General features: G+C 66.8%; 107 protein-coding genes, 1 tRNA gene, 1 pseudogene and 1 riboswitch (1 of these 110 running past the window's edge). Of the genes and pseudogenes, 67 read left to right on the forward strand and 42 right to left on the reverse strand.

The features are described 5' to 3' along the window. Positions 1–73: 73 nt before the first annotated feature. On the forward strand, positions 74–1,510 hold the full coding sequence (locus RTK35_RS18525) for an RtcB family protein (protein ID WP_316908678.1): 1,437 nt from the start codon (positions 74–76) through the stop codon (positions 1,508–1,510). A 7-nt stretch (positions 1,511–1,517) separates the two neighbouring features. Here RTK35_RS18525 and RTK35_RS18530 read toward each other — a convergent pair whose 3' ends face one another. Beyond that, positions 1,518–2,147, reverse strand: a complete 630-nt coding sequence (locus RTK35_RS18530; protein ID WP_044404288.1) for a TetR/AcrR family transcriptional regulator — start codon at positions 2,145–2,147, stop codon at positions 1,518–1,520. A gap of 221 nt (positions 2,148–2,368) precedes the next feature. On the opposite strand from RTK35_RS18530, the gene moaA reads away from it, so the two are divergent. From moaA to RTK35_RS18550, 4 genes are all read left to right on the forward strand, one after another. Then, positions 2,369–3,364, forward strand: coding sequence for a GTP 3',8-cyclase MoaA (gene moaA, locus RTK35_RS18535; RefSeq protein ID WP_107330378.1), 996 nt, complete (start codon positions 2,369–2,371; stop codon positions 3,362–3,364). 146 nt (positions 3,365–3,510) lie between these two features. Beyond that, the gene (locus tag RTK35_RS18540) at positions 3,511–4,869 is read left to right on the forward strand and encodes an 8-oxoguanine deaminase (RefSeq protein ID WP_316908679.1); all 1,359 of its coding nucleotides are present in this window, start codon (positions 3,511–3,513) and stop codon (positions 4,867–4,869) included. Positions 4,870–4,916: 47 nt separating this feature from the next. Continuing rightward, positions 4,917–5,708, forward strand: coding sequence for a substrate-binding periplasmic protein (locus tag RTK35_RS18545; protein WP_316908680.1), 792 nt, complete (start codon positions 4,917–4,919; stop codon positions 5,706–5,708). A gap of 104 nt (positions 5,709–5,812) precedes the next feature. Next, the gene (locus RTK35_RS18550) at positions 5,813–6,262 is read left to right on the forward strand and encodes a PA2169 family four-helix-bundle protein (protein ID WP_316908681.1); all 450 of its coding nucleotides are present in this window, start codon (positions 5,813–5,815) and stop codon (positions 6,260–6,262) included. A 60-nt stretch (positions 6,263–6,322) separates the two neighbouring features. Here RTK35_RS18550 and RTK35_RS18555 read toward each other — a convergent pair whose 3' ends face one another. The 6 genes from RTK35_RS18555 to puuE form a co-directional block, all read right to left on the reverse strand. After that, positions 6,323–7,144 (reverse strand): outer membrane protein OmpK, encoded by an 822-nt coding sequence (locus tag RTK35_RS18555; protein WP_236212444.1) that lies wholly within the window; start codon positions 7,142–7,144, stop codon positions 6,323–6,325. A 505-nt stretch (positions 7,145–7,649) separates the two neighbouring features. Continuing rightward, entirely contained in the window at positions 7,650–8,993 is a 1,344-nt protein-coding gene (locus RTK35_RS18560) for a nucleobase:cation symporter-2 family protein (RefSeq protein ID WP_316908682.1), read from the reverse strand. 223 nt (positions 8,994–9,216) lie between these two features. Further along, positions 9,217–10,488 (reverse strand): urate hydroxylase PuuD, encoded by a 1,272-nt coding sequence (locus RTK35_RS18565; protein WP_316908683.1) that lies wholly within the window; start codon positions 10,486–10,488, stop codon positions 9,217–9,219. Positions 10,489–10,539: 51 nt separating this feature from the next. Beyond that, entirely contained in the window at positions 10,540–11,043 is a 504-nt protein-coding gene (locus RTK35_RS18570) for an ureidoglycolate lyase (RefSeq protein ID WP_316908684.1), read from the reverse strand. Between the two features lie 375 nt (positions 11,044–11,418). Continuing rightward, positions 11,419–11,934: a 2-oxo-4-hydroxy-4-carboxy-5-ureidoimidazoline decarboxylase gene (uraD, locus tag RTK35_RS18575; RefSeq protein ID WP_308725476.1), complete on the reverse strand. Its 516-nt coding sequence runs from the start codon at positions 11,932–11,934 to the stop codon at positions 11,419–11,421. Then, positions 11,934–12,860 carry an allantoinase PuuE gene (gene puuE, locus RTK35_RS18580; RefSeq protein WP_316908685.1) on the reverse strand — a complete coding sequence of 309 codons (927 nt, stop codon included), beginning with the start codon at positions 12,858–12,860 and terminating at the stop codon, positions 11,934–11,936. The genes uraD and puuE overlap by 1 nt, the downstream gene beginning before the upstream one ends. A gap of 398 nt (positions 12,861–13,258) precedes the next feature. Here puuE and uraH point away from each other — a divergent pair, with 398 nt between their 5' ends. Beyond that, positions 13,259–13,612 (forward strand): hydroxyisourate hydrolase, encoded by a 354-nt coding sequence (gene uraH / locus RTK35_RS18585; protein WP_316908686.1) that lies wholly within the window; start codon positions 13,259–13,261, stop codon positions 13,610–13,612. A gap of 140 nt (positions 13,613–13,752) precedes the next feature. Here uraH and RTK35_RS18590 read toward each other — a convergent pair whose 3' ends face one another. Next, positions 13,753–14,460, reverse strand: a complete 708-nt coding sequence (locus RTK35_RS18590; RefSeq protein WP_160158544.1) for a S24 family peptidase — start codon at positions 14,458–14,460, stop codon at positions 13,753–13,755. 385 nt (positions 14,461–14,845) lie between these two features. On the opposite strand from RTK35_RS18590, the gene RTK35_RS18595 reads away from it, so the two are divergent. Next, positions 14,846–15,118: a hypothetical protein gene (locus RTK35_RS18595; RefSeq protein WP_044404328.1), complete on the forward strand. Its 273-nt coding sequence runs from the start codon at positions 14,846–14,848 to the stop codon at positions 15,116–15,118. A gap of 62 nt (positions 15,119–15,180) precedes the next feature. Here RTK35_RS18595 and RTK35_RS18600 read toward each other — a convergent pair whose 3' ends face one another. Then, positions 15,181–16,530, reverse strand: a complete 1,350-nt coding sequence (locus RTK35_RS18600; protein WP_044404331.1) for an NCS2 family permease — start codon at positions 16,528–16,530, stop codon at positions 15,181–15,183. 313 nt (positions 16,531–16,843) lie between these two features. Here RTK35_RS18600 and RTK35_RS18605 point away from each other — a divergent pair, with 313 nt between their 5' ends. The 3 genes from RTK35_RS18605 (at position 16,844) to RTK35_RS18615 (ending at position 19,817) form a co-directional block, all read left to right on the forward strand. Further along, on the forward strand, positions 16,844–18,136 hold the full coding sequence (locus tag RTK35_RS18605) for a C4-dicarboxylate transporter DctA (protein ID WP_044404334.1): 1,293 nt from the start codon (positions 16,844–16,846) through the stop codon (positions 18,134–18,136). Positions 18,137–18,207: 71 nt separating this feature from the next. Then, complete coding sequence (locus tag RTK35_RS18610; RefSeq protein WP_044404337.1) at positions 18,208–18,912, forward strand: FadR/GntR family transcriptional regulator; 705 nt, start codon at positions 18,208–18,210, stop codon at positions 18,910–18,912. Positions 18,913–19,049: 137 nt separating this feature from the next. Beyond that, positions 19,050–19,817 carry a GntR family transcriptional regulator gene (locus RTK35_RS18615; protein ID WP_044404340.1) on the forward strand — a complete coding sequence of 256 codons (768 nt, stop codon included), beginning with the start codon at positions 19,050–19,052 and terminating at the stop codon, positions 19,815–19,817. Between the two features lie 54 nt (positions 19,818–19,871). On the opposite strand, the gene RTK35_RS18620 is transcribed toward RTK35_RS18615, so the two are convergent. Then, positions 19,872–20,051 (reverse strand): PA1571 family protein, encoded by a 180-nt coding sequence (locus RTK35_RS18620; protein WP_316908687.1) that lies wholly within the window; start codon positions 20,049–20,051, stop codon positions 19,872–19,874. Positions 20,052–20,231: 180 nt separating this feature from the next. On the opposite strand from RTK35_RS18620, the gene RTK35_RS18625 reads away from it, so the two are divergent. The 6 genes from RTK35_RS18625 to RTK35_RS18650 all read left to right on the forward strand — a co-directional run bounded on the left by RTK35_RS18625 (position 20,232) and on the right by RTK35_RS18650 (position 26,074). Then, a complete protein-coding gene (locus tag RTK35_RS18625; protein ID WP_316908688.1) occupies positions 20,232–21,362 on the forward strand; it encodes an ATP-NAD kinase family protein in 1,131 nt (376 codons plus the stop codon). A gap of 327 nt (positions 21,363–21,689) precedes the next feature. Then, entirely contained in the window at positions 21,690–22,280 is a 591-nt protein-coding gene (locus RTK35_RS18630) for a DUF1287 domain-containing protein (protein WP_316908689.1), read from the forward strand. Between the two features lie 39 nt (positions 22,281–22,319). Beyond that, on the forward strand, positions 22,320–22,763 hold the full coding sequence (locus RTK35_RS18635) for a thiol-disulfide oxidoreductase DCC family protein (protein ID WP_172435114.1): 444 nt from the start codon (positions 22,320–22,322) through the stop codon (positions 22,761–22,763). Next, complete coding sequence (locus tag RTK35_RS18640) at positions 22,750–23,157, forward strand: DoxX-like family protein (protein ID WP_074969311.1); 408 nt, start codon at positions 22,750–22,752, stop codon at positions 23,155–23,157. Before RTK35_RS18635 ends, RTK35_RS18640 begins: the two co-directional genes overlap by 14 nt. A gap of 12 nt (positions 23,158–23,169) precedes the next feature. After that, positions 23,170–24,957, forward strand: coding sequence for an ABC transporter transmembrane domain-containing protein (locus RTK35_RS18645; RefSeq protein ID WP_316908690.1), 1,788 nt, complete (start codon positions 23,170–23,172; stop codon positions 24,955–24,957). A 10-nt stretch (positions 24,958–24,967) separates the two neighbouring features. Then, on the forward strand, positions 24,968–26,074 hold the full coding sequence (locus RTK35_RS18650; RefSeq protein ID WP_316908691.1) for a saccharopine dehydrogenase family protein: 1,107 nt from the start codon (positions 24,968–24,970) through the stop codon (positions 26,072–26,074). Positions 26,075–26,129: 55 nt separating this feature from the next. Here RTK35_RS18650 and RTK35_RS18655 read toward each other — a convergent pair whose 3' ends face one another. Continuing rightward, positions 26,130–26,411, reverse strand: a complete 282-nt coding sequence (locus tag RTK35_RS18655; protein ID WP_044400175.1) for a pyrimidine/purine nucleoside phosphorylase — start codon at positions 26,409–26,411, stop codon at positions 26,130–26,132. Positions 26,412–26,478: 67 nt separating this feature from the next. Next, on the reverse strand, positions 26,479–27,039 hold the full coding sequence (locus RTK35_RS18660) for an exonuclease domain-containing protein (RefSeq protein ID WP_107330894.1): 561 nt from the start codon (positions 27,037–27,039) through the stop codon (positions 26,479–26,481). A gap of 106 nt (positions 27,040–27,145) precedes the next feature. On the opposite strand from RTK35_RS18660, the gene RTK35_RS18665 reads away from it, so the two are divergent. Further along, entirely contained in the window at positions 27,146–28,027 is an 882-nt protein-coding gene (locus RTK35_RS18665) for an NAD(P)-dependent oxidoreductase (RefSeq protein ID WP_316908692.1), read from the forward strand. Between the two features lie 4 nt (positions 28,028–28,031). On the opposite strand, the gene RTK35_RS18670 is transcribed toward RTK35_RS18665, so the two are convergent. Then, the gene (locus RTK35_RS18670) at positions 28,032–28,373 is read right to left on the reverse strand and encodes a DMT family protein (protein ID WP_044400183.1); all 342 of its coding nucleotides are present in this window, start codon (positions 28,371–28,373) and stop codon (positions 28,032–28,034) included. Positions 28,374–28,517: 144 nt separating this feature from the next. On the opposite strand from RTK35_RS18670, the gene RTK35_RS18675 reads away from it, so the two are divergent. From RTK35_RS18675 to RTK35_RS18685, 3 genes are all read left to right on the forward strand, one after another. After that, the gene (locus RTK35_RS18675) at positions 28,518–29,177 is read left to right on the forward strand and encodes a hypothetical protein (protein WP_316908693.1); all 660 of its coding nucleotides are present in this window, start codon (positions 28,518–28,520) and stop codon (positions 29,175–29,177) included. Positions 29,178–29,284: 107 nt separating this feature from the next. After that, positions 29,285–29,560, forward strand: coding sequence for a YkgJ family cysteine cluster protein (locus RTK35_RS18680; RefSeq protein WP_074969317.1), 276 nt, complete (start codon positions 29,285–29,287; stop codon positions 29,558–29,560). Positions 29,561–29,609: 49 nt separating this feature from the next. Next, positions 29,610–30,218: an START domain-containing protein gene (locus tag RTK35_RS18685; protein ID WP_044400184.1), complete on the forward strand. Its 609-nt coding sequence runs from the start codon at positions 29,610–29,612 to the stop codon at positions 30,216–30,218. A gap of 58 nt (positions 30,219–30,276) precedes the next feature. Here RTK35_RS18685 and gltA read toward each other — a convergent pair whose 3' ends face one another. Continuing rightward, positions 30,277–31,563 (reverse strand): citrate synthase, encoded by a 1,287-nt coding sequence (gene gltA, locus RTK35_RS18690; protein ID WP_044400187.1) that lies wholly within the window; start codon positions 31,561–31,563, stop codon positions 30,277–30,279. A gap of 361 nt (positions 31,564–31,924) precedes the next feature. Here gltA and sdhC point away from each other — a divergent pair, with 361 nt between their 5' ends. The 10 genes from sdhC to brnQ all read left to right on the forward strand — a co-directional run bounded on the left by sdhC (position 31,925) and on the right by brnQ (position 44,853). Beyond that, positions 31,925–32,299 (forward strand): succinate dehydrogenase, cytochrome b556 subunit, encoded by a 375-nt coding sequence (gene sdhC / locus RTK35_RS18695; protein WP_044400192.1) that lies wholly within the window; start codon positions 31,925–31,927, stop codon positions 32,297–32,299. Further along, positions 32,293–32,661 carry a succinate dehydrogenase, hydrophobic membrane anchor protein gene (sdhD, locus tag RTK35_RS18700; RefSeq protein WP_044400195.1) on the forward strand — a complete coding sequence of 123 codons (369 nt, stop codon included), beginning with the start codon at positions 32,293–32,295 and terminating at the stop codon, positions 32,659–32,661. The genes sdhC and sdhD overlap by 7 nt, the downstream gene beginning before the upstream one ends. A 3-nt stretch (positions 32,662–32,664) precedes the next feature. Then, a complete protein-coding gene (gene sdhA, locus RTK35_RS18705; protein WP_165671072.1) occupies positions 32,665–34,437 on the forward strand; it encodes a succinate dehydrogenase flavoprotein subunit in 1,773 nt (590 codons plus the stop codon). Between the two features lie 11 nt (positions 34,438–34,448). After that, positions 34,449–35,165 (forward strand): succinate dehydrogenase iron-sulfur subunit, encoded by a 717-nt coding sequence (locus RTK35_RS18710; RefSeq protein ID WP_044400201.1) that lies wholly within the window; start codon positions 34,449–34,451, stop codon positions 35,163–35,165. 246 nt (positions 35,166–35,411) lie between these two features. Next, a complete protein-coding gene (locus RTK35_RS18715; protein ID WP_182852304.1) occupies positions 35,412–38,243 on the forward strand; it encodes a 2-oxoglutarate dehydrogenase E1 component in 2,832 nt (943 codons plus the stop codon). A 42-nt stretch (positions 38,244–38,285) separates the two neighbouring features. Further along, positions 38,286–39,512, forward strand: a complete 1,227-nt coding sequence (odhB, locus tag RTK35_RS18720) for a 2-oxoglutarate dehydrogenase complex dihydrolipoyllysine-residue succinyltransferase (RefSeq protein ID WP_182852305.1) — start codon at positions 38,286–38,288, stop codon at positions 39,510–39,512. Positions 39,513–39,578: 66 nt separating this feature from the next. After that, on the forward strand, positions 39,579–41,015 hold the full coding sequence (gene lpdA / locus RTK35_RS18725) for a dihydrolipoyl dehydrogenase (protein WP_044400210.1): 1,437 nt from the start codon (positions 39,579–39,581) through the stop codon (positions 41,013–41,015). 188 nt (positions 41,016–41,203) lie between these two features. Continuing rightward, positions 41,204–42,370 carry an ADP-forming succinate--CoA ligase subunit beta gene (gene sucC / locus RTK35_RS18730; protein ID WP_044400213.1) on the forward strand — a complete coding sequence of 389 codons (1,167 nt, stop codon included), beginning with the start codon at positions 41,204–41,206 and terminating at the stop codon, positions 42,368–42,370. Further along, entirely contained in the window at positions 42,370–43,257 is an 888-nt protein-coding gene (gene sucD / locus RTK35_RS18735; RefSeq protein WP_044400216.1) for a succinate--CoA ligase subunit alpha, read from the forward strand. The genes sucC and sucD overlap by 1 nt, the downstream gene beginning before the upstream one ends. A gap of 282 nt (positions 43,258–43,539) precedes the next feature. Continuing rightward, a complete protein-coding gene (gene brnQ / locus RTK35_RS18740) occupies positions 43,540–44,853 on the forward strand; it encodes a branched-chain amino acid transport system II carrier protein (RefSeq protein ID WP_142008080.1) in 1,314 nt (437 codons plus the stop codon). A gap of 54 nt (positions 44,854–44,907) precedes the next feature. On the opposite strand, the gene RTK35_RS18745 is transcribed toward brnQ, so the two are convergent. Then, positions 44,908–45,171: a hypothetical protein gene (locus RTK35_RS18745; RefSeq protein WP_236212488.1), complete on the reverse strand. Its 264-nt coding sequence runs from the start codon at positions 45,169–45,171 to the stop codon at positions 44,908–44,910. 216 nt (positions 45,172–45,387) lie between these two features. On the opposite strand from RTK35_RS18745, the gene RTK35_RS18750 reads away from it, so the two are divergent. Both RTK35_RS18750 and RTK35_RS18755 read left to right on the forward strand, forming a co-directional pair. Next, positions 45,388–45,648, forward strand: coding sequence for a hypothetical protein (locus tag RTK35_RS18750; protein WP_236212489.1), 261 nt, complete (start codon positions 45,388–45,390; stop codon positions 45,646–45,648). 45 nt (positions 45,649–45,693) lie between these two features. Next, on the forward strand, positions 45,694–46,416 hold the full coding sequence (locus RTK35_RS18755) for an amidotransferase (RefSeq protein ID WP_316908694.1): 723 nt from the start codon (positions 45,694–45,696) through the stop codon (positions 46,414–46,416). 73 nt (positions 46,417–46,489) lie between these two features. On the opposite strand, the gene RTK35_RS18760 is transcribed toward RTK35_RS18755, so the two are convergent. From RTK35_RS18760 to RTK35_RS18780, 6 genes and pseudogenes are all read right to left on the reverse strand, one after another. Then, positions 46,490–47,461, reverse strand: a complete 972-nt coding sequence (locus tag RTK35_RS18760) for a magnesium and cobalt transport protein CorA (protein WP_182852309.1) — start codon at positions 47,459–47,461, stop codon at positions 46,490–46,492. A gap of 93 nt (positions 47,462–47,554) precedes the next feature. After that, a complete protein-coding gene (locus tag RTK35_RS18765) occupies positions 47,555–48,274 on the reverse strand; it encodes a 1-acylglycerol-3-phosphate O-acyltransferase (protein ID WP_044400231.1) in 720 nt (239 codons plus the stop codon). Between the two features lie 75 nt (positions 48,275–48,349). Beyond that, the gene (locus RTK35_RS18770) at positions 48,350–49,183 is read right to left on the reverse strand and encodes a substrate-binding periplasmic protein (protein ID WP_044400238.1); all 834 of its coding nucleotides are present in this window, start codon (positions 49,181–49,183) and stop codon (positions 48,350–48,352) included. 39 nt (positions 49,184–49,222) lie between these two features. Beyond that, a complete protein-coding gene (locus RTK35_RS30615) occupies positions 49,223–50,050 on the reverse strand; it encodes a methyl-accepting chemotaxis protein (RefSeq protein ID WP_373870879.1) in 828 nt (275 codons plus the stop codon). 30 nt (positions 50,051–50,080) lie between these two features. Next, a pseudogene (locus tag RTK35_RS30620) lies at positions 50,081–51,106 on the reverse strand (cache domain-containing protein); the annotation flags it as partial. 214 nt (positions 51,107–51,320) lie between these two features. Further along, positions 51,321–52,010 (reverse strand): crotonase/enoyl-CoA hydratase family protein, encoded by a 690-nt coding sequence (locus RTK35_RS18780; RefSeq protein WP_044400244.1) that lies wholly within the window; start codon positions 52,008–52,010, stop codon positions 51,321–51,323. 202 nt (positions 52,011–52,212) lie between these two features. Here RTK35_RS18780 and RTK35_RS18785 point away from each other — a divergent pair, with 202 nt between their 5' ends. From RTK35_RS18785 to RTK35_RS18800, 4 genes are all read left to right on the forward strand, one after another. Continuing rightward, complete coding sequence (locus RTK35_RS18785; RefSeq protein WP_074969333.1) at positions 52,213–52,431, forward strand: hypothetical protein; 219 nt, start codon at positions 52,213–52,215, stop codon at positions 52,429–52,431. Between the two features lie 93 nt (positions 52,432–52,524). Then, positions 52,525–52,614, forward strand: a tRNA-Ser gene (locus RTK35_RS18790). A gap of 192 nt (positions 52,615–52,806) precedes the next feature. Beyond that, positions 52,807–53,466 carry a PIN domain-containing protein gene (locus RTK35_RS18795; RefSeq protein ID WP_142008101.1) on the forward strand — a complete coding sequence of 220 codons (660 nt, stop codon included), beginning with the start codon at positions 52,807–52,809 and terminating at the stop codon, positions 53,464–53,466. A gap of 138 nt (positions 53,467–53,604) precedes the next feature. Continuing rightward, a complete protein-coding gene (locus RTK35_RS18800; RefSeq protein ID WP_316908695.1) occupies positions 53,605–54,189 on the forward strand; it encodes a GNAT family protein in 585 nt (194 codons plus the stop codon). Positions 54,190–54,192: 3 nt separating this feature from the next. Here the strand turns inward: RTK35_RS18800 and RTK35_RS18805 are convergent, their stop codons facing one another. Next, entirely contained in the window at positions 54,193–55,044 is an 852-nt protein-coding gene (locus tag RTK35_RS18805; protein WP_316908696.1) for an alpha/beta hydrolase, read from the reverse strand. A 13-nt stretch (positions 55,045–55,057) separates the two neighbouring features. Continuing rightward, positions 55,058–57,856, reverse strand: coding sequence for an autotransporter domain-containing protein (locus RTK35_RS18810; protein WP_316908697.1), 2,799 nt, complete (start codon positions 57,854–57,856; stop codon positions 55,058–55,060). A 262-nt stretch (positions 57,857–58,118) separates the two neighbouring features. Between RTK35_RS18810 and RTK35_RS18815 the strand changes: the two genes are divergently transcribed. Continuing rightward, entirely contained in the window at positions 58,119–58,409 is a 291-nt protein-coding gene (locus tag RTK35_RS18815) for a hypothetical protein (RefSeq protein ID WP_152644417.1), read from the forward strand. A gap of 12 nt (positions 58,410–58,421) precedes the next feature. Here the strand turns inward: RTK35_RS18815 and RTK35_RS18820 are convergent, their stop codons facing one another. The 4 genes from RTK35_RS18820 to RTK35_RS18835 all read right to left on the reverse strand — a co-directional run bounded on the left by RTK35_RS18820 (position 58,422) and on the right by RTK35_RS18835 (position 61,965). Next, positions 58,422–58,838, reverse strand: a complete 417-nt coding sequence (locus tag RTK35_RS18820) for a hypothetical protein (protein ID WP_044400257.1) — start codon at positions 58,836–58,838, stop codon at positions 58,422–58,424. Positions 58,839–58,851: 13 nt separating this feature from the next. Continuing rightward, the gene (locus tag RTK35_RS18825) at positions 58,852–59,451 is read right to left on the reverse strand and encodes a hypothetical protein (RefSeq protein ID WP_142008110.1); all 600 of its coding nucleotides are present in this window, start codon (positions 59,449–59,451) and stop codon (positions 58,852–58,854) included. A gap of 203 nt (positions 59,452–59,654) precedes the next feature. Continuing rightward, positions 59,655–60,740 carry a hypothetical protein gene (locus RTK35_RS18830; RefSeq protein WP_142008112.1) on the reverse strand — a complete coding sequence of 362 codons (1,086 nt, stop codon included), beginning with the start codon at positions 60,738–60,740 and terminating at the stop codon, positions 59,655–59,657. Positions 60,741–60,966: 226 nt separating this feature from the next. Further along, positions 60,967–61,965, reverse strand: a complete 999-nt coding sequence (locus RTK35_RS18835) for a hypothetical protein (protein WP_316908698.1) — start codon at positions 61,963–61,965, stop codon at positions 60,967–60,969. Between the two features lie 177 nt (positions 61,966–62,142). Here RTK35_RS18835 and RTK35_RS18840 point away from each other — a divergent pair, with 177 nt between their 5' ends. The 3 genes from RTK35_RS18840 (at position 62,143) to RTK35_RS18850 (ending at position 64,825) form a co-directional block, all read left to right on the forward strand. Then, positions 62,143–62,802 carry a hypothetical protein gene (locus RTK35_RS18840; protein ID WP_107331149.1) on the forward strand — a complete coding sequence of 220 codons (660 nt, stop codon included), beginning with the start codon at positions 62,143–62,145 and terminating at the stop codon, positions 62,800–62,802. A gap of 274 nt (positions 62,803–63,076) precedes the next feature. Further along, a complete protein-coding gene (locus RTK35_RS18845; RefSeq protein ID WP_069561933.1) occupies positions 63,077–63,418 on the forward strand; it encodes a ribonuclease E inhibitor RraB in 342 nt (113 codons plus the stop codon). A gap of 168 nt (positions 63,419–63,586) precedes the next feature. Beyond that, the gene (locus RTK35_RS18850) at positions 63,587–64,825 is read left to right on the forward strand and encodes a flavin monoamine oxidase family protein (protein ID WP_316908699.1); all 1,239 of its coding nucleotides are present in this window, start codon (positions 63,587–63,589) and stop codon (positions 64,823–64,825) included. Here RTK35_RS18850 and RTK35_RS18855 read toward each other — a convergent pair. Then, complete coding sequence (locus RTK35_RS18855) at positions 64,810–65,841, reverse strand: AraC family transcriptional regulator (protein ID WP_208275354.1); 1,032 nt, start codon at positions 65,839–65,841, stop codon at positions 64,810–64,812. The two genes, RTK35_RS18850 and RTK35_RS18855, sit on opposite strands and share 16 nt — an antisense overlap. Positions 65,842–65,978: 137 nt before the next feature. Between RTK35_RS18855 and RTK35_RS18860 the strand changes: the two genes are divergently transcribed. From RTK35_RS18860 to RTK35_RS18900, 9 genes are all read left to right on the forward strand, one after another. Beyond that, positions 65,979–67,448, forward strand: a complete 1,470-nt coding sequence (locus RTK35_RS18860; RefSeq protein ID WP_316908700.1) for an NAD(P)/FAD-dependent oxidoreductase — start codon at positions 65,979–65,981, stop codon at positions 67,446–67,448. Next, positions 67,432–68,376: an alpha/beta hydrolase gene (locus RTK35_RS18865; RefSeq protein ID WP_316908701.1), complete on the forward strand. Its 945-nt coding sequence runs from the start codon at positions 67,432–67,434 to the stop codon at positions 68,374–68,376. The genes RTK35_RS18860 and RTK35_RS18865 overlap by 17 nt, the downstream gene beginning before the upstream one ends. Position 68,377: 1 nt before the next feature. After that, positions 68,378–69,139 carry an SDR family oxidoreductase gene (locus RTK35_RS18870; RefSeq protein WP_107331153.1) on the forward strand — a complete coding sequence of 254 codons (762 nt, stop codon included), beginning with the start codon at positions 68,378–68,380 and terminating at the stop codon, positions 69,137–69,139. 71 nt (positions 69,140–69,210) lie between these two features. Continuing rightward, positions 69,211–70,086: a DMT family transporter gene (locus tag RTK35_RS18875; protein ID WP_316908702.1), complete on the forward strand. Its 876-nt coding sequence runs from the start codon at positions 69,211–69,213 to the stop codon at positions 70,084–70,086. 58 nt (positions 70,087–70,144) lie between these two features. Next, positions 70,145–70,861 (forward strand): type 1 glutamine amidotransferase, encoded by a 717-nt coding sequence (locus tag RTK35_RS18880; RefSeq protein WP_142008131.1) that lies wholly within the window; start codon positions 70,145–70,147, stop codon positions 70,859–70,861. A gap of 318 nt (positions 70,862–71,179) precedes the next feature. Then, positions 71,180–72,589: a circularly permuted type 2 ATP-grasp protein gene (locus RTK35_RS18885; RefSeq protein ID WP_316908703.1), complete on the forward strand. Its 1,410-nt coding sequence runs from the start codon at positions 71,180–71,182 to the stop codon at positions 72,587–72,589. A 2-nt stretch (positions 72,590–72,591) separates the two neighbouring features. Then, positions 72,592–73,542: an alpha-E domain-containing protein gene (locus tag RTK35_RS18890; RefSeq protein ID WP_044400290.1), complete on the forward strand. Its 951-nt coding sequence runs from the start codon at positions 72,592–72,594 to the stop codon at positions 73,540–73,542. Then, positions 73,539–74,342 carry a transglutaminase N-terminal domain-containing protein gene (locus tag RTK35_RS18895; RefSeq protein WP_160480789.1) on the forward strand — a complete coding sequence of 268 codons (804 nt, stop codon included), beginning with the start codon at positions 73,539–73,541 and terminating at the stop codon, positions 74,340–74,342. The genes RTK35_RS18890 and RTK35_RS18895 overlap by 4 nt, the downstream gene beginning before the upstream one ends. A gap of 126 nt (positions 74,343–74,468) precedes the next feature. Further along, complete coding sequence (locus RTK35_RS18900; protein WP_044400296.1) at positions 74,469–75,200, forward strand: proteasome-type protease; 732 nt, start codon at positions 74,469–74,471, stop codon at positions 75,198–75,200. Positions 75,201–75,310: 110 nt separating this feature from the next. On the opposite strand, the gene RTK35_RS18905 is transcribed toward RTK35_RS18900, so the two are convergent. Continuing rightward, a complete protein-coding gene (locus RTK35_RS18905; RefSeq protein ID WP_316908704.1) occupies positions 75,311–76,081 on the reverse strand; it encodes a hypothetical protein in 771 nt (256 codons plus the stop codon). A 229-nt stretch (positions 76,082–76,310) separates the two neighbouring features. Here RTK35_RS18905 and RTK35_RS18910 point away from each other — a divergent pair, with 229 nt between their 5' ends. Genes RTK35_RS18910 through RTK35_RS18920 form a run of 3 tightly spaced genes read left to right on the forward strand, consistent with a single transcriptional unit; the run spans position 76,311 to position 80,179 of the window. Next, a complete protein-coding gene (locus tag RTK35_RS18910) occupies positions 76,311–77,966 on the forward strand; it encodes a phosphoethanolamine--lipid A transferase (protein WP_316908705.1) in 1,656 nt (551 codons plus the stop codon). Between the two features lie 32 nt (positions 77,967–77,998). After that, entirely contained in the window at positions 77,999–79,273 is a 1,275-nt protein-coding gene (locus RTK35_RS18915; RefSeq protein ID WP_316908706.1) for a HAMP domain-containing sensor histidine kinase, read from the forward strand. Between the two features lie 30 nt (positions 79,274–79,303). Then, on the forward strand, positions 79,304–80,179 hold the full coding sequence (locus RTK35_RS18920; protein ID WP_316908707.1) for a hypothetical protein: 876 nt from the start codon (positions 79,304–79,306) through the stop codon (positions 80,177–80,179). Positions 80,180–80,440: 261 nt separating this feature from the next. Here RTK35_RS18920 and RTK35_RS18925 read toward each other — a convergent pair whose 3' ends face one another. The 3 genes from RTK35_RS18925 to RTK35_RS18935 form a co-directional block, all read right to left on the reverse strand. Then, positions 80,441–80,869 carry a DUF393 domain-containing protein gene (locus tag RTK35_RS18925; protein ID WP_316908774.1) on the reverse strand — a complete coding sequence of 143 codons (429 nt, stop codon included), beginning with the start codon at positions 80,867–80,869 and terminating at the stop codon, positions 80,441–80,443. A 77-nt stretch (positions 80,870–80,946) separates the two neighbouring features. Continuing rightward, complete coding sequence (locus tag RTK35_RS18930) at positions 80,947–82,251, reverse strand: PAS domain-containing methyl-accepting chemotaxis protein (protein WP_316908708.1); 1,305 nt, start codon at positions 82,249–82,251, stop codon at positions 80,947–80,949. Positions 82,252–82,563: 312 nt separating this feature from the next. After that, positions 82,564–84,186: a methyl-accepting chemotaxis protein gene (locus RTK35_RS18935; protein ID WP_044400314.1), complete on the reverse strand. Its 1,623-nt coding sequence runs from the start codon at positions 84,184–84,186 to the stop codon at positions 82,564–82,566. A gap of 464 nt (positions 84,187–84,650) precedes the next feature. Here RTK35_RS18935 and RTK35_RS18940 point away from each other — a divergent pair, with 464 nt between their 5' ends. Beyond that, the gene (locus RTK35_RS18940) at positions 84,651–85,277 is read left to right on the forward strand and encodes a TetR/AcrR family transcriptional regulator (RefSeq protein ID WP_316908709.1); all 627 of its coding nucleotides are present in this window, start codon (positions 84,651–84,653) and stop codon (positions 85,275–85,277) included. A gap of 57 nt (positions 85,278–85,334) precedes the next feature. Here RTK35_RS18940 and RTK35_RS18945 read toward each other — a convergent pair whose 3' ends face one another. Continuing rightward, positions 85,335–85,883 carry a thioesterase family protein gene (locus RTK35_RS18945; RefSeq protein ID WP_044400321.1) on the reverse strand — a complete coding sequence of 183 codons (549 nt, stop codon included), beginning with the start codon at positions 85,881–85,883 and terminating at the stop codon, positions 85,335–85,337. A gap of 107 nt (positions 85,884–85,990) precedes the next feature. On the opposite strand from RTK35_RS18945, the gene RTK35_RS18950 reads away from it, so the two are divergent. Beyond that, complete coding sequence (locus tag RTK35_RS18950; RefSeq protein WP_044400324.1) at positions 85,991–86,959, forward strand: GlxA family transcriptional regulator; 969 nt, start codon at positions 85,991–85,993, stop codon at positions 86,957–86,959. A gap of 5 nt (positions 86,960–86,964) precedes the next feature. Here RTK35_RS18950 and RTK35_RS18955 read toward each other — a convergent pair whose 3' ends face one another. Continuing rightward, positions 86,965–87,213 carry a hypothetical protein gene (locus tag RTK35_RS18955; protein WP_253123203.1) on the reverse strand — a complete coding sequence of 83 codons (249 nt, stop codon included), beginning with the start codon at positions 87,211–87,213 and terminating at the stop codon, positions 86,965–86,967. Between the two features lie 182 nt (positions 87,214–87,395). Here RTK35_RS18955 and RTK35_RS18960 point away from each other — a divergent pair, with 182 nt between their 5' ends. Together RTK35_RS18960 and RTK35_RS18965 are read left to right on the forward strand one after the other, a co-directional pair. Continuing rightward, positions 87,396–88,046 carry a FadR/GntR family transcriptional regulator gene (locus tag RTK35_RS18960; RefSeq protein WP_253123202.1) on the forward strand — a complete coding sequence of 217 codons (651 nt, stop codon included), beginning with the start codon at positions 87,396–87,398 and terminating at the stop codon, positions 88,044–88,046. Between the two features lie 29 nt (positions 88,047–88,075). Beyond that, positions 88,076–89,350 carry a CynX/NimT family MFS transporter gene (locus tag RTK35_RS18965; RefSeq protein WP_316908710.1) on the forward strand — a complete coding sequence of 425 codons (1,275 nt, stop codon included), beginning with the start codon at positions 88,076–88,078 and terminating at the stop codon, positions 89,348–89,350. Between the two features lie 454 nt (positions 89,351–89,804). Here RTK35_RS18965 and RTK35_RS18970 read toward each other — a convergent pair whose 3' ends face one another. The 4 genes from RTK35_RS18970 to RTK35_RS18985 are packed head-to-tail and all read right to left on the reverse strand — an operon-like array spanning position 89,805 to position 94,714. Continuing rightward, positions 89,805–90,827, reverse strand: coding sequence for an iron ABC transporter permease (locus tag RTK35_RS18970; RefSeq protein WP_316908711.1), 1,023 nt, complete (start codon positions 90,825–90,827; stop codon positions 89,805–89,807). Next, a complete protein-coding gene (locus RTK35_RS18975) occupies positions 90,824–91,789 on the reverse strand; it encodes an ABC transporter substrate-binding protein (protein WP_316908712.1) in 966 nt (321 codons plus the stop codon). The genes RTK35_RS18970 and RTK35_RS18975 overlap by 4 nt, the downstream gene beginning before the upstream one ends. Continuing rightward, the gene (locus RTK35_RS18980) at positions 91,786–92,565 is read right to left on the reverse strand and encodes an ABC transporter ATP-binding protein (RefSeq protein WP_316908713.1); all 780 of its coding nucleotides are present in this window, start codon (positions 92,563–92,565) and stop codon (positions 91,786–91,788) included. The genes RTK35_RS18975 and RTK35_RS18980 overlap by 4 nt, the downstream gene beginning before the upstream one ends. Before the next feature lie 10 nt (positions 92,566–92,575). Further along, a complete protein-coding gene (locus RTK35_RS18985; protein ID WP_316908714.1) occupies positions 92,576–94,714 on the reverse strand; it encodes a TonB-dependent siderophore receptor in 2,139 nt (712 codons plus the stop codon). A gap of 107 nt (positions 94,715–94,821) precedes the next feature. After that, positions 94,822–95,026: riboswitch (cobalamin riboswitch) on the reverse strand. A 118-nt stretch (positions 95,027–95,144) separates the two neighbouring features. Here RTK35_RS18985 and RTK35_RS18990 point away from each other — a divergent pair. Beyond that, entirely contained in the window at positions 95,145–95,774 is a 630-nt protein-coding gene (locus RTK35_RS18990) for a class I SAM-dependent methyltransferase (RefSeq protein WP_044400347.1), read from the forward strand. 69 nt (positions 95,775–95,843) lie between these two features. Here the strand turns inward: RTK35_RS18990 and RTK35_RS18995 are convergent, their stop codons facing one another. Further along, on the reverse strand, positions 95,844–96,329 hold the full coding sequence (locus RTK35_RS18995; RefSeq protein WP_142008163.1) for a flavin reductase family protein: 486 nt from the start codon (positions 96,327–96,329) through the stop codon (positions 95,844–95,846). A 320-nt stretch (positions 96,330–96,649) separates the two neighbouring features. Here RTK35_RS18995 and RTK35_RS19000 point away from each other — a divergent pair, with 320 nt between their 5' ends. From RTK35_RS19000 to RTK35_RS19040, 9 genes are all read left to right on the forward strand, one after another. Then, positions 96,650–98,062: a purine-cytosine permease family protein gene (locus RTK35_RS19000; RefSeq protein ID WP_316908715.1), complete on the forward strand. Its 1,413-nt coding sequence runs from the start codon at positions 96,650–96,652 to the stop codon at positions 98,060–98,062. 140 nt (positions 98,063–98,202) lie between these two features. Then, positions 98,203–98,829, forward strand: a complete 627-nt coding sequence (locus RTK35_RS19005) for a LysE family translocator (RefSeq protein ID WP_316908716.1) — start codon at positions 98,203–98,205, stop codon at positions 98,827–98,829. A gap of 57 nt (positions 98,830–98,886) precedes the next feature. Then, positions 98,887–99,693 carry an AraC family transcriptional regulator gene (locus RTK35_RS19010; RefSeq protein ID WP_316908717.1) on the forward strand — a complete coding sequence of 269 codons (807 nt, stop codon included), beginning with the start codon at positions 98,887–98,889 and terminating at the stop codon, positions 99,691–99,693. 108 nt (positions 99,694–99,801) lie between these two features. Beyond that, positions 99,802–100,611 carry an alpha/beta fold hydrolase gene (locus RTK35_RS19015; RefSeq protein WP_044400362.1) on the forward strand — a complete coding sequence of 270 codons (810 nt, stop codon included), beginning with the start codon at positions 99,802–99,804 and terminating at the stop codon, positions 100,609–100,611. After that, positions 100,608–101,471, forward strand: coding sequence for an alpha/beta hydrolase (locus RTK35_RS19020; RefSeq protein WP_316908718.1), 864 nt, complete (start codon positions 100,608–100,610; stop codon positions 101,469–101,471). The genes RTK35_RS19015 and RTK35_RS19020 overlap by 4 nt, the downstream gene beginning before the upstream one ends. Positions 101,472–101,522: 51 nt before the next feature. After that, positions 101,523–102,185 carry a glutathione S-transferase family protein gene (locus RTK35_RS19025; RefSeq protein ID WP_142008176.1) on the forward strand — a complete coding sequence of 221 codons (663 nt, stop codon included), beginning with the start codon at positions 101,523–101,525 and terminating at the stop codon, positions 102,183–102,185. An 8-nt stretch (positions 102,186–102,193) separates the two neighbouring features. Continuing rightward, on the forward strand, positions 102,194–103,000 hold the full coding sequence (locus RTK35_RS19030; protein WP_316908719.1) for a DUF4892 domain-containing protein: 807 nt from the start codon (positions 102,194–102,196) through the stop codon (positions 102,998–103,000). Between the two features lie 73 nt (positions 103,001–103,073). Beyond that, entirely contained in the window at positions 103,074–104,135 is a 1,062-nt protein-coding gene (locus tag RTK35_RS19035; protein ID WP_142008179.1) for an AI-2E family transporter, read from the forward strand. Positions 104,136–104,283: 148 nt separating this feature from the next. Continuing rightward, the gene (locus RTK35_RS19040; protein ID WP_316908720.1) at positions 104,284–105,837 is read left to right on the forward strand and encodes a YdgA family protein; all 1,554 of its coding nucleotides are present in this window, start codon (positions 104,284–104,286) and stop codon (positions 105,835–105,837) included. 60 nt (positions 105,838–105,897) lie between these two features. Here the strand turns inward: RTK35_RS19040 and xopAW are convergent, their stop codons facing one another. From xopAW to RTK35_RS19055, 3 genes are all read right to left on the reverse strand, one after another. Beyond that, positions 105,898–106,722, reverse strand: a complete 825-nt coding sequence (xopAW, locus tag RTK35_RS19045) for a XopAW family type III secretion system calcium-binding effector (RefSeq protein WP_316908721.1) — start codon at positions 106,720–106,722, stop codon at positions 105,898–105,900. Between the two features lie 123 nt (positions 106,723–106,845). After that, positions 106,846–107,880, reverse strand: coding sequence for an ATP-binding protein (locus RTK35_RS19050; RefSeq protein WP_316908775.1), 1,035 nt, complete (start codon positions 107,878–107,880; stop codon positions 106,846–106,848). Beyond that, positions 107,877–108,626 (reverse strand): response regulator, encoded by a 750-nt coding sequence (locus tag RTK35_RS19055; protein ID WP_044400382.1) that lies wholly within the window; start codon positions 108,624–108,626, stop codon positions 107,877–107,879. The genes RTK35_RS19050 and RTK35_RS19055 overlap by 4 nt, the downstream gene beginning before the upstream one ends. 288 nt (positions 108,627–108,914) lie before the next feature. Between RTK35_RS19055 and RTK35_RS19060 the strand changes: the two genes are divergently transcribed. Then, on the forward strand, positions 108,915–109,091 hold the beginning of the coding sequence (locus RTK35_RS19060; RefSeq protein WP_074967720.1) for a ZIP family metal transporter. The gene runs 561 nt beyond the window's last position; only the first 177 of its 738 coding nucleotides appear in the window; it begins with the start codon at positions 108,915–108,917; the stop codon falls past the right edge of the window.

The following is a 109,091-nucleotide window of genomic DNA, read 5'->3' on the forward strand; positions in this document are numbered from 1 at the left end:
TCTGCTGCTGACGGACATGCTGCATCGCCCTGATCGGGCGGTGCCTGTTTTCGTCCATCGAAAAAGCAGCGTCATGAACAAGACCCCTTTCAAGCGGATCCAGCAGAAGCTGGCCCGCAGCGGCGTGGCCATCAGCCGCGTCAACGGCAATACCCTTTCGATCGCTTCCCTGAACCGCGCCGGCCTCGACGCGCGCATCCTGCTGCCCGAATCCCTGCCCATCGAGGAAAAGGCGGTGCAGCAACTGCTCGACTTCGCAGGCGTCCGCCATCCGTTGGGTGGCGAGGTGCGCTGTGCCTGTGCGACGCCGGACTTCCATGCCGGCACCAGCATCCCGGTCGGTGCGGTGATCGTCACCAGCCCGGACATGGTGATCCCGCAGAGCATCGGCACCGACATCAACTGCGGCATGCGCCTGCACCGGCTGGGCCTCGACTACGAGCGCTTCCTGTCACGCAAGGCCGATTGGGTGGAGCGTGTCCGCGGCGACCTGCTGGACGGCACCCGCAACATTCCCACGGCGCCGGGCGACATGACGGCGCTGTTCGCCGGCGGGCTGGGCGACTTCTGGGCGTCGCTGCGCCAACGGGGCGAGCGCGAGGGGCTGTTTGGGCACCTCGACTACGCCCAGGTGATGGCGGAGCTGGCGCAGTTGCACCCGTCGTCGTTCGAGCGCGGCGAAGCCCGCCATGCGCCCGCAGCCCTGCAGGACCCGGCCCGCCCGCGCCTGCGCGATCCGGGCCTGGGCACGGTGGGTGGCGGCAACCACTTCGTCGAGGTGCAGGTGGTGACCGAGCTGGTGGACCGCCGTGCCTGCTTCGAGCGCGGCCTGTCGGTGGGGCAGGTGGTGCTGATGATCCACACCGGCTCCCGCGACGTGGGCTTCCATGTCGGGCGGCGTTGGATGGACAAGGCCCGCGAGCTGTGGCCGAAGGGCATCCGCCACCCCGAGTCGCGGGTGTTCGCCCTGCTCGGGCCCATGGCCGATGAGTACCTGGCGGCAATGCATGCGGCCGCCCATTACGCCGACGCCAATCGCGCACTGATCGCCGAGATGGTGCGCCAGCGCACCCGCGAGGTGTTCGGTGCGGACATCGAGGCGCCGCTGCTGGTGGACGTGCCGCACAACATCGTGCTGCGGGAGTCGGTGGGCAACGTCCATCGCAAGGGCGCGACGCCATCCTATGCCGGGCAGGACCTGCTGATTCCCGGCAGCATGGGGCACGACTCCTACCTGCTCAGTGGGCTGGGCAACGCGCAGTGGCTGCGCTCGGCCAGCCACGGGGCGGGGCGTTCGATGTCCCGCAGCGAGGTCCGCCTGCAGGCGCGTCGCGCACCGGATGGGCTGGGGTTGGACCGGGTGCAGTGCATCACCCGTCGCGAGGAGCGGCTGATCGAGGAGGCGCCCGGCGCCTACAAGGAGATCGGCGAGGTGGTGCGTGCCCAGGTGGAGGAGGAGACGGTCGCGGTGATCGCCCGCTTCAGCCCGATCCTCACCTTCAAGGCGTGAGGGGTGGTCAGGCGCTCTGCCGCTCGGGCGCCGGCTTCACCTCGCAGCCATTGAGCACCAGGCGGATGATGGTGTCGGCGGCGGCGTCGTAGTCGGCGTCGCTGAGGCTGGCCTTGCCGGTGACGACGGAAATCTGCCAGTCGAAGTCGGCGTAGGTCTGCGTTGCGGCCCAGATGCTGAACATCAGGTGGTTGGGATCGACGGGCGCCATCAGGCCCTGGTCGATCCAGCCCTGGATGCAGGCGATGTTGTGGCGGGCCTGCTCGTTGAGTTGCGCGGTGCGCTCGGCGGACAGGTGCGGCGCGCCGTGCATGATCTCGCTGGCGAACACCTTGGAGGCGTGGGGCAGGTCGCGGGAGATGCGGATCTTGGAGCGGATGTAGGCCCGCAGTACCTGGTCCGGGTGGCCGCCTTCGTTGAACGGATGGGAGGCTGCCAGCAGGGGCTCGACGATGCTCTCGAGCACTTCCCGGTAGAGGTTTTCCTTGGACTTGAAGTAGTAGTAGACGTTGGGCTTGGGCAAGCCTGCCTTGGCGGCGATGTCACTGGTCTTGGTCGCGGCGAATCCCTTGTCGGCGAACTCCTCGCTGGCCGCGCTCAGGATCAGCTCTCTATTGCGCTCGCGAATACTGCTCACATCTGCTCCTTGGTTCACTCGCCGAGGGCCCTCACGGTCGGCTGGCGAGCGGGCGGGCATGGTAGCACCGGCTTTCCCGCGCTCTCAAGCAAGCTACGGGCAGCCTTTTGGCGGGTTCCGGCCCCGCATTCCTGTATACAAAAAGTGTTTTTTCTGCTCTTATCTGCCGATCCGTCCATGCCGCCGGGTCCCGACCGGCGCGTGCTGCGGCAGGCTTCAAGATGCCAGACCACACCTTGCGCGACCCCTTCGGTCGCTCCATCACCTACCTGCGTCTTTCGGTCACCGACCGGTGCGATTTCCGTTGCACCTACTGCATGAGCGAAGACATGGTCTTCGCGCCGCGCGCCCAGATCCTCAGCCTCGAAGAGCTGTACACCGTCGCCGATGCCTTCATCGGTCTGGGCGTGAAGCGCATCCGCGTCACTGGCGGCGAGCCGCTGGTGCGCAAGGGCCTCACCGGGTTGCTTGGCCGTCTGGGCCAGCGTCGCGAGCTCGACGACCTGGCCATCACCACCAACGGTTCGCAGCTGGCGCATATGGCCGCCGACCTGCGCGGTGCCGGCGTCACCCGGCTGAACGTGAGCCTCGATTCCCTGCAGCGCGAACGCTTTGCCGCCTTTACCCGGCGTGATCGGCTCGATCAGGTGCTGGCGGGCATCGATGCGGCGCGTGGGGCCGGCTTCCGGCGCATCAAGCTCAACAGCGTGGTGCAGAAGGGCCGCAACGATGACGAGGTGGAGGACCTGGTGGCCTTCGCCGTCGAGCGCGGCCTGGACATCAGCTTCATCGAGGAGATGCCCCTGGGCAGCATCTCCAGCCATGAGCGCAAGGTCACCCTGTGCACCTCGGACGAGGTGCGCGAGCGGGTGGCGCAACGTTTCGAGCTGCTGCCCAGCAGCCACCGCACCGGCGGCCCGTCGCGCTACTACCAGGTGGTCGGCAGCGACACCCACGTCGGCTTCATCTCACCCCACAGCCGCAACTTCTGTGGTGATTGCAACCGGGTGCGGGTCACCGCCGAGGGCAAGCTGGTGCTGTGCCTGGGCAGTGACGGCGCGCTCGACCTGAAGGCATTGATCCGTCGCCATCCCGGCGATTCGGACAGGCTGCGCTCGGCCCTGGTGGAGGCGCTCCGGCTCAAGCCGGAACGGCACCACTTCGAAGCCGACCAGCAAGTGCAGGTGGTCCGCTTCATGAGCGCCACCGGCGGCTGATCGAGACGCCGGACCGCTTCCCGCATTCCCCCTGAACCGCTGAGTGCCCTGTCGGGCGCTGGGTTGGGCTGCGGCCGGCCTTTCGATTCGCCGACTGACCATTCCCTGAACAACAAGATCGCCCACGAGGGCGGAGGAGAGTACGCATGGGCAAGACATTGCTGGTGAAGAACGCCGACCTACTGGTCACCATGGACGGCGAACGCCGCGAGATCCGGCAGGGCGGCCTGTTCATCGAGGACAACGTCATCCGCCAGGTGGGGCCGAGTGCCGAACTGCCCCAGAGCGCCGACGAGGTGCTGGACATGACCGGCAAGGTGGTGATCCCCGGCCTGGTCAACACCCACCACCACATGTACCAGAGCCTCACCCGTGTGGTGCCGGCCGCCCAGGACGGCGAGCTGTTCAACTGGCTGACCAACCTCTACCCCATCTGGGCACGGCTGACGCCGGAGATGATCGGGGTGTCCACCCAGACGGCCATGGCCGAGCTGATCCTCTCCGGCTGCACCACCTCCAGCGACCACCTCTACATCTACCCCAATGGCTGCAAGCTGGACGACAGCATCCACGCCGCCCGCGAGATCGGCATGCGCTTCCACGCCGCCCGCGGCAGCATGAGCGTCGGTCGCAGCCAGGGCGGCCTGCCGCCGGATTCGGTGGTGGAGAAGGAGGCGGACATCCTCAAGGAGTCCCAGCGCCTGATCGAGGACTACCACGACGCTTCCCACGGTTCGATGCTGCGGGTCGTGGTGGCGCCGTGCTCGCCCTTCTCGGTGAGCCGCGACCTGATGCGCGAGGCCGCCGTGCTGGCCCGCCAGTACGGCGTCTCCCTGCACACCCATCTGGCGGAGAACGTCAACGACATCGCCTACAGCCGCGAGAAGTTCGGCATGACCCCCGCCGAGTACGCCGAGGACCTGGGCTGGGTCGGCCATGACGTGTGGCACGCCCACTGCGTGCAGCTGGACCAGCATGGCATCGACCTGTTCGCCCGCACCGGTACCGGTGTCGCCCACTGCCCGTGCTCGAACATGCGCCTGGCCTCGGGCATCGCGCCGATCCGCCGCATGCGCCATGCGGGCGTGCCGGTGGGCCTTGGTGTGGACGGCTCGGCCTCCAACGACGGCGCCAGCATGATCGGCGAGGTGCGCCAGGCGCTGCTGCTGCAGCGGGTCGGCTTCGGTCCGGACGCCATGACTGCCCGCGAGGCGCTGGAAATCGCCACCCTGGGCGGTGCCAAGGTGCTCAACCGCGACGACATCGGCGCCCTGGCGCCGGGCATGGCGGCAGACTTCGTGGCCTTCGACCTGGGGCATGTGGCCTATGCCGGGGCCCATCACGACCCGCTGGCTGCGCTGGTCTTCTGCACGCCGACCCAGGTCTCCACCAGCGTGATCAACGGGCGGGTGGTGGTGCGGGATGGCCAGTTGCTGACGGTCGACCTGCCCGTGGTGCTCGAGCGCCACAACCGTCTGGCCCGCCAATTGGTGACCGGTGAATGAGGCGCCGCAGGTCGACTCCCGGCAGGCTCGCCTGTGCGGGCTTGCTGATGGGCGTGCTGCCGCTGGCGGCGCAGGCCCAGGGCTATGTGGTGGGGGTCGAGAATCTGGCCTTCCAGCCTCACTACCAGCTCGATGAGAGCGGGCAGTACCGCGGCTTCGGCCGCGACCTGCTGGACCTGTTCGCCCGCAGCGAGGGCCTGCAGCTGGAGTACCGGCCATTACCGGTCAATGAGCTGGCGCAGCGGGCGGCGGCGGGGGAGGTGGACCTGCGCTACCCGGACAACCCCGAGTGGGCTGGTGCGGCGGCGCCCGGGTATGCGCCCACCTACAGTGCACCGGTGGTGGCCTACGTGGATGGCGTGCTGGTGGACCCGCGACACGCTGGTCAGGGGCTCGACGGTATCCGTCGGCTGGCCCTGGTGAAGGGCTGGACGCCCCGGGGCTACCAGTCGCGTATCGAGGCGGGGCAGGTCCAGCCGGTGGAGGCCCGTGACCTGCGGCAGATGATCAACCAGACCCTGCGGCGGGACACGGATGGCGCCTACTTCAATGTGGTGGTCGCCACCTATTACCTGGACAACGTCCGGGCCCGCCCGGGTGCGCTGGTGTTCGACCCTTCGCTGCCCCACACCCGCAGCCATTTCCACTTGTCGTCCGTACGCCACCCCGAACTGGTGCAGCGCTTCGATCGCTTCCTGGGCGAACACGCACAGGAGGTGGAGGCATTGAAGGCCCGCTATCGCGTGGAGGCCAACCTGGACTCGGCCTACATGGGCATGGAGCAGTGGAAGGTGGACTTCCTCGAACGGCAGAAGCGCAAGGAGGCGCAAGGGCAGTAACGCCGGTGGGCGAAAAGCTTGAACCGTCCCTTTGGTCGCCCGGTCCACCAATACGAAGGCCGGGCGACCGCCGGCCGCCCGTCAACCGGAAAGAGGACTGCACGATGAACAACGAGCACGCCATTGATGCGTTGAACGAACTGATCGAAACCAGCAAGGACGGTGAGAAGGGCTTCCTCGAATGCGCCGAGCACGTGAAGGCCCCACAGCTCAAGGCCACCCTGACCGAGCGCTCGCGGGAGTGCGGCCGTGCCGCCGCCGAGCTTCAGCAGATGGTGCGCAGCCTGGGGGGTGAGCCCGAGTCGTCCTCCAGCGTGGCGGGTGCCCTGCATCGCCGCTGGGTGGACCTCAAGGCGCTGGTGACCGGCAAGAGCGAGGAGGCCATTCTCAACGAGTGCGAGCGTGGCGAGGATGTGGCGCTCAAGCATTACCGCGAGGCGCTGGGCAAGGAGCTGCCGACCGAGGCGCGCACTTTGGTCGAGCGGCAGCTGCTGGGCGTCCAGCGCAACCATGACCAGATCAAGGCGCTGCGCAACCTTGCTCGCGCCAGCTGATCGAAGCGGTTTCAAGCGAGGGGACGGCGCGCAGGCGCCGTCCCCTTTTTCATGGCGCGATCAGAAGTGCACCTTGACCAGCAGGCTGGCGGTGTTCTGGTCGGTGCCGCCGAGGATCGTGTCACCCAGGTAGCTGTTGTCGTCGATGCCGTACTTGTTGCTCCAGTAGTCGTACTCGACACCCACGTAGAGCTGCTTGGCGCCCAGGTCCAGGGCCTTGCCCAGGTCGTACTTGATCTGCGGATTGAAGTGCAGGTTGGCGTGCAGGTCGTTGGGGCGGTTGGTGGTGGCGTCCTTGTTGTTCCAGACCCAGTCCATGAAACCGTCGATGAGGATGTCGGACTTGCCCACCGGCACGGTGTAGGACCACACCGGGGTGACCTGCCACTGGCCGGACGGGTTCTTGGTGATGCCGTCGGGCTTGCGGTAGTAGAAGTTCAGCTGGAAGTAGTCGAAGCCGGGCAGGGCCAGGTCGAAGCCCGGGCCGAGCAGGTAGTTCTGGTTGCGGTTCTCGCCACGCTCGTAGGTGGCGGCCAGCAGCACGTCGGTCACGGGGCCGAAGGCGATCTTCTGGTCGAACAGCTTGCCGAAGGACAGGCGCGGGGAAATCTCGCCGTAATAGGTGTTGTTGCCGGCGTTGGCGTCGGCCTTGCCGTTGTAGTTGATCTGGTCGACGAAGAGGAACAGGTCGCCCCAGGTCCAGCCGCTGGCGTGCTCGAAGGTGAAGGTCTGCTGGATCTCGGGGTTGACCTTGAAGTCTTGCCCGTAGAGGTAGGTGACGCTGTTGTTCTGCCACAGCAGGGGGCCGTCGGCCAGGGCCTGGTTGCAGGCCAGCAGGCCGGTCGCGAGTGCCAGGCTGGCAGGCAGGAGCTTGGTGCGCATCGTGTTTTCCTTGTTTTTCAGGGCTTCGGTTGGAAATCCCCGCACGCGTCGCCGCACCTCGTGGAGCGCGAGGTGGCTAGGAGGGGGAAGGTGCTTGACCCGGTCAGGCCGAGTCGGGGAGGACGCCGGACGGGCTGTTTCCGTCCGGGTGGAACCTGGGCGCTGGAGCGCGGGCGTGGAGCGAGAAGGGTGTCGTCTGCATGATCGAGAGGCCTGCCTGTTGTTGTTGTCGGTCTGGGCGTCTATCGGGTGGGTGCGACCGGGATGCGGTTCGATAAGTTGAACGCGGGGTCAGGTTTCGAACTATAGCAGTGACACCTGTTTTTGGTAACAGGAATCGATGATTTTGTGTACAAAAATGGCGAGTGGTCGTGCGGGCCTGAACATGCGTGCGTGAGGTGACCGCTGCGGGGCGAGCCGACAAAAAAAGACCCGCCGGATGGGCGGGTCGGGCAGCCCCGGCGGCACCGGATAGGCGCGCTGCCGGGTGGGAGCAATGGGTGACTCAGTGGGCCGCGTGGCAGTGGCGGGCTCGGTCTTTCTCGCCCAGCACGTTGAACAGGATGTTCAGCAGCAGGGCGCTGAGGGTGGTCATGGCGATGCCGCTGTGGGTGATCGGCTCCATCCAGTGGGGCAGGTGGGCGAAGAGGTCCGGCCTGACCACCGGCGCCATGCCCAGGCCGATGCTGACGGCCACCAGCAACTGGTTGCGGCGGTCGGTGATGTCGGCTTCATGGAGGATCTTGATGCCGGTGGCGGCCACCATGCCGAACATGGCGATGCCTGCGCCGCCGAGTACGGCCGGCGGGATGGAAGCCACCAGGAAGGCGGCCTTCGGCACCAGGCTCAGGGCCAGCAGGAACAGGCCGGCGGCCACCGTCACGTAGCGGCTGCGCACGCCGGTCATCTGCACCAGGCCGATGTTCTGGGCGAAGGACGAATGGGTGAAGGTGTTGAAGAAGCCGGCCACGAAGGAGGCGCCCGCGTCGCAGAGCAGGCCGCGGCGCAGGGCATTGGGGCAGATCTCGCGCCCGGTGATCTTACCCAGGGCGAGGAACATGCCGGTGGACTCGACGAAGATGATCACCGTCACCAGGCACATTGACAGCACCGGTGCCAGCTCGAAGGTGGGCATGCCGAAATGCAGCGGCGTCACCACCTGCAGCCAGGGCGCCTGTCCCAGGCCATTGAGGTCGACCATGCCTAGGCAACCGGCCAGCACATAGCCGATGCCCATGCCGATCAACACCGAGACGTTGACCCAGAAGCCCCGCAGGAAGCGGTTCACCACCAGGATGATGGCCAGCACCAGTGCAGCCACGGCGAGGTACTGGAGGCCGCCGAACTCGGTGACCTTGCTGCCGCCCCCGGCCCAGTTCACCGCCACCGGGAACAGGCTGAGCCCGATGGAGGTGATTACCGTGCCGGTGACCAGCGGAGGGAAGAAGCGGACGATGCGGCTCATGAACGGTGCCAGGACCAAGCCGAACAGCCCGGCGGCGATGGTGGCGCCGAAGATGCCCTGGAGTCCCACGCCGGGCATGCCGGCCATCACCACCATGCTGCCCACGGCAGCGAAGCTGGCGCCCATCATCACCGGCATGCGGATGCCCACCGGGCCGATGCCGATGGATTGCACGAGGGTGGCGATGCCCGCCACCAGCAGGTCGGCGTTGATCAGGAAGGCGATCTCTTCCCGGGAGAGGCCGGCGGCCTGGCCGACGATGAGGGGAACGGCCACGGCGCCGCCGTACATCAGCAACACATGCTGGAGGCCGACCAGCAGCAGCTGCATCAGGGGTAGACGCTGGTCGGCCGGAGCCACAGCGGGGGCTGTCAGTTGGGTCATGCAACACCTCGGGCGCTTTTGTTCTTGTTGAGCCGTCGGGCCCATCGCCTCAGGTCGATGGGCCGGGGTATCGATGCAGCAGCCGGCACAGGCGTGCCGGGTAGGAGGGATAAAGGCGGGGGAGGGAGACGAATCCGCCCCGCCGCGACGCGATAAAAAAGCCTACCCGGAGGTAGGCGAATCGCGGGCCGCAGAGCTTGGGGGAATGCGGCCCGCCGTGGGATCACTCGGTGCGGGCCCCCTGGGCGATCCAGGAGCCGATCAGCTCCCGCTCCTCGGGGGGCATCTGGGTGATATTGCCCAGGGGCATGATCTGGCTGGCCACGGCCTGGGCCTGGATCTTGGGCGCCAGGGCCTGGATCTGCTGGGGCGTGTCGAACATCACGCCAGCCGGTGCCGCCGTGAACAGCGGGCTGGTGGGCTTGGCGGAGTGGCAGACGGTGCAGCGTTCCTGGATCACGCTGTGCACCTTGTCGAACTGCGGCGAGCCGCTGCTGGCGCTGGCCTGGGGCGCCTGGCCGGCGGGCTGTTCGGCAGCCTGCGCGGGTGCGCTGGCCGGAGCCTGGGGCGCGCTGGCGACCGGGGCCGGGGTCGCTGCCTTGTAGTTCGGCGAGGTGACGAAGGCCAGGCAGATCATGCCGAGGGCGCCGGCCGGCAGGGTCCAGGCAAAGCGGTTGCTCTCGTGGCGGGTGTTGAAGTAATGGCGCACGAGGACGGCGATCACCGCGATGCCGGCCAGGATCAGCCAGTTGTACTGGCTGCCGTAGGTGCTCGGGAAGTGGTTGCTGATCATGATGAACAGCACCGGCAGGGTGAAGTAGTTGTTGTGGCGCGAGCGCAACAGGCCCTTGGCCGGCAGGGCCGGGTCCGGGGTGCGATTCTCTTCGATCGCCTTAACCAGTGCACGCTGTGCCGGCATGATGATGCGGAACACGTTGCCGACCATGATGGTGCCGATCAGGGCGCCGACGTGGATGTAGGCGCCACGGCCGCTGAATACCTGGGTGAAGCCCCAGGCCGCGCCGATCACCAGCACGAAGAGGATCAGGCCGAGCAGGGCGGGTTGCTTGCCCAGGGGCGAGTCGCAGAGCAGGTCGTAGATGAACCAGCCGGCGACCAGCGAGCCGATGCCGATACCGATGGCCGCTGCGGGCGAGAGGTCGACGCCGGGTGCGATCAGGTAGAGCGTGGGGTTGAGGTAGAAGACCACCGTCAGCAGGGCGACGCCCGACATCCAGGTGAAGTAGGCCTCCCATTTGAACCAGTGCAGGTTGTCCGGCATTTTCGGCGGTGCCAGCTTGTATTTCTCCAGGTGGTAGATCCCACCGCCGTGGATGGCCCAAAGGTCACCCGAGAGCCCGTCGCGCGGGTTCTTCCGGTTCAGGTTGTTCTCCAGCCAGACGAAATAGAAGGATGCGCCGATCCAGGCGATGCCGGTGATCATGTGTACCCAGCGAATGCTCAGGTTCAGCCATTCGGTCAGATGTGCTTCCACAGTACGTACCTCTTCCCCGGGATCGACACGCCGAACACCGGGCTTCTCTTATTAGTGGTGGGGGTCGAGGACCAGGTGCTCGTCCTCGGTGAAGTAATGCTCGTCGCAGTTGTTGCCTGAACCACTGCGATCAACCACCAGGAAGTCATCCCGCTTTTCGATCGTCAGCACCGGGTGGTGCCAGACGCCGCGATGGTAATTAACGCCCTGCCTGCCATTGGTGAGGAAGGCACGGACCAAGCCCGGTACAGGTGCATCGCCAAGTGGCGCGACCACGACCAGAAAGGGGTTGCCGAGCAGCGGGATGAAAGCCTGGCTGCCCAGCGGATGGCGCTCCAGCATGCGGATTCTCAGGGGCATTTCCAGGGCCTGGGCGCTGAAGATGCTGATGATCGCCAGGTCCTCCGGCTGGGCGGTCTCGACCGTGGCCAGCTTGTGATAACGGCGGGTGGAGCCGTTGTTGATCATGAAGTAATCGCTGCCTTCGGTTTCGATCACGTCACCGAACGGGGCGAAGGCTTCCTTGGTCAGGGGCTCGATCTTGAGGATTCGCATGGCTGCTCTACTGATTCGTTTCAGGTGCCCGTGCCGGTAGGCGCGGGAGGAATGGGGCGCCCGGGTGCAGGCGCCCCTTGCCCAGTGGCCGTGACAGCACCGACGCGGAGTGCGTGGCTGCCCGGCGATGGGCGTGCGAGGGGGAGGCAGGGCCTGGTGCGGAGTGGCGCCCAGGGTGTGGCAGGTGGCTCAGGGCCGGATGGTGCCCTGAGTCGCTGCGGCACCCGCCCCTCGCTGCAACCGCGCAGGCCGCAGGGCTGCACGCCAGACCCGGGCGGGTTGGGGTGTGCAGTCGCGACGAGGCGGCGTGCCGGCTGGGGAGGGTGCGTGGATGCATTGTTGTTTTTCTGTGGTTACGCAAGGTCGGGTGGTCGGCTACATCACTTGCAGGCGGAACAGGGCGATCTTGTTGATTTCCGCCAGGGCCCGCTGGAACTCCGCCTCGGCGCTGTTGTGGATGCGCTCTTCGAAGGCCGCGAGGATCTGGTGCCGGTTGCTGCCCTTCACCGCCATGATGAACGGGAAGCCGAACTTGGCCTTGTAGGCATCGTTCAGTTCGGTGAAGCGGGCGAACTCCTCGGGCGTGCACTCATGGATGCCGGCCCCGGCCTGTTCGTTGGTGCTGGCTTCGGTCAGCTCGCCGCGCACGGCGGCCTTGCCGGCCAGGTCCGGGTGGGCGTTGATCAAGGCCAGTTGCTGGTCATGGCTGGCGCTGAGGAGGATGTCGGCCATGCGCTGGTGCAGCGTTTCGATCTCGTCGAGGCTGGCATCCACGCCCAGGTCGTAGGCGCGCTCGGCCACCCAGGGCGAGTGTTCGTAGATGTCGGCGAAGGCGCTGACGAAGGCGTCCCGGGACAGGCCCGAGGGGGTGATGTGCTGGAAGCGGCTCATCAGGCGTTTCCTTTGAACGGGTGGTGGGTGTGCCAGTGGCGGGCGATGTCGACGCGGCGGGCGAACCAGACCTTGTCGTGCTGCTTCACGTAGTCGACGAAGCGTGCCAGCGAGGCCAGGCGTGCCGGGCGACCCAGCAGGCGGCAGTGCATGCCGATGGAGAGCATCTTCGGCGCGCCGGCGCTGCCTTCGGCGTAGAGCACGTCGAAGGCGTCCTTGAGGTATTCGAAGAAGTCGTCGCCCTTGTTGAAGCCCTGCACCTGGGTGAAGCGCATGTCGTTGGTGTCCAGGGTGTAGGGGATGACCAGATGGGGCTTCTCCGGCGTGCTGGCCGGGTCCCAGTAGGGCAGGTCGTCGTCGTAGGTGTCCGAGTCGTAGAGGAAGCCGCCTTCTTCGCGCACCAGGCGGCGGGTGTTGGGACCGGTGCGGCCGGTGTACCAGCCCAGCGGACGCTGGCCGGTCAGATCGGTAAGGATGCGGATGGCCTCCAGCAGGTGTTCGCGTTCCTGCTCTTCGCTCATGTACTGGTAGTCGATCCAGCGGTAACCGTGGCTGCAGATCTCGTGGCCGGCCTCGACCATGGCGCGGATCACGTCCGGATGGCGCTGGGCGGCCATGGCCACGGCGAAGATGGTGAGCGGGATGCCCTGCTGTTCGAAGAGGCGCAGCAGGCGCCAGACACCTGCACGGCTTCCGTACTCGTAGAGGGACTCCATGCTCATGTTGCGGGCGCCCTGCAGGGGCTGCGCGGCGACCATCTCCGAGAGGAAGGCTTCCGACTCCTTGTCCCCATGGAGGATGTTGCGCTCGCCGCCTTCCTCGTAGTTGAGGACGAAGGACAGGGCGATACGGGCCTCACCCGGCCAGTGCGGGTGGGGTGGGTTGGCGCCATAGCCGATCAGGTCGCGTGGGTAGTCGGAGCTCACTGCTGTGTTCCTTCTTCTGGTGCGTTCACAGGGGCAGGTGAACGTGATGCGTGATTGTATACAAACAAGCCTCGCACTTGTAAATCGATTATTTGCTCAAGGGCTGCCCGTGGTGCTTGCAAGAAATCTGCCCAGTCGGTCAGTTATTGATCGGCAAGCCCCTGTCAGGTGATGTTTGCAGCGTTCTGGCACAGTCGGCGAGTTGCGCGTCGGTCGAGCGATCAGCTTGCACATTATTTTGTATACAGTTTTATTTTTGCTGAGGTATATTCGGACTCGTTTCGCGCCATGCGCTGCCCCGTGACGGGGCGTCCGGTGGCGCTCCGCATCATTGGAACGCATCAGAGGAGGCAAGGCCCTTGCAGGGCGCCGGACAGGCGTCGGGGGCTGGAGACGCAATGGGACGACTGACTACTCACGTACTGGATGCAGCCCATGGCTGCCCGGGCCATGACATCCGCATCGAGCTCTACCGTGTCGAAGATGGTGGACTGGAGCTGATCACCCGCACCGTCACCAATGACGATGGACGTTGCGATGCGCCCCTGCTGCAGGGCGAGGACTATGCGACCGGGGTCTACCAGCTGCATTTCCATGCCGGTGACTACTACCGCAAGCGCGGCGTGCAACTGGCCGACCAAGCCTTTCTCGATGTGGTGGTGCTGCGCTTCGGTATCGATGCGAAGCAGGACCACTACCACGTCCCGCTGCTGATTTCCCCCTACAGCTACTCCACCTACCGGGGCAGCTAGAGAACCGACACCATCCTCGTGACTCTTCAACGAGTCCCTTTTCCCAGCCCGTTCACACTGCGGGCTTTTTTTTGCCTGGAATTTGGTGGGGCGGGCCGCTCAGGCGCGAGCAGCCCGGATCGGCTGATGGTTGCGGTGCGCTACCAGAGCACCGAGGACCAGAAGACCTGGCCGACGATCTCCAGCTCGGCCAGCGCTCGCTCTTCATCCGGGTACTCGTCCCGCTGGTAGCTGCGCAGGCGCACCTGGCCGGCGGGCAGGCGATGGAGGATCTTCACCCGGAGCATGCCGGCATCGAGCAGGGCGTAGGTCTTGCCGTCGATGACTTCGCGGCGGCCACGGTCGATGCCGAGGATGGCGCCGTCCGGAAACAGGGGCGCCATGCTGTCGCCACAGACGATGACGCAGGCGGCGAGGGCCGGGTCGATCTGGCGCGCCTGAAGTGCATGTCGGCTGAAGCGGATGCCTGAGTAGTCCAGCTCCTCCAGGGAGGTGCTGTTTTCCTCCAGAGATGTGGCTTCCTTCAGAAGTGGCAGCTCGATTTCGTACTCGTAGCGGGGTGCTTCGGATTCCCTGATGGTCATGGGGATGATTCCGTCCGGGATCTCGCGCGCCTCTTCATTGCCATCGGGGTCATGGGCCGATTGCACGAGCTGTCCCCCAATGCTGAGGGTCGGCATCTGCAGGCAGGCGAGTATCCGGTTGATTCTCGTCAGCCCGGGCTCGCGGCGGCCGTTCAGCCAGTGCGCGACCGCGCCCTGGGTCACGCCGATCCGTTCGGCCAACTGCTCCTGGGTGACGCCCAGTTCTTTCATCCTGGCTTTGGCCAGCAGGTTCCATTTTTTCATGGAGGGCGACATTACGCGCCGTATTGCCATTCGCCAGTGACCTTGTGTAATACAGGGTTGTATCATCGAATACGATACGTATTCTATCTTTGGGATGTTTCCGCAGGCGGGCGTTGTGATCCTCCTCCCGGTCAATCCGCCTTCTGGTGCTGGCGGTTGGGAGGAAAGGTGATGACGTCGGTTGCGGAGGTTTCGCCCTCCAACCGTCGCGTGGTTGCCCGCTCCTGGTATCCCGCGCGCTCCTGGATTGGATGGGGTGCCAGGAAGGTGCCCTGTCCCACTCGGGCGGTCGCGTGGCCCCCGGCCAGGGCGGTGCAGCGACGGCTGGAGGGCTTTCTTACTGCGGGGACTGGCTGCCCCGGTGTTTCGCGAAAGGAGACGCGACGTGCAATTTGAGCTGACGGTTCTGTGCCTGGGCATCCACCGTGTCGAGGCGGGTGGACGCGTGTGGTGCTTCGCTTCCATCGCGCGCGAACCTGCGACCCGGGAGGAGCGCCGCTGCAACCGAGGCTATCTGGTGCAGCAGGTGACTGCCGAAGTACGGGTGTTCGAGGAGGTGGGGTGGTTGTCCGGCCCGACGCGGCTGAGCTTCAGGTGTTCGATCAGTGAGGAGCCGGGTGGCTCTTATCGGCCGCACCTGCTGGCGTTGTGTCACTGAGTGCCGGGGCGCAGGAGGGTCTGGGCGGAGCCTCGCGGTCGGCGCGCGAGGCTCCGGGGCGGTCAGAGGAAGATGAACTTGGCGATGAAGATGGCGCAGAGCACGTAGAGGCTGAGGGACACCTCGCGGTAGCGGCCGGTGAAGGCCTTCATGGCGACGTAGCTGACGAAGCCCAGGGCGATGCCGTCGGCGACCGAGAAGGTCAGCGGCATCATGATCACGGTGACGATGGCGGGGATGGTCTCGGTGTGTTCGTCCCAGTCGATGTGGGCCATGCCGCCCATCATCAGCATGGCGACATAGATGAGGGCGCCAGCGGTGGCGTAGGCGGGGATCATCCCGGCCAGCGGGGCGAAGAACATCGCCGCGACGAACAGCACGCCCACGGTGACTGCGGTCAGGCCGGTCCTTCCGCCCGCAGCCACACCGGCCGCGCTTTCCACGTAGCTGGTCACCGGCGGTACGCCGAGCACGCCGCCGAACACGCTGGAGGCGCTGTCGGCCTTCATGGCCCTGGACAGGTTCTCGATGCGGCCGTCCTCCTTCACCAGGTTGGCGCGCTGGGCCACGCCCATCAGCGTCCCGGCGGTGTCGAACATGTGCACGAAGAGGAAGGCGAGGATGACGCTGACCATGGTCACGTTGAACGCGCCGGCAATGTCCATCGCCATGAAGGTGGGCGCCAGGCTCGGGGGCATGGAGAACACGCCGCCGAACTTGACGATGCCGAGGCCGACGCCGACCAGGGTGACGGTGAGGATGCTGATGAGGATGCCGCCGAATACGCGGCGGTATTCCAGCACCGCGATCATCAGGAAGCAGATGGCGGCGAGCAGCGGACCGGGGGAGGTCAGGTCGCCGATGTGCACCAGGGTCGAGGGGTGGGCGACGACGATGCCGGCCGTCTTCAGGCCGATCAGCCCGAGGAACAGGCCCACCCCGGCACCCATGGCGAAGCGCAGGCTGCTGGGGATGCTGTTGAGCAGCCATTCGCGGATGCGCGAGAAAGTCAGCACCATGAACAGCACGCCGGAGAGGAAGACCGCACCGAGGGCGATCTGCCAGCTGTAGCCCATGGTGTTGACCACGGTGTAGGTGAAGAAGGCGTTGAGGCCCATCCCCGGTGCCAGGCCGACCGGCCAGTTGGCGTAGAGCCCCATGAGGAAGCAACCGAACGCGGCAGCCAGGCAGGTGGCGACGAAGGCGGCGCCGTGGTCGATGCCGGCGTCCGCCATGATGTTCGGGTTGACGAAGATGATGTAGGCCATGGTGATGAAGGTGGTGAGACCGGCGGCCAGTTCGGTCTTCACGGTGGTGCGGTGCTGGGTGAGCTTGAAGAGGCGGTCGAGCAGGCCCTGGGCAGGAGGGCTTTCGGCGTACAGGTTTTGTTCTTGTTGTCTGGTGCGTTCCACAGCAGGTACCTCTCATTCGTTGTTGTGAGCTTCTTCCCGGCTGGTTACCTGGGTCCCTTGCACTGAGGGAGAAGCCTTGAGGTGTTTGCCCGGCGGGCTGACGCATTTTTCTGACTTTTGGGTCAGAAAGTATGCAGTCGGATTATGTGTTTGTGTACAAAAAAGTCAATTGGTGTTTGCGGGGCCTTGTGTACGGATTTTCACGGCCCTAGACTGCGACAGCTGGACTGACCGGTAAGACCACAACAACAAAGCCTCCGGTATCCGTGGCTCCCTGCTGCGCGCCGCGAAGGCAACCCAGGAGATCACTCCAATGCTCAAGTGGTGTTCGCGCTCGATTTTCCTTCAGGTCGTCATCGGCCTGGTCATCGGCATCCTCTGTGGCGTCGGCTTCCCCGAGTTCTCGGCGCAGCTCAAGCCCCTGGGGGATGGCTTCATCAAGCTGATCAAGATGCTCATCGCGCTGATCGTGTTCTGCGTGGTGGTCAGTGGCATCTCCGGTGCCGGCGACCTGAAGAAGGTGGGCCGCATCGGATTCAAGTCGGTGGTGTACTTCGAGGTGCTGACGACCCTGGCGTTGCTGATCGGTCTGCTGGTGGCCTACGGCTCCGGGCTGGGGGAGGGCGCCAACATCAACCTCAGCGAGCTGCCGGCGGGTGATGCGGCGGCCTACACCTCACGCACCGGCGACCTGCATGGGCCGGTGGCGTTCCTGATGGGGTTGATCCCCAACTCGGTATTGGGCGCCTTCGCCGATAACGACATCCTCCAGGTGCTGGTGTTCTCGGTGCTGTTCGGGTGCGCACTGAACATGGCCGGTGAGTCGGCGGCCGGCATTGCCCGGCTGATCGGTGAGCTGAGCCACGTGATCTTCCGGATCATGGGGATGATCGTGCGCCTGGCGCCGATCGGGGTGTTCGGCGCCATCGCCTTCACCACCAGCAAGTACGGCGTCGATTCCCTGCGCCACCTCGGCGGACTGGTGCTGGTGTTCTACCTGACCTGCACGGCCTTCGTGCTGCTGGTGCTGGGGACGGTGCTGCGGGTGTCGGGGCTGCGCCTGTTGCCGTTCCTCGGCTACCTGCGGGAGGAGTTGCTGATCGTGCTGGGCACTGCCTCCTCCGATGCGGTGCTGCCCCAGGTCATGCGCAAGCTGGAGCACCTGGGCATCCGCAGTTCCACCGTGGGGCTGGTGATCCCTACCGGCTACTCGTTCAACCTGGATGGCTTCTCCATCTACCTGACCCTGGCCATCGTCTTCATTGCCCATGCCACCGGCACGCCCCTGGCGATGAATGACCTGCTCACCATCCTGCTGGTCTCCCTGGTGACCTCCAAGGGCGCCCACGGCATCCCGGGATCGGCGCTGGTGATCCTCGCGGCAACCCTGGCGGCGGTGCCGGCGATCCCGGTGGTCGGGCTGGTGCTGGTGCTTTCGGTGGACTGGTTCATGGGCATCGGCCGGGCGCTGACCAACCTCATCGGCAACTGCGTGGCCACCGTCGCCATCGCCCGCTGGGAGCAGGACATCGACCTGCAGCGGGCCCGTGGCGTGCTGGCCGGCGAGCAGGGGCTGGCCTTCAAGGCGCGGGCCTCTGCCGATTGAGTGCGGACCGACCGGGCAGGCATGATGCTGCCCGGCGTCGGGCCTGAATGGGTCGAGGAGGAAGCGAATCCATGTCTACCACCCTGGTGGGGTCGGTTGTGCAGTCGTTGCGTGAAGCTATCGAGCAGGGCCGCTGGCCCGCCGGGGAAATGCTCCCGGGGCAGCGGGAGCTGGCCGACCAGCTCGGGGTCAGCCGGCCCTGTCTGCGGGAAGCCGTCACCGTGCTGGAGACCCTCGGCATGGTGCGCTCGCTGCCCGGCAAGGGGGTGCAGGTGCTGGCGCGGGAGGCTGTCGACGTGGCGGAGCCGCGCGTGGCGGCCGGGCATCGCATGGCCGATATCCTTGAGCTGCGCTATGCGCTGGAGCCATTCATCGTGGGGTTGGTGGCGCAGTCCATCGCCAGTGCCGACCTCGATCGCCTGCGCCTGCGCCTGCTGGACCTGCGCGATGCTGCCGAGGACGGCGCGCTGGATGCCTTCGTCGAGGCTTACCTGGGGTTTCACCGGCTGCTGGGCAGCCTCACCAGCAACCCCATCTTCCAGCACCTGGTCGGCCAGGCTGGTGACGCGCTGGCCCGCAGCGATGTGTTGCTGCGCCAGGGCGCCGACCAGCTTGAGGCCCGGGTGCGCGAGCACGAGGCGCTGGTCCAGGCCATTCGCCGCCGCGACAGCGTCCTGGCCGCTGATCTGATGCGCCAGCACCTGGCCAATGAGGCTCGCCGGCTCGACTTGCCGCTGCAGTTGCCGGAGTCGCCGATGAGTGCCTCCAAAGCGTGATGTTCTGTGAGCTACGAGCGGTTTGTGTACAATGCGCCACACTTTCATGCGGCTGATGGCTCGGGTGCTGGCGTAACGGCATCCCGCCGGCATAGTGTCAGCCCATTCCCGCTTTTGAACTTCACTGTGTGGTCCTCATGAACGACGTCGAGCAAAGTCTGAAGAAACCGCCGCGCGCCACCAAAGGCACGCGCAGTGGCACCCAGGACGAGGTGGTCTACGCGCACATCTTCGAAGCCATCCTCGAGCAGCGCCTGGCACCGGCCACCAAGCTCAGCGAGGAGGCCCTCGGCGAGATCTTCGGCGTGAGCCGCACCATCATCCGTCGCGCGCTGTCCCGCCTCGCCCACGAAGGCGTGGTGCTGCTGCGGCCGAACCGTGGGGCCGTGGTAGCCAGCCCGGGTGCCGAGGAAGCACGGCAGATCTTTTACGCACGTCGGATGATCGAGCGGGCCATCACCGAGCTGGCCTGCAAGAACGCCACCCCCGAGCAGATCGCCGGGTTGCGCCAGATGGTGCTGGAGGAGCGCGCCTGCTTCGCCCGGGGAGATCGCGGGATGGGTATCCGCCTGTCCGGTGAATTCCACCTCAAGCTGGCCGAGGCAGCTGGCAACTATACGCTGCTCGGCTTCCTGCGCAGCCTGATCTCGCAGACCTCGCTGATCATCGCGCTCTACGAAAGCAGCAGTCGCACCCATTGTTCCGACGAGGAGCACGACCGGGTGATCGACGCGATCGAGGCGGGTGACGAGGACACCGCCGTGGAGCTGATGATGCGCCACATGGACAGCGTCGACGCCAAGCTGAACCTCGATGGCGAGACGGCTTCCGACGATCTGCACGCGGTGTTCTCGCACATCCTGCAGAACAAGAAGAAGGGCACCCGCGCGTCCCGCGGCGCCTGATTCACGTGAACATGAAAAAGCCCCGTTTCCGGGGCTTTTTCATGTCTGGCCATCCTAGCTCTGGCGAGCGGAGCCGGAGTGCGATTGCCGGTCCAGCTCACGGCAGGCGCGCTGGATCATGCCCTCGGTAATGGGGATCTCGCGCCCCAGGGCATCGATGATGGCGCCGCCCACCGGTTGCTCGGGTTTGAGCGGAACGACGCGACGGTTTTCGGTGCGGGTCTGCAGGCTCATGGGTAGGTCTCCTCATCAGGTGGTGTGCGCAGTCTAGGTCCCTCAGATGAAGGCAAGATGAAGGCGATAGCGCCGGGAAAACGTCACATCTTCGGGATCGGAAGCCCGAAGCAGGTGCCGTGCCAGCGCAGCCGCAGCGGTTGACCCGGGCGCGGCAGGAAACGTTCAGACGAGGTGTGCATGTCGATATTCCGAATGGGTCTGATCATCAATCCCCTGGCCGGCGTCGGTGGCCCCGCGGCATTGCGGGGCAGCGACGGTGTGGCCGGGCTCGCACTGGAGCGCGGCGCCGTGCCCCAGGCCCAGCAACGTACGCGCCTGGCCCTGGAGCCTCTGTTGGGGCTGGCGGAGCGCATCGAGTTCCTTTGCCTGCCCGGCGTCATGGGCGGTGAGTTACTGGCGCAGATGGGCTTTCGTCATCGCCTGCTGGGCACGCTGGACGGGCCGAGCGGTGCCGACGATACCCGCCGTGCGGTGCAGGCGATGCAGGAGGCGGGTGTCTCGCTGATCCTCTTCGCCGGTGGCGACGGTACGGCCCGGGATGTGGGGGACGTGGCGCGGGAAGGCCAGCCGGTGCTGGGCATCCCTGCCGGGGTGAAGATCCAGTCCGGCGTCTACGCCATCAGCCCCCGCGCCGCTGGGGAGCTGGCTCGGCGCCTGGTGGAGGGCGGCCTGGTGCGCCTGGCCAGTGGCGAAGTGCGTGACCTGGACGAAGCGGCGCTGCGTGACGGGCGGGTGGCCTCGCGCTGGTACGGGGAGATGACGGTGCCGGTGGAGGGCCACTTCATGCAGCAGGTGAAGCAGGGTGGTGTGGAGTCGGAGGAGTTGGTACTGCTGGAGCTGGCCGACTGGCTGGCGGAGGAATGGCAGCCCGGCGTGCGCTATGTCTTCGGCCCGGGGTCGACCCTGCACGGGCTGGCCGCCAACCTGGGGCTGGATGGCACACTGCTGGGCGTGGACGTGGTGGAGAGCGGGCAGGTGATCGCCCGCGACGTGACGGAGGCCGAGTTGCTGGCGCTGGTATCGGACCACCCGGCGTTCATCCTGGTGACCGCCATTGGCGGCCAGGGCCACATCATCGGGCGCGGCAACCAGCAGATCAGCCCCAGCGTGCTGCGCGCCGTCGGGCTCGACCGCTTGAGGGTGGTGGCGACCAAGCGCAAGCTCGTGACCCTGGAGGGGCGGCCCTTGCTGGTGGACAGCGGTGATCCGGCGCTGGATGCCGCATTCCCGGATGCGATACGGGTCTGGTCGGGCTATCGCGAGGAGCTGCTGTATCCCGTCGGTTGGGCAGCGGAAGAGGGCGAGTAGGCCGATGGCTACAGCCTGATCGGCCAGGCCGACGGCCTTGAGTCGACTCCCCGCCCTGGCTTGGCAGGCAGGCGGTGGGTAGGGTGTGCAGGCCTGCTGTCCCGGCTCCCATGCCCGGCGCAATCTCCTCAGGGCTTATGGTTGGGGCGTCGAGCATGGGGACCGGGGCGGCAGGTTCCTTTTCCGGTTTCATCTCCCTTTCGATCTCCCTCTTCTCTCGCCTCCTTCCCACACTGTGCGCCAGCGCCATGACGTCCTGGATGTTTCCAGCTAGGGTGGCGCCTGGATCCGTGCCCGTTCGCCAGGGCGCCAGCAAGGGAGGCCGGCATGTGCAGCAAGGCATTCAGGTACGTACTGGGCATTGGCCTGTGGTGGTTCTGCCTGGCCGGGTGGGCGGCCGTCGACGGCGGACGCCTGGTGGAGGCGGCCCGTACCCAGGTGGGGGTGACCCTCGGCTATGACCCCGCCTACCGGCGCATTGCCTACCCCGGCGGGGATGTGCCACTTGCGACCGGTGTCTGCACCGACGTGGTCATCCGCGCGCTCCGCGCCCAGGGCCTGGACCTCCAGCAGCGCGTCCACGAGGACATGCGCCGGCACTTCTCCGCCTATCCCCGGCATTGGGGGCTGAAACGCCCCGACCCCAACATCGATCATCGCCGGGTGCCCAACCTGATGACCTGGTTCGACCGACAGGGCCTGTCCCTCAAGGTCGGGCAGGCTGCCGCCGACTACCAACCCGGCGACATCGTCACCTGGGACCTGGGGCGTGGCCTGCAGCACATCGGCATCATTTCCGACCGGCGCAGCCGCGAGGGCACGCCGTTGGCGCTGCACAACATCGGCCAGGGCACGCAGGAGGAGGACATCCTGTTCCGCTGGCCGATCCTGGGTCATTACCGTTTCGCAGCGCACTGAAGCGCGCCTATCATCTCCCCACATTTTCCCCGGAGCTGGATCATGCCCAGTGAGACCCAACCGCCCTTCATCGGTCCGGACGACCGCGTGGTGCTGTTCGACGGCGTCTGCAAGCTCTGCAATGGCTGGGCACGCTTCCTGATCCGGCATGACCGTCGCGAGCGCCTCAAGCTGGCGTCGGTGCAGTCTCCCGAGGGGCAGGCGTTGCTCGCCTGGTACGGCCTGCCCACCGACCACTTCGAGACCCTGGCCTACATCGAGGGCCAGCGCCTGCATGTGCGCACCGATGCGGTGTTGCGGGTGCTCGGGCAATTGCCGGCGCCCTGGCACTGGCTGAGGCTCTTCCGTGTGGTGCCCGCGCCCGTGCGGGACTGGCTCTACGACCGCGTTGCTCTGAACCGCTACCGGCTCTTTGGCCGGCACCCGGTGTGCATGCTGCCCCATCCCGATCATGAGAGGCGCTTCCTGCATGGCGAGCGCTGATCCCAGGCTGTACGCCAGCCTGGCCCGCTGGGGGCTGGCACTGTTGTTTCTCTACCACGGCATCGTGCCCAAGCTGCTCTGGCTGAGCCCGGGTGAACTGGAGATGATCCGCGCCCACGGCTTCGAGCAGGCGCGGCTCCTAGCGGCCCTGGCCGGTGTGGCCGAGGTGGTGCTGGCCCTGGCATTGCTGGTGGTGCGCAGGCGTCGCTGGCCGCTGGCGCTGAGTGCGCTGGCCTTGGTCGGCTTGCTGGTGGACGTGGCGGTTGTGGCGCCGGGCTTCCTGGTGCAGGCCTTCAACCCGGTGTCCACCAACCTGACGGCGTTGTTCCTCTGTGCCATCGGCTGGCTGGCGGAGCGCCCGGAAAACCCGCAGAGTGTCGCCTCTTCCCGTTGATCGAGTCCTAGCATGGGTCTGCTTTCCTCTCGCCGGCGCGGTGCCCTGCGCATGGCGGCGCAATTCGTCGCGCCCTACCGCGGCCGGGTGATCGGTGCCCTGCTGGCGCTGCTGTTCACCGCCGGCATCACCCTGTCCATGGGGCAGGGCATTCGCCTGTTGGTGGACCGTGGCCTGGCGACCCAGTCGCCAGAGGCCCTGAACCATTCGATCCTGTTCTTCTTCGCGCTGGTGGTGGCCCTGGCTGTGGGCACCTTCACCCGCTTCTACCTGGTGTCGTGGGTGGGCGAGCGCTTCGTGGCGGACATCCGCATGCGGGTGTTCAACCACCTCATCGAGTTGCACCCCGGTTTCTTCGAGAGCAACCGGGCCTCGGAAATCCAGTCACGGCTGACGGCCGACACGACCTTGCTGCAGTCGGTGATCGGCTCCTCGCTGTCTCTGGCGCTGCGCAACGGCATCATGCTGGTGGGCGGCATCGTGCTGCTCTTCATCACCAACCCCAAGCTGACCGGCATCGTGGTGGTGGCGTTGCCGCTGGTGGTGGCGCCGATCCTCCTTTTTGGCCGGCGGGTGCGCAGCCTGTCGCGGCAGAGCCAGGACCGCATCGCCGACGTGGGCAGCTACGTCGGCGAGACCCTAGGCCAGATCAAGACCGTGCAGGCCTACAACCACCAGGCCCAGGACCGGCTTCGCTTCGGCCACACCGTGGAAGGCGCCTTCGACACGGCACGCAAGCGCATCGCCCAGCGCGCCTGGCTGATCACCGTGGTGATCGTGCTGGTGCTGGGGGCGGTGGGGGTGATGCTCTGGGTGGGCGGGATGGACGTGATCGCCGGGCGTATCTCCGGCGGTGACCTGGCGGCGTTCGTCTTCTACAGCCTGATCGTCGGCTCGGCTTTCGGGGCCATCAGCGAGGTGATCGGCGAATTGCAGAGCGCAGCCGGTGCCGCCGAGCGCATCGCCGAACTGTTGGCGACGCGCAGCCAGATCCAGGCCCCGCCCGCTGACCAGCTTCAGCACCTGCCGCCCCGGCCGGTCGGCGCGCTCAGCCTTGAGGCGGTGCGCTTTGCCTACCCCTCGCGCCCGGGTGTGCCGGCCATCGACGGCATCGACCTGGAGATCCGACCCGGCGAGACGCTGGCGTTGGTAGGGCCATCCGGTGCGGGCAAGTCGACCCTGTTCGACCTGCTGCTGCGCTTCTCCGATCCGAATTCCGGCGAGGTCCGGGTCGATGGGGTTCCGCTCCGGTCGCTGGACCCGGCCGACCTGCGCCGTTGCTTTGCCCTGGTGTCGCAGTCGCCGGCGCTGTTCTTCGGCAGCGTGGAGGAGAACATTCGTTATGGCTGCCCGGCTGCCACCGCCGAGCAGGTGGAGGCGGCGGCACGTGCCGCCCACGCCCACGAGTTCATTGCGCGCATGCCCGATGGCTATCGCACCCACCTCGGCGATGCCGGAGCCGGGCTGTCCGGCGGTCAGCGCCAGCGCCTGGCCATTGCCCGCGCGTTGCTGGTGGACGCGCCCATCCTGCTGCTGGACGAGGCGACCAGTGCACTGGACGCTGAGAGCGAATACCAGATCCAGCAGGCGCTGCCGGCGTTGATGCAGGGGCGTACGACCCTGGTGATCGCTCACCGCCTGGCGACGGTGCAGCGGGCGGACCGCATCGCCGTGATCGACCAGGGCCGCCTGGTGGCGATCGGTACCCACGCCGAGCTGGTGCGCAGCAGCCCGCTGTATGCGCGCCTGGCCGAGCTGCAGTTTTCAACCCATGGGGACGCGGCGGGTGACCGCGCCTGAGGAGCTGTTGGTGTCAACGGAACTGAACGTGCTGGTGCTGGGTGGCTATGGCAATTTCGGCCGCCTGATCGTCCGGCGCCTGGCCAGTGTGCCCGGTGTGCGGGTGCTGGTGGCGGGGCGCAACCTGGAGAAGGCCCAGGCGCTGGCCGAGGCGCAAGGTGCCCGGGCGGTGCGGCTGGACATCGATGAGCCGGGGCTGGCGGAGGCGTTCTCGCGGCTCGACGTGCAGGTGGTGATCTCCACCGTGGGGCCGTTCCAGGGTCAGGACTACCGCGTCGCCGAGGCCGCCCTGGCGGCGGGCTCGCATTACATCGACCTGGCGGATGCGCGGGGCTTCGTGTGCGGCATCACCCGGCTGGACGAGGTGGCCCGCCAGCGTGGCGTATTGCTCTGCGCGGGGGCGAGCTCCGTGCCCGGCCTGAGTGCGGCGGTGGTGGATGAGCTGCTCCCCCGTTTTGGTCGCCTGGAGCGGATCGAGCACGGCATCAGCTCTTCGGAAAAGACGCCGGGCGTCTCCACCCTGGCGGCGGTACTCAACTATTGCGGGCGGCCGATTCGTTGCTGGCGGGATGGGCAGTGGCGCTCGGTGTATGGCTGGCAGGACCTGCGGCTGCAGCGCTTCCGCGCGCCCATGGGGACCCGCTGGATCGGCGCCTGCGATGTACCGGACCTGGAGCTTTTCCCCGCGCGTTACCCCGGGGTGCGGGAAGTGAGCTTCCGCGCCGGGGTCGGCCTGCGTCTGACCCAGTTCGGTACCTGGGCGCTGTCCTGGCTGGTGCGTGCCGGCCTGGTGCGTGACGCCGTTCGGCTTGCGCCGCTGCTGCGGCGCGGGGCGGTGATGCTGGAGCCGCTGGGAGACGGGCTGAGTGGCATGTTCGTGCGGCTGTCCGGCCAGGACCCGGGCGGTCTGCCGCTGACGCTTACCTGGGAGTTGCTCGCCCATGACAACGACGGCCCCAACATTCCCTGCATGGCGGCCGTGGCGCTGGTGCGCAAGTTGGCGGACGGCAGCCTTGTGGCGCGTGGGGCAATGCCCTGTATCGGCCTGTTCAGTACCCAGGAGTACCTGGCGGAGCTGGAGGGCATGCGGATCGAGACCCAGGTGCGCGAGGGCTGATCGCCAGGCATGAAAAAACCGGCCACCAGGGCCGGTTTTTTCATGGGGCCTTAGCTCAGCGGTATTCGCAGAGGTAGGCGGTGTCCTGGGCGACCTTGAGCTGGAACTTGCTGTTGGCCGGTACGGTGAACTGGGTGCCGGCGGCGAAGGTTTCCCATTGCTCGCTGCCCGGCAGCTTGACGGTCAGGGCGCCGGCGATGACGTGCATCACTTCCAGCTGGTTGGTGCCGAATTCGTAGTCACCAGCGGCCATGACGCCGATGGTGGCGGGGCCTTCGCTCATGCCGAAGGCGATGGATTTTACGGTGCCGTCGAAGTACTCGTTGACCTTGAACATGGGGCGGGCTCCTTGGAAAGGGGTCTAAAAAGGCTCGCCAGTATGCCGAAGGCGTCTGACAGCGTCACTAGTCCCTTTGGCCCGGCGCTGCGGGCAGGAGGAGGGGCAGCAGCCGGGCGGTATTGCGGGCGTCTTCCAGGGCGCGGTGCTGTTGCCCCTGGAAGCTGAGCCCGGCCAGTTGCAGGGCGGCATTGAGGCCGACCGGGCGCTTGAGCTGGCGGGCTTTCGCGAAGTGCTGCTTGAGGTTCAGGTGGGGGAGGCTGGCCAGCAGGCTGGTGAGCTGGTTCTGCCGCCACTCCTGCTCCAGCTGGCGGCGGTCGTAGTCGCCCCAGCTGCCCCAGCCCACCAGGCGGGCGCGGTGGTTGTCGAGCCAGCGTTCGAAGCCCGTCCAGACGCTGGGCAGGGGCTGCGCGGCGTCGACATTGGCCTGGGTGATGTGGGTCAGTTCGCGGCAGAAGGTCGTCAGGCAGGGGCGGCGTTGCGGGCGCACGAAGCGCTGGAAGTGGTCCAGTTCTCGCCCTTCGGTGCTGACCAGGGTGGCGCCGATCTCGATGATTTCCATTTCTTCCATGGGCCAGCCGCCTTCGTCGGTGGTGGCTTCCAGGTCTATCACCAGCCAGTGCGGCATGGGGCTCTCCTTGGCGCCTGCAGGGTGTCTGCAATGGGCTGCGAGCGAGTATGGGGGCGCTTTCGCGGCACCGCAAACCGCGTGATAGGCTTCTTTGGACAGTCGAATGCGGAGGTGTGAGATGGCGAAGGTGAGCTTTATCGGGTTGGGCGTGATGGGGTTCCACATGGCCGGCCACCTGGCCTGCGAAGGGCACGAGGTGCGGGTCTACAACCGTACGCCGGAGAAGGCCCGGCTCTGGTGCGACGAGTTCGCCGGCGAGTGCTTCGCCACGCCACGCGAGGCGGCTGAGGGTTCCGAGTTCGTCATGACCTGCGTGGGCAATGACGATGACCTGCGTGCGGTGCTGCTCGGCGATCAGGGTGCCTTTGCCGGCATGGCGCCGGGCAGCCTGCTGGTCGATCACACCACGGCATCGGCATCCGTGGCCCGTGAGCTGGCGGTACTGGCAGCGGAGCGGGAGCTGGGCTTCCTCGATGCGCCGGTGTCCGGCGGCCAGTCCGGTGCCGAGAGCGGCATGCTGACCATCATGGTGGGTGGCGAGCATGAACTGTACGAGCGGGCGGCTCCGGTGATCGAGGCTTACGCGCGGATGAGCCGCCTGATGGGCCCCACCGGCAGCGGGCAGCTGACCAAGATGGTGAACCAGATCTGCGTGGGCGGCCTGCTGCAGGCGCTGTCCGAGGGGCTGCACTTCGCCCGCAGCGCCGGGCTGGATGCGGCGGCGGCGATGGAGGTGATCGGCAAGGGTGCGGCGCAGTCCTGGCAGCTCGACCACCGTCACCAGAGCATGCTGGAAGGCAAGTTCGACTTCGGCTTCGCGGTCGATCTGATGCGCAAGGACTACGAGATCGTCTTCGAGGAGGCGCAGCGCAACGGCATTGCGCTGCCGGTGACCGAGCTGGTGGATCGCTTCTATGCGGAAATCCAGCGGCAGGGCGGCGGTCGTTGGGATACCTCCAGCCTGATCACACGGTTAACCCGCTGACGCTTCAGGCGCGGAAGATGAAGTACACCGCGCCGAGCAGGCACAGCCCTGCCCAGAGGTAGTCCAGCTTCAGCGGCTGTTGCATGAAGTAGACGCTGAAGGGGACGAATACGGCGAGGGTGATGACCTCCTGCATGATCTTCAGCTGGGCGACCGACAGCGCGGTGTAGCCGATCCGGTTGGCAGGCACCTGCAGCAGGTATTCGAACAGGGCGATGCCCCAGCTGATCAGTGCGGCGATGATCCACGGCTTGGTGTTCAGGGTCTTCAGGTGGCCGTACCAGGCGAAGGTCATGAAGACGTTGGAGAAGGTCAGGAGGATGGCAGTCTGCATCCAGATGGGCATGGCAGGGCTCCGGGCGTTGGGCGGGATGCCAGCCTAATGGGCGTGATGGTGGGATGAGAAGGGGGCGGGATGCGAGGGGTGTGGGGTTGGTCGGCAGCTGCGGCGCTGGCGCTTCTGGTGGCTGGTCTGGCGTGGTGGGGCTGGATGCTTCGCGCCCCTGTGTCCTCGGCGCCGAGCCTGGTGGTTCCACCGGCCTTTGCCCTGGCCAGGGAGTTCGGCTTCGGCGCCTATCGCCTGGCCTGGAGCGGGCGTGACCTGGACCTGCTCGATGGTGCGGGGCGTTCGTTGTGGCGCACGAAGGGGGGATTCCTCTCGGCCGGCAGGGCTGATCCTGTGGTGGGCTGCGAAGAACAGAGCCTGGAGGGGTTTCAGAGTGCCGGTCGTCGGCTGCAGGTCTTTGGTCACCTGCGCTGCACGGATGGCCGTATCAGCGCCTATCGCCTGGAGATGCAGGACGAGGGCGCGCGCGGCGTGCTTCTGTCCGTGACCCTGGGGGATCCGGCGCTCGACCGGGTTGTGCTGCGTTGGCAGCGCGAGCCCGACGAGCGATTCCAGGGCGTTGCCGATGCCGGAAATGGCAGTGCGGCCAGCGCGGGTAAGGGGAGGGGGCCGATACCCGAAGTGAAGGGGCGCTGGACGGTGGGGCCTTCCGAGTCGTTGCTGCTGCAATCGTCGAGCCGTACGTTCTACAGCGGACCGGGTGTGACGCGGGCATTCGATGCGGAATCCGCCGGAGTCGTTTCCCTTGCCGTGGAAGCGGGCAGCCTTGAGTTGCGGGTTGCCAGGCCTGCGCTATCGCCATGACCCCCCGCTGGCTCCGATGCGCGGCGGGTGCGTTCAGGCCTCTCCACAGCGAGCTGCGCCGCGAGTAGAATCCGCGCTCCCATCAGCCTTGTCATTACTCAGCGATCATGATCTGCCGAGCAGGTTGCGGTGCCTGCTGCATAGCACCGTCCATATCTTCCCCCATCCCTGGCATGCCCGATGGCAAGGCCGCGGGAGAGCGTTGTCTGCACCTGTCCCCCGAACATCTATGCCGATTGTTTGGCAGGCCCGAGCGTCCGCAGGTCTGTTCGGCCTTCGATGCCGATCCTTTTGTCTGTGGCGAAACCCGTGAGGACGCTATACGTTTGCTGGGCTGGCTGGAACAAGAGACCGCTGTCGCGGTCAGTCACTCTGTCCGGTAGGCGTCCAAGAGGGGCGAGGACTGGTCATCGAATAACAAGGAGAAGAAGGATGGTTTCGCTGCAACGTATCGCCGTGGCCTGCGGGCTGGGTGTCCTGCTGGCGTCGGCTGCCCACGCCGAGGACTGGAAGCTGGCCAAGGACGAGGATGGCATCAAGGTCTATCTCAGCGAGGTGTCCGGGTCCAAGTACAAGGCCTATCGCGGGGTCGTCACCATCAAGTCGGACGTCGCCACCCTGCGCAAGCTGCAGGAGGATGTGTCCGGTTCCTGCAAGTGGATCCACGAGTGCGAGCAGCAGAAGCTGCTGAAGCGAGAAGGTGCGGATAGCTGGACCTACACGCGCTTCAATACGCCCTGGCCGGTCACCCCTCGTGATTCGATCATCCATGCGGTGACCAGCGAAGGCGCCGATGGCAGTCTGACCCGTGTCCTCAAGGGCGAGCCGACCTACCTGCCGGAGGAGAAGGGCTACGTTCGCGTGGCGTCGGTAGAAGGGGAGTGGAAGTTCGTGCCGAAAGGGGCCGATGCGGTGGAGGTGACCTACCAGGTCCACACCGAGCCGGGTGGCAGCGTGCCGTCCTGGCTGGCCAACAGCTTCGTGGTCGATGCGCCGTTCAATACCCTGGACCACCTGCGCAAGCTGGCCGAGAAGAAATGATCCATCGCTGAAATGAAAAAAGGCTGCCAATTGGCAGCCTTTTTCGTGGAGTTCGCGCTTACTTGCGAGCGTTGAGCTCGACGTAGTCGCGCTGCTCCGGGCCGGTGTACAGCTGGCGCGGGCGGCCAATCTTGTACGGGCCGGAAAGCATTTCCTTCCAGTGGGAGATCCAGCCGACGGTGCGCGCCAGGGCGAAGATCACGGTGAACATACTGGTGGGAATGCCGATAGCCTTCAGGATGATGCCGGAGTAGAAGTCCACGTTCGGGTAGAGGTTGCGCTCCTTGAAGTAAGGATCGTTGCGCGCGATCTCTTCCAGCTTCATGGCCAGTTCAAGTTGCGGGTCGTTGATGCCCAGTTCGGCCAGTACTTCGTCGCAGGTCTGCTTCATGACCTTGGCGCGGGGGTCGAAGTTCTTGTAGACGCGGTGACCGAAGCCCATCAGCTTGAACGGATCGTTCTTGTCCTTGGCCTTGGCGACGTACTTCTCGATGTTGGACACATCACCGATCTCGTCCAGCATGGTCAGTACTGCTTCGTTGGCGCCGCCGTGTGCCGGGCCCCAGAGGGCGGCGATGCCGGCAGCGATGCAGGCGAACGGGTTGGCGCCGGAGGAACCGGCCAGGCGAACGGTGGAGGTGGAGGCGTTCTGCTCGTGGTCCGCATGCAGGATGAAGATGCGATCCATGGCCTTGGCCAGTACCGGGCTGATCGGTTTGATCTCGCACGGGGTGTTGAACATCATGTGCAGGAAGTTTTCCGCGTAGTTCAGGTCGTTACGCGGGTACATCATGGGCTGGCCCATGGAGTACTTATAGACCATGGCGGCGATGGTCGGCATCTTGGCGACCAGGCGGATCGCGGAGATCTCGCGGTGGTGCGGGTCGTTGATGTCCAGGGAGTCGTGGTAGAAGGCGGAGAGGGCGCCGACTACGCCGCACATGATGGCCATCGGGTGGGCATCACGGCGGAAGCCGTTGAAGAAGCTCTTGAGTTGCTCGTGCACCATGGTGTGATTCTTCACGGTGCTGACGAACTTGGCCTTTTCCTCTGCGCTGGGGAGTTCACCGTTCAGCAGGAGGTAGCAGGTCTCCAGGTAATCGGAGTTCTCGGCCAGTTGCTCGATGGGGTAGCCGCGGTGAAGCAGAATGCCCTTGTCGCCGTCGATGTAGGTGATCTTCGACTCGCAAGAGGCGGTAGACATAAAGCCAGGATCAAACGTGAAGCGCCCCGTGGAGGTCAGGCCCCGCACATCGATTACATCGGGACCTACGGTTCCGGACAGAACGGGCAGCTCGACGGGGGCTACGCCCTCGATGATCAACTGCGCTTTTTTGTCAGCCATAACGGCCTCCTATTTATGCTTGAAATCATCAGACAGCCCCCCACGCAGGGCCCGCACCACTATAGAGGTATAAATCCGAATGTCAATTTGGAGAAACCCATGTGGCAGGCGGGTTTGCGGGCATTTTTCAAGTAAAAAGGCGGCCTATTTACGCCTTTTATTTAGGGCGTGCAATCCGCTATTGGGTGGGGGGGATTGCGTTGTCATTAGTCAGCTAACTGTCTATACTCACGGCCCGACCTCAGGGGGCTTTGAAGGCCTGTAATCCGGAGGTTGGCACTCCCTTGGTGAGGGGTACCTGACCAGTGCACTTCCCGACAACTTGCCCTGATTGTTAGGGGCCTCAGTGTGAAAAAAAGCCGTGAATAGCCAACGACCTGTAAACCTAGATCTCAGGACCATCAAACTCCCGATCACAGCTTATACGTCCATTCTTCACCGCATCTCCGGCGTCATCCTCTTCATCGGCATCGCTGTGCTGCTTTATGCGCTCGGCAAGTCGCTTGAATCCGAGGCTGGCTTCGAGAGCGTGAAGGCGTGCCTGACCAGTCCGCTGGCCAAGCTTGTGATTTGGGGCCTGCTGTCCGCACTGCTCTATCACCTGGTGGCCGGCGTGCGCCACCTGGTAATGGACGCGGGTGTCGGTGAGACGCTCGAGGGCGGCAAGCGGGGCTCGAAAATCGTCATCGCAGTTTCGGCTGTGCTGATCATTCTCGCGGGGGTATGGGTATGGTAACCAACGTCACGAACTTCTCGCGTTCGGGTCTCTATGACTGGATGGCTCAGCGCGTTTCTGCAGTCGTTCTCGCGGCTTATTTCCTTTTCCTGCTGGGGTACCTCGTTGCTCACCCCGGACTGACCTTTGCCGATTGGCATGGTCTGTTCTCACAGAGCTGGATGCGCATTTTCAGTCTGCTCGGACTGGTCGCCCTGGGTGTTCATGCCTGGGTCGGCATGTGGACCATTTCCACTGACTACCTGACGCCGATGGCGCTGGGTCGTTGGGCGGTGGTCGTGCGTTTCCTGTTCCAGGCCGTTTGCGGTATGGCGATGTTCGCCTACTTCGTCTGGGGCGTTCAGATTCTGTGGGGTATCTGATCCATGGCTAACATTCGTACTCTTTCCTTCGATGCCATCATCGTCGGTGGTGGTGGTGCTGGCATGCGCGCTGCTCTGCAGCTGGCTCAGGGTGGTCACAAGACTGCCGTGGTGACCAAGGTCTTCCCGACCCGCTCCCATACCGTTTCCGCTCAAGGTGGCATCACCTGTGCCATCGCTTCGGCTGACCCGAACGACGATTGGCGCTGGCACATGTACGACACCGTCAAGGGCTCCGACTACATCGGTGACCAGGACGCTATCGAATACATGTGCTCCGTGGGGCCGGAGGCCGTGTTCGAGCTCGAGCACATGGGGCTGCCGTTCTCCCGTACCGAACAAGGTCGCATCTACCAGCGTCCGTTCGGCGGTCAGTCCAAGGACTTCGGCAAGGGCGGTCAGGCTGCTCGTACCTGCGCCGCAGCCGACCGTACCGGTCACGCGCTGCTGCACACCCTGTACCAGGCCAACCTGAAGAGCGGTACCTCGTTCCTCAACGAGTGGTATGCCGTTGACCTGGTGAAGAACCAGGACGGCGCCATCGTCGGCATCATCGCCATCTGCATCGAGACCGGCGAGACCGTCTACATCCGCTCCAAGGCCGTCGTGCTGGCCACCGGCGGTGCAGGTCGTATCTACGCTTCCACCACCAATGCCCTGATCAACACCGGTGACGGTGTCGGCATGGCCCTGCGCGCTGGCGTGCCGGTCCAGGACATCGAGATGTGGCAGTTCCACCCGACCGGTATTGCCGGCGCCGGCGTACTGGTGACCGAAGGTTGCCGTGGTGAAGGTGGTTACCTGATCAACGCCCATGGTGAGCGTTTCATGGAGCGTTACGCTCCGAACGCCAAGGACCTGGCAGGCCGCGATGTGGTTGCCCGCTCCATGGTCAAGGAAGTGATCGCCGGCAACGGCGTCGGCCCGAACAAGGACCACGTGCTGCTGAAGCTGGACCACCTCGGTGAGGAAGTCCTGCACAGTCGCCTGCCCGGCATCTGCGAACTGTCCAAGACCTTCGCGCACGTCGACCCCGTTGTTGCACCGATCCCGGTCATCCCGACCTGTCACTACATGATGGGCGGCGTTGCCACCAACATCCATGGCCAGGCCATTACCCAGGATGCCAACGGCAACGACACGATCATCGAAGGCCTGTTCGCGGTCGGCGAAGTCGCGTGCGTATCCGTGCATGGTGCCAACCGCCTGGGCGGCAACTCCCTGCTGGATCTCGTGGTCTTCGGTCGTGCAGCTGGCCTGCACCTCGAGAAGGCCCTCAAGGAAGGCATCGAGACCCGTGGCGCTAGCGACACCGACATCGAGCAATCCCTCAAACGTCTGGCTGGCGTCAACGAGCGTTCCAGCGGTGAAGAAGTCGCCCCGCTGAAGCGCGAACTGCAACAGTGCATGCAGAACTACTTCGGTGTGTTCCGCACCGGCGAATACATGCAGAAGGGCATCGCCCAACTCGCCGACCTGCGCGAGCGCATCGCCGGCGTCAAGATCAACGACAAGTCCCAGGCTTTCAACACTGCGCGCATCGAAGCGCTGGAGTTGCAGAACCTGCTGGAAGTCGCGGAAGCCACTGCCATCGCCGCCGAGGTCCGCAAGGAGTCCCGTGGTGCCCATGCCCGCGAAGACTTCGAGGATCGGGACGACGAGAACTGGCTGTGCCATACCCTGTACTTCCCGGGTGAGAAGCGCGTATCCAAGCGCGCCGTCAACTTCGCGCCGAAGACCGTTCCGGCCTTCGAACCCAAAGTACGTACCTATTAAGGGTGGCCGACATGTCCAACACTCTCACTGTCAGCGTCTATCGCTACAACCCGGAGAGCGACAGCGCTCCGACCATGCAGGACTTCCAGGTTGATACCGGCGGCAAGGACATCATGGTTCTCGATGTCCTGGCCCTGATCAAGGAAAAGGACGAGGGTTTCTCCTACCGTCGTTCCTGCCGTGAAGGCGTCTGCGGCTCCGATGGCATGAACATCAACGGCAAGAACGGCCTGGCCTGCATCACCCCGCTGTCCGCTGCCGGGCTGAAGGGCGGCAAGCTGGTGATCCGCCCGCTGCCGGGCCTGCCGGTCATTCGTGACCTCGTCGTCGACATGAGCATCTTCTACAAGCAGTACGAGAAGGTGAAACCCTTCCTGCAGAACGACACGCCCGCTCCGGCGATCGAGCGTCTGCAGTCCCCGGAACAGCGCGAGAAGCTGGACGGTCTGTACGAGTGCATCCTGTGTGCTTGCTGCTCGACCTCCTGCCCGTCGTTCTGGTGGAACCCCGACAAGTTCCTCGGTCCCGCTGCGCTGCTGCAGGCCTACCGTTTCCTGGCCGACAGCCGCGACACCAAGACCGAAGAGCGTCTGGCTGCCCTGGATGACCCGTTCAGCGTATTCCGCTGCCGCGGCATCATGAACTGCGTGAACGTCTGCCCCAAGGGCCTGAACCCCACCAAGGCTATCGGTCACGTACGCAACATGTTGCTGCAAAGCGGTACCTGATGCGTTACATGCTGTACCCGTAACACCTGCGGCGCCTTTCGGGGCGCCGCAGTACAACCAGGACCGACGCTCACAAAGCCGAAGTCCTTATTTGAAATGATATAGATGACCAGCAGGGGCAACCGGGCTGGTGCCCGGACTATCTGCGGGATCCTGAGTGGCTTTCATCCTGGTCGCCGTACCCGGAGTTGAGGCTGCGATGCCGATTCCACGCCGGTGGTGTCCCCTTACCGAGGGTGACCAAGCATGCAAGAAAGCGAAATGCAGCGCATGTGGAACAGCGCCCACCTATCCGGTGGCAACGCTGCATATGTGGAAGAGCTCTATGAGCTTTACCTGCACGATCCCAACGCTGTGCCAGAAGAGTGGCGCACCTACTTCCAGAAGTTGCCGTCCGACGGCAATGCAGCCACCGACGTATCGCATTCTACCGTTCGCGACCATTTCGTCCTGCTCGCCAAGAACCAGCGCCGCGCTCAGCCGGTTTCCGCTGGCAGCGTCAGCACCGAGCACGAGAAGAAGCAGGTTGAAGTCCTTCGCCTGATCCAGGCCTTCCGCATGCGCGGCCATCAGGCGGCCCAGCTCGACCCCCTTGGCCTCTGGCAGCGCAAGGCGCCGGCCGATCTGGCGATTAATCACTACGGCCTGACCGATGCCGATCTCGACACCACCTTCCGTACCGGTGAGCTTTACATCGGCAAGGAAGAGGCAACCCTGCGCGAGATCCACCAGGCCCTGCAGCAAACCTATTGCAGCACCTTCGGCGCCGAGTTCACCCACATCGTCGATTCCGAGCAGCGCAAGTGGTTCCAGCAGCGTCTGGAAAGCGTACGTGGTCGTCCGTCCTTCTCCCCTGAGGTCAAGAGCCACCTGCTCGAGCGCCTGACTGCGGCCGAAGGCCTGGAGAAGTACCTGGGCACCAAGTACCCGGGCACCAAGCGTTTCGGCCTGGAAGGTGGTGAAAGCCTCATTCCGATGCTCGACGAGATCATCCAGCGTTCCGGTGCATACGGTACCCAGGAGATCGTCATCGGCATGGCCCACCGAGGCCGCCTGAACGTACTGGTCAACACCTTCGGCAAGAACCCGCGCGACCTCTTCGACGAGTTCGAAGGCAAGAAGGTCGAGGGCCTGTCCTCCGGTGACGTGAAGTACCACCAGGGGTTCTCCTCCAACGTCATGACCGCTGGTGGCGAAGTTCACCTGGCCCTGGCGTTCAACCCCTCCCACCTGGAAATCGTTTCCCCGGTGGTGGAAGGTTCCGTTCGTGCCCGTCAGGATCGCCGCAAGGACAAGACTGGCGACAAGGTTCTGCCGATCTCCATCCACGGCGACGCCGCCTTCGCAGGCCAGGGCGTGGTGATGGAAACCTTCCAGATGTCGCAGACCCGTGGCTACCGCACTGGCGGCACGGTTCACATCGTCATCAACAACCAGGTCGGTTTCACCACCAGCCGCCAGGAAGATGCGCGCTCCACCGAGTACGCCACCGACGTCGCCAAGATGATCCAGGCGCCGATCTTCCACGTGAACGGTGATGACCCCGAAGCCGTCCTGTTCGTGACCCAGCTGGCCGTCGACTACCGCATGCAGTTCAAGCGCGACGTGGTGATCGACTTGGTCTGCTACCGTCGCCGTGGCCACAACGAGGCCGACGAGCCGTCCGGTACCCAGCCGCTGATGTACCAGCAGATCGCCAAGCAGCGCACCACCCGTGAGCTGTATGCCGATGCCCTGATCCAGGGTGGCGTGCTCGATGCTGAGCGCATCCAGGCCAAGATGGACGAGTACCGCACTGCGCTGGACAACGGCCAGCACGTGGTCAAGAGCCTGGTGAAGGAGCCCAACAAGGAGCTGTTCGTCGACTGGCGTCCATATCTGGGCCATGCCTGGACCGCTCGTCACGACACCCGTTTCGACCTGAAGACCCTGCAGGAACTCTCCGCCAAGCTGCTGGAGATCCCGGAAGGTTTCGTCGTCCAGCGCCAGGTCTCTAAGATCCTCGAAGACCGCCAGAAGATGGGCGCCGGCGGCTTGCCGATCAACTGGGGCTACGCCGAGACCATGGCCTACGCCACCCTGCTGTTCGAAGGCCACCCGGTTCGCATCACCGGCCAGGACGTGGGCCGCGGCACCTTCTCGCACCGCCACGCGGCGCTGCACAACCAGAAGGATGCCAGCACCTACCTGCCGCTGCAGAACCTGTTCGACGGCCAGCCGAGCTTCGAGCTGTACGACTCCTACCTCTCCGAGGAAGCCGTACTGGCGTTCGAATACGGCTACTCCACCACCACGCCCAACGCGCTGGTGATCTGGGAGGCCCAGTTCGGTGACTTCGCCAACGGCGCCCAGGTGGTGATCGACCAGTTCATCACCAGCGGCGAGCACAAGTGGGGCCGTCTGTGCGGCCTGACCATGCTGCTGCCGCACGGCTACGAAGGCCAGGGTCCTGAGCACTCCTCTGCGCGTCTGGAGCGCTACCTGCAGCTGTGCGCCGAGCACAACATTCAGGTTTGCGTGCCGACCACGCCGGCTCAGGTCTACCACATGCTGCGCCGCCAGGTGATTCGCCCGCTGCGCAAGCCGCTGGTTGCCCTTACGCCCAAGTCGCTGCTGCGTCACAAGCTGGCCATCTCCACCCTGGAAGATCTGGCCGAAGGCTCCTTCCAGACCGTCATCGGCGAGATCGATCCGATCGATCCGAAGAAGGTCGAGCGCCTCGTGCTCTGCAGCGGCAAGGTCTACTACGACCTGCTGGAGAAGCGTCGCACCGAAGGCCGCGAGGACATCGCGATCGTGCGTATCGAGCAGCTGTATCCGTTCCCGGAAGACGACCTGGCTGAGGTTCTGGCTGCCTACAAGAACCTCAAGCACATCGTCTGGTGCCAGGAAGAGCCCATGAACCAGGGCGCCTGGTACTGCAGCCAGCACCATATGCGTCGTGTGGCCAGCGCCCACAAGAAAGGCCTGTTCCTTGAGTACGCCGGGCGTGATGCCTCGGCCTCTCCGGCCTGTGGCTACGCCTCCATGCACGCCGAGCAGCAGGAAAAACTGCTGCAGGACGCCTTTACTGTTTAACGCCTTCGCGCAGAAAACCGAATCAGACAGGAAAAACACACAATGGCTATCGAGATCAAAGCCCCAACCTTCCCGGAATCGGTCGCCGACGGCACCGTGGCCACCTGGCACAAGAAGCCGGGCGATGCCGTCAAGCGTGACGAGCTGATCGTCGACATCGAGACCGACAAAGTCGTAATGGAAGTGCTGGCCGAGGCCGACGGCGTACTGGCAGAAATCGTCAAGAACGAGGGCGACACCGTTCTCAGTGGCGAACTGCTGGGCAAACTGAACGAAGGCGGCGCTGCTGCTGCCGCCCCGGCCGCCGCTGCTGCCCCGGCTCCGGCCGCTCAGGCTGCTGCCCCCGCTGCTGCTGCTGGTGACGACGCGATCCTGTCCCCGGCCGCTCGCAAGCTGGCCGAGGAAAACGGCATCGACCCGAACAGCATCGCCGGCACCGGCAAAGGTGGCCGCGTGACCAAGGAAGACGTGGTTGCCGCTGTCGAGGCGAAGAAGAACGCCCCGGCCGCTCCGGCTGCCAAACCGGCTGCTCCGGCCGCCGAGGCGCCGGTATTCGCTGCGGGTGACCGCGTCGAGAAGCGCGTCCCGATGACCCGCCTGCGCGCCAAGGTTGCCGAGCGTCTGGTCGAAGCCCAGTCCACCATGGCCATGCTGACCACCTTCAACGAAGTCGACATGACCGAAGTCATGGCCCTGCGTTCGAAGTACAAGGACCTGTTCGAGAAGACCCACAACGGCGTTCGCCTGGGCTTCATGTCCTTCTTCGTCAAGGCGTCCGTCGAAGCGCTGAAGCGCTTCCCGGCTGTCAACGCCTCCATCGACGGCAACGACATCGTCTACCACGGCTACCAGGACATCGGCGTTGCCGTTTCCAGCGACCGTGGCCTGGTGGTTCCGGTCCTGCGCAACGCCGAGCTGATGAGCCTGGCCGAAGTCGAGAACGGCATCGCCACCTTCGGCAAGAAGGCCCGTGAGGGCAAGCTGTCCATCGACGAGATGACCGGTGGCACCTTCACCATCACCAACGGCGGTACCTTCGGTTCGATGATGTCGACCCCGATCGTCAACCCGCCGCAGGCCGCCATCCTCGGCATGCACAACATCATCCAGCGCCCCATGGCGATCAACGGCCAGGTTGTGATCCGGCCGATGATGTACCTGGCTCTGTCCTACGATCACCGTCTGATCGATGGCAAGGAAGCCGTCAGCTTCCTGGTGACCATCAAGAACCTGCTGGAAGACCCGGCTCGTCTGCTGCTGGACATCTGATCGGCGATCTCTCCAAACGGCGGCCCCGCAAGGGGCCGTCCGGTTTCATACGAGAAGGAATGAGTTATGACCCAGAAATTCGACGTGGTAGTGATTGGTGCGGGCCCTGGCGGTTACGTGGCAGCCATCAAGGCGGCCCAACTCGGCCTGAAGACCGCCTGCATCGAGAAGTACCAGGGTAAGGACGGCAAGACCGCGCTGGGCGGTACCTGCCTGAACGTCGGCTGCATCCCGTCGAAGGCGCTGCTGGACAGCTCGTACAAGTACCACGAGGCCCATGAGGCCTTCAAAGTGCATGGTATCGAAGCCAAGGGCGTCTCCATCGACGTGCCGACCATGGTTGGTCGCAAGGACACCATCGTCAAGAACCTGACCGGCGGTGTCAGCACCCTGTTCAAGGCCAACGGCGTCACCCTGCTGGAAGGCCACGGCAAGCTGCTGGCCAACAAGCAGGTCGAGGTCACCGGTCTGGATGGCAAGGTCCAGGTCGTCGAGGCCGAGAACGTGATCCTCGCCTCCGGCTCCAAGCCGGTCGAGATTCCCCCGGCCCCGGTTGACCAGGACGTCATCGTCGACTCCACCGGCGCGCTGGACTTCCAGTCCGTACCGAAGAAGCTGGGCGTGATCGGCGCTGGCGTCATCGGTCTGGAGCTGGGCTCCGTCTGGGCCCGCCTGGGCGCTGAAGTGACCGTCATCGAAGCCCTGGACAAGTTCCTGCCGGCCGCCGACGAGCAGATCGCCAAGGAAGCCCTGAAGATCCTGACCAAGCAGGGCCTGAAGATTCGCCTGGGCGCCCGCGTGACCGGCACCGACGTGAAGAAGAAGCAGGTCACTGTCAGCTTCACCGACGCCAACGGCGAGCAGAAGGAAGTCTTCGACAAGCTGATCGTCGCGGTCGGCCGTCGCCCGGTGACCACCGACCTGCTGGCCGCTGACAGCGGCGTCACCCTCGATGAGCGTGGCTACATCTACGTCGACGACCACTGCAAGACCAGCGTCCCTGGCGTCTACGCCATCGGTGACGTGGTACGTGGCGCCATGCTGGCTCACAAGGCCTCGGAAGAGGGCATCATGGTTGCCGAGCGCATCGCAGGCCACAAAGCCCAGATGAACTACGACCTGATCCCGTCCGTGATCTACACCCACCCGGAAATCGCATGGGTCGGCAAGACCGAGCAGTCCCTGAAGGCCGAAGGCGTCGAGATCAACGTCGGCACCTTCCCCTTCGCCGCCAGTGGCCGTGCCATGGCTGCCAATGACACTGCCGGCCTGGTCAAGGTCATCGCCGATGCCAAGACCGACCGCGTCCTGGGCGTCCACGTGATCGGCCCGAGCGCTGCCGAGCTGGTCCAGCAGGGCGCCATCGGCATGGAGTTCGGCACCAGTGCCGAAGACCTGGGCATGATGGTCTTCTCGCACCCGACCTTGTCCGAAGCGCTCCACGAAGCGGCCCTGGCCGTCAACGGTCACGCGATCCACATCGCCAACCGCAAGAAGCGCTGAGCACTATCCCCGGGGAGGGCGCGCGCGACCTTCCCGGGGCAGCAGAACCACGGTGGGCAGCCCGTCGTGAACGCCTCGGGTGTTCACCGCGGAACGCTCGCCGGACTGCCCCAGGGCAGTCACAGGTGGCGCGGCACCACGAATGCAGCGCCGAATGCGCAATACCCAAACGAAGACGGTAGACAAGCATGAATCTCCACGAATATCAGGGTAAGCAGCTGTTCGCTGAATACGGCCTGCCCGTATCCAAGGGCTTTGCCGTAGACACCCCGGAAGAAGCCGCTGAAGCCTGCGACAAGATCGGTGGCAGCGAATGGGTCGTGAAGGCCCAGGTCCACGCCGGTGGCCGCGGTAAAGCGGGCGGCGTGAAGCTGGTCAAGAGCAAGGAAGACGCCAAGGCCTTCGCCGCCAACTGGCTGGGCAAGCGCCTGGTGACCTACCAGACTGACGCCAATGGTCAGCCGGTCAGCAAGATCCTGGTCGAGTCCTGCACCGATATCGCCAAGGAACTGTACCTGGGCGCCGTGGTAGACCGTTCCAGCCGCCGCATCGTGTTCATGGCCTCCACCGAAGGTGGCGTGGACATCGAGAAAGTAGCCCACGAGACTCCCGAGAAGATCCTCAAGGCCACCATCGATCCGCTGGTTGGCGCTCAGCCCTACCAGGGTCGCGAGCTGGCCTTCCAACTGGGCCTGCAAGGCGACCAGATCAAGCAGTTCACCCACATCTTCGTGAACCTGGCCAAGCTGTTCCAGGACTACGACCTGGCCCTGCTGGAAGTGAACCCGCTGGTCATCAAGGCCGACGGCAACCTGCACTGCCTGGACGCCAAGATCAACATCGACAGCAACGCCATGTACCGTCAGCCCAAGCTGCGCGCCATGCACGACCCGTCCCAGGACGACGCTCGTGAAGCCCATGCGCAGAAGTGGGAACTGAACTACGTCGCGCTGGAAGGCAACATCGGCTGCATGGTCAACGGCGCTGGCCTGGCCATGGGCACCATGGACATCGTCAACCTGCACGGTGGCAAGCCTGCCAACTTCCTCGACGTCGGCGGCGGCGCAACCAAAGAGCGCGTCACCGAGGCCTTCAAGATCATCCTGTCCGACAGCAACGTCGCTGCCGTACTGGTGAACATCTTCGGCGGTATCGTTCGTTGCGACATGATTGCCGAAGGCATCATCGGTGCAGTGAAGGAAGTCGGCGTGAAGATCCCGGTGGTCGTCCGTCTGGAAGGCAACAACGCCGAGCTCGGCGCCAAGGTACTGGCCGAGAGCGGTCTGAACATCATCGCGGCGACCAGCCTGACCGACGCTGCCCAGCAGGTCGTCAAGGCCGCGGAGGGTAAGTAATGAGCGTCCTGATCAATAAAGACACCAAAGTAATCTGCCAGGGCTTCACCGGCTCGCAGGGTACCTTCCACTCCGAACAAGCCATCGCCTACGGCACCAAGATGGTTGGCGGCGTGACCCCCGGCAAGGGCGGCACCACCCACCTCGGCCTGCCGGTGTTCAACACCGTCAAGGAAGCCGTGGAAGCCACCGGCGCCGATGCTTCGGTGATCTACGTTCCGGCCCCGTTCTGCAAGGACTCCATCCTTGAAGCAGCCTTCGGCGGCATCAAGCTGATCGTCTGCATCACCGAAGGCATCCCGACCATCGACATGCTGGAAGCCAAGGTCAAGTGCGACGAACTGGGCGTACGCCTGATCGGCCCGAACTGCCCCGGCGTCATCACCCCCGGCGAGTGCAAGATCGGCATCATGCCCGGTCACATCCACCTGCCGGGCAAGGTCGGCATCGTGTCCCGTTCGGGCACCCTGACCTATGAAGCCGTGAAGCAGACCACCGACGCCGGTTTCGGCCAGTCCACCTGCGTGGGCATCGGTGGCGACCCGATCCCGGGCTCCAACTTCATCGACATCCTGAAGCTGTTCCAGGAAGACCCGAAGACCGAAGCGATCGTCATGATCGGTGAGATCGGCGGTTCCGCTGAAGAAGAAGCTGCTGCCTACATCAAGGCCAACGTGACCAAGCCGGTGGTGTCCTACATCGCTGGTGTCACCGCACCGCCCGGCAAGCGCATGGGCCACGCCGGCGCCATCATCTCCGGCGGCAAGGGCACTGCGGACGAGAAGTTCGCCGCCCTGCAGGACGCTGGTGTGAAGACCGTGCGTTCCCTGGCCGACATCGGCAAGGCCCTGGCCGAGCTGACTGGCTGGGAAGTCAAGAACGCCTGAGCGTGATTGACTGATGGCGAAGGCCACCCTCGGGTGGCCTTCGTTTTTTCTGTCGCAATGTAGCCATGGCGACAACCGATTACAGCAAGCCGACAGCCTGACCTGCATCAGTGCCGCAAAACCGTCGGATTCGCTAGGCTTGCGACCTTCCTGCGCATGAACCCCAAAAGGGGGAGGGCGCGCATTAGTAGTGGTTTGCCCCAAACGGGCGGATGACGGTTCCCCTCACCCAAAGGGAAGCCCCCTCGGAACAATGAATTTCGACTCGTGGTATCCCTCTCTATGACTCGTTTGAAAGGCTCGGACCTCCTGGCCCTCGGCTTCATGACATTTGCGCTCTTCCTGGGCGCCGGCAACATCATCTTCCCCCCCAGCGCCGGCATGGCGGCAGGCGAGAACGTCTGGTTCGCTGCGATGGGCTTTCTGCTGACCGGCGTCGGCCTGCCACTGCTGACCGTCATTGCCCTGGCGCGGGTAGGTGGCGGCATGGATCGCCTGACCTCGCCCCTGGGCAAGGTGGCAGGGCTTCTGTTGGCCATTGCCGTGTACCTGGCCATAGGGCCGCTGTTCGCGACGCCGCGTACCGCTGTCGTCTCCTTCGAAATGGGCGTTGCCCCCTTCACCGGTGACAACCCCACGGCGCTGGCCCTCTATTCCTTGGTCTATTTCGCCTTCGCGCTGTTCCTCGCGCTCAACCCCGGGCGGCTGGTGGACAGCATTGGCAAGTTCATCACCCCGGTGCTGTTGTCGGCACTTCTGGTCCTGGGCGGTGCGGCGCTGTTCGCACCGGCGGGCGACATCGGTGCCAGCAACGACGCCTACGCCAAGGCCCCCTTCGTCGAGGGCTTCCTGCAGGGCTACCTGACCATGGACACCCTGGGCGCGCTGGTATTCGGCATCGTGATCGCCACGGCGATCCACGACCGTGGCATCTCCGAGCCGCGCCTGGTCACCCGTTACTCGGTGATCGCCGGCAGCATCGCTGCAATCGGCCTTTCCCTGGTCTACCTCACGCTGTTCTACCTCGGCGCCACCAGCCAGGGCATTGCCGGCGAGGCGCAGAACGGTGTGCAGATTCTCACGGCCTATGTGCAGCACACCTTCGGGACCGCCGGTAGCCTGCTGCTGGCCCTGGTCATCACCCTGGCGTGCCTCACCACGGCCGTTGGCCTGCTTACGGCCTGTGGCGAGTTCTTCAGCGGCTTCCTGCCGTTCTCCTACCGCACGGTGGTCATCATCCTCGGCGTCTTTAGCCTGGTCGTCGCCAACCAGGGCCTGACACAGCTGATCAGCCTGTCGGTGCCGGTACTGGTAGGGCTCTACCCCCTGGCCATCGTGTTGGTTGCCTTGAGCCTGGCATCGAGCCTGTGGGTCGACGCCCGTCGGATCTTCATCCCCACCATGGGCGTCGCCTTGGTGTTCGGTGTGCTGGACGGTATCGGTGCAGCCGGCTTCAAGAGCTGGATACCTGGTTTCGTCGCGCAACTGCCGCTGGCAGATCAGAGCCTCGGCTGGTTGCTGCCGGTACTGGCAGTCCTTTTGGTCGCCGCTGTGCTGGATCGACTGCTGGGGGCCAAGGCACCACAAGTCGCCTGAGGTTCGTAGCCAAAAGAGACCGCCCACCGGGCGGTCTTTTCGTTTCCGGGGGCTTCAGAGCTTGCCTTCACAACCTCGCAGTGAGGTGCGCTCGAAGCGCTCTGGCAACCAGCTGGTGCGTTTCAGGGGCGGGCTCTCGAGTCCCTGGCGGGTGTCTCGCTCGTTACTGCCCTGTCGGGCGATCTCCTGGCGTGTCTCCAGGTTCTGGGCCACCGCGCCTGCCGAGCCGTGCGCATGGCCGAGCAGCGTAAAGCCGTTGGTCATCAATGCCAGTGCCGCCAGTGCGAGCAGGCGGCGCCTTGAGCGCTGCTGTTCCATGGCCACCTCAGCTTCGCCTTGCGGGGGGCGACAGGGGATGCGGATCGCTCAGCAACAGAGTCGGAACGGCCTGTGCCAGGCGTTCTCCCCAGCCGGCCTGCGGCAGCACCGGCCGCGCCTGGCTGAAGCTGCCGCTCAGCACCAGAACGATGGTCACCACGATGGCCCAGGCTGGCCAGCGCGCCGTTGCGTGCGTAAGTGAGCGGGGAGGGGGTCATGGCTGCGATCCGTCATCGGGTTGGGGTGACCCAGAATCGCCAATACGGATTCGATGGAAAAACGCTCCCTGAGCATTTCAACTATCGACATGGGCGATATCACCGCCACGAGCGTCAAATTTTATTGACGATGCTGGCGCAGTGTCATGCCAGCTCCGTCGTGGCAGGTTGCAATTTCCGTCCCGAATTTCAGGCGCTTCGGCAACACGAGCAGGCCTTGCGAAGCGGCGCTATTTCAAAGCGCGGAGGCTTGTGTTAAATAAATCGCACACAAGGTGCCTTACCCAAGCTTCAGGACAATTTCATGCCCCTACGCATCTGCATTCTGGAAACCGACATCCTTCGCCCTGAGCTCGTCGACGAGTACAAGGGCTACGGCAAGATGTTCGAACAGCTCTTCGCCAAGCAGCCCATCGAGGCCGAGTTCGTCACCTACAACGTGGTGGAAGGCCATTACCCGGCTGCCGGCGAGCGCTTCGATGCCTACCTGGTCACCGGCAGCAAGGCCGACTCCTTCGGCGACGATCCCTGGATCCAGACCCTGCGCACCTACCTGCTGGAGCGCTACAAGGCTGGCGACAAACTGCTCGGTATCTGCTTCGGCCACCAGTTGCTGGCCCTGCTGCTGGGCGGCAAGACCGAGCGCGCCACCCAAGGCTGGGGCGTTGGTACCCATGCTTATCGCGTCGAGAAACAGCCGGAGTGGATGAGTCCGGCGCTGGACGAGCTGACCCTGCTGATCAGCCACCAGGATCAGGTTACCCGCCTGCCTGAGAACGCCACCCTCATCGCCTCCAGCGAGTTCTGCCCCAATGCCGCCTACGCCATTGGCGAGCAGGTGCTGTGCTTCCAGGGGCACCCGGAGTTCGTTCACGACTACTCTCGTGCCTTGCTCAACATCCGCCAGCAGGCCCTGGGCGACCAGGTGTACGGCCAGGGCATCGCCAGCCTCGAGCGCGACCACCAGGGCACGGCAGTGGCCGAGTGGATGATGCGCTTCGTGGCCAAAGGCCGCAGCGCTGCCTGAGCCTCCTCTCGCGCACGCACACGAACCGATGCCCGCACCAGCGGGCATCGGTTTTTTCAGGCCTGGGAAAGGGCTAGAGCCAGCCGGAGCGCTTGAAGCTGGCGAACAGGGCCGTGCAGCCCGTGGCGATGAAGCCCAGCACGCCGAAGTAGCCGTAGTGCCAGGTCAGCTCCGGCATGTTCTGGAAGTTCATCCCATAGATGCCCGCCACGGCGGTGGGGAACGCCAGGATTGCTGCCCAGGCGGCGAACTTGCGCTGCACCACGCTCTGGCGCGAGGACTCCAGCAGCAAGCCGATCTCGATGGCGTGGTCCGCCATCTCCCGCAGACCGGTAAGGTCTTCCAGCAGGCGACTCACGTGGATGGCGATGTCGCGGAAGTAGGGGCGCATGTTCTTGTCGATGAAAGGGAAGTCCAGGCGCTGCAGCTCCTGGCAGATTTCCGCCAGCGGGCCGATGTAGCGGCGCAGGCGCAGCAGGTCGCGGCGCAGTCCCTGGATGTGCACCACATCGGCCTGGGTCAGCGGGCATTCCAGCACCCGCAGTTCCAGCGCTTCCAGATCGGCATGGTAGGTGTCGATCAGCGGCCGGTAGTTCTCGATCACGAAGGCCAGCAGCGCGTAGAGAACGAAGTCCTCGCCGTGCTCCAGCAGCAGCGGACGGGCCTCGCAACGCTGGCGGACCTGGGAGTAGGGCGCCGACTCGCCATAACGCGCGCTGATCACATAGCCGTTGCCGGCGAACAGCTGGGTTTCGATGAACACCAGCTGGCCGTTTTCCTTCACGGGGGAATAGAGCACCAGGAACAGCGCATCGCCGAAGGTTTCCAGCTTGGGGCGGGTGTGGCGCTGCAGGGCGTCTTCCAGCGCCAGTTCGTGCAGGCCGAACTGCCGCTGGAGCGTGGTCAGTTCCTCGGGGCCCGGGTCATGCAGGCCGATCCAGACGAAGTGGCCGGGCTTTCTCGCCCATTCGAGCCCCTCGTCGAGGCTGATGTTGGCAACGCGCTTGCCTTTGGAGTAGACGGCGGCAGCGACCACATGACCCATGTAAGTGTTCCTGTGCGACTGGAGAGTGGGGCGAGCTTAACCCGCCCGGCGCATCAGCGGGGCGCCACGTTGCCCAGGGCCACGTGGGCGCTATCAGTCGGTTGCCAGTTCGCGGTCCATGCCCTCGATGCAGTCGAGCATGCGCTGGCGGCACTCCTCCATCAGCGCGGGCATGTCGTCGAGTGTCAGGCCGGCCGTGGGGATGGCCGGCAGCGCACGGATCAGCACCCGGCCACTGTTCCAACTGTTCAGCCGCAGTTGACGGACGTAGTTGCTGACGCACACCGGGATGATCGGCACACCTGCATTGATGGCCATCTGGAACGCTCCGCGCTTGAACGGCAGCAGGCGCTCGCCCTGGTTGCGGGTGCCTTCGGGGAAGACCCAGATGGAGGTGTCGCGATTGCGCAGCGTTTCGGTGGTGGTGACCATCGCGTCGCGGGCGCGGCGGGCGTTGCCCCGGTCGATCAGCACGTTGCCGGCCAGCCAGTAGAGTTGGCCGAAGAAGGGAATCCACTTCAGGCTCTTCTTGCCGATGCTGACGGTACGTGGCGGTACCACCCGGCCCAGCACGTAGAGGTCGAAGTTGGACTGGTGGTTGGCGATGATCACGCAGGGGTGGTCCCGGGTCAGCGTGCTGACCTCGGCCTTGAGCTTCAAGCGCATGATGCACAGGCCTGGCAGCCCGTAGAGGCGAGCGCACAGGCGGCTGTTGTCGGGGTTGAACGGGCGGCACAGGCCCAGCAGCAGACCGGCGACGCCGGCGATGATGAAATGCACGCCCATCAGGACCATGCGCAGGAGAAAAAGCATCGGGCTCGCTCGATCAGGTAAAAGGCGCGCAGTGTACGGGTGTGCACTTTTGCCTGCAATCGCAGGTCACCGGGGTCAATGGCCGCGCCCCGGCGTGGGCAGCTCGGGCTCCAGTGCGCTGTATTCCCGCACCAGCCGAGCCACCGTGCCGTCGTCCATCACTTCGCCCAGCGCGGTATTGAAGTGCTGGATGAAATCGGCCCGGTACGGATAGGCCTCGGTGTTCAGGCGGGAGAACCCCAGGTGGCCATGCTCGGTGGACAGCGTCGGGCCCTCCACCAGGCGGCTGGCCTCGTCATGGCTCAGACTGCCGTCGCGGACCATGCGCTGCAGCTCCCAGAGGATCGACAGCCGGTCGTTGATGTACACGTCGGTGCGCTGGTGCAGCAGTTTCAGCAGGTTGGTGCGGTTGTCGCGGGCGTAGGACTGGTCGATCACCCCGGACTCCACCATGTCGCGGTAGCGCACGTCGTCCACCGTGACGAAGCCGCTGTTCAGGCCCACCCGCAACCCGGCATAGGCCCTGGGGAAGTCCTCGAAGTGGCGCTTGCCCGCCAGGCCCGGGCGGATGAACACCGCCAGGCGCTCCTCCAGGATCGGCCGGGAATATTCCATCCACGGCCGTTCTTCAGGCCTGTAGTAGGGCGGGTAGAGGGCGAAGGCGCTGCCCTTGGCGATCTCCGCCAGGCCACGGGGCCAGGGGAGGGGACGGATGGACACGTGGTACTCCGGCATGCGCTTGAACACGCTGCGCAGGATGTCGGTGTATAGGCCCCGGGCCTCGCCGTTCTCCTCGTAGCTGTAGGGCGGGTAGCCGGAATCGCAAAGGATGGTGACCTCGATGGGATCGGCCTCCGCGCGCCCCAGCAACAGGGCGCAGGCGAAGGCGAGGCGCAGGAGCATACGCATGGCGGCCTCCGGAAACGCCGCGCCAGGCGCGGCGCGTGGTCAGATCCTGAAGCGGCTGAGCAGGCGATCCTGCTGGCCGACCTGGTCCACCATCACCGCGCATTGGCGCACCTGCTGCTCGGCGCCGCCGGCCACCTCGTGGCTGATGTCGCGGATGTTGGTGGTGTTGCGGTTGATCTCTTCGGTGGTGGCGCTCTGTTCCTCGGCCGCCGTGGCGATCTGCAGGTTCATGTCGTTGATGCGGTTGATGGCCTCGCGGATGCGCCCGAGCATGTCGTTGGCCGCGCCGGCGTCCTCTGCCGTGCGGCTCGCGGTGTCGCGGCTCTGCTGCATGCGTTGCTCGGCCTGGCGTACACCGGTCTGCAACTGGTCGATCATCTGGCGGATTTCCTGGGTCGACTGCTGGGTGCGGGAGGCCAGGGAGCGCACCTCGTCCGCCACCACGGCGAAGCCCCGCCCTGATTCGCCCGCCCGCGCCGCCTCGATGGCCGCGTTGAGGGCCAGCAGGTTGGTCTGGTCGGCGATGCTGGTGATCACCGAGAGGATCGACTCGATGTTCTGGCTCAGCTTGGCCAGCTCGTTGATGGCCTGGCCGGTGTCCTCCATCTCGTCGGCCAGCTGCTTGATCGCCTGGGTGGAGTTGGAAACCACCCCCACGCCATTCTCGGTCTCCTCGTTGGCCGCCAAGGCAGCCTGGGCTGCGGCCTGGGCGTTGCGCGCCACCTCCTCGGCAGTGGAGGCCATCTCCTGCATGGCGGTGGCCAACTGGTCCAGCTCCTGCAGCTGCACCTGCAGGCGGCTGGCGGCCTGCTCGGCTTCGTGGGAGGTGAGCTGGGTACTGCCGCGAACCTGGCGGGAGCTGCTCATCACGTCGGCGATCAGCGTCTGCAGGTTCTGCAGGAAGCCGTTGAACTCGCGGGACAGCACGGAAATCTCGTCATTGCCCTCGGCCGGCAGGCGCCGGGTCAGGTCGCCCTCGCCGCTGTTGATCTCGCGCAGCGAGGCGGCCAGGCCGTCCAGCGGGCGCAGCAGGCTCTTCACCAGCAGGCTGAGCACCACCAGGCTGATCACCACGCCCAGCACAGTGCCGATCACGGCGCGCCAGCTCAGGGCATTGGCCTCGGCCATCACCTTGTCCTGGTCGAGGACCACGCCGATGTACCAGTCCATCCCCTTGAGGTTGGGCAGCGGGGTGAAGGAGACGAGCAGCTTCTTGCCTCCGGCTTCCACCTCCTGCAGCTCCTTGCGCAGCGCCGGGCTCTTGCCGTCGAACAGCTCGCTGTAGGACTTGCCGTTCAGCTTGGTGTCCGGGTGGGAAATGATGTTGCCGTCGCGGCTCAGCAGGAAGGCATAGCCGGCGCCGTTGAAATCCAGGGTGTTGACGGCATCGGCCACGGTCTTCAGGCGGATGTCACCGCCCATCACACCGAGGAATTTGCCGGCATCGGTGATGCGCGCAACGGCAGAAATGAGGATCTCGCCTGTGGTGGAGTCGGTGTAGGGCTCGGTGAGCACGGCCTGGCTGCCGTTCTTGCCGACTGCGTACCAGGGGCGCTGGCGACCGTCCCAGTCCGGCTTGGGCTGCCAGGACGCATCGTTCTTGATCGGCTTGCCGTCTGCCTCCAGTGCACCGAATACCAGGATGAATTCGTTGCGCAGCATGGGCGAATCGAACACCCGTTGGGTCTGCTCGGGGCTGTATTGGCTGTCGACGTTCTGCGCCATGAGGTCCATCAGGCGGAGCTTGGCGTTGAGCCAGTTCTCGATCTGCCGGGCCAGTGCGTTGCTGCTTTCGGAAATGTTGGACTCGGTCTGGGCGCGCAGCGTCTCGCGGACCTGGCTCACCTGGGAGAGGGACAACAGCGCGGTGGTCAGGAACAGCACGGCGGCTGCGGCGAGGCTGACCTTGTGGACGATTCTCATTCGGGACTCCCCAAGCGGATGGAAGGCTGGCGGCTACCGTCCCTGACTGCCCCACGCATTAAAAGTAATACAGGTTTGCCAAGCTCACCTGTCAACGTGCCATCACCCGTCGGAAAATGAGCGGCGCTCCACAACCGCTCCGCTGAGCGAGCGCGACCCGCCGGCATGAAAAAGCCCGGCGCTGGGCCGGGCTTCGGGGGCTTGCCGGGGGCGCTTAGCCCAGGTGCTGCTTGTCCAGCTCGATGGCTTGGTCGAGGGTTTCCAGCAGTGCCTTGCGCACCTTCAGCTTGGTGTTGCGGTGGGCGGTCATGTTGATCTTCTTCAACTGCTGCGCGGCCGCCAGGGCGGTCGGCAGCAATGCTTCGGCCGGAACCACCTTGTCGAGGAAGCCGGCGTCCAGCGCGCCCTGCGGGTCGAACATCTCGCCGTTGATCACCGAGCGGTGGAAGGCGGACTTGCGCAGGCGGTCACGGGCCAGTTCGATGCCCACGTGGTGCATGGTCATGCCGATCTGCACCTCGTTCAGGCCGATGTTGAACGGCCCTTCGACGCCGATCCGGTAGTCGGCCGACAGCAGCAGGAAGGCACCCTTGGCTACGGCATGGCCAGGGCAGGCAACGATGATGGGGTAGGGGTGGGCCAGCATGCGGCGGGCCAGGGTGGAGCCGGCGGCGACCAGGTTCACCGCGTTCTGCGGGCCGGAGGTCATCACCTTCAGGTCATAGCCGCCGGAGAGGATGCCCGGCTGGCCGGTGAGGATGACGATGGCGCGGTCCTGCTCGGCGCGGTCCAGCGCGGCATTGAAGGCGGCGATCACATCCGGGGAGATGGCGTTCACCTTGCCGTTGGACAGGGTCAGGGTGGCGATGCCGTCTTCGAGTTGGTAGGAGATCAGCTCACTCATGGCGGGAGTCCTTGTTGTGGAATGCGGCAGACGTTACCCACGGGCGGTGGGCAGGTAAAGCGCTTTGGCTGACTGGCAAGTCAGCCACCATGCGGGCTTCAGCGCGTCCGCGAGGTTTTCTATCAGGCCGATACCCAAGACCAATTGGCCCCTGGCGCGCCCCTTCCCTAGGGTGGCAGCGTTCGCCATTCCAGGAGGTCTTATGGACAAGTGGATCAACCGCGCTGCCATCATCCTCGCGCTCATCCTGCTCGGTGGTTCCGTGCTGCTCGCCCAGAGTGCCACCCTGAAAAGCCCAATGGGCGTGCTGCTGCTGTTCGTGCTCGGCGTCGTGGTCTCGTTCGGCTTCGTGTTCTTCGGCAGCCTTAAATTCGATGACGCCCCGCACCGTGCTGATGCCGAATCCGGGCGTCGGCCATAAGCGCATGAAAATTCTCAAAAAAATATTTGCATTCCGGAAAACACTCCACTAAATTAGCGCACCTCGACGGGGCCAACGCCTCAGAGAGATTCCGGTGAGGTGTCCGAGCGGTTGAAGGAGCACGCCTGGAAAGTGTGTATACGGGAAACCGTATCGAGGGTTCGAATCCCTCCCTCACCGCCACTTTCCGATACAAGCAAACCCCTGATATTCCTAGTGAAGTCAGGGGTTTTTGCTTTTCTGGCTAGATGCGCTAGGACCATTTTTAGGGCCAAAACGCCGTTTTCCAGTCTGGATCAGGACGGTGCCTCCCTCTTTCTACGCGCCCCTCTGCTGGCACAGAATGCCTCGTTGCCATAAGCCAGGGTTGCAGGGATGCGCACCAACTACGTCCTCATCGATTACGAAAATGTCCAGGTCAATTCCCTGGAACTGCTCCAGCCTCCCCATTTCAAGGTCAAGGTCTTTCTCGGGCCAAACAATACGCGCTTGCCCGTCGAGTTGGCGTTAGGCATCCAGCGTCTGGGAGATCGCGCCGGTTACATCCAGCTTGGAACGCCTGGGCAGAACGCACTCGATTTCCATATCGCGTTCTACTTGGGACAACTGACTGTCCAAGAGCCTGACGCGTTCTTTCACGTGATTTCCCGGGACAAGGGTTTCGACCCTCTGATCAAGCACCTGAAGAACCAGGGGGTATTCGCGGCACGATCCGAGCTCATTGAAGCCATGCCGTGTTTCTGCGTGCCCAAGGCGGTTCCGGAGCCAGCGCCGAAATTGAAGCCCGTTTCTGCTCCACCCAAGGCCAAGGTCAATCCGGTGGATGAGGCGGAGGTGCGTGCGGTGATTGCCGACCTGATTGGCCGAAAGGGCTCTCGTCCCGGAACGGTGAAAACGTTGCTCAACACCATTCGTGCAAAGCTTGGAAAGCAGTCCGTCGAAGACATCCAGTCCATCTACAACGCCTTGCGAAAGCGTGGCCTGATCGTGGAGAAAGGCACGAAGGTCTCCTACGCCTTGCCCAAGAGCGCCTGAAGCGGGGCTCCGCTTTAAAGGTCTTTCGGGTTCGCCATGAGCCCTTCTGTTCCGCTCATCCCGGTCCTTACTGTCCCTGTGCTCCCTGGTCCTTTGTTGCGAGCATGCGTGCCCTGATCCAGCCTTGTGAGTCGGACCATGCAAGACCTGTCTGCCCAGTTTCCCGAGTTCCTGCTGCCCCGCTGCACGCTGCGACGGATCCATCCCCGTGACGTCGGGGCGATCTTCGCCGGGTTGTCCCACCCCCAGGTGATCGCCCACTACGGCGTGTCCTACGACAGCCTGGAGGCGACGGACGAGCAGATGCGCTGGTACGACTCGCTCCTTGAGGAGCGCCGAGGTATCTGGTGGGGCATCGCCTTGCCGGGGCAGGACGAGTTGGTGGGCGCCTGCGGTTTCAACGACTGGTCCCACGCCGACCGCAGCCTCGACATCGGCTACTGGCTGATGCCGGAGCACTGGGGCCAGGGGCTGATGCAGGCCTGCCTGCCCGCCATCCTCCGCTTCGCCCTGGCCACCCTCGGCGTGCACCGCATCCACGCCGATGTGGAGCCCGAGAACCCCGCCAGCGCCCGTCTGCTGGAGCGTCTTGGCTTCGTGCTCGAGGGCACCCTACGGGACGTGGAGTGCAAGGATGGCCGCTTCCTCAGCCTGCACCAGTACAGCCTGCTGGCCACCGACCCGGCAGGGCAGGCGTTGCTGGCTTCATCGCGTAGCCACTGACCCTCAGCGGCGCGTTGGGCTGCCTTTATAGGCATGGCGCTTCCACAGGGCCGGCCAGTCCTGCGCCCAGCAGCAGCCATGGTCGAAGCCGGGCATCTCGATCACCTGTGATGGCGTCCCGGTGGGGTTGGCCGCCTGGAAGCGTTGCGCCAGTTCGGCGGGCGTGACCGGGTCGCGGCTGCCGACCAGGTGGATCTGGGGCAGCGCCCGCAGTTCATCGTAGTGCCGTGCTGGGTTGTCCGAGGCGGTGAGGCGCGGGACGCGGTGCCAATCTGCCCAGGCGTCCGGGTCGAGGTTGCCGGCGACGGTGATGACCTGGCGCACATCCTCGCGTCGCGCCGCCACCAGCAGGGCGACGGCGGCCCCGCCGGAGTAGCCCACCAGCACCAGTTCCCTGGCCCCCAGGCTCGCCTTGAGGCGGTCCACGGCGTGGCTGGTGCCGGTCACCACGTCCGGGGCGAAGCGTGCCTCCGTCCAGTCCTGGGTCGTGCAGTGGCGGGTGCCCACGAACTGGCAGGGACGGGCCAGGTAGGCGGCGCTGCCGTCCGGCTGCGCCAGGGCCAGTTGCAGGGCGAGCGGGGTGAGCGGAGTCGGGTCGGCTGAGGGCAGGGTGGGGCTGAGCCAGGCCAGCCCGTCGCCTTCCAGGTAGACAGTCAGCACCCCGCCAGCGCCGCCTTGCCGTGGGTGGTAGCTGCGCAGCACGAAGCGCCCTGCGTCCAGGTCCTCGGCCACCCAGCCGTGCGCCTGCGCCAGCGCATCGGCGTGTTGGGCGCGCTTGGCCGGGGAGGGCACCGTGGCGCAGCCGGCCAGGGTGGCCAGCAGCACCATCAGGGCCAGGTGCGCCCGGGCGTTCATGGCGCAGGCCTGCTCAGAACATCCAGCGCAGTTGCACCGAGGCGGTCTGCCCGAGGAAGCCTTCCTTGTGGGTGGCGTCGTAGCGGCCGGTGATCTCGGTGCCAGTGGCGGTGGTGTAGGTCAGCCCGGCGCCGGCCCGCTGGCTCCAGGCCGACTGATGGGTGCCGTAGGTGACGAACGCCGCGTCCGGCGCGCCGGCGTAGGCGGAGGTGATGCTGGCGTCGCGGTTGTACAGGTCGTAGCCGGCGCCGAGGTTGGCGCTCACCTTGAGCTGGTCGCTCAGGGCATGGGTCAGGGTGCCGTCCACGCCGAGCACCAGGGCGTCGGTGCTGCGGGACTTCACCTGCAGGTCCAGGCCGCCGGCACCTTTCTCGCGATAGGCCTCGTCCTCGATCCAGGTGTAATCCAGGCGGATGGACGGGGCGAAGGTGGTGCTCGGCGCCAGGGCGAAGCGGCGGTCAACCGCCACCCCGGCGTGAGCGGTCTTGCTGGTGTAGTCGGACTTCGCGCTGAGGCCTGCCAGGTCGATCTGCCGGCGCCCGTCATTGTTCATGCGACCCCCGTCGAGCTGGAACGACAGATCGCTCTGGGCATCCAGCGCGTGGCGGCCGTAGAGGATGAGCTGGTAGCTGTCCACATCGGCGCTCTGCTTGGGGCCGCCGGAGTGGCTGGAGACGTCGGTCTTGGCGTAGGCGAAGGCCACGCCCAGGTCGGTGTCCGTCGAGAGGCTGCCATCGAGGCCGGCCACCAGCCCCTGGGTGTCGGCGCTGTAGCCGTTCACCCCGTTGCGGCTGTCCTGGCGGGAGTGGGTGGCGAAGGGCTTCAGCCAGAGGTGGCGGTCGCCCAGGAAGGCATCGCCTGACGACAGGCCGCGAGCGGTATCGATGCGCGACTGCACCACGGCGTTGACGCTGCCGAGGGTGTCGCGGGCCAGGGACAGGGAGTTGCCGGTCAGCAGCGGCAGGGTCTGCTCGACCCGGTCATTGACCTCACCGGCATCGCCGCTGCCGAGGATGCTGTTCAGCGCCTGGGCCAGCTCGGGCGAGTCGGTGCCACTGGCCAGCAGGGCGTCCCAGATCGAAGCGGCACCCCGTGCGCCGGGCTGGCTGGGGGAGACGGCCGCGCTGATGCTGGTCATGCCCGTGTCGCGCACCACCAGGTCCACCGCGTTGTTGCGGAACAACGCGGAGAAGGCATAGCGCAACGAGTTGTCGGTGACCTGCAGGCCGTTGTTGGTGACGCCGCCGTTGGCCGTCAGCACGTTGGTCAGGTCGCCGCCGGCGAAGGTGGGCTTCACGTCCACCGCGAAGGTGCCGCCGAGGTTGGCGCTGCCGCCCACTGCCAGGGTGCTGTAGCTGCCGCCGGCCGCGGCCAGCCCCAGGGTGCCGCTGGCGGTCTGGGTGAAGTTGCCGCCCACGCTGCTGGCAACGGCCGAACCGGTGGCGAGCGGGTTGGCGACCGTCGCGCCTTGCTTCAGGTACAGGCTGCCGGCGTTGTTCAGGTTGGCCAGGGTGCCGAGGGAAACGCCCCCCAGGAGGGTGCCCCCGGCCCGGTTGTCCACGTTCAGCGCAATGCCGTTGTCCACCTGCACGGCCGTGGCGGCGCTGGCGACGGTGCCGGTGTTCACCACGCTGCCGCCGCTGGCCGAGGTCACGCGGATGCCCACGCCGGTGGTGGTGAGGATGCCGCTGTTGCTGATGTCCACCGGCCCGCTGTTGGATTCGGCCAGCAGGCCGGTGAGGGCATTGATGCGCCCGGCGTTGAACAGGCTGATCGCGCCCTGGGCGCTGGCGGCCGCCATGCCCGCGTCATGGGCGGCATTGATGAGGCCGCTGGCGGTGTTGGTGAGGGTCACGGTGCCGGTGCCGTCGGTGTAGGCGCTGATGCCGTGGAAGTCCGGGCTGACCTGGGCCAGGTTGGGGTTGCGGTTGGCGGTGATGCTGCCGCTGTTGGTCACCCTCACATTGCCGCCGGTGCCGGCAGCCACCACCGCGTCGTAGTGGTCGGCTACCACGGTGCCGCTGTTGGTGATTTCCGCACCGCCGTTGGCGGACCAGGCGATCAGGCCCTGCCGGGTGGTGGAGCGCACGCTGCCCTGGTTGTCGATGCGTGCGGTGCCCTGGTAGTTGATGGCCCGGGCGCTGGCCTGGAACGCATGGACCGTGCCCAGGTTGGAGATGCCCACATCCACCGGCGCAAGGCTGGCCGAGCCGCCATCGGCGTACAGGCCGCGGCCGTTGGCGACCGTCACCTGCCCACGGTTGATCACCGATACCGGGCCATTGTTGGAGGTGGCGGTGATGCCGTCCGAGTTGGCGCCGTAGCTGGTGACGGTGGCGGCGCTGTCCACGCGGATTTCATTGCGGGTGGACGTGTCGTTGCTCTCCGAGCGCAGCCAGACCGCGCCGAACGGGCCGGCCGAGGTGATGCTGACGCCGGAGCCGATCAGCAGGTTGGCGTTCCAGCCCGCCTGGCTGGAGTACATGTACACCGCCGGGTAGTCGCTGCGGTTCAGCACGGTGGTGCCATCGATGGTCAGGCTCTGGGTGAAGGGGCCGGTGGCCGAGGGGTTGCTCAGCACCGCCACCGAGTTGGCCGTCACGTCGGTGACGGTCAGCGAGGAGGCTCCCGCGTTGCCCTGCATCTGGATGTCGGTCGGGCCGCATTGCAGCGAGGCCACGTTGCCGGACGTGGTACAGCCGGTCAGCGGCGGTGGCAGGGCGAAGGCGGAAGAGGCGCCGAGCAGGAGCGAAGCCTGGGCGATGTGTTGGGCAAGGCGACGGAGCGGAAAGGCGGTGGTGGTCAGCCGCATGGTGACGTCCCTGTTCAGGTGGTCGTATGGCGGGCACACCAGTGGCCCGCGGTCATGAAGGTCCCGGATGCCAGCGCGATGCCCCGGTCGCTGTACCCGATGCCCCATGCCGCTGCCGGACGGATCGTCGAATGGGTTTACATTCGTGTCCTGTCTTCTGTGGCAATAGATATAACCCTATTTTCTTTGTAAGAAAATTCCTTGATGGCATGTTGCCTTTGGGTGAATCTGCCTCATCACCCGGATGATGAGTGCAGCCGACATGAAGTCTTCCCTGTGGCTGGCGCCGCTGGCCTTCCTGGCCACGCTGGCCCTGGCACAACCCACCACTCCCTCTCCCGATGACGACGAGATCGCGCGCCGGCTGATCGAGGCGTCCATCGCCCGCTATGCGGGGAGCTGCCCCTGTCCCTACAGCACCGCCCGCAACGGCAGCCGCTGCGGGCGGCGCAGTGCCCATGACCGGCCGGGCGGCGAGGCACCCTTGTGCTTTCGCGAGGACGTCAGCGACGAGGCCATCGCCCGCTACCGCGCGCGCATGGCCCAGGAGTGACGATCCGGGGGATCAGGGTGGCCCGTACTGGATGCTGGCGCACCCGCTGGACAGCAGTAATTCGCCGTCATCGGCCTCGAACGCGGTGATGGTCCGGGTCTTGTCGACGGTGACGGAGATGATGCAGCGGTTGGGGTGGTGCACGTTGTCCCAGTAGTGGGTGGTGACCAGGGCATTGCCCTGCTGCTCCGTCGAGCTGCCCACCACTTCGCTGCGGTAGTAGGAGGTGTCGGTGGTCCAGCGCATCACCACCTGGCCATCGGCGAGGGGCGTCATCTCGTCGGGGCGGCCGAAGTAGCTGATGGCGTCTTCGGCCGGGCGCCCCATCCATTGGTTGCGGGCCAGTATCTCGGGGAGCGTGTCCATCTGGATGCAGCCGGACAGGGCGGCGGGCAGGGCGAACAGGGCGAGCAGGGCGCGTAGGGTCATGGGGGCCGTCTCCTCAGCGCTTGGGCGGGTTGCCGAGCAGGATGTCGAGGTCGCGCATCACCCCGTCGGTGCCGTTGCGCACCGCGCCGGGTGCCTGGTCATAGGCTGCTGGGGTCGTGAGCCCCCAGATCTGTGTACGGGTGACCTGGGCCAGCACGTCCGCCGTGGTGTTGCCGATCCGCAGCATGGCGTTGCCTTCGCGGTTCTGCGCGTCGCAGGCGAAGGTGTAGGCGCGGTCGACCCAGCTCTGTGGCACCGGTTTCCAGCCCTGCGGCGAGGCCAGGTTGGAGGGGGTGTTGGAGCGCATGTAGGCGGTGATGCCGTCGAACTTCACCAGGCGCTGGCGGCACTGGAACTGCATGCTGTAGTGCACGAAGTTCGGCGCCTCGGCGGACTCGAGCACCTGCACGACCCCGACGCTTCGCGGGGCCTCCGTTTCGCCCGAGCCCCGGCGCTGCTCGGCCACCGACAGGGCGTCGGCATAGAACATGTCGCGCTCCGGTGAATCGCCCGTGCCGAATATCACCCACCAGTCCGCGGCGAGGGCCGATTGCGGGGTCTGGGCCAGCAGGGCCAGCGTGGCGGCCCCGATCAGTCTGTTCCTGGTGTTCATGCGGTCTTCCCTGGTATGCCGGTCTGCGGCTCTGGGCGAACGGTAGCGAGCCTCCAGGGCGGCATGAATAGGGCGCATGGACTAGTGGCAGGGTGCTTGTTGGCGGACTGTGCGCCAGTGCGCAATGCGATGGGCCGGGGCCCTAAACGCAACACCCCCTGGAGTCGTGGACTCCAGGGGGTGTTGTCTGGCGCGGGAGCGGCTCAGCGCTCGAGCACGTAGGTTTCGCCCCAGATGGAATCGTCCTTGACCGGCTTGGCGTTGAGCTTGACCGGGCGGTACTGCAGGTTCGCCAGGGCCTTGCTCATCTTCATGTAGCCGTACTTGGACGGGTCGCTGGCGCTGCGGAACTCCTGCAGGCCGGTGGGGATGCGCACCATGTAGAGCGCCGAGAGCTGGCAGTCGAGCTTGTCATTGGCCACGCGCCGGCAGTCGCTTTGCTCGAAGCCGATGTTGGGGGCCTCCGGGTAGAAGCCGTCCACCAGCACCGCCTCGCCTGGGGCCACCTCGAAGGTGGCGAAGGGTTTCTTCAGGTCGCTGTAGGCCTCGATGCTGGCCACCTTGCGTTCCTTGATGTCCGCCACCCAGCCACCCGCCGAGGTCTGCCGGGTGACGTCGTAGGCGTTGTTGCCCCAGCTCACGCATTCGCCGCTGACCACTCGTACGGCTGCGCAATAGCTCTGGTTCACCGTCTCGGTCTGGTACTGCGGGTCCTGCCAGCGCTGGCCCCGGTCGAACTCGCTGAATGCCTTCTCCACCAGCGTCACCAGGCCCAGGGGGGAGGGGGTGATGTCGCGATTGGCCTGGGGGTTGGGCGCGGTGGTGCGCGGAGAGTTGTAGACGCTGCCCATCAGGTCGTACTGGCCGGGTTCGACGATGTAGACCTGGTACAGGGTGCGGCCGAACACGGTCTGGTAGTGAGAGCCGTGCACGCCGATCTTCTCGGCCTTCATGTTGTTGCCAACATGGAGCACCCGCTTGGGGTTGGCGCGGTTGCGCCATACGGCGGTGCCGGTACGCAGCTTCTCGAAGCGCACCGCGTCGTCATTGTTCTCGAAGTCGTACTGCTGGCTGTCGAGGTTGATGGTGGTGGTCACCACCACCGCCATGCCGGAGGCCAGCGCCGCCTCGAACAGGTCGTCGGTGGCGGCGTGCAGCTGGCGGGCCTGGCTGACCACTTCCTGTTCGTACTGACGCTGCTGGTCCATCAGCGACGGCGGCGCCACGCAGCCGCCGAGCAGGGCGAGCGAGAGGGCAAGGAGACTGAGGCAGGGGAGTCCGTTCTTCATGGGCGTTCCTTCTGGAGACGGGCCTGGAGGCCCACCGGGCTGAGCGGGCAGGGATCGAGGTCGCCGAGCATAGCGACGGTGCCCGTCACGGTACGCCAACCGGCTCACGCTTGGCGGTGGGCTAGTACATCCGTACTAGGCTCTGCACGAAAAGTACCTGCGCCCGGAGACTTCTCGTACAGACCCTGGGAAGGGTGCTCCCGGCAGGAGCCGGGAGCGGAGGGGGTCAGAGCGGTTGGATGGTGCCGAGGCGGTCGTTGATGACGTAGGTGCGATTGGCGCTGTCGACCACGGTGATCTCGGCGCCAGCCACGCCATCGCGATCCGCCACCGCGTAGATGGCGTAGGTGCCTGATACCGGATAGTCCTTGGCCTGCCCGGTGCGCTGATGCACCACGCGCACCTTGCCCGGCAGCACCAGGATGACTTCCTGGCCGGGCTGGCCATCGGTGTCGGCGAATGCGCCGTGGACGCTCCAGTTGGAGCCGGTACCGCCGGCGTAGGTGCTCAGCACGGCACCTTGCACACCGCCACTGACGACCAGCAGGTTGCTGGAGGAGCGTGCCACCAGCTCGTTGCCGATCACGCCATTCAGGTCCGCCGCGCCGATCACGCTGGTCATCCCGTCGGTGGGGAACTCGCGCCCGCTCTGCAGGTTGTAGTCGTACAGGCGCAGGCTGTTACCGGCGGTGTAGGCGAGGGTGGCGTACGGCATGCCCGCCAGGGTGTAGGCGCCCTGGTACTGCCAGGTGCCGCTGATGCCATCGGTGACAGCACGTTGGGTGCGGTTGGTGTCGGAGATGAGCACCAGGGCATTGCCGGTGCGGACGATCACTTCCTGGCCCGGCGTACCGTCCAGTTGCGCGGTGCCGGCCACGTCGAACAGCACGTTGCCCAGGGTGTACCGGTTCTGGGTGTTGTTCGGGTGGTTGATGATCACCACGTCCGGGCCGGCCTTGACGATCAGCTCGGCCCCGGGCTGGTTATCGGTGTTGGCCGCTGCCGCAAGGTTCCAGGTGACGTTGCCGAAGCTGTAGCTGCGCTCTAGAGCGCCACTGGCGTTGCGCACTTCCAGTACACCGGTGCCCCGGTACACATTTTCCAGGGTGCCGTCGCCATTGAGGTCCCAGCGGCCAAGCAGCTCTGCTGCGCTGACGTGGCCAATCAGTGCCTGGCTGCCCAGCAGCCCGAGTCCCGCCAGCAGTCGTTTTGCATGTGTATTCATCGTTCGTTCCTTGTCCTTGATGATTCGGTCAGCTTCTGCTGACCGGCTACCAGCGAAGCACAGGCCGCTGCTCGGCGAAATGCTGGCCCTCTGATTTCGCCAACTGGGACGCAGTCGAAAGTGTCGCAGGGCTCAAGACCGCACACTCCAGGCCCGGATCCGCTCATAAGGACATGCATGAAACCGCTCTTCGCCCTCGCTCTTTCGCTGGCATGCGCCGCCGCCCAGGCCAGCCCCCAACCCTTGCCCGTCGACAGCCAGTGGAACGGCCAGACCCACGCCCAGCGCGCCGCCGCCTGGTGGCAGTGGGCGGTGGCCCAGCCGGCGCACCTGGACCCGCTGCGCGATACCACCGGTGCCCATTGCGCCCAGGGCCAGCAGGGGGACCTGTTCTTCCTCGCCGGTGGTTACGGCTCCAGCCATATCCAGCGCACGTGCGACGTGCCGGCCGGCAAGCACCTGTTCTTCCCGGTGATCAACATGGTCTTCTGGCGCGCCCGCCCGGATATGCCCCTGAGCTGCGAGCAGGTGCGCCAGGGTGCCGCATTGAACAACGACACGGCGCTGGAGCTGTTCGTCGAACTGGACGGCCAGCCGCTGGAGAACCCGGCCCAGTACCGCGTAGCCACCCAGGACTGCTTCGACCTCTACGCGCGCCTGCCGGCCGGAGCGCCGAAGCGTTTCGGCAACCCGGCCGCCACCGACGGCTATTGGATTCTCCTGCCGCCTTTGCCAGCAGGTACCCACAACCTCAAGTTCGGTGGGCGCTACAACCGCCCCGGCGCCGCCTACGGCAAGACGGTCCAGGACATCGAGTACCGCCTGCAGGTACGCTGAGCCGCCCCCCATTCAGTGCTGCAGGGATGCCGCCCGTCGTCCGACCGGTGGCTTCCATCCATACTCCCCGGCAGAGCTGCGCGCTGGGCGCTACCCTGAAAACCGATGCAGTCGATCGTTGTGTACAAGCCAAGCCGTGGCCGGCCCCTCGGGCCCGGTCACACCCGGAGCCCGCGTCCGTGGGCACGGGTGGGGCGGTGCCGCCAGGCGCCGCAGGTCGAGTCCCTCGACCCCAGCGTCACACTCATCCATCGCCAGAGAGGAGGTCTTGAACATGAGCACCACCTTCCACGATGACGTCAGCAGCAATGTCTTGCGCCGTATGAAAGAGGGCGGTTTCGATTTCGCCCGCGTTCACCCCATCGAGTTCTACGCCATCTTCCCCGATGAGGACCGGGCCCGGATGGCCGCACGCAATTTCCGTGGTGAATCGCTCAACGCCCAGGTCTCCCCACGGGATGACGGGGCCTGGCACCTGCAAGTGAGCAAGGTGATGTACGCCACCCACGCCGGCATCGGCGACTTCGAGCATGACCTGGAGGAGCTGGTGGTTCCCCTGGGCGGTGTACTCGATGGCTGGGGGGTCACCCAGGAGGTCCCGGCGCAGCCGCGCTGAGCCCTGTTTCCTTGCCCATGCCGGCCAACCTTCGGGTTGGCCGGTTTCGTTCTGGGGCTCTGGCTTGGGAGGTGGCTGGCTTTCAGGCCGGCTGATGATGGTTTTCTTGTTCCGGCTGTTGGTGGCTTTTAGAGTCCCCGACGCATTTTCCGGAGCAAGGAGCTGCCCGTGGACGGTTTTCTGGGTGGATATGTCACCCGTTGGTACGACGACCCTTTCAGCCTGGGGGCCTACAGCACGCTGTTGCCGGGCGGCTCCCCCGAGGACCGACGCACATTGGGCCAATGCCTGGGGAATCGTCTGGTACTGGCTGGTGAAGCCTGCAACCCGCATGCACCCGCGATGACCCATGGCGCCTGGGACGACGGCGTGCGGGCTGCTGGGCTGGCTCTGGCGGCTGGGGCTCGGCAGGTGATCGTAATCGGCGCCGGATGCGCCGGGCTTGCCGCCGCCAGGCGCCTGCGTGAGGCCGGCGTCGAATGCTGCGTGCTCGAAGGGCGTGAGCGCATCGGTGGGCGGACCTTCAGCCAATCGGTAGGCGGCGTGACGGTCGATCTGGGGGCCGCCTGGCTGCAGCAGTTTGCCCATAACGCCCTGGGCCGACTTGCCGAGCAGCAGGGGCGGGTGACGGTGGAGACCGACTTTGGGCACCCCCTTGCTGCCGCCCATGACGGAGCGCCGGGGGATATCGAGGCGGCCTGGCTGGCGCTGCTGCGCAATCTCGATCGTCGCCTGCCACTGGCAGAGGGGGTTGCGCGTTATCTCGCCGGGCTCGAAGCCGAGCAGGCGCGCGCCACACGTTTTGCACTGGATAGCCACCTGGTACAGGAAGCCTGCCTGCCGCTGGAGCAACTGTCGGTGGATGCGTTGGATGAGGAAGGCGTCGGCCATGGGGATCGCTTCCTGCCCGGCGGCTACAGTGCCCTGATCGCCTCGCTTGCCGAGGGTCTGGACATTCGCCTGGGGCAGCCGGTGAAACGGATCGACTGGTCCGGCCCGACCGTCCGGGTCAACGGCCTGGATGCTGACTTCTGCATCTGCACCGTACCGCTGGGCGTGCTGAAAACCCTGGACTTCGTACCCGCGCTGCCCGAACCCCAGCAGCGTGCCTTGGCCCACCTGGGCATGGGGCGCCTGGAGAAAGTGGTGTTGCAGTTCGAGCGACGCTGGTGGCCCGTTTCCCCCTCCGGCTATCTGCGTTGGTATGACGTGCCCAGCACATGGGGAGAGTGGCTCGACCTGACCGACCAGGCGGGCGTACCCACGGTAGTTGGACTGATTGCCGCCGATGCCGTGGAGCGGATCTACGTCGGTCGTAGTGACGAAGCGATCATTCACGACGCCTGCATCGCGCTGCACGCCTGGGCGCGGGCCATCCACTCGATACCGGCTCAGCGAGGGGCGTGAGCCTCCCGGCGGAACTGCCCGGGCGAGACGCCCTTCCAGCGCTTGAAGGCGTGGATGAAGTTGGACACCTCGCCGTAGCCCAGGCGCTCGGCGATCTCCTCCAGGCGCAGGGCGGTGGAGCGCAGCAGCTCCTCGGCCAGGGTGCCCAGCACCTCGTCCTGCAACTGGCGGAAGCTGGTGCCTTCGGCATCCAGGCGGCGCCTGAGGGTGCGCGAAGTCATGTGCAGCTGGGCGGCCAGGCTTTCCATGTCCACCCGTTGGCCTGGTCGACCCAGCAGCAGGTCGCGGATGCGGCTGGCGAAACCGTCGCGTTGGCGGCGGCGGTCCAGCAGGGCGCGGCACTGGGCCTCGCAATAGGCGGCCGCCTGGGGGTTGGCACCGGGCAGGGGCAGGTCCAGCAGGGCGCGGTCGAAGGTGATGCAGTTGTGCGCCGCGCCGAAGGTCGGCTCCACGCCCAGCAGCGCACGCCAGGGCGTGGTGTCGGCCGGAGCGGGGAGGGCGAAGCAGGCTCGGCGCACCGGCAGGCCGCCGCCGGCCAGGTCACGGTGCACGCTGAGCGCGCCGGATACGTCGCGTTCCAGCACGAAGCCGCGCAGGTCCTCGGGAAGCGACGAGGGGATCAGGTGCAGCTGTGCTTCGTCCCCCACCTCGTCGATACGCAGGCCATGGAAGGCATAGGTCAGGTCCTGGTAGCGCAGGCCCAGCTCCACCGCGCTGCGGTAGGTGCTGCTGCTGAGCAGCGCATAGCCCCAGATGCCGTAGGTGTTCAGGCGGTAGCGCCGGCCGGCGTCGAGGCCGATGCCCGGACGATCCCCCAGCCCCCGGGCGATGTTGCGCAGCAGGCTCAGCTCCTGGGCCGCGTTCACCTCCGAGCCGGGGTCGCCCAGCAGCTGCCAGTCGAGCCCGGTACCGGCCAGGCAGTGCTCCAGGCTCAGGCCGTGGTCGAGGCCGAACTGGATCATCAGCTGCACGCTGGTGGCGCTGCGACGGTGGGATGTGGGAGCAGGGCAGGTCATGGTGGCTTGAGCAGGTTGTCCGGAACTCACAATCAGGTGTCCGACTATGCCATAACCCGAACCCGGGGGCGGAACTAGGATGCATGCAGCCTCGCGGACAGGACCTGCCGCGCGGTTCCAGCCAACGGGAGATAACAATGACCAACACTTCCCCGAGTGGCGCGCCCCTGCGCGTGCTCATCATTGGCGCCGGTTTCGGTGGCATCGGCCTGGCGATCCAGCTGTTGAAGGCGGGCATCCGCGATTTCCAGATCCTGGAAAAAGGCGATGACGTCGGCGGCACCTGGCGCGACAACAGCTACCCCGGCGCCGCCTGCGACGTGCCTTCGCACCTGTATTCCTATTCCTTCGAGCCCAAGGCCGACTGGTCGCGCAAGTTCGCGCCCCAGGCCGAGATCTTTGCCTACCAGCGCCACTGCGCCGACAAGTACGGCCTGCGACCCCACATCCGCTTCGGCTGTGAAGTGGCCGAGGCAACCTTCGACGAAGGCGACGGCACCTGGCAGGTGCGCAGCGCCGCTGGCGAGACCTTCCGTGCCCGCGCCCTGGTAAGTGCCTGCGGCCAGCTGAATCGTCCGGCCTGGCCCAAGGTGCCGGGGCTGGAACGCTTCCGGGGGGCGTTGTTCCACTCCGCCCGCTGGGACCACGGCTACTCCCTGGAAGGCAAGCGGGTGGCGGTGATCGGCACCGGCGCCAGTGCCATCCAGTTCGTCCCGCAGATCGCCCCCAAGGTTGCCCGGCTGAGCCTGTTCCAGCGCTCGGCGGCCTATGTGATCCACAAGCCCGACCGCGCCTACCGGCCCTGGGAGCTGGCGCTGATGCGTCGCCTGCCGGCTTTGCAGAAGGTCGACCGGCTGCTCAAGTACGTGCAGCACGAGTCACGGGTGCTGGCCTTCTCGGTGTTCCCGCCGCTGATGAAACTGATGCGGGCACGCTTCCACCGGCACCTCGCACGCGGCATCGCCGACCCCGTGCTGCGCCAGCGCCTGGTGCCGGACTACCCCCTGGGCTGCAAGCGCATCCTCATCTCCAACGACTTCTACCCGGCCCTGGATCGCGACAACGTCGAAGTGGTGGACTGCGGCATCAGCGAAGTCACCGAGGATGCCGTGATCGCCCGTGACGGCCGGCGCATCGAGGTGGACGCCATCATCCTCGGCACCGGCTTCACCGCCACCGACTTCCTCGCCCCGATGACCCTGCGTGGGCGTGGCGGACGCGACCTCAACGAAGCCTGGCGCGACGGCGCCGAGGCCTTCCTCGGCATCAGCGTCAGCGGCTTCCCCAACCTGTTCATGCTCTACGGGCCGAACACCAACCTCGGGCACAACTCCATCCTCTACATGCTGGAAAGCCAGTTCTGCTATGTGCTCGACGGCATCCGAGCCCTCGATGGCCTGCGCTACCTGGACCTCAAGCCCGACGTGCAGCACCGCTTCAACCAGCGCCTGCAGCAGGCCGTGCGCCACACCGTGTGGGAGCAGGGTTGCCAGAGCTGGTACAAGACCGCCGATGGGCGCAACACCAACAACTGGCCCGGTTTCACCTTCACCTACCGCCGGCAGACCCGCCGCCTGGAGCTGGAACACTATGACTGCGTCCGTTGACTTCACCGCCCCCGAGCCCGGTCAGGCGGCCCTGCGCGGCATCCTGCGGGGTGCCCTGGCGCTGCTGTTCCGCGGGTTGATGCGCCCGCCGCTGCCGGTCCCGCTGCAGCGCGCCATTCTGCGCGGGCTCACCGCCAGCACCCTGGCGCCCCGGGGCGTCACCCGCGAGGCGGCGCAGCTCGCCGGCCGACCCTGCGAATGGCACCGCCCACCGGGCGGTGGCGACGCCGTGCTGCTGTACCTGCACGGTGGCGCCTTCATCACCGGCTCGCCCGCCACCCACCGCGCCATCGCCGGCAACCTGGCCAAGCGCGCCGGAATCGACGTCTGCGCGCTGGACTACCGCCTGGCACCGGAACACCCGTTCCCCGCCGGCCGGGACGACGCCGTGGCGGCCTACCGGGCCCTGCTGGAGAGCGGCCATGCCGCCTCGCGAATCGTCATCGGCGGCGACTCCGCCGGCGGCAACCTCACCCTGGTCACCGCCCTGCGCCTGCGCCAGCTCGGCCTGCCGGCACCGGCCGCCCTGGTGTGCTACTCGCCGGTCACTGACCTCAGCGGCAACGCCCTGCACCAGCCACCGGCCGGCGACCCGCTGATCCACCCGAAGTGGATGGAGCTGGCCGCCGACCTCTATTGCCCACCGGGCATGGAGCGCCGGGACCCGGCCCTGTCGCCGCTGTTCGATGACCTCGGGTACCTGCCGCCGCTGCTGGTGCAGGTGGCCGAGGATGAGCTGCTGCGCGACGACAGCCTGCGCCTGGTGGCCAGGCTCCGCGAGGCGGGTGGCTGGGTCCGCCTGGAGCGCTACCCTGGGCTCTGGCATGTGTTCCAGGCCCACGCCGGCCTGCTGCGCAGCGCCGATGAGGCCCTGGCGAGCACCGCCGGGTTCATCCGCCACTGGCTCGACCACCCGCAGGAGGGCTGAGATGACCACCCTCCTCATCACCGGCGCAGCCTCCGGCATCGGCGCCGCCACCGCCCGGCTGTTCCACGAGCGCGGCTGGCAGGTGGGCCTGCTGGACCGCGACGCCGAGGCCCTCGCCACCCAGGCCGCGGCCCTTGGCAACGCCTGGCACCGCGCGCTGGACGTGACCGACCTGGGCGCCGTGCAGCAGGCCCTGGCCGACTTCTGCGGGCAGCACGGCGGGCAGCTGCGCCTGCTGTTCAACTGCGCCGGCATCTTGCGCTTCGGCTACTTCGAGCAGATCGACGTGGCCGAGCACGCGCGCATCCTCGCCATCAACGTGCAGGGCGTAGTGCAGATGACCCACGCCGCCTTTCCCTACCTCAAGGCCACGCCGGGCGCGCAGGTCATCAACATGGGGTCGGCGTCGGGGGTCTACGGCACGCCGCACATGGCCAGCTACTCCGCCTCCAAGTTCGCCGTGCGTGGCTTCACCGAGGCGCTGGAACTGGAGTGGCGGCGCCATGGCATCCGCGTCGGCGACCTGATGCCGCCGTTCGTGCGCACGCCCATGGTCAGCCGGCAGACCTTCGAGCCGCCGGCCCTGCGTCGCCTCGGCGTCAACCTCCAGGCCGAGGACGTGGCCGAAGCCTGCTGGCAACAGGCCCAGGGCGCGGCCGTGCACCGCCCCATCAGCGTCGCCTTCCGCCTGCTGTACCTGGCCGGGCAGCTCTCGCCGGCCTGGGTCAACCGCTGGGTCATGAAGGTGCTGAGCCGGGAGTGACGAATGGCCCGGCCGTGCCAGCTGGGGTAGGCTGGCCGGCCGCGCTCCGCGCCCGCAAGGATGCTGCCACGATGCCCTGGTTCGCCTACCTCTGCCTGTCCTGCTCCATGCTCCTGGTGGGGAGCAACATCGCCATCGGCAAGCTGGTGCTGGCTGAAGTCCCAGTGTTCCTGTTCGCCGGCCTGCGCTTTCTCATCGCCACCCTCGTGTTGCTGCCGGGCATGGGGCTGCACCGGGTGCGCCAGGGGCTGGACCGGCGCGCGGCGCGGGGTCTGTTCCTCCAGGCGTTCTTCGGCTGTTTCCTGTTCAGCCTCCTGATGCTCTACGGCGTGCAGCACACCAGCGCCACCAGTGCCGGGATCATCACCAGCGCCACGCCCTGCGTCGTTGCGCTGCTGGGCTGGGTTTGTCTGCGCGAACCCATTGGCAGGCGGGTGGCGCTGGCCATCGCCCTGGCCGCAGGCGGCATCGCCGTACTGAACCTGCCGGACGGCCGACAGCAGGGGCTGGGGTCCCTCTTGGGCAACCTGCTGGTGCTGGGGGCCGTGTTCGCCGAGGCGATCTTCGCCATCTATTCCCGTCGGCTGTCGCTTTCCCTGCACCCCTGGGCCATGGCCTTCGGGGTCAACCTCGCCGGTCTCGTGCTGTTCCTGCCCCTCGCCGTGCCCGAGGCAATGGCCCTGGATCTTCCCGCCGTATCCGCCACCACCTGGGCGTGGCTGGTGTTCTACGCGCTCAGTGCCAGCGTGCTGTCCTTCCTGCTCTGGTATCGCGGCGTGCGCGAGGTGGCGGCAGGCATCGCCGGCCTCTTCACCGGGTTGATGCCTGTTGGAGCGGCCATGGTCGGTATCAGCCTGCTGGGAGAAGGGCTGGAGGCCGGCCGCCTGCTGGGCATGACGCTGGTGCTGGTTGCCATCGCCCTGGGTGCCGGGCCGAGGAGGGCCTGAGCGTCCCCTCGACCGAGCCGGGGGCTTTGCCTCAGACTCCGCCGACGGAGGCAATCCCATGACCGATATCCTGATCCTCACCCACGCTGATTTCTGTTCCCCCGGCCACCTGGCCACCGTGCTGGAGCGCGAAGGCATCGCCTACAGCGTCCTGCGTGCCGACCATGGCGAGCTGGACGGCATCGACCTCGATCGGCCCCGGGCCGTCGCGGTGATGGGCGGCCCGATGAGCGTCAACGACCCGCTGCCCTGGATCGACACCGAGCTGGCCGCCTTGCGCCATTTCATCGCCCGCGACATCCCCATCATCGGCCACTGCCTGGGCGGCCAGTTGCTGGCCCGTGCCCTGGGGGCCGACGTGCACCGCATGCCCTACACCGAGATCGGCTGGCAGCCGCTGGAGCAACGCGCCGATGCCCAAGGCAGCCCCTGGACGGCGCACCTGCCGGCGGAGTTCCCGGTCTACCAGTGGCACAGCGACACCTTCGACCTGCCCGAAGGCGCGCGCTGGCTGTTCGACAGCCCCTGGTGCCCCAACCAGGGTTTCTCCTGGGGGGACAAGATCCTCGCCCTGCAGGGGCACCCGGAGATGACCGAGGAGCTGGTACGCCTCTGGCTCACCGACTGGGCCCACCTGCTGGACGAGACCCAGCCCAGCCAGCAACCCCGCCAGGTGATGCTGGATGACCTGCCCCGGCGCGTCGCCGAGCTGAACCAGGTGGCCGAGGGCTTCTACCGCCACTGGCTCGACCTGGCCTTCCCCGAACGCGCCTGATGCCCACGGGGCGGCTCGCCGCCCCGCTCCCTGCGACAGGGTGGCGCAGCCACCTTCCGTCCTCTCCCCGGGCAGCCCGGCGGGCGTGGCCTAGACTCCTTCCTGCCGCGCAAAAAGACGGAACGCAGCGGCGATCTCCACCGTCCTAGCTTCAAGCCGCCGCCAAACGGGGCGCGGCGTCCCGATCCGCTCCCAGGGCTGCACCGCTGTGGTGCAGGGAATTTTCGGCCTGGTTGCAACTGCTTGATCGGGAAGGATTTTCGTCGCTGGCACGGCGCTTGCGACGGCTCGGTGGTCGGTAGCGACAAGGAGTCCGGCATGGCCCGCACCTTTTATGACGAGATGTACGACGCGAGCGGCAATTGCCGTCCGCATTACCGGGAGTTCGCCCGCTGGTTGGCCGAAACCCCCGAAGAACTGCTTGCCCAGCGGCGGCGCGAAGCCGACCTGCTGTTCCACCGGGCCGGTATCACCTTCACCCTCTACGGGGACGAGCAGGGTACCGAGCGCCTGATTCCCTTCGACACCATCCCCCGCGCCATCCCCATGAGCGAATGGCGCGTGGTCGAGCGCGGCTGCATCCAGCGCGTCAAGGCGCTGAACCTGTTCCTCGCCGACCTCTACCACGAGCAACGCATCATCAAGGCCGGGATCATCCCCGCCGAGCAGGTGCTGGCCAACGAGGGCTACCAGATCGCCATGCAGGGCCTGGACCTGCACCGCGACATCTACGCCCACATCGCCGGGGTCGACCTGGTGCGTGACGGCGACGGCACCTACTACGTGCTGGAAGACAACCTGCGCACCCCCAGCGGCGTGAGCTACATGCTCGAAGACCGCAAGATGATGATGCGGCTGTTCCCCGAGCTGTTCGCCGCCCAGCGCGTCGCCCCCATCGACCACTACCCGAACCTGCTGCTGGAAACGCTCAAGAGCTCCAGCCCGCTGGACAACCCCAGCGTGGTGGTGCTGACCCCCGGCCGCTTCAACAGCGCCTACTTCGAGCACGCCTTCCTGGCGCGCGAGATGGGCGTCGAGCTGGTGGAAGGCGCCGACCTGTTCGTGCGTGACGACCGCGTGTTCATGCGCACCACCTCCGGCCCGCAGGCGGTGGACGTGATCTACCGCCGCCTGGACGACGCCTTCCTCGATCCCCTGGCCTTCAACCCCGAATCCATGCTTGGCGTACCCGGCCTGCTGGCGGCGTACCGCTCCGGCAACGTGGTGCTGGCCAACGCCATCGGCACTGGCGTCGCCGACGACAAGTCGGTGTACCCCTATGTCGGCGATATGATCCGCTTCTACCTCGACGAGGAGCCCATCCTGCGCAACGTGCCCACCTGGCAATGCCGCAAGCCGGAGGAACTGTCCCACGTCCTCGCCCACCTGCCCGAACTGGTGGTCAAGGAAACCCAGGGCTCCGGCGGCTACGGCATGCTCGTCGGGCCGGCCGCCACGGCGGCCGAGATCGAGGCGTTCCGCGAGCGCCTCAAGGCCCGTCCCGACGCCTACATCGCCCAGCCCACCCTGTGCCTGTCCACCTGCCCGACCTTCGTCGAGAAGGGCATCGCCCCGCGCCACATCGACCTGCGCCCCTTCGTGCTCTCCGGCCGTGAAACCCGGCTGGTGCCCGGCGGGCTGACCCGGGTGGCGCTGCGCGAGGGCTCCCTGGTCGTCAACTCGTCACAGGGCGGTGGTACCAAGGACACCTGGATCGTGGAGGACTGACCGTGCTGAGCCGTACTGCCTCCGACCTGTACTGGATGTCGCGCTACCTGGAGCGCGCCGAGAACCTCGCCCGCATGCTGGACGTCAGCTACTCGCTGTCGCTGATGCCCCAGGATGGCCGCGGCGACGGGCTGGAAGAACTGGCCATGCCGCTGCTGATCACCGGCACGCTGGACGCCTACCTGACCCGCCACGGGCAGCTGCACGCCGAGCGCATGCTGCACTTCTTCGCCCTCGATGCCGACAACCCGGCCAGCATCTACAGCTGCCTGCGTGCCGCGCGGACCAACGCCCACGCCGTGCGCGGGCGCATCACCGCCGACATGTGGGAGAACATCAACGCCACCTGGCTGGAGATGCGCGGCATCGCCGCCGAAGGCCTCGGCCGCTACGGCATCAAGCGTTTCTGCGACTGGGTGAAGGAGCGTTCCCACCTGTTCCGGGGGGCCACCTTCGGCACCATCATGCGTCACGACGCCTACCGCTTCATTCGCCTGGGCACCTTCATCGAACGGGCCGACAACACCCTGCGCCTGCTCGATGCCCGCTACGAAATGCTCGGCGAGGACGCCGAGCAGGTCAGCGACACCTCCGCCCGCGGCTACTACCAGTGGAGTGCGCTGCTGCGGGCGCTGTCCTCCTTCGAGGCCTACAACGAGGTCTACCGGGGCTCCCCGGGCACCCGCCAGGTCTCCGAGCTGCTGCTGCTGCGCCCCGACGTACCGCGCTCGCTGCGGGCCTGCATGGAGGAGCTGAACCTGATCCTCTCCGGGCTGCCCGGCGAGAACGGCCGCCCGGCCCAGCGGCTCGCCGCCGAGCTGGACGCCCGCCTGCGCTACACGAGCATCGACGAAATCCTCGGTGAGGGCCTGCACGGCTGGCTCACCGACTTCATCCTGCTGGTTCGCCAGCTGGCCAGAGCCATCCACAGTTCCTACCTGGAGGCCGTATGAAACTGTCCATCCGCCACGAAACCACCTATCGCTACGACGACCAGGTTCGCGCGAGCATCCAGTACCTGCGCCTGACCCCCCACGACAGCGAGCGACAGCACGTGCTGAGCTGGGAGCTGGACCTGCCGCGCCCGGTGCGCGCGCAGCTGGACCCGTACGGCAACATCCTCCACGTGCTGACCCTGGACGAGCCCCATGAGGCCATCGTCATCGGTGCCCGTGGCCAGGTGGAGATCGACGAGAGCCGCGAAGCCGAGCACGACCCCCAGTCCGCGCTGCCGTTCCTGCGCAGCACCCGGCTGACCGCAGCGGACGAGGCCCTGCGTGCCTTCGCCCACCAGCGCTGCCCGGCCAACACCGGGCGCGACGGGCTCATCACCCTGATGGAGGCCCTGCACGAACACATGCCCTACAAGGCCGGCGTCACCGCTGTCGACAGCACCGCTGCCGAAGCCTTCGCCGGGCGTGCCGGCGTCTGCCAGGACCACACCCACGCCTTCCTCGCCTGCGCCCGCAGCCTCGGCGTGCCGGCCCGCTTCGTCTCCGGCTACCTGTACCGCGACGGCGACAGCCAACTGGTCAGCCATGCCTGGGCGGAGGCCTGGCTGGAAGGGGCCTGGTATAGCTTCGACGTCACCAACCGGCTATCCCGTCCCGAACGCCACCTGAAGCTGGCGGTGGGGCTGGATTACCTCGACGCCTGCCCCGTGCGCGGGATGCGCCGGGGCGGCGGGGAGCAGATGCACGCGCGGGTCGACCTCGACCCGCCGCCGCTGCTGATGGTCCAGGAACAGCAGTAACGCGGTCCCCCGACGCTCCGCCGCACCCCGGCGTTTGACTGCCCGCCTGCCACCCGGCAGGCCACCAGCCGGGAATGCCGCCCGCACGCGGGCAGGGCGGGGCGCCTACAACAACAGGAGCCTGACATGACCTACTGCGTCGCCATGCACCTCGCCGATGGCCTGGTGTTCGTCTCCGATTCCCGCACCAACGCGGGCATCGACCACATCGCCACCTTCCGCAAGCTGTTCACCTTCGGCGTACCGGGCGAGCGGCTGATCGTGCTGCAGAGCGCCGGCAACCTGGCCACCTCGCAGTCGGTGGTCAACCTGCTCAAGCAGCGCCTGGGCAGCACCCTGGTGAACCTCGACAGCGTGCCGACCCTGTACGACGCCACCGCCCTGGTGGCCGAGACCATCCGCGAAGTGGTGGCCCGGGACGGCGCACCGCTGGCGGGCAACACCGACCTGACCTGCTCCTTCCTCGTCGGCGGGCAGATCGCCGGCCAGCCGCCGGCGCTGTACAGCATCTACCCCCAGGGCAACTTCATTCAGGCCACCGAAGACACCCCCTTCCTGCAACTGGGCGAGAGCAAGTACGGCAAGCCCATCCTCGACCGCAACCTCACCTACCGCACCGGCCTGGAAGAGGCCCTGCGTTGCGCCCTGGTGTCGTTCGACTCCACCATCCGAAGCAACCTCTCCGTCGGCATGCCGCTGGACCTCTTGGTCTATCACACCGACAGCCTCATCCACCCGGTGGGCTACCGCGTCACCGAAGACGACGAGTACTACCAGGGCATCCGCCGCGACTGGGCCGCCGGCCTGCACGAACTCCTCAGCCAACTGCCACCGCCGCCGGCGGACTACAACGTCTGATGAACGACACAAGGCCCACCCTGGGGTGAGCCTTGCGCGAGCGGAGCGGCTGCTTGCAGATGGCGTGTCGCCAGTCAGCGGCACGCCTTGTTGCGAGTGGGCGACCGCCCTCAACGGGGCGGGCTGTCCTGCAGGGGGATGGCCTGCAGCAGGGGCTGCTGCCGTTGCGCGCGGATGGCGATGACCACCAGCACCACCAGCACGCCGGCGAGGATCGCCGAGGAACCGACCGTGCCGAAGTCCAGGCCGCCCTTGGCGTGGGGTTTGGTGAGGACGTCGCCGAGGGTGGCGCCGAACGGGCGGGTGAGGACGAAGGCCAGCCAGAACAGCAGCACATGGGACAGACGGGTGAAGTAGTAGGCCAGGGCCACGGCGGCGATCAGGCTGCCGATTAGCAGGGCACCACCGGCGAAGCCGAGGCCGGAGTCGTCTGCCAGGTAATCGCCCAGGGCGGTGCCGAGGGTGTTGGAGACGAGGATGGCGATCCAGTAGAAGAGTTCGCCACGGCGGCTGTCGATGTGGTCCACCGACAGGGATTTCTCGCTGAACCGCCACACTGCCAGGACGCCGAGCAGCAGCGAGATGAGGATCGCCGAGCCACTGGCGTAGCCGAGGCCGAGGGTGCGGTCCATGAAGTCGGACATGGTGGTGCCAGCGGTGCTGGTGGTGAGGATCACCGTCCAGTACAGGGCCGGGTTGTAGGTGCGGGCGCGGAGCTGGGCGACCAGGGAGACGAGGAACAGGCTGATGAGGATCATCGAACTGATGGCGTAGCCGACGTCCAGCGTCATCGACAGCAGGTCGCCGGCGGTTTCGCCGAGTGTGGTGGCGCAGATCTTCATCACCCAGAAGGCCAGGGTGATCTGGGGGAGCTTGTTCATCGGCGTGGTGTCCTCACGAAGGGGCCTGCGGATGGCAGGGTGCGAGGTGATGCTGCGGGGCGTCGCGTCAAACGCGGGTCAAGCAATCCTGAAAAAAGCGTGAAGGGCGCTGGCTGGCAGGACGTCCTCGACAATTTGCCAAGGTTTAATTCACGAACTTTTGATATCGCGCTTTCTACTCTCGCTGGCGAATCGACAGGGACGATCCCTTCGCTGCGTGAGCCTACCGATGTTCAAGAACCTCTCCTTCCGCCCCGAAAGCCTGGCCCTGCTGGCGAGCGTGCTGCTGCTGGCGCTGTATAACTACCCCCTCTGGTCCCACCTCTCCAGCATCGTTCCGGCGGGTGCCGGTGGCATCGGCCTGCGGGTCGCCTTCGGGATCATGGTGCTGGCCGTGTTCAGCTTCGTGCTGGCATTGCTGTCGTTCCGCTGGGTATTCAAACCGGTGCTGATCGTGCTGTTCATGGTCAGCTCCGGGGTCGCCTATTTCATGGGCCAGTACGGCGTGATGATCGACGCCAACATGCTGCGCAACGTGGCCGAGACCGACATCAAGGAAGTGCACGGGCTGATGTCCCTGAGCCTGCTGCTGCACATCCTGCTGTTAGGCGTGCTGCCCAGCTGGCTGCTGTGGAAGGTGCCGGTGCGGCACCGCTCGCTGCGCCGCGAGCTGGTGGGCAAGGTGGTGCTGGCGGTGGGGTCGGTGGCGGTGCTGGGCGGGGTGGCGCTGGTCAATTACCAGGGCCTGGCCTCGCTGTTCCGCAACCACCACGAGTTGCGCCTGCTGGTGGTGCCGAGCAACTACCTGAATGCGTCCTTCGGCTACGTGCGCGAGCAACTGGCCACCGCCCAGGAGCCGCTGCGCAGCATCGCCACCGATGCCCGCAAGTCTTCTGCCTGGGTGGGGCACCAGCGCAAGTCCCTCACCGTGCTGGTGGTGGGCGAGAGCGCCCGGGCCGACAACTTCGGGGTGCTGGGCTACGCCCGTGACACCACGCCGAAGCTGCGTGCCGAGAGCGGTCTGCTGCGCTTTACCAATGTGCACTCCTGCGGGACCGAGACTGCCGTGTCGGTGCCTTGCATGTTCTCCAACCTCGGGCGGGCCGGCTATGACGCCACCCAGGCACGCACCCAGGAAGGCCTGCTGGACGTGCTCAAGCGCTCTGGTCTGACGGTGAGCTGGTGGGACAACCAGTCCGGCTGCAAGGGCGCCTGCGACCGCGTCGACCAAGTGGACCTGAGCCACCGCCAGGACCCTGACCTGTGCCGCGACGGCGAGTGCCGCGACGAGATCCTGCTGCGCGACCTGCAGGCCTACATCGACCAGCTCAGGGGCGACACCGTGCTGGTGCTGCACCAGGCCGGCAGCCATGGGCCGGAGTACTACAAGCGCTACCCGCAGGGGTTCGAGACCTTCACCCCGGTCTGCCGCAGCAACGCGCTGAACGACTGCAGCCAGGAGAGCATCGTCAATGCCTACGACAACACGCTGGTCTACACCGACCACGTGCTGGCGAGCCTGATCGATATCCTGCGCCGCAACCAGGATCGCCTCGACACCGCGATGATCTACCTCTCCGACCACGGCGAGTCCCTGGGCGAGTACAACCTGTTCCTCCACGGCACGCCCTATGTGCTGGCACCGGACCAGCAGAAGCATGTGCCGCTGCTGGCCTGGTTCTCCGACAGCTACACCCAGGACTTCGGCCTGGACACCGGCTGCCTGGCCAAGGACCGCGAGAAGCCGCTGAGCCAGGACAACCTGTTCCATTCCCTGCTCGGCCTGCTGCAGCTGCAGACCACGGCCTACAACGACGGGCTGGACCTGTTCGCCGGCTGCCGGGTCCGCCAGGCCGGTTCGACCCTGGCAGGCGCGGGGGCGTGACCGCGGCCTGCCGTGCACGGGCCGGTTGAGCCATGCCGGTCCCCAGCAAGCAGCCGCTGGAGCGGCGTATCGTCCTGGCCTTCGTGGTGATGACGCTGATCGTCAGCGGGCTGTTCTCCCTCGGCATCGTCGGCATCGTGCATTTCCTCGAGGAGAACCTGGTCTCCGAGGAAATGAGCCGCGAACTGGATTTCGCCATGCGCCGCGAGGGAGGCTACGACCAGGCGGCGCGCATCGATGCCAGCACCCGCTTCTACAGTTCAGAGGGTGGCCACGGCAGCCTGCCGGCGCGTTTCATCGACCTGCCGGAAGGCTTTTCCGAATGGGTGACAGGTGACGAGGCCTACTACGTGTTCAAGCGTGCCCACGCCGACCACGTGGACATGCTGGTGGAGGAGCAGCACGAGTTCGAGGCTCGCGAGCACATGCTCTTCGCCGTGGTGGCCGCCGGGTTCGCCCTGAGCGTGCTGGGCGCCTGGGGCCTGGGCAGGCTGCTGGCGCGGCGGGTCATGTCGCCAGTGCGGCGCCTGGCCCGGCAGGTGCGTCACCGGGACCTGTTGCTGCCAGTGGCGCCACGCCTGGCGCCGGACTACCCCGACGACGAGGTGGGGCGGTTGGCAGCGGCCTTCGACGAGACCCTTGGGCAACTGCGCGAGACCCTGGAGCGCGAGCGGCTGTTCACCAGTGACGTGAGCCATGAGCTGCGCACCGGCCTGATGATCATCATCACCTCCTGCGAACTGCTGCAGGCCACCGAGCACCTGAGCCGCGCCGAGCGCGGTCAGGTGGCCCGCATTGCCCGTGCCAGTGGTGAGATGAACGACCTGGTGCAGACCTTCCTGCGCCTGGCGCGCAACCGTGAGGACGGTTGCCGCACCGGCGAGAGCGTGGCACTGGATGCGCTGGCGGCGGAGCAGGCACACCTCTGGGCACCGCAGTTCTCCGCCAAGGGCCTGGCCTTCGAGGTGGTGGAGGAGGCGCTGCCGGCTGGACGCTACGAGGCGCCCCTGCTAAGGACAGTGATGTCCAACCTGTTGCGTAATGCCCTGCACTACACCGAGAAGGGCCGCGTGCGCCTGGTGCTGGTGGCATCCGGTTTCCGCGTGGAAGACACCGGGGAGGGGATTGCCGAGGTTGAGCAGGAGCGCATCTTCCAGAGCTTCGTGCGGGGCGAGCGGGCGCGGGGCGAGGGGCTTGGCCTGGGGCTCTCCCTGGTGCGGCGTATCTGCGAGCAGCAGGGATGGCGGGTTGACGTCCATTCCGAACCTCGGCGAGGGAGTTGTTTCACTGTCAGTCTCGAGGGCTGATCCCGGTAACCGACAAGGAGGCCCATGGCCATGGCTGCATCCTGGAACCGCTACGGACGCGCGCTGTTCGCGGGCGTGGCGCTGGTGTTGCTGGTCGGCCTGTGCATTCCGGCCTGGCGGCATTTCTACCCCGTTACGGCAGGAGACGGCTGGGCCTTTGAGGTCGGGCTCTCGGAGCTGGAGAAGGTGAGCGCCCTGTTGCCTGATGGCGCGGGTGGCGCCTATGTCAGCGAGGAGCTGGAAGGTGGTCAGGGGCGCATCCTGCGCAGCCTCTCCGGTGGTGCCAGCCTGGAACTGGAAGACGGGTTGTCGAAGCCCGACGGCATGGTGCAGTACCGCGGTGGGATCGCCTTCAGCCAGGAGGAGGGCGAGCATCCGGTGCTGTGGATGGCGGGGGGCGCGGTGCACGAACTGTTCACCGCCATCAGCGTGGAGGGCCTGGCTACCGACGGCCACCACCTCTATGCCATCGAGGATCGCAATGGCGACGGGCGGCTGCTGCGCTACGCGCCCACCACCGGCGAGGTGAGCACCCTGCGCGATGGCCTGGAAGAGGGCGAGGGCGTGGCGGTGTGCCCGGACGGGCAGGTGTACTACTCCGAAAAGCAGAAAAGCATCGTCCATGCCCTGCGCCTGGAGCAGGCGAGCGACCCGGTGGTGCTCGACCAGCTGCGCCAGCCGGGCTACCTGCTGTGCAACGGCGAGGGGCTGTGGGTCAGCGAAGATGCCACCCACCAGGCGCGCCTGCTGCTCTGGGACCGCAAGAATGAACCGCGCGTGGTGCTGGATCACCTGCGCTCGGCGCAGACCCTGGTGGAAGTCGCTCCCGGCCGCTACCTGCTGGCCGAGCAGGGTCGCAATCGGGTGCTGGAACTGCGCCACGAGGGCTCTGCTGAAAAAAAGTAGTGGCCGACGAATTCTTCACGCAGGTGTGACATCGTTTTGACATTGCGGGCCCTAGTCTTGGCCCCAAGGATGCGGAAAAGGCGGCCTCCCTCTCCTGGGCCTCCGGCTCCTCTCCTGATCGCTGTTCCACCCCGTGTCCGGTGCCACACGGGACAACCGGACATGCTTCGAGCCGCCACCTCCTGGCGGCTCTTTTTTTGCGCGGTTCACTGCTGTCGTGCTGCCCAGCAGCCCCTGCAGAAGGGGGGCAGCCAGCTGGCTTCAGGGCTTGTCGTGGGGGCTCGGGGGCAGCTCGCACTGGCCGGCACAGCGCCGGCTGCCATCCGGGTGCGGCAGCCAGGCGAGGTGCGGACGGAGGCGGCGGAACAGGCCATAGCCGAACTTGAACAGCGGCCGCAGGGGCCGCCAGGCCAGCGGTGCGGCCCAGCGGTACAGGCCGGCGGCACGCCAGCTCCAGAGCGTGGCATCGACGCCCGTGTACCACTGCCCCGAGGCGCTGCGGGCGTGCAGGCGATCTCCCAGCTCCTGGCGGCTGAGGCCGGCTCCTTGTTCGTCGAAGTCGACGGCGCTGATGTCCACCAGGCGCAACCGTGCCGGGTCGGCGTGGCGCGCCAGCCAATGAGCCTCGCGGGCGCAGAGCGGGCAGGCGAGGTCGACGAAGAGGGTCAGCGGCAGGTCGGGTGTATTCATCATGGTGTCGCTCCTGGGGCGATCGCGACTCTGCACCCGTGCACTGGCCATGGCAAGCACCGACCGGCGCGTGCGGCTCAGTCGGTGAAGGTCACCGAGAACTGCGCGACGGCATCCACCACCCGGTGGGACTCGCTGCGGATCTCGCGGATCACTTCGCCGGCCTGGTTGGCGAGCTGGACCCCTTCCCGGGCGCGGTCCTGGGTGGTGCTCATGCTGCTCACCGCGCTGCGGGCCAGGTTCTGGTTCTGCTGCACCACGCTGTTGATCTCCACCGTGGCCTGGCTGGTGCGGGAGGCGAGCTGGCGCACCTCGTCGGCCACCACGGCGAAGCCACGGCCCTGCTCACCGGCGCGGGCAGCTTCGATGGCGGCGTTGAGGGCCAGCAGGTTGGTCTGGTCGGCGATGCCGCGAATGACCTGGACGATGCTGGTGATCTGCTCGGACTGCTTGTTCAGCCCCTCGATCTGGTCGGCGACCGTCCCCAGGTTGGTGGCGATCTCGGTGACCACATCGACGGTACGGGCCACGGTCTGTGTGCCCTGGGCGGCAGTGACGTCGGTCTCCATGGCGATGTCGTGGGCCAGTTGGGCGGCGGCGGCCTCGGCGTTGCGGCGTTCCACCTGGGCGGTGATGTCGCTGGCGAACTTGACCACGCCATAGAGGCGCCCGTTGGCGTCGTACAACGGGTTGTAGGTGGCGCGCAACCAGACCACGCGGCCGTCACGGGTGACCCGGCGATAGCGGTCGGAGAGGAATTCACCCTGGTTGAGGCGGGCCCAGAACTGCCGGTACTCATCACCCCGGGTGTCTTCGTCGACGCAGAACATGCGGTGGTGCTTGCCGAGGATGTCCTCCAGCCGGTAGCCCATGAGTTCGAGGAAGTTGCGGTTGGCGGATACCACCTCGCCGGCGAGGTTGAATTCGATCACCGCCATGGAGCGGCCGATGGCGTTGATGTAGCTCTCGTGGCGGTGCTCGGCCTCCACCTGGGCGGTGATGTCGGTGGCGATCTTCAGCACCTTGAGGGTGTGCCCGAAAGCGTCCTGGATCGGCATGTAGGTGGCTTCCAGCCAGATTTCGTGCCCGTCCCGAGCCCGTCGGGAGAAGCGGTCGCTGAAGCGCTCGCCTTTGCGCAGGCGCTCCCAGAACTGCTGATAGGCGCTGCTTTGCGCGACCTCGCGAGTGCAGAAAAGTCGGTGGTGCTGCCCGACCACCTCGTCGAGACGGTAGCCGACCACATCGAGGAAGGCCGGCGTTGCGTCCAGGATGATGCCGTCGGGGGTGAATTCGATCATGGCCATGGCTCGGCGGATCGAAGCGAGCTCAAGCGCTTCTGTGACCAAGCCTTCAGTGGGTTCCTTCTTGCGGTTGAGCCACATGCTGTCTTCTCCTTGGCGTTGCATACGCCGAGAAAAACTAGACGACGTCATGTCACTTTGCCTCAGCGAGAACGTCCTGCTGGGCCTTCAATGGCTCGTGTCGGTCATCACTGAAACCGTCAGTTGGGCTCCGATCAAATGATGGGGCTGGATTGACGGGCACGCTCGGCGAGGGAGGGCGGCCTGCATCAGGGTTGTACAAGCCTGCTCTCTGTATAGCTCTTGGGTGGCGTTTTTCCGGCGCCATTAAATTGCTGAATTGAGTTTCCGACCGGTGGTTGTCAGGGGGCTGCACGCCCCCTTGTTGCGGCTTCAGAGCTGGAAGCGCTGCACCACGCCGTTGAGGTCGATGGCCAGGCGCGACAGCTCCTGGCTGGCGGCGCTGGTCTGGTCGGCGCCGGCGGAGGTCTGCAGCGAGAGGTCGCGGATGTTCACCAGGTTGCGGTCCACTTCCCGTGCCACGTGGGCCTGCTCCTCGGAGGCGCTGGCGATCACCAGGTTGCGCTCGTTGATGGAGGAGATGGCCAGGGCGATCTCGTCCAGGGCGGCACCGGCGGCGCGGGCGACTTCCAGGGTGAAGTCGACCCGCTCGCGGCTGGACTGCATCGAGGTGACCGCCTGGCTGGTGCCCTGCTGGATGGTGTTGATCATCTGCTCGATTTCCTGGGTCGACTGCTGGGTGCGGTGGGCCAGGGCCCGTACTTCGTCAGCCACCACGGCGAAGCCGCGACCCTGCTCGCCCGCGCGGGCAGCCTCGATGGCGGCGTTGAGCGCCAGCAGGTTGGTCTGCTCGGCGATGGAGCGGATCACCGCCAGCACCTGGCTGATGTCGCGCACGTTGTCGGCCAGTTCTTCCACCTTGCTGGAGGTGTTGGCCACGTCCCCGGCGAGCTGGGCGATGGAGTTGACGGCCTGGCCCACCTGCTCACGGCCACTGCGAGCGGTGTGGTCGGCCTGCTTGGAGGCTTCCGAGGTGCTGACGGCGTTGCGCGCCACTTCTTCCACGGCGGTGGTCATCTCGTTGACGGCGGTGGCGGCCTGCTCGATCTCGGTGTTCTGCTGGTGCAGGCCGCGGGTGGAGTCCTCAGTCACCGCGTGCAGTTCTTCCGAGGCCGAGGCGAGTTGGCTGGAGGAGTCGGCGATGTGCTGGATGGTGCTGCGCAGGCTGGTCTGCATCTCTTGCAGGGAGCGCAGCAGGTGGGCCGGCTCGTCCTGGCCCTGGGCCTCGATGCGGTGGGTCAGGTTGCCGGAGGCGACCACGCGTGCCACGTCCACGGCCTGGGCCAGCGGGAGGATGATGCTGCGGGTGAAGATCACCGCCAGCAGGATGGTCAGCACCACGGCGATGGCGATCACCACGATCACCAGGGTCACGGCATTGTCGAAGGTGGCATCGCTTGCGGCGGAGGCGCGCTTGGCCCCTTCGCTGTTGATGCGGGCCAGCTCACCGAGGGCATTGGCCAGCTGTTCGGCGTAGTCACCGAGCTTTTGCTCCACGGTGTGGCGTGCCTCCTCGCTGTTGCCGGCCTGGGTTTGGGAGACGGTCAGGCGTGACTGCTCCATGTAGCGGTCCCTGGCGACCTTGTAGGCGTCATACAGCCGGCGCTCGTCGGGCGAGGCGATCATCGGCTCGTACCGGCGCTCGGCCGTCTCCAGGGCGCTCTCGGCCTTTTGCAGGCTGGTCAGGGTGGTTCCACGGAAGTCGCCCTGGACGATGGCGTAGCGCAAGGTCATGGCACGGATACGGGAGCTGGCGGCGCTCATGTCATTGACCGCCATGATCGAGGGCAGCCAGTTGGTGTCGACCTCGGCGCTCATGTCATCCATTCGGTTCATCTGGTACAGCGCAATCAGCCCCAGCAGTACCAGCAGCAGCCCCAGCGTCGAGAAGGCGAGAGCCGAGCGAAGGCCGATCCGTATTTGTCTAATCCACATGGTGTTTCCCCAGATAGTGCAAAGGTGGTGTGTCGGGCGACACGTTCTGGCCCCCTTCGGCCTGCTCTGTGGATGGAACGGATTTCAGTGAAGCGGCGGCTCCTTCTGCACAGGTTCCTGTGCTGCCGTCTGTGCGGCGGGGTAGCGGTGCCCGAGCGTCTGACAACTCTTCACAGAGCGCCTAGGGGTGTTGGTCTTGTGCGTAAAGCATATGAATTCGCCTTAATTTGTGCGACATATCTCACATTGTTTTACTGACATTTCCTGACGCTACTTCGCCTTTCCTTGACCCACGGCAGTGTTTGAGCAGGACCCGGCCAGCATGGTGCCTGGCCCTGCAGGGCGGGGCGCCTGCCCACGCGCCCGAAAAAAGCCAGGGGCAGGTCCGAGCCCGCTGTTTGAAATCCACCCCGCCCCGGACCACCCTTCATCCGCTGCCCAGAGAAGACCGAATGGACCACCCGATGAAAGAACCCCCTCCCCATGTCGAGGAGCCCCCTGGTGCGCCTCCCAAGCGCATTCGCACCGGCGGGCGCAGTGCCCGTGTGCTGGAGCAGGTCGTGGCCGCCGCGCGGGACGAGCTGCGTGAGCACGGCGCCGTGGCCTTTTCCATCCCGCGTGTGGCCAAGCGCGCCGGCGTTCACGTGGCCTCGGTGTACCGGCGCTGGCCGGACGTGAACGAACTGATCGCCTTCACCGCCAATCGCTACGTGGACCAGTTGGTGCCGGTGCCCGACAGCGGCTCGCTGATGGGGGACGTGAGCCTGCTGCTGCAGGGCACCCGCGCCTTCCTCTGCGATCCCCTCGGAGCCACCCTGGTGGGCCAGGCCTTCAGCCTGAGCGGGGAGGGCGCCAACCGCGCGTTGATCCGGCTGTACTGGAGCAAGCGCGCCGCCGCCCACCGGGCCGTCTTCGAACGTGCCGTGGCGCGGGGCGAACTGCTTGGGGAGGTCGATCCGGAAGTGGTGGTGGAGATGCTGGTGGGGCCGCTCTACATTCGCCACTTCCTCAGCCAGGGCGCCATCAGCGACGACTACCTGCGGACCCTGGCCGAGCGGGTGCTCGCGCCTCTGCTGGTGCCGCGCGGCTGAGCGGGGGAAGCGAGGCGGGGGGGCGCCTCGCCATGCTGCATGGCGCGGGGTTGAGCCTTAGCCCTCCCGCCCTTCCTCCTGGCGCAGGCCCTGGCTGAGGCCATCGCAACTGGTGGACCAGTCCGCCAGCCAGTCGGGCAGGGTGGGGGACTCAGCGGAAACGCCCAGCTCCTGCACGAACTCACCGGGGGCGACCGGCCCCTTGGGGCTGCGGAACAGGCCGCGCATGATCACCACGCCCAGCACCCGGCCGTCCTTGACGAAGCGGTGCTCCATGAAGGTCCACTTCTCGTCCCAGCCCAGCAGGCGGGTGTGGACCTCGAAGGCTTCGAACAGCCGCAGCTCGCGGCGGAACTTGCCCCAGATGTCGCCCACCACCGGCAGCGCACGGTGGCGCAGGGCGACCCGGAAGGCGCCGCTGCGCAGCACGAAGTCCATGCGCCCGACGTCGGCGAGGGTGAAGTAGCGGCCATTGTTGACGTGACGGTTGAAGTCCAGGTCCAGCGGCCAGACCCGCATGCGGATGACGGTGGTGTCGAGGCCGTGGACGGCTTTGCGCCAGGGGCGGCGGAGGAGCATCAGGAGCAGGCGGAACCAGAGATTCATGGCAGGTCGGACCGATTGGGGAAGACCCGCGCAATCTAGAGCCATGCCCCCTGTTCGGACAGGTGCGCAAATGACATATTCCATGCGAAACCTGCAAGAGCGCCGCCATGCACGTCACCCTGCTCGTCACCGACTACTGTTCTGCCGCCAGCACCTTCCTCGCCCTGGAGGTGCTGCGCGCTGCCAACCTGCTGGCTGAAGGCGAGCCGCCGTTCGAAGTGGTGAGCGTGTCCCTGGATGGCGGGGAGGTGACCACCCTCGGCGGGCATCGGGTCGCGGTGCAGGCGGCGCTGGGCAGCATCGAGCGGACCGACCTGGTGCTGGTGCCGGGCTTCATCTTCACCCTGCGCGAGGCCTTGCCCGGTTTCGACCGCTACGTGCCCTGGCTGCAGGCCCGGCATGCCGAAGGCGCGACGGTGGCCTCGATGTGCACGGCGGCCTTCCTGCTGGCGGAGGCGGGCTTGCTGGAAGGGCGGCGGGCCACCACCCATTGGGCCTTCGCCGGCCTGTTCCGGCGGCGCTACCCCGAGGTGTTGCTGGACGAGACGCTGATCCTCTGCGAGGACAGCAACGTGATGACCAGTGGCGGCGCCAGCGCGGCGATGGACCTGTTGCTGCACGTGGTCCGGCGCTTCGCCTCCCTGGAGCTGGCGCAGACCTGCGGCCGCTACCTGCTGATCGACAGCGTGCGCACCGGGCAGTCGGCCTACGTCATGTGGTCGACGCCCAAGGGACATGGGGACGCCAAGGTGCTGCAGGTGCAGAACTGGCTGGAGGCGCACTACACCGAGCCGGTGTTGATCGACGAACTGGCGCAGCGCTTCGGTTTCGGCACGCGCAACTTCAAGCGGCGCTTCAAGGAGGCCACCGGCTACTCGCCGCTGGCGTACCTGCAGACCCTGCGCCTGGAGCAGGCCAAGCACCTGCTGGAGACCACCCGCCTGAGCCTGGAGCGCATCACCTTCCAGGTGGGGTACGAGGACAGCAATTCATTCCGCCGGCTGTTCCAGCAGCGCATCGGCATGCCGCCGGCGGCCTACCGCAAGACCTTCCAGGTACGCGGCGTGCCGGCCTGACGGGCTCAGCCCTCGGTGCTGCGGATGAAGGCCGGCTCGTAGTCGCGACGGGCGCTGGAAACGTGCGGGTTGGGGTTCATCAGCGCCTGGCGGACCTTCTCGTAGTCCTCGTAGGGCAACCCGGCGCGGTTGAGCATCTCCAGGGAGAACTGCTTGATCTCGGCGTCGGTGTAGGGGCGCGGTTCCGGCTGGCTGGCACAACCGCTGAGGACGAGGGCCGCAAGGGCCAGCGCCAGGATGTGAGTGGGTTTCATGATGCCCCCGGGGCAGTGGTGACGGGATGCTGAGCAGGCTACCAATGCCCCCCGGAGGCGAAAAATCACCGTTGTAGATAATGAGTATTGCCTGGATCGCAAGGATATCCGGGGTTGCGAACCTGCCCCGGGGCCGTTAGCCTGCGCACCCCTGAAATTCATCGGATGATTGGATGTCTGCCATGTCCGCACCGGCCCTCAAGCGTTCCCTGGTGGATATCGCCCTGGAGCAGATCCGCCAGCGCATCGACGACGGCACCTGGCTGCTCGGCCAGCGCCTGCCGCCCGAACCCGAGCTGGCGGAGATCATCGGCATCAGCCGCAACACCGTGCGCGAAGCGGTGCGGGTGCTGACCTTCTCCGGCGTGCTGGAAGTGCGCCAGGGCGACGGCACCTACGTGCGCGCCTGCGCCGACCCGCTCTCCACCATGCAGGCCCTGGCCCGCAGCTCGGTGGAGCAGGCGCTGGAGGCGCGGGGCATGATCGAGATCGAAGCCTCGCGCCTGGCGGCCCTGCGTCGCACCGAGGCAGACCTCACCGCCCTGCGCGAAGCCCTGGCGGCCTCCGCCGCACGCTCCAGCTACGAAGACCTGCAGGACTACATCGACCACGACCTGGTGTTCCACCAGCGGGTGGTGGACAGCGCCCACAACCCGGTGCTGAGCGAGCTGTACCGCTACTTCTCCCAGGTCATCCGCGTGGGCCTGGAGCGCACCATTTCCGATCCCGACCGCGCGCAGCCGTGCTTCGACCTGCACCGCGAGTTACTGGACGCCATCGAACGACAAGACGCGGACGCCGCCGCTGCGGCCAACCGTGCGTTGCTGATCTGACGTTTGCCCTTTCCTGGAGTTGCCTTGCCATGCCTGCCCACGATTCCCCCTCCCACACGCCGCCGGCCTGCCCGCCGGAGGAACTGCTGATCGACGCCGAGGCCGACGACGAGCCCGCGCCCCCTGCCATCGCCGGAGGCGCCGCCCTGCTGCTGGTGGGGCTGGTGCTGGTGGCGCTGAACCTGCGCCCGGCGCTGTCCAGCCTGGCGCCGATGCTCAACATGGTGCGCGAGGCCACCGGGCTCTCCGCCTCCGGAGCCGGTCTGCTGACCACCCTGCCGGTGCTCTGCCTCGGCCTGTTCGCGCCGCTGGCGCCGATCCTGGCGCGGCGCCTGGGCAGCGAGCGCACGGTGCTGCTGATCCTCCTCGTATTGGCCGGCGGCATCGTCCTGCGCAGCCTGTTCCCGCTTGCCGGGCTGTTCCTCGGCAGCGTCATGGCCGGCGCCAGCATCGGCATCATCGGCGTGCTGCTGCCGGGTATCGTAAAGCGCGATTTCCCCCACATCGCCGGGCTCATGACCGGCGTCTACACCATGGCCCTGTGCCTGGGTGCGGCGTTGGCCGCTGGGGCCACCGTGCCCCTCGCCGGTGTGCTGGATGGCGCCTGGCAACCGGCCCTGGCCTTCTGGGCGCTGCCGGCGATCCTCGCGGCGCTGGTGTGGCTGCCCCAGGCGCGGCAGTCCGCCCATGCCGGCCGTCAGGCCTACCGGGTGAGCGGCCTCTGGCGTGACCCGCTGGCCTGGCAGGTGACCCTGTACATGGGGTTGCAGTCCTCCCTGGCCTACATCGTGTTCGGCTGGCTGCCGTCGATCCTGATCGACCGCGGGCTGTCCGCCGTGGAGGCCGGGCTGGTGATGTCCGGCTCGGTGATGACCCAGTTGGTCAGCGCCCTCGGCGCCCCCTGGCTGGCCACCCGCGCGCGGGACCAGCGCCTGGCCGTGGTGCTGGTGATGGGCATGACCCTGGCGGGACTGATGGGAATGCTCTATGCGCCCCTGGGCGGCATCTGGGGCTGGGCGGTGGTGCTCGGCCTGGGGCAGGGCGGCACCTTCAGCATCGCCTTGGCGCTGATCGTCCTGCGCTCGCGGGATGCCCACGTGGCTGCCAACCTCTCCGGCATGGCCCAGGGCGTGGGCTACACCCTGGCCGCCATGGGCCCGCTGGCGGTCGGCGTGGTGCACGACCTGACCCACGGCTGGAGCGCGGTGGGCTTCATCTTCGTCGGCGTCAGCCTGGCGGCCACCGCCTTCGGCCTGGGGGCCGGGCGCAACCTGCTGGTGAATGCCTGCAGCGAACACCTCTGACACCCGCACCCACGACAACGCCGGCCCCGGGGTCGGCGTTGTCGTTTGCGGGTATATGGGTGCCGTCCGCAGCCCGTGCTTCAGCCCAGGGTTGCGTGCTGCCTGTTCCCGGACTGAAGTCCGGGCTACACGGGGTGGTGCAGGTCGTAGCCTGGGCTTTCAGCCCAGGGTTGTGTGCTGTCTGCTCCCGGACTGAAGTCCGGGCTACGTGGGGTCGGCTCAGGTCGTAGCCCGGGCTTCAGCCCGGGGTTGCGTGCTGCCTGTTCCCGGACTGAAGTCCGGGCTACGTAGGGTGGTGCAGGTCGTAGCCTGGGCTTCAGCCCAGGGGGTGTGCTGCCTGTTCCCGGACTGAAGTCCGTGCTACGCGGGGTGGTGCGGGCCGTAGCCTGGGCTTCAGCCCAGGATTGTGTGCTGTCTGTCCCCGGACTGAAGTCGGGGCTACGGGGAGGGTGCGTCAGCGGCGGCGCAGCAGGCCGACGAAGAACAGCCCGCCGATGGCGGCGGTGGCGATGCCGATGGGCAGGTCCTGGGGGGCGGCGAGGGTGCGGGCGCCGACGTCCACCCAGACCAGGAACAGCGCACCGAGCAGGGCGCTGGTGGGCAGCAGGCGGCGGTGCTCGGCGCCCACCAGGCGGCGCGCCAGGTGCGGCAGCATCAGCCCGACGAAGCCGATGGCGCCGCTCAGGGCCACCAGCACGCCGGTCAGCAGCGAGGCGCAGAGGAACACCCAGAGGCGCACCCGGCGGGGTTCGAAGCCGAGGCTGGCGGCGGTGTCTTCGCCGCTCATCAGTGCGTTCAGGCCACGCGCCTGGGCCATCAGCAGCGCCAGGCCGAGGGCCAGGCTGACGGCCGGCAGGGCCAGCAGCTCCCAGCGGGCGAGGCCGAGGCCGCCGAGCATCCAGAACAGCACCGAGCTGGCGGCGTGCGGGTCGCCGAGGAACAGCAGCAGGTTGACCAGCGCCATGCACAGGAAGGACACCGCCACGCCTGCCAGCAACAGGCGGTCGCTCTCCAGGCGGCCATGGCGGCTGGCGATGGCCAGCACCAGGGCGGTGCTCGCCAGGGCGCCGACGAAGGCTGCCAGGGGCAGGCTCAGGTGGCCGGCGAACTCGCCCAGGTAGAGCACCACCAGCACCGCGCCGAGGGCGGCGCCGGAGCTGACGCCCAGCAGGTGCGGGTCGGCCAGGGGGTTGCGGGTGGTGGCCTGCAGGGCGCTGCCCACCAGGGCGAGGCCGGCGCCCACCAGGGCGCCGAGCAGCACCCGTGGGGCGCGGATCAGCCAGACGATGCTGGCCTGGCCGTTGCTCCAGTCGCCCCGCTGCAGCAGCCCCAGGCGCTCGCCGACGATGGCCCAGACCTGTTCCTGGGGCAGCCGCGCCGGGCCGAAGCCGAGGGCGGCCACCAGCGACAGGGCCAGCAGCGCGGCCAGCCCCACCAGCAGCAGGCGGAAGGCGCCGGCCGAGCGCAACGGCCTCACCGGGCGACCCCGGCGAACACCTGCGGGTGCAACCCGGCGGCAAGGGCTTCGATGGCGGCGGCGTTCTCCACCGAGGGCGTGGCGTCCAGGTAGGGCAGCACCAGGAAGCGCCGCTCGCGGATGGCGGTGACCCCGGCCAAGGCCGGCTGGGCCAGCAGGAAGTCGCGCTTCTGCTGCCAGCTGCGCTCGCCGTAGTCGACGATGACGATCACCTGCGGGTCGCGCTCCACCACGGTTTCCCAGTTGACCTGGGTCCAGCTGGCGGCCAGGTCGCTGAGCAGGTTGTGCCCGCCGGCGGCTTCGATCAGGGCCTGGGGCATGCCGAGGCGGCCGCTGCTGAAGGGGCGGTCTTCGCCGCTGTCGTAGAGGAACACCCGGGGCCGCTCGGTGACGCCGGCCAGGCGTTCACCCACCGCCGCCACGCGGGCCTTGAGGCCGGCCACCAGGGCCTGGGCGCGGGGCTCGACGTCGAAGATGCGGCCGAGGTTCTCCAGGTCGCGGTAGAGGTCATCGAGGCTGGCCGCCTCGCGGGGCATGACATGGGCGCAGGACTCGCTCAGTTCGTACACCGGGATGCCCAGCGGCGCGAGGGTGGCGGGGGTGACGTCGCCACCCACGTGCATGCCGTAGTTCCAGCCGGCGAAGAAGAAGTCGGTGTCGGCGGCCAGCAGGGTTTCCACCGAGGGGTACTTGCGGGCCAGTTCCGGCAGGCCGGCGAGGGCCTCGCGCAGGCTCGGGTCCAGGGTCTTCCAGCCGCTGACGCCGCTGTAGCCGGCCATGCGTTCGCGCAGGCCGAGGGCGATCAGCATGCCGGTGAGGTTCACGTCCTGGCTGACGGCGTGGGTGGGTGCGTGCTCGAACACCACCTGGCGGTTGCAGCTGGTGATGGTCACCGGGTACTGGGTGGCCTGGGCGCTGCCGGCGAGCAGCAGGGCGGTGAGGGCGAGGGAGCGGCTTTTCATGGGGGGGTGATCCAGGTGATGCGCGGGTGGCCGCCGATGGGGTGGCGGTCCACCAGCGCGGGGGTGCCGAACACCTCCAGCAGGCGTTGCGGCGTGAGTACGGTTTCGGGGGTGCCGCTGGCCACCAGGCGGCCGCCGTCGAGCACCAGCAGGCGGTCGCAGAAGGCAGCGGCTAGGTTGAGGTCGTGGAAGCTGGCCAGGGTGCTCAGCCGCAGGCGTCGCAGCAGGGCCAGCAGCTCCAACTGGTAGCGCGGGTCGAGGTGGTTGGTGGGTTCGTCGAGCAGCAGCAGGCCGGGGTCTTGCACCAGGGCGCGGGCCAGCAGGGCGCGTTGCTTCTCGCCGCCGGAGAGTCGGGCGAAGGGGGTGTCGCGGTGAGCCTCCAGGGCCACCTGGCGCAGCGCTTCGCTGACCCGGGCGCGGTCGGCGGCGGTGTCGCCGTCGAACGGCCCCTGGTGGGGCGAGCGGCCCATGGCGGCGACCTCGGCGACGCTGAGGCCGAAGTCGCTGGGGAACTCCTGCAGCACCACGGCGACCCGCTGTGCGCACCAGCGCGGCGGCTGGCGCCAGATGTCCTCGTCGTCCACCCGCACCGTGCCGCCGTGGGGGCGGGCGGCGCGGTAGATGCAGCGCAGCAGGCTGCTCTTGCCGCTGCCGTTGGGGCCGATGAGGCCGACGAACTCGCCTTCCGCCACGTCCAGCCCGATGCCGTCCAGGGACCAGCCGGCAAGGGCGCCGTCAGGGGCCCAGTGCAGGTCATGGAGGTTCAGGCGGGACATGGCGTAACCCTCAGAAGCTGTAGTCGGCGGTGACGAAGAACGAACGCGGCTGGCCCAGCAGCCACTGCTGGCCGCCGTTCTGCTGGGTGACGGCGTAGCGGCGGTCCAGCAGGTTGTTCAGCTCCAGCCCCAGGCGCGTGTCGGGCAGCACCTGCCAGCCGAGGTTGGCGTCGAGCACGGTGTAGCCGGGTACTTTGACGGTGTTGGCGGCGTCGGCGTAACGGGCGTCGACATAGCGTGCGCCGAGGCCGGCGTCCAGGTCATGGCCGAGCGCCTTGCTGACCCAGAGGTTGGCGGTGCGCCGTGGCACGTCGGTGGGGCGGTTGCCGGACCGGGAGACGAGCTGGCCGCCGACGGACTCGTTGAAGTCGTCGTATTCGGCGCGCAGCAGCGAGGCGTTGGCCGAGACGTGCCAGCCCTGCTCCAGGGCCAGTTCCAGGGTCGCTTCCAGGCCGTCGGAGGACTGCTGGCCGATCTGCTGGGTGGGGCGGGTCACCGATTCGCGGGAGAGCAGCTTCTTCTTGACGATGTGGTAGGCGGCCAGGGTCCACTCGCCGCGCCCGTCCCAGAACTGCTGCTTGAGGCCGAACTCGGTCTGCTTCGACTCGGTCAGGTCCATCTGCTGCTGGGTGGGGCTGAGGGTGATGAGGTTGCTGACGCCGTCCTCGCTGGTGGAGTACTGGCCGTAGAAGGACAGCTGCGGGGTGGCGGCGAACACCAGGCCGGCGCGCCAGTTGCCGCCTTGGATGCTGCGGTCGCTGCGGCTGTTGGCACGCAGGTCGCTGCGGTCGATGTGGTTCTGGTCGCGGCGCAGGCCGGTGACCACGGACCAGCGCTCGCTCAGTTGGGTGCGGTTCTCGGCGAACAGCGCAGCGGTGCGGGTTTCACTGCGCGAGTGCGGGCGGTAGGCCGAGGCGCTCTGGTAGTAGCCGGGGGCCGGGTTCCACGGGTCGACGTAGTCGCCGCCGATGTCGGTGTAGGGCGAGTTGTTCAGCAGGTCGAAGCGGATGCGGTTGAACTCGCCGCCCACCAGGGTGCGGCTGTCGAGGCCGAACAACGAGTGGTCGAAGGTGAAGGTCTGGCGGTCGCCGATCTGCTCCTGCTCATGCTTGATGCGCAGCTGCTCGGCGCGCTCCAGCTGGCCCCGCCCGGCGTCCCAGGTGTAGGCCTCGGCGTTGCGCCAGTAGCGGCGGCTCTTGATGTGGTAGAGCTGGTTGCTGGCGCTGAAGCCTTCGCTGGGCGTCCAGTCGGCGGTGAGCCGGGTCCACTGGTCGTTGTAGTGCAACTCGGCGTTGTGCAGGTTGTAGTTCTTGTCTTTCAGGCTGTCCCGCAGGTGGCCGTCGATCAGTGGCGTGCCGAAGTAGTTCATCGGCTGCAGGTCGCCCTGGTCGTGGGCGAGGGTGAAGGCCAGGGCGTCGCTGGCCTGCCAGCGCAGGGCGGCGCTGAGGCCGAGGTTCTTCGAGTCACTCCGGTCGATCCAGCCGTGGCTGGCCTCGCGGTTGAGGTTGAGGCGGTAGCTGAGGGTGTCGGTGAGCGAGCCGCCGCTGTCCAGGGCCATCTGCTGGCGGTCGTCGGAGCCGTAGCCCAGGCGCAGGCGGTTGCGGATCTCGCCCTCGAAGGGCTTCTTCGGCACCACGTTGATCACCGCGCCCGTGGCGCCTTCGCCATAGAGCACCGAGGCCGGGCCACGGATCACGTCGATGCGCTCGACCATCCACGGGTCGGTGGGGAAGGTGGTGGTGCCCATGCCGGTGTAGAAGCGCGTGCCGTCGTACAGCTGCATCACCGAGGCGTGGCCGGTGAAGCCCCGGGCCGAGATGGCGGTGCCGCCGTTGCCGGGGGTGCCGATGTGGGTGATGCCGGGGCTGCGGGTCACGGCGTCCTGCACGGTGGCGTTGTTGCGGGCGCGTACTTCGTCGCCGCTGATGGCGCTGGTGCTGGCCGGGGTTTCCAGGGCGGACAGGCCCAGGCGCGAGCCGGCGGGCACGGGCGTGTCGAGGCGGATGGCGGTGTCGTCCGCCTGGCCGGTGACGGCGGTGGCCGGTAGCGCCAGGGTGCCGTCTTCGGCGTGCAGGGAGAAGGAAATGGACAGCGCGAGCAGGCCGAAGGCGGCGCTCGCCGGAGCGTTGGAGCTGAAGGTACGGGACATGTCGTTCCTATCACGTCAGGAATGAATGGAGCCCGGAGGGAATGCAAAGGCGCGCGCGGGCGCGTGCACCCGTGCGAGAAACCGGCCCGTGCCCGCCCACCGCGGGTTTGCCTATCGATGCTCCAGGCCGGTCTCCGGGCTTGCGAGGATCACGCCGCATTCGCCTTCCCATGCCGTGGGCACAGTGGCGTATCGAATGCAGCGCTCGCTTACCGTTGCGGGGGCAGCGCCGGACTGGTCCTGATGGACGCACCGGCTTCCCGTTTCACCCCACGCACGACGGCGTGGGACACCTGGAACGGCGCGCATCTGACCACTGGCACGGGGTGGCGTCAACCGTTGTCGGGAATCATTCGCCCTGTCGGCCGGTCATGGCCGTTCCCGCCGCAGCCGGTAGAATGCCCGCCGCCGTTCACTGCCCGGAGGCCCCATGAGCCTGGAACCCCACGATCTCGATGCCATCAGCGCCATCACCCTGGATGACTACCAGCGCAATGCCGAGGGCTTCCGCGAGGGCACCCGCGACCACGACGTGAGCCAGAACATCGAGGCGCTGCTGCGCCACCTGGGGCCAGGCGGGCCGTTCGACATCCTCGACTTCGGTTGCGGCCCGGGGCGCGATCTGCAGACCTTCCGCCGCCTCGGCCATCGTCCGGTGGGGCTGGACGGTACGGCGCGCTTCGTCGAGATGGCCCGCACCGATGCCGGTTGCGAGGTGTGGCAGCAGAATTTCCTAGCGCTGGAGCTGCCCGCTGAGCGCTTCGATGGGGTGTTCGCCAATGCCAGCCTGTTCCATGTGCCGCTGCAGGAGTTGCCGCGTGTACTCGGCCAGTTGCACGCCACCCTGCGGCCGGGTGGCGTGTTGTTCAGCTCCAATCCACGGGGGCAGAACGAGGAAGGCTGGAACGGCCAGCGCTACGGCGCCTGGCACGACTATGCGCGCTGGCGTGAGTTGCTGGAGGCGGCGGGCTTCCAGGCGCTGGAGCACTATTACCGGCCGGCGGGGCTGCCCCGCGAGCAGCAGCCCTGGCTGGCGAGTGTGTGGCGGAAGCCGGCCTGAGCAACGGCTGTTCGTCTGGCATAAAAAAGCCCCCATGGCGGAGGCTGAAGAACGCGCGGTAGTCAGGTGTCAGGCCAGGGCGGGGAGGGCACCCATCTTGCCGTGGCAATAGAGCAGGGGGGCGGCCTCTTCCTGGGGCAGGACCAGGTTCTTCACGGCGCCCACCATGATGGCGTGGTCGCCGCCTTCGTACTCCCGCCACAGTTCGCACTCGATGATCGCGCTGGCGCCGGCCAGCAGCGGGTTGCCCCGTTCGCTCAGGGTCCATTCGATGCCTTGCGCCTTGTCCTTGCCTTTGCGGGCGAAGGCATAGGCTTCCTTCTGCTGGGCGTCGGACAGGACGTGGATGGCGAAGCGCTTGTTGCGGATCAGCACCGGGTAGGAGTCGGAGCTGTAGTTGGGGCAGAACAGCACCAGGGCCGGGTCCATGGACAGCGAGCTGAAGGCGCTGGCGGTGAGGCCGACCACCTGTCCGTCGTCATCCAGGGTGGTGATCACGGTGACCCCGGACGGGAAGGAGGCCATGGCTTTCTTGTAGAGGGCGGCATCGATCATCGGTGGAACCTCGGTGGTGTACGGCAGGCTGAATCAATTAGGTCTGATGGTATACCGTAATACGTAATTTGCAAGCGCTTTCATGGGCGCTTCGTCGGCCTTCTACTTTCGTCGGAAAGCCTCGAATACCGGGGGTTTGGCTCTGGCGGCGGGACCTGGGGTTGCGTCAGGATGGCGGATCAGATGCGTCGTAGAAAAGCGGCTCAGGCTTGTCAAAAGTTTGGAATACCATAATATGGTGTTCATCTGAGGGGCGACGTAGAGCGCCTCCGGTTTGGCTTCAAACAACGATAAGAACAGACAAACTCGAGTTCATTTCCATGTCCCAGATGTCCCGGCAAGACCCCCTGATCGAAAACCACACGGTGGACTACGTCCCCCTTGCGGAGCGCCACGGGAAGGCGCGCGATCTGTTCACCCTGTGGTTCAGCACCAACATCGCGCCGCTGCCCATCGTTACCGGCGCCATGGTGGTCCAGGTGTTCCACCTCAACCTGTTCTGGGGGATGCTCGCGGTCGTCCTCGGGCACCTGATCGGTGGCGTGGTGATCGCCCTGGCCTCGGCCCAGGGGCCGCAGCTGGGGATTCCGCAGATGGTGCAGAGCCGCGGCCAGTTCGGGCGCTACGGGGCCCTGCTGATCGTGTTCTTCGCCGCGCTGATCTACGTCGGCTTCTTCATTTCCAACATCGTCCTGGCCGGCAAGTCCATCGTCGGTATTGCGCCGTCGGTCCCGGTGCCGGCCAGCATCCTGATCGGTGCGCTGAGCGCCACCGCCATCGGGGTGATCGGCTACCGCTTCATCCACACCCTCAACCGCATCGGCACCTGGGTGATGGGCTCGGCGTTGCTGGCCGGCTTCGCCTACATCTTTGCCCATGACCTGCCGGCGGATTTCTTCACCCGTGGCGGCTTCAACCTTGCCGGCTGGATCGCGACCCTGTCGCTGGGGATCATCTGGCAGATCAGCTTCTCGCCCTACACCTCGGACTATTCCCGCTACCTGCCGGTGGAGGTGGGCATCGCCCGGCCGTTCCTGGCCACCTACCTGGGGGCTACCCTGGGCACCATCCTGTCGTTCGCCTTCGGCCTGGTGGCGGCACTGGCCACTCCGGAGGGTACCGAGGCGATGGCGGCGGTGAAGCAGGCCACCGGCTGGCTGGGGCCGATCCTGATGGTGCTGTTCCTGCTCAACATCATCAGCCACAACGCCCTCAATCTTTATGGCGCGGTGCTGTCCATCGTCACCTCGATCCAGACCTTCGCCGGTCGCTGGACGCCGAGCATCCCGGTGCGCGTGGCGCTGTCGGCGGTGATTCTCGCCGGCTGCTGCGTGGTGGCGCTGGGGGCCTCGGCCGACTTCATCTCGCGCTTCATCGGCCTGGTGCTGGCGCTGCTGCTGGTGCTGGTGCCCTGGGCGTCGATCAACCTGATCGACTTCTACCTGATCAAGCGCGGCCGCTATGACATCGCCTCGATCTTCAGCCCGGACGGCGGCATCTACGGGCGCTTCAACCCGCACGCGATCATTGCCTACTTCATCGGCATCATCGTGCAGCTGCCCTTCGCCAACACCTCGCTCTACGCCGGCCCCTACGCCAACCTGGTGGAGGGCGCCGACCTCTCCTGGCTGGTGGGCCTGGTGGTGACCTGCCCGCTGTACTACTGCCTGGCCACCCGCAGCCGCAGCCGCAGCGCGGCTTCGAACCTGGCCGGCGCCGCGCTGGCCGACTGAGCCCGGCGAACCTCGACACGCCGGTGCCAGGCCCTGCCTGGTGCCGGCGTTGTCGTACCGGGCGGGCCGTTTTGACCGCGTCTTGCCGCCCGGCATAGAGTGGCGAGCCGCCCTCCGACTCCCGCCCAGGCCACGGAACCATGATCGACCTGCCCCTGCTGCTCGCCTTCGTCGCGGCCGCCACCCTGCTGACCCTCACCCCCGGCGTGGACACCGCCATCGTGTTGCGTGCCGCCACTGCCCAGGGCCGGCGTCCAGCGGTGATGGCGTCCCTGGGAATCGGCCTGGGTTGCCTGCTCTGGGGCGCGGCGGTGTCCCTGGGGCTGGGGGCGCTGCTGCAGGCCTCGGAGCTGGCCTACACAGCGGTCAAGCTGGCCGGGGCGGCCTACCTGCTGTGGCTGGGAGCCGGGCTGCTGCTGCGCCCGCGCCAGGCCCTGGACGAGGACACGGATGCAGGCTCGGGTGGCCAAGGGGCGGCGTTCTGGCGGGGCTTCCTGACCAACCTGCTCAACCCCAAGGTCGGGGTGTTCTACGTCACCTTCCTGCCGCAGTTCGTGCCCGCCGGCGCCAGCGTGACGGGCTATTCCTTCTTCCTCGCCGGGCTGCACGTGGTGCTGACGCTGATCTGGTTCGCCGTGCTCATCGCCGCCACGGTGCCGCTGGGGCGTTTCCTGCGTCGGGCGGCGGTAATCCGCGCGCTGGACCGGCTCACCGGGGGCGTGCTGATCGCTTTCGGTGTGCGCCTGGCCGGCTCGTCGGCGCATTGAGCGCGGCTGCAATTTCGTCCAAGCCAGGACAGGGGGCGGCGCGCTAGAGTGGCGCGCATGGAACGCACCAGCCATATCGTCGGCGGCCTGCCCGGCATCCGCCTGATCGACGCCGAATACCACCGCTTCGCCTTTCCCCGGCATTTCCACCTGGAGTACCACGTGGGCCTGCTGCTGGAGGGGCGGCAGCGCTTCGTCTACCAGGGCGAGCGCCAGCTGGCGGGGCAGGGCGATGTGCTGCTGATGGCGCCGGAGCAGATCCACGACGGCGCCAGCCTGGACGCGGAGGGCTACCGCATTCGCGTGCTGGCCTTCGAGCCGCACTGGCTGGAGCAGGCCAGCCGCGCCTTGAGCGACGACCGCCGTGGCACTCCCCGGCTGCTCGGCGCGACCCTGCGCCATCCGGCGTTGCAGGCGCACCTGCTGGCCGCCCATGACAGCCTGCTCGGGGATTCGCGGCTGGCCCAGGAGCAAGCCCTGTGGCAGGCCATGGCCTGCCTGCTGCAACTGGGCTCTAGCCTGCGCGTGGAGGACCCGGCCGGTGGCTTCGATGGGGCCACCTGGCAGCGCCTGCGGGAGTGGCTGGAGTCCCGGCTGGATGCGCCGCCCTCCCTGGAGGAACTGGCGGCCTTCTGCGGGCTGAGCCCCTGGCAGGTGCTGCGGCGCTTCCAGCGTCATTGCGGGTTGCCGCCGCTGCAGTGGCTGACCCAGTTGCGCCTGGCCCGCGCCCTGCCGCTGGTGCTGGCGGGGGAGCCGCTGTCGGACGTGGCGCTGCGCCTTGGCTTCTATGACCAGGCGCATTTCTCCCGCCTGTTCCGCCGCACCTACGGCGCACCGCCGGCCCGCCTGCGCGGGCGTGGCTGAAACCACCTTGCCCCTGGCCATAGCGCCGTCATCACCGTGCGTGAGAGTCATTGCCGGGTGGGGTGGCCTGCCGGAAAATCCCCGGCAGTTCCGCCACGAGCCGCCGCCATGACCCAGACCCTTTTCTTCGCCCATGCCAACGGCTTTCCGTCCGCCACCTACGCCAAGCTGTTCGATGCGCTGGCGCCGGACTACCGCGTGCTGCACCTGGAGCAGCACGGGCACGATCCGCGCTTCCCGGTGAACGACAACTGGGAAAACCTGGTGGACGAACTCATCCACCACCTGGAGGCCCAGGCCGAGCCGGTCTGGGGCGTCGGCCATTCCCTCGGCGGGGTGCTGCACTACCACGCGGCCCTGCGCCGGCCGGAGCTGTACCGCGGGGTGGCGATGCTCGATTCGCCGGTGCTGACCCTGGCCGACAAGATGGTCATCCGCGCCGCCAAGCGCTTCGGCTTCATCGACCGCATCACCCCCGCCGGGCGCACCCTCGGGCGTCGCGAGGAATTCGCCGACCCGGAGGAGGCGCGCCGCTACTTCGCCGGCAAGACGCTGTTCCGCCACTTCGACCCGGACTGCCTGGACGCCTACGTGCGCCACGGCTTCACCGAGACCGCCGGCGGGCTGCGGCTGAAGTTCGACCCGGAGACCGAGATCCGCATCTACCGCAGCGTGCCCCACAGCAGCCCCGGTCGGCCGCAGCAATTGCAGGTGCCGCTGGCCGTGGTGCGCGGGCGCCACAGCCGGGTGGTGATGCCGCACCACGCGCGCCTGGTGCGCCGGGTGCCGAAGGGCGAGTACCTGTCGCTGCCGGGCGGCCACATGTTCCCGCTGGAGCGTCCGCACGACACGGCGACGCTGCTCCGTACCCTGTTCAAGCGCTGGGACGGCCAGGCCGCCCGCCAGGAGTCCGCATGAGCGCGCACGTCGAAGAAATCCGCCTGAGCCTGCCCCATGTGGAACTGGCCGCGCACCTGTTCGGCCCCGAGGATGGCCAGCCGGTGCTGGCCCTGCACGGCTGGCTGGACAACGCCATGACCTATGCGCGCCTGGCACCGAAGCTCAAGGGCCTGCGCATCGTCGCCCTGGACCTGGCCGGACACGGGCATTCCGGGCATTACTCGGCCGGCTCCAGCTACCAGATGTGGGAGTACGCCGAGGACGTGCTGCATGTGGCCGAGCAACTGGGCTGGGCGCGTTTCTCGCTGATGGGCCACTCCCTCGGGGCCATCGTGTCCATGCTGGTGGCGGCATCGCTGCCGGAGCGGGTGGAGCGCCTGGCGCTGATCGATGGCCTGATCCCCTACACCGGCGAAGCCGATGGCGCGCCGGCCCGCCTGGGCGAGGCGTTGCGGGCGCGGCTGGCCCTGAAGGGCAAGCGCAAGCCGGTCTACGCCGACATCGACCGTGCCGTGCAGGCCCGCATGAAGGGCGTGGTGGCGGTGAGCCGCGAAGCTGCCGAGCTGCTGGCCGAACGCGGCCTGATGCCGGTGCCGGGCGGCTACACCTGGCGCACCGACATGCGCCTGACCCTGCCATCGCCCATGCGCCTGACCTTCGCCCATGCCCAGCAGTTCCTCCGCGCCGTGCAGTGCCCCACCTGCCTGGTGCTGGCCGAGGGCGGGCAGATGGCTGCCGAGCCGCGCATCGCGCAGTTGCTGCAAGGGCTACCCTTCGAGGTGCACCATCGGCCGGGCGGCCATCACCTGCACCTCAACGACGAGGCCGGTGCCCAGGCCGTAGCAGACTGTTTCAATCCCTTCTTCGCCGCGCCTTGACTTGAATGGGGCAAGCGGGAAGGCTGGGCCCCATTTTCAAGGAGAGACCGGATGATCGACCTCTACACTGCTGCCACCCCCAACGGCCACAAGGTCTCCATCGCCCTGGAGGAGCTGGGGCTGCCGTACCGGGTGACTGCGCTGTCCTTCGAGCGCAAGGAGCAGAAGGCGCCGGACTTCCTGGCGATCAACCCCAACGGCCGCATCCCGGCCATCGTCGACCGCGATAACGGTGACTTCCCGGTCTTCGAGTCCGGCGCCATCCTCGTCTACCTGGCGGAGAAGACCGGCCAGCTGATGCCTGCCGACCCCAAGGGCCGTTCCCTGGTGATGCAGTGGCTGATGTTCCAGATGGGCGGCGTCGGCCCCATGCAGGGGCAGGCCAACGCATTCTTCCGCTACTTCCCCGAAGTCATCCAGCCGGCCATCGACCGCTACCAGCACGAGACCCGCCGCCTCTACGAGGTGCTCGACTCGCGCCTGGCGCTGGTGGAGTACCTGGCCGGCGACTACAGCATCGCCGACATCGCCACCTTCCCCTGGGTGCGCCTGCACGATTGGGCCGGCGTGTCGGTGGAGGGGCTCGCGCACCTGCAGCGCTGGCTGGCCGCCATCGAGGCGCGCCCGGCCGTGCAGCGTGGCCTGGCGGTGCCGCCGCGCCAGGCCTCGGCTGAGAACGTGGTGAAATCCGCCCAGTCGATGCTGATGCGCTGAGGTCGCCCATGCGTTTTCTTCCCTTGTGCCTGGGCCTGGCCCTGGCGGCCCCGCTGCAGGCCGCCGACCTGCCCGAGAGCCATGACCTCACGGCGCTGCCGCGCTTCCCCCATGCCGAGATCGTCGACTTCAAGGAAGCGCCCGATCAGGAGCGCTTCTACCCCCAGGGGCCGATCCGCCGCATCAGCAACCAACTGCGCATGGAACAGCGGGTGGATGCCCAGGGCCGGCAGACCTCGGTGACCTATCAGTTGCCCAGCGGGCACAGCTCGGCCGAGGCCTTCGACCGCGCCCGCGTCGACCTGATGGAGAAAGGCGCCATCCCGCTCTACTGGTGCCAGGGCCGCGACTGCGGTTCCAGCAGCCTGTGGGCCAACACCGTGTTCGGCAACGCCCGGCTCTACGGGCCGGACGACCAGCAGGCCTACCTGCTGGTGCGCCTTGTCGAGCCCAGCCAGGACAGCCTGCTGGCCGTGTACGCCATCACCCGTGGCAATCGCCGCGCCTACCTGCATGCCGAGCAACTGGATGCCGCCGCCCCCCTGGGCGAGCTGCTGCCCACGCCGGCGACCCTACTGCGCGAGCTGAAGAGCAGCGGCGAGCTGCACCTGCCGACGCTGCCGGCCGTGCCCAGCGAGGCCTGGGCCACGTTGCTGGCCCGTGGATTGAACCTGGACAGCACCCTGCGGGCCAGTCTCGGCGGGGCCGGTGCCGAAGCCTGGCGCGAGGCGCTGGTGGGGCAGGGCGTGCGTGCGGCTCGCCTGGAGCTGGGCACGTCCCGCGAGGCCGGCCTGCACCTGGAGTGGCTGCGCTGAGCTTCACCGTCCATGCTTTTCTTCGTTCGTGGCGCCGGCTCGGCGCCACGCGCGCGTCAATCGGAGTGACTTCATGTTGAACAACGACCGCCTGCTGGTGCAGATCCTCCTGCTCACCTTGCTGGCTGCGTGCATCTGGGTGCTGGCGCCGTTCTGGTCGGCGCTGTTCTGGGCCGCCGTGCTGGCCTTCGCCAGCTGGCCGCTGATGCGCCTGCTGACCCGTCTGCTGAACGGCCGCACCGCCACGGCCGCCGCCATCCTAAGTGCCGGCTGGATGGTGCTGGTGGCGGTGCCGCTGGTGTGGCTGGGCTTCAACCTCGCGGACCACGTGCGCGATGCCACCGAGTTCGTCAAGAACGTACAGGTCGAGGGCCTGCCCCAGCCGCCGGAGTGGCTGGGGCAACTGCCCATGGTGGGTGACCGCCTGGTGGCCCTGTGGGCGCGGGTGGACGAGCAGGGCGCGGCCTTCTTCAGCAGCCTCAAGCCCTACATGGGAGAGGCCGGGAACTGGCTGCTGGCGCGCAGCGCGCAGATCGGCCGCGGCATGCTGGAACTGGCCCTGAGCCTGGTGCTGGTGTTCTTCTTCTACCGCGACGGCCCGCGCATGGCGCTGTTCGCCGAGCAGGCTCTGGGGCGCCTGATCGGTGATCGCGGGCCGCACTACCTGGAGCTGGTGGCGGGCACGGTACAGCGCGTGGTCAACGGCGTGATCGGCACGGCCGCCGCCCAGGGCCTGCTGGCGCTGATCGGCTTCTGGATCGCCGGAGTGCCCGGGGCCATCGTGCTGGGCCTGGTGACCTTCGCCCTCAGCCTCATTCCCATGGGACCGCCGCTGGTCTGGGTGCCGGCCGCCGCCTGGCTGTTCTGGCACGGCGAGTACGGTTATGGCGTGTTCCTGGCGATCTGGGGCTTCTTCGTCATCAGCGGCGTGGACAACGTGCTCAAGCCCTACCTGATCAGCCGGGGCGGCAATCTGCCGCTGGTGGTGGTGCTGCTGGGGGTGTTCGGCGGCATCCTGGCCTTCGGCTTCATGGGCCTGTTCCTCGGTCCGACCCTGCTGGCTGTGGCTTACAGCCTCATCTCCGACTGGATCGGCGCGCCCCAGACCCACACGGAGCAGGACCCCGAGAGCTGAGCACCACCTCACAGAAACGCGGGGGAACTGCCAGAAAAGCGGCGCGAGGTGATAGCCTTGTGCCGCTTTTTTCCGCCCCGCCGGTCCATGGCACCGCTTGCGGATGCAGGGAAGCAGCCCCACCACAAGGATCATCCGCGAGTCGACCATGAAGAAATCCGCAGGAATCGTTATTGGCGCGGCCGTTGCCGTCGCCGTCGTCAGCACCGCAGGCGCCTGGTACACCGGCAAGCAACTGCCCGGCGTGCTGGACACCTCCATCAAGGAAGCCAATGCCCAGCTGCAGCAGGCCGCGCCGTCCCTGGGCGTGAGCGCCCGTGCCGAGCTGGTCTCCCTGGAGCAGGGCCTGTTCAGCAGCACCGCCCATTACCGCCTGGTCATCGGCGAGTCCGAGTTGCTGTTCGTCGACCACATCGACCACGGCCCCTTCCCGCTGAACCGCCTCAAGCGCTTCGAACTGGCGCCGGTGATGGCCGCCAGCACCTATGAGCTGGCCCCGAGCCCGCTGGTGCAGGGCTGGTTCGACGCCGCCAAGGGCGCCTCGCCGCTGGTCGGCACGGCCGCCATCGGCTACGACCGTGCCGTTTCCGGCAGCCTCGAACTCAAGCCGCTGGAAACCCAGCTCGACGAGAAGAGCCACCTGGCCTTCTCCGGCCTTCGTCTGGACCTGCGCAGCAGCGCCGGTGGCGAGCGTGTGGCCGCCGTGGGCAGCATGGACAGCCTGCGCTTCGACTCCACCTCCGAAACCGGCCAGCCGGTACAGGTGGAAATGAAGGGCCTGAGCCTGGACAGCGACCAGTCCCGCACCGAGTCCGGCCTGTACGTCGGCAAGGGCGATCTGGTGCTGAAGACCACCCGCATCCTCATCGACGGCGAACCGACGGTGACCCTGGATGACCTGTCCCAACGCCAGGACACCCGCGCCAACGGCAGCAACATCGAAGGCAGCCTGACCTTCGCCGCCGGCGTTCGCTACAAGGACAAGCCGGTGGGCAACACCGAGATGGTGTGGAGCGTGAAGAACATCGACGCCGCCGCGCTCAAGTCCCTGTCCGAGCTGTACGCCAGCGTGGTGGAAAAGGCCGGTGCCGGCGCCGAGCCCAACCTGGATGCCCTCGACGAAGCCCAGCAGAAGCAGGCCCAGGCCGACCTGGTGCGCATACTCGACGCCAAACCGGCCATCGCCCTGGACAAGTTCAGCTTCAAGACCGCCAACGGCGAGAGCCGCCTGAGCCTGGGCGTGCAACTGGCCAAGCCCAGCTCCTTCGAGCAGGCGCCTGACCAGGTGGCCCGCGAGATCGTCACGGGCCTGGACATGGAACTGAGCCTGTCCAAACCGATGATCAGCGACATCGTCAGCCTGAAAGCCGCCCTGGACGGCGAGGAAGACCAGGAGCTGATCGCCCAGCAGGCCTCCATGACCACCGAGATGGCCAGCGGCATGCTGCTGTCCACCAACCTGGTGGCGCTGGAAGGCGAGACCATCCGCTCCCGCCTGCACTACGCCGACGGCCAGGTGGACTTCAATGGCAAGAAGATGACCGTGGAAGAGTTCGCCGGCATGGCCATGGCCATGGCAGGCGGCCTGGGTGGTGCCCTGGGTGCCCAGCCCGAGATGGGCGGCATGGAGGGCATGGAAGGTATGGAGGGTATGGAAGGCATGGGCGAAGGCGAGGCCGAAGAGGCCGCTCCGCAGGAGTAACCCACGCTGCAGTGCCAGAAGGCCGGCTCCCGAAAGGGGCCGGCCTTTTTTGTCGCCGGCTCAGGCCGCCGTGGACAGCTGGCTGCCCACGCGGGTGGTGTAGGCGGTGGTGCTGCTCTCGTACTGCTTGAGCAGGGAGGCCACCAGCTTGGCGTAGACATCCTGGTCGCTGCTGCTGGTGCTAGTGCCACCGCTGCTGCTGTTGGACTGGCCGAACAGGGTGTTCAGTTCGTCCTGACTGACGCTGCCATTGCCGTCGGCATCCAGTTGGCCGAACAGTTCCTCGCTGTCGCCGCCCGCACCGCGCGGACCACCCATGCTGCCTGGCGGGGGCGGCGGTGGGGCAAGGGCGGCGCTTTCCTCGACGCTCAGGCTGCCGTCGCCGTCGCTGTCCAGGGCGGCGAACAGTTCGCTGCTGTCTACATCGCTGTTCTCGCCCAGGGCGCTGGTCAACTCGTCCTGGCTGATGCTGCCGTTGCCGTCGGTATCCAGCTCGCCGAACAGGTCTTCCGGCTTGCCGCCACCGGCGCCCATCGGGCCTCCACCACCGCCCGGCGGGGGAGGTGGCGGGGCGAGGGCGGCGGTCTCGTCCTGGCTGATGGAGCCGTCGCCGTTGGCATCCAGCTGGCTGAACAGGTCATCGATGTCGATGGTGAGGCTGCTGTCGCTTTCCTTGGCACTGTCCAGCGCCGTGCTCAGCTCGTCCTTGGCGACGCTGCCGTCGCCGTTGCTGTCCAGCAGGCTGAAGAGCTTTTCCTGCACCTTGTTGCCCTGGCTCGGGGCGCAACTGCCGGCGTTGCCGCTGGCGGTGCTCCGCGCGCTGAGCGTCGAGCCATAGCTGCCGTAGCTGCTGTAGCCCGAGTAACCACTGACGCCACTGATCATGGGATCACTCCTGTGAGAGGGATGGCACGACCGGAAGAGGGTCCTCCGGTTCTCCCAGGCTCAGGGGTGGGCGTGTCGGCGGTGTGTGCGCTTTGTATCGGCGTTGCGACAGCGCGGCTGGGCTCAGTGACGGGGGATGCGCAGGGTGGCCAGCAGGCCGCCGCCGGGGTTTTCCCCCAGGGTCAGCTCGCCGCCCTGGCGACGCGCGGCTTCGCGGGCGATGGTCAGCCCCAGGCCGACGCCCCCGGAGCTGCGGTTGCGCGAGCCTTCCAGGCGGAAGAAGGGTTCGAACACTGCCTCGCGCTGCTCGGGGGCGATGCCGGGGCCGTGGTCGCTGACCCTCACACGGACTTCGGCCGGGTTGTCCTCCAGGCGGATGACCGCGTTGCCGGCGTAGCGCAGGGCGTTCTCCACCAGGTTGCTGAGGCACGAGCGCAGGGCCATGGGCTGGGCGCGCAGGGGCGAGCAGCGGCCTTCGACGCGCACGTCGGCGCCCCGGTCCTGGGCATCCTCGGCCATGGATTCCACCAGAGCCTGGAGGTCGAACATCTGCAGCGATTCGTCGGCACGTTGCTGGTGCAGGTAGCTGAGGGTGGCGTCGAGCATGGCGATCATCTCGCCCAGATCCTGCTCGATGCGCCCGCGCAGGTTGGCGTCCTCCACCTGTTCGACCCGCAACTTGACCCGTGCAATGGGCGTGCGCAGGTCGTGGGACACCGCGGCGAGCATGCGGCTGCGTTGGGCCACCTGTTCGCGGATGCGCGCCTGCATGCGGTTGAAGGCGTGGGCGGCCTGGCGGGTTTCCCAGGGGCCGCTTTCGGAGAGCGCGGGGCTTTCCAAGTCTTCGCTGAGGCGGTCGGCGGCGTTGGCCAGGCGGCGGATGGGGCGTGACAGCAGGCGTGCGCCGTACCAGGCGGCGCCGATCAGGCAGACGAACTGGAAGGTCAGCGGCACCCAGGGGCCGCCGAACATCGGTGGGCGTGGCGGCGGGCCCTGGGTGTGAGTGGCGCCGGGTGGCGGCGGAGGAGGCGGGCCGTCGCGACCGGGGGGCTTGCCGTACTGGCTGAACCAGAGGAAGGCCAGCAGGTGGGCGAGCACGATGGCCGCCAGGAACAGGCCGAACAGCCGGGCGAACAGCGTGTCGGCCTTGCGCATCAGCCGATCTCCCGGGCGTCGAACAGGTAGCCTTCGCCGCGCACGGTCTTGATCAGGCGCGGGGACTTGGGGTCATCCCCGAGCTTCTGCCGCAGGCGCGAGACCAGCAGGTCGATGCTGCGGTCGAAGGCCTCGATGGAACGACCCCGGGCGGCATCCAGCAGTTGTTCGCGACTGAGCACCCGGCGCGGGCGTTCGAGGAACACCCAGAGCAGGCGGAATTCGGCGTTGGACAGTGGCACCACCAGCCCCTCGGGGGAGTGCAGCTGGCGCAGCACGCCGTTGAGGCGCCAGGCGTCGAAGCGGATGCTGGCGCGCTGGTCGGCGCGCAGGCCTTCGCGGTCGTCGCGCACGCGGCGCAGGACGGTCTGGATGCGCGCCACCAGTTCGCGGGGCTCGAACGGCTTGGCCATGTAGTCATCGGCGCCCAGTTCCAGGCCGATGATGCGGTCGGTGGGTTCGCAGCGGGCGGTGAGCATGAGGATCGGGATATCCGACTCGCTGCGCAGCCAGCGGCACAGGGAGAGGCCGTCTTCACCGGGCAGCATCAGGTCCAGCACCACCACGTCGAACGGTTCGGCGGCCAGCGTCTCGCGCATGGCCTGGCCGTCGGCCACGCCCACCGCTTCGATGTTGAAGCGGGCCAGGTAGTCGCAGAGCAGGTCGCGGATCGGCACGTCGTCGTCCACCAGCAGGGCGCGGGTGCTCCAGCGGCGAGTCTCGGCAGGGGTGTTGGGCGGGTTGTGCATGGAAGGGCTGCCATCTGGCGGGGCGCCGGGCCCCGGTTGCTACGGGAGGGGCGTCGGCCCGGGGCTGGGTCGGCTGGCGCTCATGCTACTCCGCCGGGCGCGGGCCGGCCAACGCGGCGTGAGGCTCGCGCAGTGGCGTGTCCTGGGCGTGTCGGCTTTGTATCGGGCTTGATACGAAAGGCGCCGCTCGCGAGGCCGAATCAATTCCGCCGTGGGCTGCTTTCCTGCGACGGATGGGGTAGTTATGGGCGCCTCACGCGTTACCGCACTCCGATAGAAGGATGATCCATGGAGCTTTCAACCACCCTGCTCGCCGGCTTCTGGGGCTGGCTCGCCGCCAGCAGCCTGTTGCTGGGCGCCGCCATCGGCTACTGGGTGACCCTGCCGCCGAAGGTGACGGCATCGATCATGGCCTATGGCAGCGGGGTGCTCATCGCCGCCCTGTGCTTCGGGCAGATTCCCGAG

It is taken from the genome of Pseudomonas sp. zfem003, from assembly GCF_032621675.1.
GTDB lineage: Bacteria > Pseudomonadota > Gammaproteobacteria > Pseudomonadales > Pseudomonadaceae > Metapseudomonas > Metapseudomonas otitidis.

What these genes read in the sequence shown, in the direction of transcription:
- RTK35_RS18910 (WP_316908705.1), top strand. Translation starts at nt 76,311, where the DNA reads ATGTTCAAGAACCTCTCCTTCCGCCCCGAAAGCCTGGCCCTGCTGGCG.
- RTK35_RS19005 (WP_316908716.1), top strand. Translation starts at nt 98,203, where the DNA reads ATGATCGACCTGCCCCTGCTGCTCGCCTTCGTCGCGGCCGCCACCCTG.
- odhB (WP_182852305.1), top strand. Translation starts at nt 38,286, where the DNA reads ATGGCTATCGAGATCAAAGCCCCAACCTTCCCGGAATCGGTCGCCGAC.
- gltA (WP_044400187.1), bottom strand. Translation starts at nt 31,563, where the DNA reads ATGGCTGACAAAAAAGCGCAGTTGATCATCGAGGGCGTAGCCCCCGTC.
- RTK35_RS18930 (WP_316908708.1), bottom strand. Translation starts at nt 82,251, where the DNA reads ATGTGGCTCAACCGCAAGAAGGAACCCACTGAAGGCTTGGTCACAGAA.
- sucC (WP_044400213.1), top strand. Translation starts at nt 41,204, where the DNA reads ATGAATCTCCACGAATATCAGGGTAAGCAGCTGTTCGCTGAATACGGC.
- moaA (WP_107330378.1), top strand. Translation starts at nt 2,369, where the DNA reads ATGCCAGACCACACCTTGCGCGACCCCTTCGGTCGCTCCATCACCTAC.
- RTK35_RS19055 (WP_044400382.1), bottom strand. Translation starts at nt 108,626, where the DNA reads ATGCACAACCCGCCCAACACCCCTGCCGAGACTCGCCGCTGGAGCACC.
- RTK35_RS18915 (WP_316908706.1), top strand. Translation starts at nt 77,999, where the DNA reads ATGCCGGTCCCCAGCAAGCAGCCGCTGGAGCGGCGTATCGTCCTGGCC.
- RTK35_RS18640 (WP_074969311.1), top strand. Translation starts at nt 22,750, where the DNA reads ATGGCGAGCGCTGATCCCAGGCTGTACGCCAGCCTGGCCCGCTGGGGG.
- RTK35_RS18770 (WP_044400238.1), bottom strand. Translation starts at nt 49,183, where the DNA reads ATGCGTATGCTCCTGCGCCTCGCCTTCGCCTGCGCCCTGTTGCTGGGG.
- RTK35_RS18835 (WP_316908698.1), bottom strand. Translation starts at nt 61,965, where the DNA reads ATGAATACACATGCAAAACGACTGCTGGCGGGACTCGGGCTGCTGGGC.
- uraD (WP_308725476.1), bottom strand. Translation starts at nt 11,934, where the DNA reads ATGAGCCGCTTCCAGCACATCACCCCCTCGGGCCTGTCCCGGGACGCC.
- uraH (WP_316908686.1), top strand. Translation starts at nt 13,259, where the DNA reads ATGGGACGACTGACTACTCACGTACTGGATGCAGCCCATGGCTGCCCG.
- RTK35_RS18985 (WP_316908714.1), bottom strand. Translation starts at nt 94,714, where the DNA reads ATGTCCCGTACCTTCAGCTCCAACGCTCCGGCGAGCGCCGCCTTCGGC.
- RTK35_RS18920 (WP_316908707.1), top strand. Translation starts at nt 79,304, where the DNA reads ATGGCTGCATCCTGGAACCGCTACGGACGCGCGCTGTTCGCGGGCGTG.
- RTK35_RS18800 (WP_316908695.1), top strand. Translation starts at nt 53,605, where the DNA reads ATGCAAGACCTGTCTGCCCAGTTTCCCGAGTTCCTGCTGCCCCGCTGC.
- RTK35_RS19040 (WP_316908720.1), top strand. Translation starts at nt 104,284, where the DNA reads ATGAAGAAATCCGCAGGAATCGTTATTGGCGCGGCCGTTGCCGTCGCC.
- RTK35_RS30615 (WP_373870879.1), bottom strand. Translation starts at nt 50,050, where the DNA reads ATGAGCAGCTCCCGCCAGGTTCGCGGCAGTACCCAGCTCACCTCCCAC.
- RTK35_RS18785 (WP_074969333.1), top strand. Translation starts at nt 52,213, where the DNA reads ATGGACAAGTGGATCAACCGCGCTGCCATCATCCTCGCGCTCATCCTG.
- RTK35_RS18880 (WP_142008131.1), top strand. Translation starts at nt 70,145, where the DNA reads ATGACCGATATCCTGATCCTCACCCACGCTGATTTCTGTTCCCCCGGC.
- sdhA (WP_165671072.1), top strand. Translation starts at nt 32,665, where the DNA reads ATGGCTAACATTCGTACTCTTTCCTTCGATGCCATCATCGTCGGTGGT.
- RTK35_RS18685 (WP_044400184.1), top strand. Translation starts at nt 29,610, where the DNA reads ATGGTTTCGCTGCAACGTATCGCCGTGGCCTGCGGGCTGGGTGTCCTG.
- RTK35_RS18680 (WP_074969317.1), top strand. Translation starts at nt 29,285, where the DNA reads ATGATCTGCCGAGCAGGTTGCGGTGCCTGCTGCATAGCACCGTCCATA.
- RTK35_RS18940 (WP_316908709.1), top strand. Translation starts at nt 84,651, where the DNA reads ATGAAAGAACCCCCTCCCCATGTCGAGGAGCCCCCTGGTGCGCCTCCC.
- RTK35_RS18625 (WP_316908688.1), top strand. Translation starts at nt 20,232, where the DNA reads ATGTCGATATTCCGAATGGGTCTGATCATCAATCCCCTGGCCGGCGTC.
- RTK35_RS19000 (WP_316908715.1), top strand. Translation starts at nt 96,650, where the DNA reads ATGTCCCAGATGTCCCGGCAAGACCCCCTGATCGAAAACCACACGGTG.
- RTK35_RS18755 (WP_316908694.1), top strand. Translation starts at nt 45,694, where the DNA reads ATGCCCCTACGCATCTGCATTCTGGAAACCGACATCCTTCGCCCTGAG.
- RTK35_RS18605 (WP_044404334.1), top strand. Translation starts at nt 16,844, where the DNA reads ATGCTCAAGTGGTGTTCGCGCTCGATTTTCCTTCAGGTCGTCATCGGC.
- RTK35_RS18765 (WP_044400231.1), bottom strand. Translation starts at nt 48,274, where the DNA reads ATGCTTTTTCTCCTGCGCATGGTCCTGATGGGCGTGCATTTCATCATC.
- RTK35_RS18935 (WP_044400314.1), bottom strand. Translation starts at nt 84,186, where the DNA reads ATGTGGATTAGACAAATACGGATCGGCCTTCGCTCGGCTCTCGCCTTC.
- RTK35_RS18670 (WP_044400183.1), bottom strand. Translation starts at nt 28,373, where the DNA reads ATGCCCATCTGGATGCAGACTGCCATCCTCCTGACCTTCTCCAACGTC.
- RTK35_RS18610 (WP_044404337.1), top strand. Translation starts at nt 18,208, where the DNA reads ATGTCTACCACCCTGGTGGGGTCGGTTGTGCAGTCGTTGCGTGAAGCT.
- RTK35_RS18990 (WP_044400347.1), top strand. Translation starts at nt 95,145, where the DNA reads ATGAGCCTGGAACCCCACGATCTCGATGCCATCAGCGCCATCACCCTG.
- RTK35_RS19025 (WP_142008176.1), top strand. Translation starts at nt 101,523, where the DNA reads ATGATCGACCTCTACACTGCTGCCACCCCCAACGGCCACAAGGTCTCC.
- RTK35_RS18615 (WP_044404340.1), top strand. Translation starts at nt 19,050, where the DNA reads ATGAACGACGTCGAGCAAAGTCTGAAGAAACCGCCGCGCGCCACCAAA.
- RTK35_RS18675 (WP_316908693.1), top strand. Translation starts at nt 28,518, where the DNA reads ATGCTTCGCGCCCCTGTGTCCTCGGCGCCGAGCCTGGTGGTTCCACCG.
- RTK35_RS18975 (WP_316908712.1), bottom strand. Translation starts at nt 91,789, where the DNA reads ATGAAAAGCCGCTCCCTCGCCCTCACCGCCCTGCTGCTCGCCGGCAGC.
- RTK35_RS18885 (WP_316908703.1), top strand. Translation starts at nt 71,180, where the DNA reads ATGGCCCGCACCTTTTATGACGAGATGTACGACGCGAGCGGCAATTGC.
- RTK35_RS18965 (WP_316908710.1), top strand. Translation starts at nt 88,076, where the DNA reads ATGCCTGCCCACGATTCCCCCTCCCACACGCCGCCGGCCTGCCCGCCG.
- RTK35_RS18745 (WP_236212488.1), bottom strand. Translation starts at nt 45,171, where the DNA reads ATGGAACAGCAGCGCTCAAGGCGCCGCCTGCTCGCACTGGCGGCACTG.
- RTK35_RS18925 (WP_316908774.1), bottom strand. Translation starts at nt 80,869, where the DNA reads ATGAATACACCCGACCTGCCGCTGACCCTCTTCGTCGACCTCGCCTGC.
- RTK35_RS19010 (WP_316908717.1), top strand. Translation starts at nt 98,887, where the DNA reads ATGGAACGCACCAGCCATATCGTCGGCGGCCTGCCCGGCATCCGCCTG.
- sdhD (WP_044400195.1), top strand. Translation starts at nt 32,293, where the DNA reads ATGGTAACCAACGTCACGAACTTCTCGCGTTCGGGTCTCTATGACTGG.
- RTK35_RS18870 (WP_107331153.1), top strand. Translation starts at nt 68,378, where the DNA reads ATGACCACCCTCCTCATCACCGGCGCAGCCTCCGGCATCGGCGCCGCC.
- RTK35_RS18655 (WP_044400175.1), bottom strand. Translation starts at nt 26,411, where the DNA reads ATGTTCAAGGTCAACGAGTACTTCGACGGCACCGTAAAATCCATCGCC.
- RTK35_RS18555 (WP_236212444.1), bottom strand. Translation starts at nt 7,144, where the DNA reads ATGCGCACCAAGCTCCTGCCTGCCAGCCTGGCACTCGCGACCGGCCTG.
- RTK35_RS18590 (WP_160158544.1), bottom strand. Translation starts at nt 14,460, where the DNA reads ATGAAAAAATGGAACCTGCTGGCCAAAGCCAGGATGAAAGAACTGGGC.
- RTK35_RS18815 (WP_152644417.1), top strand. Translation starts at nt 58,119, where the DNA reads ATGAAGTCTTCCCTGTGGCTGGCGCCGCTGGCCTTCCTGGCCACGCTG.
- RTK35_RS18845 (WP_069561933.1), top strand. Translation starts at nt 63,077, where the DNA reads ATGAGCACCACCTTCCACGATGACGTCAGCAGCAATGTCTTGCGCCGT.
- RTK35_RS18810 (WP_316908697.1), bottom strand. Translation starts at nt 57,856, where the DNA reads ATGCGGCTGACCACCACCGCCTTTCCGCTCCGTCGCCTTGCCCAACAC.
- RTK35_RS18960 (WP_253123202.1), top strand. Translation starts at nt 87,396, where the DNA reads ATGTCCGCACCGGCCCTCAAGCGTTCCCTGGTGGATATCGCCCTGGAG.
- RTK35_RS18805 (WP_316908696.1), bottom strand. Translation starts at nt 55,044, where the DNA reads ATGAACGCCCGGGCGCACCTGGCCCTGATGGTGCTGCTGGCCACCCTG.
- RTK35_RS18945 (WP_044400321.1), bottom strand. Translation starts at nt 85,883, where the DNA reads ATGAATCTCTGGTTCCGCCTGCTCCTGATGCTCCTCCGCCGCCCCTGG.
- xopAW (WP_316908721.1), bottom strand. Translation starts at nt 106,722, where the DNA reads ATGATCAGTGGCGTCAGTGGTTACTCGGGCTACAGCAGCTACGGCAGC.
- brnQ (WP_142008080.1), top strand. Translation starts at nt 43,540, where the DNA reads ATGACTCGTTTGAAAGGCTCGGACCTCCTGGCCCTCGGCTTCATGACA.
- RTK35_RS18900 (WP_044400296.1), top strand. Translation starts at nt 74,469, where the DNA reads ATGACCTACTGCGTCGCCATGCACCTCGCCGATGGCCTGGTGTTCGTC.
- RTK35_RS18560 (WP_316908682.1), bottom strand. Translation starts at nt 8,993, where the DNA reads ATGACCCAACTGACAGCCCCCGCTGTGGCTCCGGCCGACCAGCGTCTA.
- RTK35_RS18660 (WP_107330894.1), bottom strand. Translation starts at nt 27,039, where the DNA reads ATGCCGCACTGGCTGGTGATAGACCTGGAAGCCACCACCGACGAAGGC.
- RTK35_RS18525 (WP_316908678.1), top strand. Translation starts at nt 74, where the DNA reads ATGAACAAGACCCCTTTCAAGCGGATCCAGCAGAAGCTGGCCCGCAGC.
- RTK35_RS18620 (WP_316908687.1), bottom strand. Translation starts at nt 20,051, where the DNA reads ATGAGCCTGCAGACCCGCACCGAAAACCGTCGCGTCGTTCCGCTCAAA.
- RTK35_RS18540 (WP_316908679.1), top strand. Translation starts at nt 3,511, where the DNA reads ATGGGCAAGACATTGCTGGTGAAGAACGCCGACCTACTGGTCACCATG.
- RTK35_RS18820 (WP_044400257.1), bottom strand. Translation starts at nt 58,838, where the DNA reads ATGACCCTACGCGCCCTGCTCGCCCTGTTCGCCCTGCCCGCCGCCCTG.
- RTK35_RS18750 (WP_236212489.1), top strand. Translation starts at nt 45,388, where the DNA reads ATGGCTGCGATCCGTCATCGGGTTGGGGTGACCCAGAATCGCCAATAC.
- RTK35_RS18570 (WP_316908684.1), bottom strand. Translation starts at nt 11,043, where the DNA reads ATGCGAATCCTCAAGATCGAGCCCCTGACCAAGGAAGCCTTCGCCCCG.
- RTK35_RS18665 (WP_316908692.1), top strand. Translation starts at nt 27,146, where the DNA reads ATGCGGAGGTGTGAGATGGCGAAGGTGAGCTTTATCGGGTTGGGCGTG.
- RTK35_RS18545 (WP_316908680.1), top strand. Translation starts at nt 4,917, where the DNA reads ATGGGCGTGCTGCCGCTGGCGGCGCAGGCCCAGGGCTATGTGGTGGGG.
- RTK35_RS18710 (WP_044400201.1), top strand. Translation starts at nt 34,449, where the DNA reads ATGTCCAACACTCTCACTGTCAGCGTCTATCGCTACAACCCGGAGAGC.
- RTK35_RS18760 (WP_182852309.1), bottom strand. Translation starts at nt 47,461, where the DNA reads ATGGGTCATGTGGTCGCTGCCGCCGTCTACTCCAAAGGCAAGCGCGTT.
- RTK35_RS18905 (WP_316908704.1), bottom strand. Translation starts at nt 76,081, where the DNA reads ATGAACAAGCTCCCCCAGATCACCCTGGCCTTCTGGGTGATGAAGATC.
- RTK35_RS18715 (WP_182852304.1), top strand. Translation starts at nt 35,412, where the DNA reads ATGCAAGAAAGCGAAATGCAGCGCATGTGGAACAGCGCCCACCTATCC.
- RTK35_RS18995 (WP_142008163.1), bottom strand. Translation starts at nt 96,329, where the DNA reads ATGATCGATGCCGCCCTCTACAAGAAAGCCATGGCCTCCTTCCCGTCC.
- RTK35_RS18780 (WP_044400244.1), bottom strand. Translation starts at nt 52,010, where the DNA reads ATGAGTGAGCTGATCTCCTACCAACTCGAAGACGGCATCGCCACCCTG.
- RTK35_RS18825 (WP_142008110.1), bottom strand. Translation starts at nt 59,451, where the DNA reads ATGAACACCAGGAACAGACTGATCGGGGCCGCCACGCTGGCCCTGCTG.
- RTK35_RS18895 (WP_160480789.1), top strand. Translation starts at nt 73,539, where the DNA reads ATGAAACTGTCCATCCGCCACGAAACCACCTATCGCTACGACGACCAG.
- RTK35_RS18795 (WP_142008101.1), top strand. Translation starts at nt 52,807, where the DNA reads ATGCGCACCAACTACGTCCTCATCGATTACGAAAATGTCCAGGTCAAT.
- sucD (WP_044400216.1), top strand. Translation starts at nt 42,370, where the DNA reads ATGAGCGTCCTGATCAATAAAGACACCAAAGTAATCTGCCAGGGCTTC.
- RTK35_RS18645 (WP_316908690.1), top strand. Translation starts at nt 23,170, where the DNA reads ATGGGTCTGCTTTCCTCTCGCCGGCGCGGTGCCCTGCGCATGGCGGCG.
- lpdA (WP_044400210.1), top strand. Translation starts at nt 39,579, where the DNA reads ATGACCCAGAAATTCGACGTGGTAGTGATTGGTGCGGGCCCTGGCGGT.
- RTK35_RS19030 (WP_316908719.1), top strand. Translation starts at nt 102,194, where the DNA reads ATGCGTTTTCTTCCCTTGTGCCTGGGCCTGGCCCTGGCGGCCCCGCTG.
- RTK35_RS18630 (WP_316908689.1), top strand. Translation starts at nt 21,690, where the DNA reads ATGTGCAGCAAGGCATTCAGGTACGTACTGGGCATTGGCCTGTGGTGG.
- RTK35_RS18980 (WP_316908713.1), bottom strand. Translation starts at nt 92,565, where the DNA reads ATGTCCCGCCTGAACCTCCATGACCTGCACTGGGCCCCTGACGGCGCC.
- RTK35_RS18955 (WP_253123203.1), bottom strand. Translation starts at nt 87,213, where the DNA reads ATGAAACCCACTCACATCCTGGCGCTGGCCCTTGCGGCCCTCGTCCTC.
- RTK35_RS18840 (WP_107331149.1), top strand. Translation starts at nt 62,143, where the DNA reads ATGAAACCGCTCTTCGCCCTCGCTCTTTCGCTGGCATGCGCCGCCGCC.
- RTK35_RS19015 (WP_044400362.1), top strand. Translation starts at nt 99,802, where the DNA reads ATGACCCAGACCCTTTTCTTCGCCCATGCCAACGGCTTTCCGTCCGCC.
- RTK35_RS18875 (WP_316908702.1), top strand. Translation starts at nt 69,211, where the DNA reads ATGCCCTGGTTCGCCTACCTCTGCCTGTCCTGCTCCATGCTCCTGGTG.
- RTK35_RS18860 (WP_316908700.1), top strand. Translation starts at nt 65,979, where the DNA reads ATGACCAACACTTCCCCGAGTGGCGCGCCCCTGCGCGTGCTCATCATT.
- RTK35_RS18865 (WP_316908701.1), top strand. Translation starts at nt 67,432, where the DNA reads ATGACTGCGTCCGTTGACTTCACCGCCCCCGAGCCCGGTCAGGCGGCC.
- RTK35_RS18550 (WP_316908681.1), top strand. Translation starts at nt 5,813, where the DNA reads ATGAACAACGAGCACGCCATTGATGCGTTGAACGAACTGATCGAAACC.
- RTK35_RS18830 (WP_142008112.1), bottom strand. Translation starts at nt 60,740, where the DNA reads ATGAAGAACGGACTCCCCTGCCTCAGTCTCCTTGCCCTCTCGCTCGCC.
- RTK35_RS19020 (WP_316908718.1), top strand. Translation starts at nt 100,608, where the DNA reads ATGAGCGCGCACGTCGAAGAAATCCGCCTGAGCCTGCCCCATGTGGAA.
- RTK35_RS18855 (WP_208275354.1), bottom strand. Translation starts at nt 65,841, where the DNA reads ATGACCTGCCCTGCTCCCACATCCCACCGTCGCAGCGCCACCAGCGTG.
- RTK35_RS18950 (WP_044400324.1), top strand. Translation starts at nt 85,991, where the DNA reads ATGCACGTCACCCTGCTCGTCACCGACTACTGTTCTGCCGCCAGCACC.
- RTK35_RS19035 (WP_142008179.1), top strand. Translation starts at nt 103,074, where the DNA reads ATGTTGAACAACGACCGCCTGCTGGTGCAGATCCTCCTGCTCACCTTG.